The organism is Companilactobacillus musae (assembly GCF_003967595.1).
Lineage (GTDB): Bacteria > Bacillota > Bacilli > Lactobacillales > Lactobacillaceae > Companilactobacillus > Companilactobacillus musae.
Genome location: NZ_BIFW01000001.1, coordinates 1 through 115,343 on the forward strand (window position 1 = coordinate 1; position 115,343 = coordinate 115,343).

Genomic DNA, 115,343 nt, shown 5'->3' on the forward strand with positions numbered 1-115,343 from the left:
TAAACAGATTTTGACCGGAAATAGTGGCTTGAAAATCACTTAATATTTCTATATTACAAAGCTAGCACTACGCGTTAAATAGATTCATTTGATATTACCTGGTTTCTTTATTAAGTAATCAGACAGTATCATGGGGCTTAACCCCCAAGTCAAATAGTGTGGGAGATATTAAAATGAATGTTGCAGAGTTTTGCCAAAAGGTTGGAACTACTAGAGATACGTTGAGATTGTACGATCAAATGGGTTTGTTGAAGCCCAAGAGAAATCAGAATAATTATCGAAATTTTAGTATTGAAGATCAGAAGACTTTTGCGATTATCCGTAATTTACAAAAAGCTAGTTTGACTTTAGGGGAAATAAAAATGGTTTTGGAATTACGAGATAAACCTGTGACTGATGATTGTCATATTGATACTGCAAATTTTATTAGGACCAAAAGAATTGAATTTCAAAAGAAACGTGATTTTTATAAGCAGTTGCTAGGTGTGACTGATGAGATGAGTAATGCTTTGAATAATTCTCAAACTGATATGGAACAGTTTATTAATAATTTTGGCACAATTGAGTGAAATAAAAAGATCACCTATTTAAAGAGTGATCTGATAAATTGTTAACTGAAATTAAGTTTATTTATTAAACTAGGTTGAATAGTTCTTTTGTCTTAATTATCTTATTTGTATGTTTTAACTTTGAAAAATGATTTTCAGTAAAGAAATCGAATTGTCCTTGAAGTTATGATTCGATATTTTTATTAAAAATAAATATGGCTAAGAAACTCAATATAATAAAGGGTAATTCCCACTTATACAATTTTAAAAATGCGTTCGTTAATTGATTATGAATGTGTCTCTTTATATCTTTAAAAATATTTGTTAAATTGCGATTAATATTTGTAACTTTCTTTTGAGTATTCACTAAGACCTTTTGATATAATTGCCGTCTCATTTTTATAGGTAAAGTTACACCATCTTTGGATTTAGCAATAATAATACTATTTGTTTTAGCTTTTGCCATTTTGATTGTTTGATTGGGATTTATTTGTGGAAGTGAGATACTTTGTGAATTGATTTGATTTTTTTTATGAGTATTTTTGATTTTAGTGATCATTTTGATTTGTAGTTCTTTAGGTAGCTGTGAATTTTCTATTCTATTTGTTGAATAGGTGTAAATATTTTGTTTAGCTGAATCTATATTACCATCTAATAATGAAAGGAAGAGTGCAATACCAATGATTACACCAATGTTTCTGATAACGTTCAAAACGTTTTGAGCTGCTGTTAATTCTGTTCCTTCTAAGCGTCCAACTGCAATGGACATTGTTGGTCCGGCTATTGAACCAATACCTAGTCCCAATAATATATCAATTAAATAAAGTTGATTATAACTGTTTTCTAGATTTAATCGACTAGATAGATAGACAGAAGTACTTAAAATGATAATACCGAATCCAATCAATATTCTACTATTGATTTTTCCTACTAGCTTAGTAGCGATAGGTGTTGAAAATAGTAATGTAATTGACATAGGAGTGATTAATAGGGCTGCATGTAATTCAGAAATACCAATCACTTTAGTCAAGAAGGTTGGAATAATACCGATAAAACCTGCTAAGACGACAAAAGTAATTAATATTACTATGTTAGCCCCAATATAATTACGATTCTTGAATAATTTTAAAGGAATAATTGGATCACTACTACGATGTTCATGATAAAGAAAAATTAAAAATAGCAGCAGAGATGCTATAGAACAACTAATAGTCTTAAAGCTAAGCCAGTTCCAGTTCCTACCTTCTACTAGAGATAAAGTTAGTAAAAATAAAGCACTGGCAATTACGATTGTTCCACCAAAATCAATTTGGACTCTATTAATCATTTCATTTTTCATTGAGAGTAGTAGTAAATTCAATATTAGAACAATTATTATTAATGGGATATTGATAAGAAAAACCCAGTGCCAGCCAAAATATTGAGAAACAAATCCGCCAATTGTAGGTCCAAGAGCAGCGCCTAGAGCCTGTGTAGCGGCAAATATTGCAATTATTCTATTACGTTTACTTTTTTCAACTTGTTTAAATCCTAGAATCATTCCTGATGGCAACATTATTGCTGCACCAATACTTTGAATGGCACGACCGATTAATAAGATATTTAAGGATGTGGCCAAACCACTGGTTATTGAACCTACTGCAAAAACTATTAAAGCCATATTTAATAATTTTACATGTCCAACAATATCTCCTATCCGGCCAAAGGGAATTAAAAATGAAGCAAATAAAATCGTATAAATATTAATGGCCCAAGATAAGTCCGTTAGAGATGCGTGTAATCCTGTTTGTATCTCTGGAATAGCAATATTCATAATGTTCGTATCCAAAATAACCAAAAAACCTATAAATGATAATGTAAAAATACTTAATCTCTTTTTTAGCGTTGTCAATATTTCTACCTTCTAACTGTAACTTATGTATTTTTTTGATACACTTGTATCAACAAGGGTATTATTAAATATTTAGAGCTCTAAATATATTTAAACTCCTCGTTTTTAATACATTGGAAGTGAATGTAATGACTAGAGACATAAGTTGTAAAAATGTAACACGAATGCAATTGCAAACTAGATTGTGGATCAAAGATGCACTCATGCAATTGTTAAAGATGTATCCATTTGAGGAAGTAACTGTTAAGCAGATTGTTTTAACTGCTAAAATATCTCGCCCAACATTTTATCGAAATTATTCGTCTAAAAAAGAGGTTCTTGATGATACCATTACTGATATTATGTTGGATTATAAGAAAAATATCGTTCAGAGGCATGTTACTAATTTACATGATTTACTTTTTTATTGTTTTAAATATTTCGAGACGAACCATGATTATATCGCAATTATGGTAGGTGCCCATTTAACCGGTTATTTAGCAGATAAATTAACACGGCAATTTGTTGAAGGAATTAAAAATGACACTCAAAGTTGGAGACGATGGCAAACACCTTTGCAAAAACAGATTGGTGTTCACTTTGTTTTTTATGGTTTTTTAAATGTTATTCTTTATTGGATTGCTACTGGTTGTGAAGAGTCACCCGAAACAATGGCACAGCAGACGATTGGAATTATAAAGGGTTTAGTATAAAAGGAAGCTAAGAAATTCATGTACGAAATTTCTTAGCTTCCTTTTTTGAAAATATCATGATTTAGATTAATTTTCATGATAATCTTCTTGATAAATATAGCGATGTAATTTCAAATACTGTTTTTCCAATCTTCTTTCGTTACTGTTGTTTTTAGAATAGTAATAGCGTCGTCCCTTCAGACCTTTAGGCATGTAATTCTGTTGGGCAATTTGATAGGGAGCTTCAAAAGGTGAATCTATTAATCCACCACCGGTAATTTCTTCGGAGTGTTTGTAATGCATGTCGCGTAATCCTCTTGGCATCGGATGTTCGTTGGGGTGTTCGGTATCTTTATCCAGTTTTTCCCAAGTTTCATCAAATGATCCAGATTTAGGAGAGATACACATTAACATTGTGGCAAACATAAGCGGATATTTTGCCTTGGGCATACCGATTTTTTCAGCTTGATTGGCAGCAGTGACAATTTGAGTAACTTGTTGAGGATTAGCCAGACCGATATAAGTATATGGTATTTCACGTAATCTTCGTACGACTGATGGCAAGTCATTATTCTTTAATAATATTGCTAAATAATATAACGCTGCATCAGTATCAGAACCAGCCATTGAATCAGAATAGGCCGAAAGATAGTCATAATGTTTAGTGGCTTTTTTGTCATAGTTAAAGTTTTGCTGTTGGGCAAATCTTTTCACATCTTCAACAGTTAATTCAGTTTGATTCAGAGCATGAAGTGTTTCCAAAGTATTCAAAGCAATTCTTAAATCACCATCAGCTGAAATTGCAATTAGATTTAGGGCATTATCTTCAATCTTTTGTTCATCCAATTTATAAATTTCAGTTGTAGCTCTTTTTAACATGGTGACGATATCTTCATCACTAAGAGATTGAAATTCAAAAATTTGTGATCGAGATCTAATTGCTGGAACAATCGACATGATCGGATTTTCTGTGGTAGAGCCAATCAACATAACGTGCCCATTTTCCAAATAAGGTAATAAGAAGTCTTGCAAGGTTTTAGTCATACGATGAATTTCATCTATTAGTAGTACGAATGAATCGTCAGGATATTTGTCGATTAATTTGGTTAATTTGGCTTTGTTATCAGTTGAAGCGTTGAATGACTCGAACGGGTAATTATTTTCTTTAGCTATGATTTGAGCCAGACTAGTTTTTCCAGTCCCAGGAGGTCCCCACAGCAGTAAAGGAATATTTACATGTTGATCAATTATTTGTCTTAATGGCTGTCCTGGTTTTAATAATTCTTGTTGACCGACCATTTGAGATAACGTTTGTGGACGCATTTGGTCGGCTAAAGGTGTTTTGAATGCCAATTTTTTAGTCCTTTCATAATGATATTTTATTATTTGAAATTTTATTATCAATGGTTCCATTATTGCAAGAAAAAAGCTACCACATATTTGTGATAGCTATCAGCCCCAATAGTAATATTTTTTTTGACTAAGTTTGACTAAGCATTTGGTCAAACTTAATAAAATTATGAATTCTTAAAACATTGATTTATCAGGACTTAGAGCCTGTATAAAATATTTTGGGTACAAAAAAATCACCCGTATGGGAATCGAACCCATAACTCCACCTTGAGAGGGTGGCGTCTTAAACCATTTGACCAACGGGCAATTAAACAACACCCATAATTTTACCTGTAAACAAGTGATTCTGTCAATATGAATTGTTGTTTTTATTTTAATTATTTTCGATTATTATTTGCATCTTTAGTTTTAATTATTAAAACGTAAATCAACATACCAATTAAAACAATCGTATAAATGGCACTGGCGAATCCAGCATATTCCATAATGATCCAACCAGTTACACGGGCACTAGCGATTAGAAGCATTGAAAGAACGCCAAACATAACGATTCTTCGTAATAAATCTTGATAGACTTCATTGAATTTTTTTTGATTGTTTTTCATAGTAAGATAACTCCTGAAGCTATTGCTCCAGCTAATATTGCCAAAAAGTTATTTAAAAAGTGAACGGTAATATCGGCTTTGATATTTTTAGTTCTATAATACACGCCAGCTAAAACTACTCCTAATAGTACTTTTGAAAGGGCGTAGATCCAGTCGGTACCTGCACCGAAGGGTGCATGAACATATCCAAAAATAACTCCACTGACTATGATTGACAATATTGGGTTATTAACAAAAAACCAGTTCATGAAAATTCCTCTGAAAAGTATTTCTTCAAGGATTGGTGCTACGAAGATGGTAAAGAATATTAATATTATCATGCTGTTGTTAGCAACTAGTTTCAAGGCATCAACGTTAGCGTTAGAATTTCGCATGAAAGGTACCGTAGCAAAGTTGATCAGTAAAGTTAATAAAGTTGCAACGATAATGATACTCCATGTTCCCTTAGTAAATTTTTGTGTAGGGAAGTTTTGAGCTTTTTTGAAGGTCCAAATTATTACTGTTGCCGATATGATCAACAATATAATAGTAATAATCGGAGCAATTTTTAAATAAGATTCATATTTGGTCCCAAGTTCTTTTTTTGTTAAAGTTAAAATACTTAATGGTAGTTGTTCCATTAAAAATAAAACTAAAAAGGCTATAATATGAAGTATAACTTTTATAGGATGATAAGTATCTTTTGTATTATTCATTAAAATACCGCCTTTTTTATGATAATTATTAGAATTTTTTAGTGATTAGTGCTTTAATACTATAATGCTATAAGTGAGTTTTAAAGGGAGTGAATAAATGTTCAAGATTGCTCGAGGTAGGATCAATAGTTGGCAAGTACTTGGTGCGGTCATTTTTATGATTTTTCAAGTTATTGCAACGTTATACATTCCTAATCTAACGTCAGACATTGTTAACAAAGGTGTTATCACTGGTGATACTAACTATATCATTCATGCTGGTATCGAGATGGTCGTAGTTTCGTTTATAACGGCAATTGCGGCTTTTGGAAATGTTTTGATGGCGTCACAAGCGTCGCAGGGATTAGGTCGAAAATTAAGATCCGATTTGTTCAAGAAAATATTATACTTTACACACGATGAATTCGACAAGTTCGAGACTTCATCATTAACAACCAGAACAACTAATGATGTTATTCAAATACAAAACGTTATGATCATGATGCTTAGAATGATGATCATGGCGCCAATTATGTTAATTGGTGCTAGTTTTATGGCTTATCAGAAGAATGCTGAAATGACTAAAATCTTCTTGGTTTCAATTCCTATTTTAATTGTAATCGTTGGTTTAGTGATGTTCTTTGCGGTACCGCTTTTCAAAGCTATGCAGAAGAAAACTGATCGTTTGAATTTGGTCTTTCGTGAAGGTTTGACTGGTGTTCGTGTTATCCGTGCTTTTAGACAAGATACTTTTGAGCAGGATCGTTTTAAAGATGCTAATGCAGACTATACAAATAACGCGGTCAAAGTATTTAGTATCGTAGCGATTATGTTTCCAGTTGTTACCTTAGTTATGAGTGGTACTAATGTTGGTATCACTTGGCTTGGAGCTCATTATATTGCTAATCAATCAATGCAAATTGGTAATATGATTGCTTTCATGACTTATGCTATGCAAATTTTGATGAGTTTTATGATTTTATCAATGGTTTTCGTTTTTGTTCCTCGTGCTTCAGCTTCAGCTGCACGTATTCAGGAAGTCTTTGAAACAGAAAGTAAGATTGATGTAGTTGCTAAACCAGCTAAGGTCAAGGACGAACCATCATTAAGTTTCAATGATGTTAATTTTAGATATCATGGTGCCGAAAGATTGGCCTTAGCTAATTTGAATTTCAAGGTTACCAAAGGACAAGCATTAGCTATTATTGGTGGAACTGGTTCTGGTAAAAGTACTTTGATTAACTTGATTCCACGTTTCTATGATGCTGAAACAGGTGTTGTTAGTTTAAATGGGACTGATGTTAAAGCATTGAGTACTGAAGATATTAACAGTCGGGTTTCGATGGTCCCTCAAAAGGCTATTTTATTCAAAGGTACAATTCGAGATAATATGGCTTATGGTAAAGAAGGAGCAACCGACGATGAGATTTGGCATGCTTTGGAAATTGCTCAAGCTGCTGATTTTGTTAAGGAACTTGATGGTCAATTAGACGGTGAAGTTGAACAAGGCGGGGATAATTTCTCTGGTGGACAAAAACAACGTCTAGCTATTGCTCGTGCCTTAGTCAAAGATGCTTCAATTTATGTCTTCGATGATTCTTTCTCAGCACTTGATTTCAAGACTGATTTGAATTTGAGAACGGCTTTAAAGAATGATGAAAAAATCAGTCAGGCAGTTGTAGTTATTGTTGGTCAACGTATCTCAACTGTAGCTGATGCTGATCAAATCGTCGTACTTGATAATGGTAAGATGGTTGGTTTGGGAACTCATCAAGAATTAAAAGAAAATAATAAGACTTACCAAGAAATAATTGAGTCTCAATTAAAGGAGGGTAAGTAATGGCTGAGAAAAAGACTGAATCTCCTTCAATGGGTCATGGACATGGTCCAGGTCGTGGACCAGCAATTGTCGTTAAACCAAAGAATTTTTGGAAGACTAGTGGTCGTTTGGCTAAATATATGTCGACTTATGTGGTCGGAATTGTAGTTGTATTGGCTTTAGCGATTGCTTCAGCAGTTTTCCAAATTAAAACTCCTAAGATTTTGGGTCAGGCTACAACTGAAATTTATAAAGGCTTGATGACTGGTGTTGCTCAGCAAAAAGCTGGTATTAAAATTAATGGATTGCCTATCAATTTCGATAAAATTGAACATATTATTTTCATCGTTATTATGATGTATTTGGCTTCTGCTGCCTTTAATTTTATTCAACAATTTGTAATGACACGTATTTCACAACGAACAGTTTATAAGTTAAGACGTGATCTTAAAGGTAAGATGGAAAGATTACCAATTAGCTATTATGATTCACATTCTAATGGTGATATTATGTCACGTGCTATCAATGATATGGATAATATTGCTGGAACATTGCAACAAAGTTTGACTCAATTAGTTACTAGTTCGGTTACCTTTGTTGGTATTATTTGGATGATGTTTACAATTAGCTGGAAGTTGACTTTGATTGCGTTAGCAACTGTGCCTTTAAGTTTGATTGTTGTTGGTCTTATTGCACCGCAATCACAGAAATTCTTTAAACGTCAACAAGCTTCTTTAGGACTTTTGAATAATCAAGTCGAAGAAAATTATTCAGGACACGTAGTTGTAAAGAGTTTTAATCATGAACAAGAATCAATTGATGAATTTGAAAAAGAAAATGCTAAGCTATACAAAGCTTCTTGGAAAGCTCAATTGATCTCTGGTATTGTTATGCCGATGATGAACTTTTTAAATAACTTGGGTTATGTTTTTGTAGCCATGTATGGTGGTATTCAAGTTGCTAATGGTGGAATTGCTTTAGGTGATATTCAAGCTTTCTTGCAATATATGAATCAATTTTCACAACCAATTGCTCAATTAGCCAATTTAACTAATACTATTCAAGCTACAGTTGCATCTGCTGAACGTGTTTTTGAAATTTTAGATGAACCTGAAATGGAAAATACTAAAGTAGATGTACCTGACGTTCAAACTGACGACAAAGTAACGTTGGATCATGTTAAGTTTGGTTACGAAGGTAATCCAATCTTATTGGAAGACTATAATCTGAATGTCAAACCAGGAGAGATGGTTGCTATTGTTGGACCAACTGGTGCTGGTAAAACAACTATCATTAATTTACTTGAACGTTTCTATGATGTTAGTGGCGGTTCAATTAAACTTGATGGCAAGGATATTCGTAATATGAGTAGAGAACAGGTTAGAAGTCACTATGCAATGGTTTTGCAGGATACTTGGCTCTTTACCGGTTCAATTTATGATAATTTGAAGTACAGTCGTGAAGATGCTACTCGAGATGAAATTATAGAAGCAGCTAAGGCGGCTCATGTGGATAATTTCGTTCGTCAATTGCCAGATGGTTATGACACAGTCTTGAATGAAGAAGCATCTAATATTTCTCAAGGTCAAAGACAATTGATTACAATTGCTAGAGCTTTCGTAGCTAACCCTGAGATCTTGATTCTTGATGAAGCTACATCTTCAGTCGATACTAGAACTGAACTACATATTCAACATGCGATGGAACGTCTTTTGAAGAATAGAACTAGTTTCGTGGTTGCCCACAGATTGTCAACTATTCAAGGAGCAGATAAGATCATCGTTATGAATCATGGATCAATTGTCGAAACAGGTAACCATGAGGAACTCATGGCCAAGAATGGTTTCTATGCTGATCTTTATAATTCACAATTTGCTGGGAATGTCGCTTTGTAAAATATTAAGATATATAATTAAAGAGCGGGACAAAGTATCGCTCAATTTCTGAATAATAATCCCCGTGTGATGACCATTGAATGTGGTTGTCACATGGGGATTTGTTTTTATACGCCAGGAATTACGTTCTGTTTTTCATTTATTTTAACTTTATGAAGGGTAGATTTATGGCAAATTTTGAAGAAACTAAAGCACAAATCATAGATTTAGTTAATAGAAGAATCGTTCCTGGAGCTAGTTTTGGCTTCATAAATGGATTACAGAGCCAAGAGTGTACTTATGGGAATAAGTCATGGGTTCCGAAAATTTTACCGCTCAGAGGCGATGAATTGCACGATTTAGCATCATTAACAAAAGTAATGGGAACCGTACCCCTGATTTTAAAGATGCTTGATGAGAAACTAATCAATTTGCATGATCCAATAAAAAAATATCTACCCGAATTTTCTGATGATCGAGTAGAATTGTTTCACTTGATAACTCATACTTCAGGAATTCATGGCTATATTCCTAATCGTGACAGTTTAGATAGTGATCAATTGATTCAAGCGTTGTTAAAATTACCTGTAACCGATTCTTTTAATAAGAAGGTCGTTTATACGGATACAGGCTTGATTTTTTTAGGTTTAGTAATTGAAAAATACTATAAAATGCCAGTGCAAGACGCAATTATGAAATATATTATTGAACCGGAGGGTTTAAAAGATGCTACTTTTGAACCAGATCCTAAGCGTTGTGTGCCAACGTATGAAGTCAATGGAGAGATGTTGCAAGGAATTGCCAATGATCCTAAGGCTCGTCAATTGGGAAAACACTGTGGTTCTGCAGGAATGTTTGCAACACTTGATGATGTAATGCAATTTGCAAAAGATATGTTGAAATCGGATAAAAAATTCCTATATCATAACTTTACAGAATTAGACCCAGGTCGTTCACTAGGCTGGGATGTGAAACCTGATGGTTCAGGACATGTTTTATTTCACACCGGTTATACGGGTGAGTTTATTGCTTTAGATTATCAACATCAAACTGCTATGGTTGTGATGACTAACCGTGTTCATCCAATTCAAAATAACCAATTATTCTTGGAACGTCGAGAAACAATTTTGAATTCTTTTTTAAATGAGAGCAAATAAAAAGACAGCCGTTAGGCTGTCTTTATTTTTGTTTTATATAACCTTTATCACTAAGTGCCTTACGTAATCCCAACATAGCGGTATAAGTAGCTAAAACATAAATACGATCAGTTGGAATCTTAGGAATTTGTTTAACAAAATCTTCAATTTCAACTGTTTCGATATTCTTTTTCATATCTAATCCAGCAATCTTGAAACGATAAGTAACGTCTTTGACACGTTTTCCACCAGTGATAACTAATGGTAATTTATCATAGTCGAAGTCTTCAAAATTAGCGTCCCAGATCCAACTTGTATCAATTCCGTCAGCATAGTTAGCATTCAGTAGAAAAGCCAACGAATATGGCTTTTTATCGCTAAGAACAGTTTCGATAACTTGATTTAAACCAACTGGATTTTTAACCAAGATGATATTAACATCTTTGCCATCAACATTGATTGTTTCTTGACGACCAAAGACTTTTTCGTCATAAGCGAAGGCTTTTTGCATTTGAGCAACACTGATACCCATTTCCGAAGCAATTGCATAAGCGGCAAGGGCATTATAGACATTATACTTACCACCGATATTCATCGTAAATTTATTGCCATCAATTTCAAATTCAGTTTTGTTAGGTAAAAGAGTTGAAATATTTGTTACTTGGTACTTTAATTCGTGGCGTTTAAATCCACAATTAGGGCAGAAATAACTACCCAAGTTAGCGTATGAAATCATGTGGTAATGAATGATGTGGTTACAGTTAGGACAAAGCACGCCATCTGTATTAGTAGGTGCCTTAAAGTCTTCTTTTTCATGACCCTTATCTGAGAATCCATAATAGACAACTTTATTTGGTAATTTCTTAGATGAAAAGATAGCAGCGTCACCATTGGCAATAATTGTAGCGTCAGGAGCTAGTTTAATTCCATCAAGGATCTTTTGATAGGTGGTATAAATTTCGCCATAGCGATCCATTTGATCACGGAAAATATTTGTTAGCACAAAATACTTTGGCTTGATATATTTACAGATGATAGGAACGTTAGCTTCATCAACTTCTAAAACAGCTAATGGTTTCTTGCTTTTCTTATGGTGTGTCACAAAACTAGTGACGATACCTTGGATCATATTTGATCCGGTTGGATTAGTTAAAACGTCGTCATACTTTTGAATCAACATTTTATTGATCAAAGATGTTGTCAAAGTTTTACCGTTTGTACCGGTAACGACGATTAAATCGTAATCTTTACCCAGACTTTTTAAAATATCTGGATCAATTTTGTAAGCAATTTTGCCGGGATATGAAGAACCGCCATTGAAGAACTTGCTTAAAATAAAGTACGATGTTTTTCCTGTTAATGTTGCAATACCTGATTTGAATGTCATTAATAAAAACCCCAAATTGAATTAATTAAAATAATATTATCACACCTAACCTACATTTTAGTTGATTTTGTTTGAAATTGGGAAATGTTTGATATGTTCAAGAGCCAATTTTTTCGTTATAATCTTGAAGGACATATTTTTGGAGGCGTAAATTTGGCTCAATTATTTTTTAAATATGGTGCTATGAATAGTGGAAAATCTATCGAGATTTTAAAGGTAGCCCATAACTATGAAGAACAAGGTAAGTCAGTTATTTTGATGACTAGTATTTTAGACACTCGTTCCGGTGCTGGAAAAATAAAGAGTCGTATGGGATTAACTAGAGAGGCAATTGCCTTGGAAGATGACTCGAACGTTTTTGACATTGTAAAAGCAGAAAACCCTAATGCGGCTTGTGTTTTGATTGATGAATGTGAGTTTATGACTAAAGATCAGGTCTTAGAGGCTACTAAGGTCGTCGATGATTTAGGAATTCCAGTCATGGCCTTTGGCCTGAAAAATGATTTTAAAAATGAATTGTTTGAAGGTACTAAGTATCTCTTGTTGTACGCTGACAAGTTGGAAGAAATGAAGACAATTTGCTGGTTCTGTACAAAAAAAGCTACAATGAATATGCGTATGGCAAATGGTAAACCAGTTTATGACGGCGAACAGATTTCAATTGGTGGTAATTCAATGTACTATCCAGTCTGCCGTCGACACTATAACCATCCTCCAATGCTTAATGAAGACTAAGCTCTTGCTCAAATTAGGTATAGTATAAAATTGCCGTCCTCCACAACAATAAAATTGGGCTGGAACGTAGTGGGCACGACTTGGAGCCTCTTGGCGATGCCAACAGTCTTCAAGCTCGGCCTTCTACTAAATCCCCAAGGTACACGAATTAAGTAGAATTTCACTACTGAGCCCATTTTCTTGTTGTTCCGGACTGGTGTATTGTTTTGAAATTTAGTCATTTTTAAATCTGAATATTCAGAAACTTTATTTGTATATTTGAAATTTTGATTACAATTTTAGAAACCAAACACTAGTCGGTAGTGAAATCTCTGTGGATGCTCAGTGGTGAAATTGTTCTTAGTGGTGAAACCACTTAGAACAAGGCCAGTATTTAAGACAATTGTGAACTTCAATTGGCTCAAATCTGTGCCCACCACGTTCCAGCGTCCACAGAGATTTTACGGACGACGGTATCATTCAAACTACTTAGTTAATATTATGTAACCAAACTTGAGTAAAAACCGAAGATTAATAAATAAAAGAAAGGATAGTTAAAGTTGGATAAAATATTTGAACAACTAGAAACATTGCTTGAAAGATATCAGGAACTCCAAGAATTAATGAGTGATCCTGAAGTTATCAACGATACAAAACGTTACATGGCCTATTCTAAAGAAGAAGCTGACATGCGTGATGTTGTTGCTGCTTTTAAGCGTTATAAGGAATTGAAACAAAGCATCAGTGATAGTGACGAGATTCTTCGTGAAACTGATGATGCTGAAATGCAAGCTATGGCTAAAGATGAGATGGAGAGTTCTAAAAAGGAACTTGATGAAGTCGAACACAATATTACTTTATTGATGTTGCCTAAGGACCCTAATGATGATAAGAATATTATCATGGAAATTCGTGGAGCTGCTGGTGGTGATGAAGCCAGTTTGTTTGCAGCTGATCTTTTGAGTATGTATAGCAAGTATGCTGAAAAGCAAGGTTGGACTTTTGATATCATTGATGAAACTGATACAGAAGTTGGTGGCTATAAAGATGTTGCCGTCATGATTACAGGTACCAGTGTTTACTCTAAATTAAAATACGAAAATGGAGCACATCGTGTTCAACGTATTCCATCTACAGAATCACAAGGTCGTGTTCATACTTCAACTGCTACAGTTGCAGTTATGCCTGAATATGATGAAGTTGATATTGATCTTGATCCTAAAGATATTCGTACTGATGTTTACCGTTCATCTGGTGCTGGTGGTCAACATATCAATAAGACCTCATCAGCTGTTCGTATGACCCATTTACCAACTGGTATCGTTGTTGCTATGCAAGATCAACGTTCACAACAGCAAAACCGTCAAAAAGCTATGCAAATTTTGAAATCACGTGTTTATGATTATTATGAATCACAAAACCAAAGCGAATACGATGAACAACGTAAATCAGCTGTTGGTACAGGTGATCGTTCTGAACGTATCAGAACTTATAATTATCCTCAAAACCGTGTAACTGATCACCGTATTGGTTTGTCTTTAAACAAACTAGATCGAATTATGAATGGTGATCTGGAAGAAATCATTGATGCATTGATTGTCGATGATCAAACCAAGAAGTTGGAGCAAATTCAAAGTGGAGAAGCTAAACTATTCTAATGCCCTGAAAGGGGCTTTTTCTATGTTAAAGGAACAAAACAAATTTCCTGAAGATGCTGAGTATTTAATGGAAGAATTAAGCGGATACAATTATACGCAACTACAACTTCATCGAAATGATTATGTTCCAAATGATATTATGCGAAAGTTTCGTGATGGTTTAACTAGACTTGGAATGGATGAACCAGTTCAATATATTTTGGGTTATGCCTATTTTATGAATCGAAACTTTTCAGTTAATGAGAATGTACTTATTCCTAGACAAGATACTGAAGAAATGGTTCAAAAAATCATTGATGAGCATGGATCTGAAACTAAAAGTATTTGTGATATTGGAACGGGGTCAGGAATTATTGCTTTAACTCTTGGTTTGGAGTTTCCTGAAGATGAGATTTTGGCAACGGATATTTCAGATGAAGCGTTAAAAGTTGCTGAACTTAATGCTAATAATTACCAAACTAATAACATTTTTTTTAAGCAGAGCGATCTTTTTAAAAGTATCGAACCGCAGCAATTTGACATTATTGTTTCCAATCCTCCTTATATTGCTGAAGATGAAAAAAAGGATATGGATCAAAGCGTTATTAAATATGAGCCGGATTTAGCTTTATATGGTCATGATAATGGGTTAGAATTCTATGAGAACATCACGAAGGAAGTAAATAATTACCTTTCTGACGATGGTATTTTGTATATGGAGTTCGGTTTTCGACAAAAAAATGCAATAAAACAGATTTTTTGTGATAATTTACCTGATTATGTTGTAGAATTTCATAAAGATATAAGTGGGAATTACCGATATCTAAAAGCTAAAAAGGAGATGTAGTATTGGAAACTGAGATACTCAAGAGTACACAGATTCAAGAAGCTGCAGATTTCTTGGCCAAAGGACAGTTAGTTGCTTTTCCAACAGAAACTGTTTATGGCTTAGGAGCTGACGCAACTAGACCTGATGTAGTCAAAGATGTTTATGCTGCTAAGGGACGTCCAAGTGACAATCCTTTGATCGTGCATGTTTCTGGCCCTGAAATGGTCTGGAAATATGCCGATAACAGCTATAAACCATTGGCAGAGAAGCTGATGAATGCATTTTGGCCAGGTCCATTGACGATTATTATGCCAATCCAACCTGGGAAACTTTCCAAGGCGGTCACAGGGGGACTTACGACTGCTGCCTTTAGAATGCCCAATAATAAGGCTACTTTGAATCTAATCAAGACTTTTGGCAAACCTATTGTTGGTCCATCGGCTAATACTAGTGGTAAACCAAGCCCAACCTTAGCTAAGCATGTCTATCATGATTTGCATGGTAAGATTGCAGCTATTTTGGATGATGGTCCAACTAAAATTGGTGTTGAATCTACGGTAATTGACTTATCAGTAGATATACCGACAATTTTGAGACCAGGAATGATTGATTCAGATGACTTGTTGAAAGTTATTGATAATGTTAATTCTGATCATCATAAGGTTTCGGCCGGTGAAGTTCCAAAGGCACCAGGTATGAAGTACAAGCATTATGCACCAAGCGCACAAGTCATCATTGTTGATGATGTAAAAGATTTTCCACAAGCAATTGCTGAGTATGTAGCTAAAGATGTTACTTTAGGAATTATGGCAACTGATGAGATCTTAAAAGAGGTCCCAGCTGGAGTTGCTACTTATTCTCTTGGCCAGGATGTAATTACTGCATCTAGAGATTTATTTGCAGGTCTACGTCAATTAGATGGTGATCATGTTGAATATATCTTGGCACAAGGTTTTCCTGACGAAGGTCATGGAGCAGCATATAGCAACCGCTTGAACAAATCAGCAGGCAACACACATTATAAAAACTAAGGAGACTTAACATGTCTAAATTTACAGTATTGAACCACCCATTGATCCAACACAAACTTACTATTATTAGAAACAAGCACACAGGTACTAAAGTATTCCGTGAAGTTGCCAATGAAATTGGTGAATTGATGGTTTATGAAATTACTCGTGACTTGCCATTGAAGAATGTTGAAGTTGAAACACCAATGGGTAAATCAACACAAAAGGTTTTAGCTGGTAAGAAATTGGCTGTTATTCCTATCTTGCGTGCTGGTCTTGGAATGGTTGATGGTGTTCTTGAATTGATTCCAGCTGCTAAAGTTGGTCATATTGGTATGTATCGTGACGAAAAAACTTTGAAGCCACATGAATATTTTGTAAAGCTTCCTAGTGACATCGATCAACGTGAATTATTTATCGTTGATCCAATGCTTGCTACTGGTGGTTCAGCTAATATGGCTATCGAAGCTCTTAAAAAACGTGGTGCAAAACACATGCGTTTAGTTGTATTAGTAGCTGCACCAGAAGGTGTTAAAGCTGTTCAAGAAGCACATCCAGATGTTGATATCTATGCAGCTTCATTGGACGAAAAAATTACAGACAGCGGATATATCTTCCCAGGATTAGGTGATGCTGGAGACAGATTATTTGGGACAAAATAACGATTTCGTTGTTTGAATATATAAAATTTAGTGTTATTATTTTGTGGTATCAATTGTTTTCAATAAGCGAAGAAAGGAGGGTTATTATTGGATGATAAGTATAAGTTTGTTGAATTTTTAGGATTAAGATTCAACGTTGCAAATGACTTGTCAGTTCTTGTCTCTGCAGTCCTTGTTTTCATTTTGGTGTTTGCATTATCTCGTAAAGTCACAATGAGGCCAGGCAAAGCACAGAATGTACTCGAATGGATGATTGATTTTACTAACGGTATTGTAAAATCGGCAATGCCAGACGGTTCAGGTAAACAATTCAATCTTTATGCGTTTGTATTATTCCTATTTATTTTCGTTTCGAACCAATTAGGATTATTCTTCCAAGTAAAGGTTGGCGGTTTCACATATGTTAAGTCACCAACATCCAATCCTTTGATTACAATGGGACTTGCGACGGTTTCATTGTTACTCTCACACTATTATGCTGTGAAGAAATTTGGATTTGGTGGTTATTTATCCAATTATGCGAGACCGGTTAAGTTCTTACTACCAATTAACCTTCTGGAAGAATTTACCAACTTCCTAACATTGTCACTACGTCTTTACGGTAATATTTTTGCCGGTGAAGTACTTCTTGCACTTATTGGAACTGTTGCAAAAAGTTTTGGTGCTGTAACGTTCGTTGCAGCAATGCCATTAGCTATGGTATGGCAAGGCTTTTCTGTATTTATTGGAGCCATCCAAGCGTACGTATTTACCACTTTATCAATGGTTTATATTTCACGTAAAATGGAACAAGAATAACATTTATTGGAGGATTTTTAATTATGAAGGATATTGCGGCAGCTCTTGCAGCTGGTATCGCTGCTCTTGGAGCATCAATCGGTAACGGACTTGTTATTTCAAAAACTCTTGAAGGTATGGCCCGTCAACCAGAAGTAGCCGATAAGTTAAGAGGAACAATGTTCATCGGTGTTGGTCTTATCGAAGCTGTTCCTATCATTGCCATCGCTATTGCGTTCGTTATTCTTTTCGTTTAATACATACAACAATTAAAAACTTGGCGATATAAATTGATTAATCGCCTTTTTATGTTTATGTATTTATTAGAAAGGAAGGAGTGAAGAATATTGGCAGGTTTATTAGTTCTCGGAGCTAATCAAGTAGCTTTGGGTGACATGCTTTTCATTCTTATTTCTTTCATCATTTTGGCACTCTTAGTAAAGCATTTTGCTTGGAGCCCTGTTACAAAGATGATGGATGCCAGATCTGAAAAGATCACTGGTGATCTGGATTATGCGGATCAGGAACGTTCACGTGCTGAAAAGTTGGCTAAAGAACGTGAAGATGCACTTAAGAATTCACGTGCTGAAGCAGTGGAAATTGTTAGCAAAGCAAAGGAAAGCGGAGAGACTCAAAAGAAGTCTATCGTTTCCGATGCTCATAGCGAAGCTGAAGAATTAAGACAAAGAGCTAAATCTGATGCAGAAAAAGCTAGAGAAGACGCTATGGCAAGTGCACAAAATGACATAGCTAATCTATCTTTGGAAATTGCCTCAAAGGTTATTTCTAAAGAGCTTAATGCAGACGATCAAAAGTCACTAATCGACTCTTATATTAAGGAGTTGACGGTAAATGAGTCTAAGTAAAAAACAAGTGGGAAAGCGTTACAGTAAGGCACTTTACGAAGTAGCCGAAGAACAAAATTCCGTAGATGAAATGTTGGCAGACTTAAAGTCTCTCAAAACAGTTTACGAAGAAAATCCTAGTTTGAGCTTTGCTCTTGCAGGACGTTCTATTTCTCGCACTGAAAAACTCAAGATCTTGGAAACATTAAAGAGTCAATTTAACGAATTAATGCAAGATTTTCTCGGTTTAGTTTTTGAAAACAATCGTATGGATTGTATTACTGAAATTGCTGATGCTTTCATTGAAAAATTCGATGAAGACAACGGTATTGTTGAAGCTACAGTTACTACGACGATTGACTTAGATGAAGCCCAGACTCAAAATCTTGAATCCGTGGTCAAAAAGAGATTTTCAGTAAATAAAGTAAATTTAACGAAAATAGTTGATCCATCTATCATCGGAGGCGTTATAATCCGTGTAGGTGATCAAGTTGTCGATGGTAGTGTTGTTAAGAGATTTAACGACATCAAGAAGACGCTATTGGTTAATAATTAAGTCGAGGTGAAAAGAATGAGCATCAAAACTGAAGAGATTAGTTCGCTGATCAAAGAACAGTTAAAGAACTATAAAAATGAACTCTCAGTTGATGAAGTAGGTACAGTTACATACGTCGGTGATGGTATTGCTCGTGCTAATGGCCTTGAAAATGCTATGGCAAGTGAATTGCTAGAATTCCAAGACGGTACTTTTGGTGTGGCTCAAAACCTTGAAAGCGATGATGTTGGTATTATCGTTTTAGGTAACTACGATAAAATTCGTGAAGGCGATACTGTTAAGAGAACAGGTCGTATCATGGAAGTTCCAGTCGGTGATGAAATGATTGGACGTGTCGTAAACTCTTTGGGTCAACCAGTAGACGGTCTAGGCGAAATCAAGACAGATAAAACAAGACCTATTGAATCACCTGCACCTGGTGTTATGCAACGTAAGTCAGTTTTCGAACCTCTACAAACAGGTTTGAAATCAGTTGACTCACTTGTTCCTATTGGTCGTGGTCAACGTGAGTTGATCATTGGTGACCGTAAAACTGGTAAGACATCAATTGCCATTGATACAATTCTTAATCAAAAAGATGAAGATATGATTTGTATTTATGTTGCTATTGGTCAAAAGGAATCAACAATTAGAGCCCAAGTTGAAACCTTAAGAAAGCATGGCGCAATGGATTACACAATCGTTGTTGAAGCTGGTCCTAGTCAACCAGCACCTATGCTTTACTTTGCACCGTATTCTGGTGCTGCAATGGGTGAATATTTCATGTACAACGGTAAACATGTTTTGATCGTTTATGATGATTTAAGCAAGCAAGCCAATGCCTATCGTGAAATTTCGCTATTGCTTCGTAGACCACCTGGGCGTGAAGCATATCCCGGTGATGTTTTCTACTTGCACTCACGTTTGCTAGAACGTGCTGCTAAGTTGAGTGACGATTTAGGTGGCGGTTCAATGACTGCTTTGCCTATCGTTGAAACACAAGCCGGTGATGTGTCAGCCTATATTCCAACTAACGTTATTTCTATCACTGATGGACAGATTTTCTTGAGTAGTGATATGTTCCACTCAGGTACACGTCCAGCTATTGATGCTGGTACATCTGTTTCTCGTGTTGGTGGGGATGCCCAAATTAAAGCTATGAAGAAGGTTGCTGGTACTTTACGTCTAGATCTTTCTTCATATCATGAATTGGAATCATTTGCTCAATTCGGTTCTGATCTTGATGAAGCTACAAAGGCAAAACTAGATCGTGGTCGTCGTACTGAGGAAGTTCTAAAACAACCTGTACACTCACCAGTTGCTGTTCAAAAGCAAGTTTTGATTTTGTTTGCTTTGACAAGAGGATTCTTGGATAAGATCAAAGTTGAAGATATTAAAGAATATGAAGCTTCACTTTCTGAATATTTTGATGCAAATCATGCAGATCTTTTACAAACAATCAAAGATAAAGGTACATTACCTGATGAAGACAAGTTCAAAGCTGCTGTAAGTGAATTTACAGAAAACTTCTTGGCTTCAAAATCAGATTCAGATAGTAAGCAAGACGAAAAATAATACAGGAGGTTTAAATAATGGCTGAGTCCCTTATGGATATTAAAAGAAGAATTTCTTCTACTAAGAAAACCGGTCAAATAACTAAGGCCATGCAAATGGTCTCTGGTGCTAAACTCTCTCGTATTGAAAAGAAATCTATTGCTTATCAATTGTATGAAAAAAAGGTTGAAGATATTGTTAGACATTTAACAGCGGCCGATGTTTTTAAAGAATTGTCAATTACTGATGATTCCGATGATCCGTTGAGTTTAAACAGTCTTCTAAAAGTTCGTGAAGTCAAAAAGACCGCATACGTTGTCATTACAAGTGACCGTGGTCTTGTTGGTGGATACAATAGTAATATTTTGAAAGCCATGATGGATCTTTTTGAAAAGAAATATAATGGCGATAAAAGTAAATTTACTATCATCTCCTTAGGTGCTACTGGTACCGAGTTCTTTAAAGCACGTGGCTATGATGTATGTTATGAATATCGTGGTTTACCTGATATTCCAACAGTTAAAGATATCACTCCAATCATGAAGAATGTTCTCCAAATGTATCAAGCAGAATTGTTCGATGAGATTGATATTTGTCATAATCATCACGTTAACTCATTGGTTTCTAAGTTTACTAACCAAAAGCTTTTGCCATTGACAGAACCTGATGACGTTACTGCTGAAGAACAACAAGTTGCTACTGAATACATCACAGAACCAAACCCTAAAGCAGTTCTATCTGCAATTGTGCCTCAATATATTGAGTGTTTAGTTTTAGGAGCAATGATGGATGCAAAAACAGCAGAGCATGCCGCTTCTGTAACAGCTATGAAGAGTGCCAGCGATAATGCTGATGACCTTATTGCAGGTCTTTCATTGCATTATAACCGTGCCCGTCAGGCTCAAATTACTACAGAAATCACCGAAATTATCGGTGGTGCTGCTGCACTTGAATAGTTTAGAAAGGAGCCAAATTAATGAGTAGCAAAGGTAAAGTTATTCAGGTAATCGGTCCGGTTGTCGATGTTGAGTTTTCTCTAGGCGAAGACTTACCAGAAATTAACGATGCTTTAAAAGTTAAGAAAAGCGACGGATCAGAAATTACCCTTGAAGTTGCTCTAGAACTAGGTGATGGCGCCTTGCGTGCTATTTCTATGAGTTCTACTGATGGACTTCAAAGAGGTGCTGAAGTTATTAACACTGCCGGTCCAATCTCTGTACCAGTTGGTAAAGAAACATTGGGTCGTGTGTTTAACGTTTTAGGTGAATCAATCGATGGAGGCAAGGAATTCCCTGCTGATTTCCCAAGAAATAGTATTCACCGTCAAGCACCTGCTTATGATCAATTAAATACATCAACAGAAGTTCTTGAAACAGGAATCAAAGTTATCGACCTTCTCGAACCTTATATTCGTGGTGGTAAAGTTGGTTTGTTCGGTGGTGCCGGTGTTGGTAAAACCGTTTTGATTCAGGAATTAATTCATAATATCGCTGAAGAGCATGGTGGTATTTCAGTATTTACTGGTGTTGGTGAAAGAACACGTGAAGGTAATGACCTTTATTATGAAATGAAGGAATCCGGTGTTCTTGCTAAAACAGCCATGGTTTATGGTCAAATGAACGAATCACCTGGTGCTCGTATGCGTGTTGCCTTAACAGGTTTGACAATTGCTGAGTACTTCCGTGATGTTGAAGGACAAGATGTTCTATTGTTTATCGATAACATCTTTAGATTTACACAAGCTGGTTCAGAAGTTTCTGCCTTGCTTGGACGTATGCCTTCAGCCGTTGGTTATCAACCAACATTGGCTACAGAAATGGGTCAATTGCAAGAAAGAATCACTTCTACTAAGAAGGGTTCAATCACTTCAATTCAAGCCGTTTATGTTCCTGCCGATGATTATACTGATCCTGCTCCTGCTACAACCTTCGCCCATTTGGATGCTACAACCAACTTGGAACGTAGATTGACACAGCAAGGTATTTATCCAGCCGTTGATCCATTGGCTTCAACATCATCAGCTCTTGATCCAGCAATTGTTGGTCAAGAACATTACGATGTTGCAACTCAAGTTCAAGAGGTTCTTCAAAGATATCACGAACTTCAAGATATTATTTCTATCTTAGGTATGGACGAATTGTCTGATGAAGAAAAGACTGTCGTTGCTCGTGCAAGACGTATTCAATTCTTCTTGTCACAAAACTTCAGTGTTGCTGAACAATTTACTGGTGTGCCAGGTTCATATGTACCTGTTGCAGAAACAGTTAAAGACTTCCATGCTATCTTGGATGGTAAATATGATGATGTTCCAGAAGATGCCTTTAATGGTGTTGGTGGAATTCAAGACGTTCTTGATAAAGCTAAGAAGATGGGCTGGAAACCAGCTGATAGCGAAGATGAAAATACTGAACAAGCAGTTGCCAATTAACGATAGGAGGAGATAATATGGCTGAAAACATTATGACGGTCAATATTGTTACTCCTGATGGTGTTGTTTATGATCATCATGCAAAACTCGTTGTTTTGAGTACCATTGATGGTGAAATTGGTGTCATGGCTCACCATGCTCCAATCATCGCTCCATTGGTTATTGATGAAGTTCGTGTTCGTCGTGTGGACAAGCCTCATCATGAAGACTCAATTGCTGTAAATGGCGGGTTCTTGGAGTTTAGCAATGATCTAGTATCAATCGTCGCTAATAGTGCCGAGAGAGCTAGAGACATTGATTTAAGACGTGCAGAATATGCTAAGCAAAAGGCTGAGAAGACAATCAAAGTTGCTGAAGAAAAACACAACGTTGATGACTTGGCTCGTGCTCAAGTATCCTTACGTAAGGCTATTAATAGAATTAACGTAAGTTCACATAGATAATTTTGTAAGTTAATCAAAAGAAGATTAGGGAAACCTAGTCTTCTTTTTTTGCTTTGTTGTATTAAAGGATGCCGCCTTCCGCAAAATCTCTATGGACCGCTGGAATGTGGTGGACACAGATTTGAGCCAATGAAAATCACATTGTCTCGAATTTTTCATTATTGATTAGTTGGATGAGCTTGTTGTGTTGTAGGGTTAATAAATTATTCGAAATGTTTGATGGAACTAAAATAAGACAGTTATTAAGGAGTATCATGCTTAATAGATGTCTTATTTTTTTCTAAAATTATTAGTATATGAGAAATTGACCGACGACCAGTTGATAATATGGGATTAAGTTATACTAATTTAGAGCTGAAACATCAGTCCGGAGCAACAGAGAAAATGGGCTCAGTAGTGAAATTTTTCTTAGCGACAAAGTCACTTAGAAAAAGGACGATATTTGAAACATTTCGGAGAAATGGTTCAAATTCGTGCCCACTACGTTCCAGCCCAATTTTCTTTGTTGCGGAGGACGACATATTTAAATAACACTTACTACAGTTTTAAATAGGAAATTTTTCATGCCAACCGGACAATTTATTAAGAAAATGTTATTATTTAGAAAAGTGAGGTTTATAAAATGACAAACATTGGGACTAATGCCATAATTACGCTTATAAGTCATGTTATATTTATTTGGATAAGTTTTAATATTTTGCAAGTGGTTGATTGGAAAAAGTTATATAACAAAACCAACCCTAAAATGTTACAATTACTTGTAGCGTTTATTGCAATCGCTCTAGGTTATACGGTAAGCTCTTTTTTCATGAGTATTTTCAGTCTATCTCAAAATATAACCTTGCTTTTTAAATGATTCCAGGTTTTTGGAGGAGAATATTGTGCAACAAATAATCGTTAATGGACCTACGCAATTAAAAGGAACTGTCAGAATTGAAGGTGCAAAAAATGCCGCTTTACCAATTTTAGCGGCGACTATTTTAGCATCAAAAGGTAAGACCTTCTTGACTAATATCCCTCCGTTATCGGATGTAATAACAATGTCTAAAGTTTTAAAAGCTTTGAATGCTGATGTTTCATATGATGAAACTGATGAAATATTAACAGTCGATACAAGTAAAGGAACAAATACAACAGCTCCTGAAGACTTGGTTGATAAAATGCGTGCCTCAATTGTCGTTTTAGGACCTCTCTTGGCTAGAAATAAAGAGGCTCATGTTGCAATGCCTGGTGGCTGTGCAATTGGTTCTAGACCTATTGATTTGCATATCAAGGGCTTAGAAGCTATGGGAGCAAAATTCAGTCAAAATGGTGGTTTTATTGATGCCACAACTGATGGTTTGCATGGTGCTAATATTTATTTAGATTTCCCAAGTGTTGGTGCAACCCAGAATATTATGATGGCTGCTACTTTAGCTGATGGTGAAACTGTTATTGATAATGCAGCCAGAGAGCCTGAAATCGTTGATCTTGCCAATATTTTGAGCAAGATGGGTGCCGATGTTACAGGTGCTGGAACTAATACTGTTCGTATCAATGGTGTAGCTAGTCTACATGGTTGCGAACATTCAATTATGCAAGATAGAATTGAAGCTGGAACGTTTATGGTAGCTGCGGCGGTTACTAATGGAGATATCTTCATTCAGGACGCCGTTGCTGCTCATAATCGCCCACTAATTTCTAAGTTAATTGAAATGGGTGTTAAAATTGATGAAACCGACGAAGGAATTCGTGTTGTTGGAACTAATCAATTGAAGCCAGTTGATGTTAAAACATTACCACATCCTGGTTTTCCAACTGACATGCAGGCCCAAATGACATTGGCACAATTGTTAAGTGTTGGAACTACTGTTATGACAGAAACCGTATTTGAAAATAGATTTATGCATTTTCCAGAATTTGGTAAAATGAAAGCTGATTATAAGATCGAAGGTAATTCAGTTATTATGTTTGGTCCAGCTCAACTAAGTGGTGCTAATGTTGCTGCTACCGATTTACGTGCTGCTGCAGCACTAGTATTGGCAGGATTAGTTGCTGAAGGCGAGACGAGAGTTTCTAACCTTCAATATTTGGATCGTGGATATTATAATTTCACTGAAAAATTAAGAAAATTAGGTGCTAAGATCAGACGAGTTTCAGTCGACGAATCTGGTAGAGAAAGTTTAGTATTGAATACAATACCAAGTGTTACAAAATTGGCTTAAAGTTGTCTTAAAGGAAGTGGAAGTTCCACTTTCTTTTTTTATTGATAATTTAATGATTAAGCTGATTATGATATACTTTTTGTGTTTAGATTTTGGAGGATATAGTATGTCGAAATATCTAGGAATTGATTTGGGTACAGCAAATGTACTTATTGATGTAAAAGGCGAGGGAATTGTTCTTAATGAACCTTCTGTTGTCGCAATTAATACAAATAATAATGATGTCGTTGCCGTAGGTAAGGATGCTTATATGATGGTTGGTAGAACTCCAGCTAATATTAAGGCAATCCGTCCCCTAAAAGACGGTGTAATTGCTGATTTTGATATCACCGAGAAGATGCTTCAATATTTTATTGAAAAATTGAATGTCGGTGGCCGTTTTTCAAAGCCAACTATTATGATCTGTGCACCTACTAATGTAACGCCGGTTGAACAGAAGTCTATTATTGAAGCAGCTGAACAAGCTGGTGGTGGCAAAGTCTATCTCCAACTTGAACCAAAGGTTGCTGCTGTAGGCGCTGGTCTTGATATCTTTAAACCGCAAGGAAATATGGTTATTGATATTGGTGGTGGTACAAGTGATATCGCTGTTATTTCAATGGGAGATATTGTAACAAGTCAGTCTTTACGTTTTGCTGGTGATAAGATGACGGTTGCGATTCAAGCATATATTAAGCAACACCATAGTTTAATCATTGGTGAAAGAACTGCTGAACAAATTAAGATGGAAATTGGATGTGTCATGGATGCTGATGAAAGTAAGACATTTTCAGCCAGTGGTATTGATATTGTCAGTGGTTTGCCTAAGGAGATCACAACGAACGAAGTTGAGATTCAAGAAGCTTTAGCAGATGGAATTGAACAAATCGTCAGTGCTGCTAAAAATGTCTTAGAACAAACACCTCCAGAATTATCAGGTGATATTATTGATCGTGGTATCATGCTCACTGGTGGTGGAGCTTTATTGAAGAATCTAGATAAATTATTATCAGAAAAACTTCAAGTTCCTGTTTTATTAACTGATAGTCCTTTGGATTCAGTTGCATTAGGTACAGGTGTATTATTAGATAATATTGAAAAACATAAAAAATACTAGGATGAAAAATGAAAAGAGACTTTGGTAAAGAATATCGTCGTGATATTTTTAAAAAGATAGGTTGGGTACTATTGTTAATGTTAATTTTCTTAGTTTTGGGTATGCTCATTGGCTCTGCTTTAGGTGGTTCTAATCCCTTAGCAGTATTGTGGCCTGGAACTTGGATGCATATGTTTAATTTTATTAGGTAGCTGAATGCTCAAGAAAATTTTAATTGGAATTGTTCGATTCTATCAAAAATTTATTTCACCGGTGTTGCCACCTAGTTGTCGATACTACCCAACGTGTTCGACGTACTTTATTGATGCGGTCAAAAAGCACGGTGGAATTTTAGGCACAATTATGGGTGTTGCACGGATTTTACGTTGTAATCCGTTTGTTCGTGGTGGAGTTGACCCAGTGCCAGATAATTTCACCATTTTTAGAAATCCTCATCCGGAAAAATATGAAGATGAAATTATAGCAAAAAAATTTCATAATAAAGAATAGGAAAGATTTAATGTCTAGCAGAAAAAAATCAGTAGAAGTCAGTTTAAAAGATATTAGTAGTGATCCCGAAACATACGAATTGTGGGATCGTAAGAAGTATATTGGAACAATTAAAAAAGATGGCGATCGTTATCTTTCATATGTTGAAAGCAATGACACACCATTCAAATCCGTAAAATTGGACGATGCAATCAATGAGTTGCTAATGCAATATAATTTACATAATCATTAGCAGGTGTAAACATGCAAATAAGAGAAAATAGAAAAAAGAATGATGTAGATTCCAGAATTGATTACGGTATCATTTTTTCCGTAATGATGCTGGCAATTATTGGTTTAATGTCTATCTACGTAGCGACGATTCAAGATTCTCAGAATCCTTTGAAAAATGTTGCTTCGCAAGTGGTCTGGTATGCCATTGGTGCTGTGATTATTGCTGTAATTATGCAGTTTGATGCTGAGCAGCTGTGGCAGGTGGCGACGTTAGCGTATTTTGGTGGATTAGCGTTGCTGTTTTTAGTTTTGATTTTTTACAGTCGTTCTTATGCGGCTAGTACCGGTGCAAAAAGTTGGTTTGCTATTGGTTCGTTTACTTTTCAGCCTTCTGAAGTAATGAAGCCAGCGTTTATATTAATGCTGGGGAAAGTTATTACAAATCATAATAGTGAGTACCAAGTTCATACAATTAAGAATGACTTCCTATTGATAGGAAAGTTAATTTTATGGACTTTGCCAGTTATGGTTCTTTTGAAATTGCAAAACGATTTTGGTACTATTTTGGTTTTCGTGGCTATCTTAGGAGGTATGATTTTAGTTTCTGGGATAGATTGGCGAATCTTATTAGTAGGTTTTTCAATCGTAGCGGTCATTGGCGGAACAGCCTTATTATTTGCTACGACTGATTGGGGTCGTCAGATTCTTGGTCATGCTGGATTTAGATCTTATCAGTTTGCTCGTATTGACAGTTGGCGTAATCCTTCGGCAGATACTTCTGCAAATGGGTATCAGATATGGCAGAATATGAAAGCTATTGGGTCTGGACAGTTATTTGGTAAAGGTTTTAATGTTTCTAATGTTTACGTTCCTGTTCGTGAATCTGATATGATCTTCTCCGTTATTGGTGAAAATTTCGGCTTTATCGGTTCTTGTGTTTTGATTTTGCTGTATTTCTTATTAATTTATCAAATGATTCAAGTTACTTTTGATACTAAGAATGAATTTTATGCTTATGTATCAACTGGTGTAATTATGATGATCTTGTTCCACGTATTTGAAAATATTGGTATGAGTGTTGGTCTTTTACCATTGACTGGTATTCCGTTACCGTTTATCTCGCAAGGTGGTTCAGCTTTGTTAGGTAATATGATAGGTATAGGTTTGGTCATGTCTATGAGATTCCATCATAAGAGTTACATGTTTGAAAACGGTACTTTTAAGCAAAGGTAGGAATTGTTATGAGTGATAAAGAAAATTATTTTTGGGTAAAAAAGGGTCAACATACAACTCGTATAGGACTTACTAAAGAGGCTCAAGCTGCTTTAGGGGATGTCAAATATGTAGAATTACCTGATCTAAATTCTGAAATCAAAAAGGGAGAATCTAGTGGTGAAATCGAAGCTCAAAAAGCTGTGGTTGAGCTAGAATCACCCGTTGACGGTAAAATTGTCAAGGTTAATGATAAATTAAATGATAATCCTGAATTATTAAATGGTAGTCAAAAAGATGCATGGTTCTTTGAAGTAAATAATTAAATTTTTAAAATTTATCTTTTTATTGTTGCATATTTCTTGCAACATTTTTTAATAACTGTTTAAATTATCCTTGGAATTAATAAATGAATGGGGATAGTTTAAAATGAAAATATTAGGTGAAAAAATCCGCCATTACAGAAAACTCAGAGGTATTTCTCAATCTGAGTTGGCTGATGGCATTTGTACACAGGCAACTGTCAGCCTGATTGAAAAAAAGGACAAAATTCCAAGTATGGAAATCTTGGTTCGCATTTGTGAAAGACTGGGTATCACAATGAACCTCGTAATCGTCAATGACGATAGTCAAATATATTCCATCATCAGTGATATTAAGAAGTCATTCTATCAAGATGATTTCGATGGCATTAGTGAAAAACTGGGTAAGCTTAAAAACATCAATGTCAATAACAAACAAGAAATCAAATTGATTCATTTCTTCAATGGTTTGATCGAATATGTCTCAAGTAAGAATTATGACAAGGCCATTTTCGATTTTAACCGTGCGATGAATGTTAATATTGCTAACGTCGATATGTATGATATTTTGATTGACGTCTTTACGGCTAAGGCTTATATCAATAAGAAGTCAGTTGATGAAGCTAAAGTATACTATGATCAAGCTAAAGACTTAATCAAATCTAGTCTTGATAAAATCGGCGACGAAAATTATCATGACAGTATCCTGATTTATGCAAACATGTCAGACTTGTCATTGAAGTTGGATGACAATCAAAAGGCTATGGATTATGCAAATGAAGGAATTTTCATTGCAAGAAAAGAACAAACACTTTTCAAGTTGGATGAAATGTACTGTTACCTAGCAGATGCTGGTACTCGTGAAGGTCAAAAGACTGATGAGGACTACATCAAAGCATACGTTCTCTCAAGCATCAGTGAGAACAAACAAGTATTTGAAAAATTAAAATCTAAAGTGAAAGATATGCACTTAAATATCTTTTAATAAAAAACAATTTATTAATTTCCGATAAAAAAGGACCGATTCGAAAGAATCGGTCCTTTTTGTGTCTATATGTTATTTCTTTTGCTTCTTAATAGTTTTGTTATCCAAATCAGTTCTAACAACAAGGACATCGCAAGCAGCAGTTCTAGTTACATATTCAGTAACTGAACCGATCAATAATCTTTCCATAGCATTGAGTCCGGTAGCACCGATCATAATTAAATCAACACCTAATTTCTTAGGGAAATCGGTGGCAATGATAGCTTTAGGAGCACCATATTCAATACTGTAATCAATATCTTCAAGACCGGCGTCCTTAGCTGTTTTAACGTAGCTCTTAACAGTTTCCTTAGCTTTTTCAGTGATTTGTTCAACCATTGTTGAATCGAAACTAGAAACGTTTTGGAAAGCTCTAGTATCAATGACATGAACTAAGTGAATAGCAGCCTTATTTCTCTTGGCTACTTCAACTGCCTTTTTAAAAGCTAGCTCAGCTTCAAATGAACCATCAATTGGTACGAGAATGTTTTTATATTGTTGTAACATAAGTATCACCCCGTTAATGTAATATTAATGCTTTTATATCTTTATTTTAGTTGATTTGGCCTAATAAATACAGTCATCAGCTAAGATTTAGCGAATATTTGCTAAATAAATTGAAAAACCAGCTGCAATAATACTACCCAAAAGTAAAGTAATGAAGTTTGCTTCTTTACTGCCAATGAAAGCGATCACGATACCCATGATAGCTACTAGAACTAAAAGGCCTGCTGTGAAACGCATAACATTTTTTAAGGTGATATTTTCATCTGGAGAATAGATCAAAAACTTTCCACTGCTGTGTGACCAGAGTATATAAGCTAAGGCTAGTAAAAAGATGATGAATAGGAACATTAGTACTTTAATTATCATAATTATTCTGACTCCGTTTTGAATTCATTTTCCATTGCTGGATTTGTTGGATACGTAAGTTTAGGGCTTGTTCATATTTACCAGTGTCATTTGGTTGATAATATTTTTGATTAACTAAGTTATCAGGTAAATATTGTTGATCGACCCAAGAGTGGGGATAATCGTGAGGATATTTATAAGCAACACCATGACCGAGTTTTTTTGCACCGGAATAGTGGGCATCTTTTAAATCGTCAGGGATTGAATTGGCCTTACCATTGCGGACATCATTCAAAGCACTGTCGATAGCCATGACACCGGAATTAGACTTAGGACAAAGGCAAAGATCGATTACAGCGTCAGCCAAGGGAATTCTGGCTTCAGGTAATCCAACCATTTGAGCTACTTGAGCGGCTTGAACGGCTCGGGCACAAGCTTGAGGATTGGCCAAACCAACGTCTTCATATGCACAGACAATTAATCGCCTGATTGCAGAAGTTAAATCGCCGGCCTCTAATAATCTTGCTAGATATAGCAAAGCAGCATTAGGGTCACTGCCGCGAATGGATTTCTGAAAAGCTGACATAACATCGTAATGACTGTCGCCATCTTTGTCAGATGAAATAGCTTTCTTTTGAACTGATTCTTCAATTGATTGCAAATCAATATGAATATTATCGTCTTTATCAGCTTCAGTTGAAAGAACTGATAATTCAAGACCATTAAGAATACTTCTTAAATCTCCGTTAGTAGAATTAACAAGTAGATCCAAAGCATTTTCATCCAGTTTAACGTTATATTTTCCTAATCCATTCTGATTGTCATTTAAAGCACGTTTGACGGCCTTTTTAAGGTCATCGCTAGTCAACGGCTTTAATTCGAAAATTTGAACTCTTGAGCGAATGGCGGGGCTTATATTGATATATGGATTTTCAGTAGTAGCACCAATTAAAATAATTGAACCACTTTCGAGTAATGGTAATAGAAAATCCTGTTTAGTTTTGTCTAAACGATGAATTTCGTCTAGCATCAAAACGACCGTACCACTCATTTTTGCTTCTTCAGCAACGATTTGAAGATCTTTTTTGGTATCAGTTGCTGCGTTCAACATTCTAAAGGCATACTTAGTACTTCCGGCAATGGCACTAGCAATACTAGTCTTGCCAATCCCAGGAGGGCCGTAAAGAATCATTGAGGATAACATTTTGGCCTCAACCATTCGACGAATGATTTTATGTGGGCCAACAAGGTGCTGTTGACCGACAACTTCGTCAATATTAGTTGGGCGCATTCGATATGCTAATGGTTTTTGCATGATACCTCCTATATAATTAATATGTATATTCTACAACAAAGGATTGAGAACATGTTTGATAAAAATGATTTTAAAGTTTTTGAGGATATGACTTTATCAGGGCGTTTAGGTTTGATTAAGGCTAATTTGGACCCTAAATTTGAAATTTTTGGTTCAGATTTACAAAAACGACTTGAAGAAGAATATCAGCAACAATTTTTCATGAAAATTGCTAAACATCAACGTCGTACGAAGAATCCGCCACCAGATACTTGGTTGGCTATTAATCAGGATAAAAAAGGTTATAAAAAGACACCACACCTAGAATTTGGCTTGTGGCCAGATTGTTATTTTATTACATTTAGCCTTTTGGCTGATATTCGCCAAAGGCCTGATTATTATCCAATTTTGGAACAATATCAATCACAAATCATTGCTGAAGGCTGGGGTGTATCTAATGATCATACTTCAAATGTTTTGAGACCAGCAACTGACTTTGAACAAGTAATTCAACATTATCAAAAGGTTAAATCTAGTGATTTAGTTATCGGTTATGAATTGCACAAAGATGAGTCTATCGTAAATAGTGGCAATTATGATCAGATCTTAGCTGATAAGTTTATGGATTTGAGTAAGTACTTAGTATTATTTAACCAAGCAATAAAATAATACTAGACAATCTGTTTAATTTTAGAATATCCATTTATTTTAAATATAGAATAAATTATAATGATATTGAAATGATGTTGAATTGGTAGGAGATTAAACTAAAAGGGATGATTTAGATGGAATGGTATAAATCAATTGAATTTTGGCTAGGAATTGTCGTTACATTAACTTTTTTCCAATTATTCTTCGATAAGACTTTTGGGACAATGTGGTGGATCAACTTAACGACCACAATTATTGGAATGCTACTCATCTTCAGATCGTTTAAGAACCTCAAAATTAAGTAATAAATATTTAAATTAAAATAGCATTTATAAGAGTTCATGTTAGACCTCTTATAGATGCTATTTATTTTTGGGTAAAAAAAATACATCCACCAAAGAGTGAATGTATTTTGACAAAATATTAAAGAATTTGGTTGTAGTATTCAACAATCAATGATTCATCAACATTTGGTTCTAGTTCGTCACGTTCTGGGTTACGTACTAGTGAACCAGTCAATGTGTTGTCGTCAAATGTAACGAAACCAGGACGACCAACAACATTTTCAAGGTTAGCCTTAACAATTGCAAGGTCCTTTGACTTTTCACGAAGGCTAATCTTTTGACCAACTTTAACTTCGTATGAAGGGATATCAACGCGTTTACCATCAACTGTGATGTGACCGTGGTTTACAAGTTGACGAGCTTGTGGACGTGAACTTGCAAGACCTAAACGATAAACCATGTTATCCAATCTTGTTTCAAGAAGGATCATCAAGTTAATACCATGGATACCTTCCATCTTACCTGCACGGTTGAACAAGTTACGGAATTGACGTTCGTTAACATCATACATAAAACGTAACTTTTGCTTTTCAGTTAATTGTTGACCGTATTCTGAAATCTTACGACGGCCACCATTAGGACCATGTTGTCCTGGGGCATAGTTTCTACGAGCAATTTCCTTACCAGTACCTGAAAGTGAGATACCTAAACGACGTGATAATTTCCAACGTGGGCCTGTATATCTTGACATATATTAATTCCTCCAAAATGTTTGTCTGGAGTAAAATAATTAACTAGAGCTTAGCATTCGTGCAGTTATCGTTACAATTTTCACACTGTGCAGCCACAGGTTACTAGTTGAACTAAATCGTCGATAAATGTTGACGTTCTTGCCGCTCTTTGCTGCATATTTTACACGAAGGCTAGTATACCGTGATAAAAGGTGATTGTCAAAATTATTTCTATATTTTTAAGGCAATAGTTTAAAACTTTATTATGAAAGCTAGACAGAGATAATAATGGGACTAATATTTGTTATAATTTCTTAAAGATAAAACTGAATCGTCATTAGGGGTGTAAACGTGTTTGTAATTATTATTGGAATAATCTTAATTGTTTTGTTCGCGCTTTGGTACATGTGGTTTTTGCAGAAAAAAAATGCTTCCACACTTAATAGGTATAAAGATCGAACTGATGAATTGAAAAAAGCTCAATTAGATGACAAGATTGAAAAACTTGAAAAAATGAAACTGGCTGGTGCTAGTGATGACCGTTTTAATCAATTGAAAGTTGAATATCATAAGCAAACTGATGATATTTTTACGGACATTTTGACGGCAATCAGAGCAGCTGATTATAAGAATACGGAATTTAAAGTTTTTGGTTGTGCCAATGATTTGAAAAAAATCAATTCAGAATTGAATGACTTTGAAGACAAGATTGAAGAAGTTTCTCAAGGTTTCGATGAGTTGCTAGCAAGCAATGAATTGAACGCAACTCATAGTGAGGAATTGCAACATCAATATCAAGAATTGCGTAAGCAAGTTTTGACGCAATCGTTTAGTTATGGTCCGGCAACTGATAAATTAGAAGAAGAATTAACTGAAATTGCTACCTTATTAGATAAGGAAAAGGAATTAACAACAAAGGGTGATCATATTGAGGCTAGCCAATGCCTTGATGATGTCAAAATTAAATTAGGTTTGATTACAGATCAATTGAAGATCATTGAACCTTTGTATCACGATTTGAATGAGGTCTTCCCAGGGCAAATTGATGAAATTAAATTTGTTTATCAAAAATTAGATAAACAACATTTTAAATTTACTGATGATATCGTGCAATTAATATCAGATGTCCAACAAGAAGTTGATGAATCCAACACTAAGCTTGGTGAATTGAATTTTGATGCTGTTAATACGAATAATGATGATATTAAGCAAAGAATCGATGACTTATATGAAACGTTAACTTTGGAGATAGATGGCAAACGTGAAGTTTTGAAGGAACAAAAGCCAGTTTTAGATTATTTGAACCATGCAGTTTATCAACACAATCGTTTGGATAATAGAATTCAGAAGTTACAAGAAGGATATATTTTAACAGATAAGACATTAGATACTTTTAAGACCAATTTTGATACATTGAATAGTATTCGTCGTGAATACGATGCTGATGTACAGTTGATTGCTGATAAAGATGTTGTTTTTTCACAAGTTAAAGAGGACTTTAAAGAAGTCGTTAAGCAATTAGATGAAATTGAAGCCAGTGAAAAAACAATCAATGATGATTTAAACCAAATGCTTTCCAGTGAACAAATAGCCCGCAACAGTGTTGATGAATATGCTAAGCGTTTAGAGATTCAAAAGAAAATGATGGAACAGTTACGTTTGAATGGTTTACCTGATGATTATTTAGATTATTTTTACATGGTATATGATGAAATCAACAAGTTATATGACGAATTAGATGCTGATCAGATTAATATGGAAGATATCAGTAAACAAGTTATTGTGACTCAAGAAGATTTGGATAATTTGGTTGAGAAGACTTCAGAGTTAAAGTACAACGTTCAATTGGCTGAGAAATTGTTACAGTATGCTAATCGTTATGCTAAAAATGAAGAATTCAATGATCAATTGATTAGAGCTAGAGCTTTGTTCGACGATGACTATAACTATAATGATGCTGTGGAAGTTATCTCCAAAGCCTTGGAGGAAGTTGAATCAGGTTCAGTTGATCGGATAAAAGAGACAATTAACTCTTAATTTTTCATAAAGTGTGTTAAGTTATAATAGATAAAAATTTAGGCCGTTAAGGCCTTTTTATTTTGGTGAGGCAAAAATGATATATTTTGATAATAGTGCAACAACTAAAGTTAATGATTCAGTTTTAAAAACTTACAATGCTGCTAGTGAAGAATATTTTGGAAATCCTTCTAGTTTGCATAAGTTAGGACTGAAAGCTTATGAGTTATTGGAAACATCTCGTAAACAAATTGCAAATTTAATGGGTTTTAAACAAGATGAGGTTGTCTTTACCAGTGGTGGTACAGAGGGAAACAATTGGATCATCAAGGGAACAGCTTTTAAGAAACGCGAGTTCGGTAAGCATATTATTACGACAGAGATTGAACACCCCTCAGTTTTAAATACAATGCACCAACTTGAACAATTAGGATTTGAAGTAACTTATTTACCAGTTGATAAGACGGGACATATTAGTGCTGATGATTTGAAAAAAGCCATTCGTGACGATACGATTCTAGTTTCAACTATGGCAGTTAACAACGAAATTGGTGCTATCCAACCAATCCATGAAATTGCTAATGTCTTAAAGGACTATCCAAGTATCAGTTATCACGTGGATTCAGTTCAAGCTATCGGTAAGAATTTACAAAATAAGTTTATGGACCCACGAGTTGATTACTATACATTCTCAGGTCACAAGTTCCATGCACCTCGTGGAATTGGTTTCATTTATATGAAGGAAGGTAAACAATTAGAGCCCTTGATGGCTGGTGGTGGTCAAGAATCTAACCTTCGTAGTGGTACTGAAAATACACCGGCAATTGCAGGTATGGCTAAGGCAATTCGTTTGTTGAAAGACAAAGAAGCTCAAAAGGCCGATGAAATGGAACAATTGAAGGAAAAATTGGTCAATCACTTAAAGACTTTAGATAATGTTCATGTTTTTTCAGAAATTGGCGCTAATTTTGCACCACATATTATTTGTTTTACGATTGACGGTGTCCGTGGAGAAACAATCGTTCATACTTTTGAGGAACGTGACATCTATATCTCTACAACTAGTGCTTGTTCTTCAAAGAAGGGATTAGAATCAGGAACCCTTAAAGCAATGAATGTTCAAGAGAAAGTCGCAACTAGTGCCGTTCGTGTTAGTTTAGATGAAAATAATACCGAAGCAGAAATGGATGAATTTATCAAAAATTTGGATGAGATTCATGATCATTTTCAAATTTTGAATTAGGAGATTTAAATGGAATATACTGAAATTATGGTTCGCTACGGCGAATTATCAACAAAGGGCAAGAATCGTAAGAGTTTTATCGATCGTTTACATGGTAATGTAGCTAAAGTTTTGAAGGATTACCCTGATTTAAGAATGCAACCACATCGTGATCGTTTACATATTAATTTAAATGGTGTTGATGCTAAACCAGTTATGGAAAAGCTAAAGAATGTTTTTGGTATTCAAACTTTTTCATTGAGTGTTAAAGTTTCTCGTGACTTTGAAGATGTTAAGAAAAAGGCCATTGAAATGATGCATGAGGCATATAAGCCAGGCATGAGTTTTAAGGTTGGGACAAAACGTTCAGATCATACTTATGAGCTTGATACAAACCAAGTCAACTTACAGTTAGGGGATGCTATCTGTGATGCTTTCCCAGGTATTGATGTTGAAATGAAAAAGCCTGATATCAAGATTTCTGTCGAAGTTAGACAAGATGGAATTTATCTTTCATATCTAACAGTTAAGGGCGCTGGTGGTTTGCCAGTTGGAACAGCTGGTAAAGCAATGTTGATGCTTTCTGGTGGAATTGATTCACCTGTTGCTGGTTACTTAGCTATGAAGCGTGGTGTGGATATTGAAATGGTTCACTTCTTCAGTCCACCATATACTTCTGAACAAGCTTTGAATAAAGCTAAAGAACTAACTTCTAAGTTGACTGCCTTTGGTGGCAATATTAAATTTATTGAAGTTCCTTTTGCTGAAATTCAAGAAACAATCAAAGCTGGAGTTCCAGAAGGTTATTTGATGACGATCCAACGTCGATTCATGCTTCGTTTAACTGATATGATTCGTGAAAAAGAAAATGGATTGGCTATCTTTAATGGTGAAGCCGTAGGACAAGTTGCATCACAGACACTAGAGAGTATGGCTGCTATCAATGATGTAACAACGACACCGATTTTACGTCCTGTTGCCACAATGGATAAAACCGAGATTATTCGTTTGGCCGAAAATATTGATACATTCAATCTTTCAATTCAACCATTTGAAGATTGCTGTACTGTTTTCGCTCCACCATCACCAAAGACCCGTCCAAGTATTGAAAAAACTCGTAAGTTTGAAAGTTCACTTGATATTGACGGATTATTGCAAAGAGCAATGGATGGAATTAAGATCACAACCATTGAGCATGGCGACAAATTCATGGAAAATGATCAAGAAAACATCAATAGTTTGCTTTAAAATTAATTGACGTTTATTAATTTATGATTTATTATCAATTTATCAGCTTTGAGCAGAAGGTTCATTTAAAGAGATTTCAGAGAAGGCATGTAGTTGAGAATTGCCGAATCGAATTAAATGATTGTTGTCTGTGAGCTATCATTTTAAAATGATCGGGCCATCGTTAACTGTTGAGTGAAGAGCCAAATTGGCTCTTAATTTAGGTGGTACCGCGAGTCTTCGTCCTATTGGGATGAAGGCTCTTTTTTTTATAGGTTCTTAGCGGCTTTGCCGCTTAGAACCTATTATGGGGACGTCGAAAGACATCCGTATACCATTTTGGGTTTAAAAAAAGGCTTTGCCGCTTAGAACCTATTATGGGGACGTCGAAAGACGTCCAAATGTTATTTAGAGTTTTATTTTGATAATTTATTTTTTATGGAGGAAAATTTTATGAGAGAAATCGACATGGATACGAAGTATAATCCTCAAGAAGTCGAAGATGGTCGTTACCAAACATGGTTAGACGAAGATGTCTTCAAACCTTCTGGAGATAAGAAGGCTAAGCCTTATTCAATCGTTATTCCACCACCCAATGTTACTGGTAAATTACACATGGGTCATGCCTGGGATACTACAATTCAAGATACTTTGATTCGTTACAAGCGTATGCAAGGCTTTGACACGCTATATCTACCTGGTATGGATCACGCTGGGATTGCTACACAAGCTAAAGTTGAAGCCAAGCTTCGTGAACAAGGCATTACTCGTTATGATCTTGGCCGTGAAAAGTTTGTTCAAGAGGTTTGGAACTGGAAGGATGAATTTGCTAAAATCATCAAATCACAATGGGGTAAATTAGGTTTATCACTTGATTATTCACGTGAACGTTTTACCCTTGATGAAGGTTTGTCAAAGGCGGTTCGTAAAGTCTTTGTTCAAATGTATAATGACGGTTTGATCTACCGTGGTGAGTATATTATTAATTGGGATCCACAACTTCAAACAGCTTTGTCTGATATTGAGGTTATCCATAAGGATGATCAAGGTGCTTTCTATCATGTTAAGTACCCATTTGCTGATGGTTCTGGTTTTATTGAAATTGCAACAACACGTCCCGAAACTATGTTTGGTGATGTGGCTGTCGCTGTTGCTCCTGATGACGAACGTTACAAGGATATTGTTGGTAAAGAAATTATTGTTCCATTAGTTGATCGAAAAATCCCAATTATTGCTGATCACTACGTTGATAAAGATTTTGGTACTGGTATGGTTAAAATTACACCAGCCCATGATCCTAACGATTTTGCTGTTGGTAACAGACATGATCTTAAACGCATTAATACAATGAACGCTGACGGTACTATGAATGAGAATGCCGGTAAATATAATGGCATGGATCGTTTTGAGGCTCGTAAAGCTATTGTTAAAGATTTGCAAGATGATGGCGATATGATAAAAATTGAACCTTACGTTCACAGTGTTGGTCACTCAGAGCGTTCCGGTGTACAAGTCGAACCAAGACTTTCAACACAATGGTTCGTTAAAATGAAGCCATTAGCTGAAATGGTTCTAAAGAGTCAAAAAAGTGATGACAAAGTCAACTTTGTACCAGATCGTTTTGAAGATACCTTTACGCAATGGATGGAAAATATTCACGACTGGGTTATTTCACGACAACTCTGGTGGGGTCACCAAATTCCAGCTTGGTACAATAAACAAACTGGTGAAACTTATGTTGGTGAAGAAGCACCCAAAGATATCGAGAACTGGGATCAAGATACCGATGTACTTGATACATGGTTCTCAAGTGCTTTGTGGCCATTTTCAACTATGGGTTGGCCTGACGAAAACGCTGAAGATTACAAGCGCTATTTCCCAACTGATACTTTAGTCACTGGTTACGATATTATTCCTTTCTGGGTTTCAAGAATGATTTTCCAAAGTTTGAAATTCACTGGTAAAAAACCATTTGATAATGTTGTTATTCATGGTTTGATGCGTGATTCACAGGGTCGTAAGATGAGTAAGTCACTTGGTAACGGTATCGATCCAATGGACGTAATTAAGAAGTATGGTGCTGATGCATTGCGTTGGTTCACAATGAACGGAACTACACCTGGTCAAGATACCCGTTTTAGTTATGATAAAATGGACGCTTCATGGAATTTTATCAATAAGATTTGGAATGCTTCACGTTACGTTATTATGAATCTTGATGATGATACTCCTGCAATGGATGATCTATCACAAGTTACTTCATATGATTTATCGGATAAGTGGATTCTTGCTAAGTTAAATGATGCAGTTAAGAGTATTAATGACAAAATGGATAAGTTCGAATTTGGGGAAGTAGAACGTACTATCTACAACTTCATTTGGAATGATTTCTGTGACTGGTATATCGAGATGAGTAAAGCCACACTTACTGGTGATGATGAGGCTGCCAAGAAGCAAAAGAAGATGATCTTGACTTATGTACTTGATCAAACACTTCGTCTTTTACACCCAATTATGCCGTTCGTAACTGAAAAAATCTGGTTGACAATGCCACATAATGGTAAAACTATTATGCAAGCTAAGTATCCTGAATATCATGCTGAATTGGCTGATGCTGATGCAATGGATCAAATGGATGTTTTGATTGATTTAATTAAATCATCAAGAAAAATTCGTGTGGAGGCTAACGCACCAATGTCAAATGCAGTTGATATTATGATCAAGCCACAAGATGATAAGGTAAAAGATATTATCTTGAATAATAAAGAATATATCGATCGTTTCATGCATCCAAAGGACTTGCAAGTTGCGACTGATATTAAAGCACCTGCTTTGGCTATGACTGCTGTTACAACGAGTGCAGAACTTTACGTTCCATTAGCTGAATTGATCGATCTTGATGAAGAGATTGCTCGTCAAAATGAAGAAGTTAAAAAGTTGGATAAAGAAATCACACGTTTGGACAAGAAATTATCAAACCAAGGCTTTGTTGCTAAAGCACCTGAAAAGGTTGTTAACGAACAAAAAGAAAAATTGGCTGATTATAAATCACGTCAAGATAAGGTTCAACAAAGAATTCAACAATTGAAAGACAATAAATAATATTTGAGTATATAATGACAAGGGTTGGCAAAGTCCAACCCTTTTTGTTTAAGAAAAAATGGAGCGTTTAAAAATTGTTAGAAAATTATCAAGCGGCAGTTAATTACATTCATTCATTACCTAAGTTTCATCGAACCAATAACTTAGATAATATTAAACAGGCCTTGCATTTGGTAGGGGACCCACAGAATAGTTATGAAACGATTCATATTACTGGAACTAACGGTAAAGGATCAACTACCAATTTTTTAGCAAACTTATTAGAAGGTACTGGTAAAAAGGTCGGAATGTTTACGTCGCCTTTTATTAAAGAATTTAATGAACGAATACAAATAAATCATAAATATATTTCTAATACTGATTTACTCGATGACGTCAACTATTTGAAGGATAAAATTGGTGATATTCCTCTAGCGGAATTTGAATTTGTAACCATTTTGGGTTATTTTTATTTTCGAGGACGTGTCGATATTGCAGTGATAGAAGCAGGTATTGGTGCAAAGCATGATAAAACAAATGTTATAACACCTGAGTTGTCGATTATCACTTCAATTGATTTAGATCATGAAAAATTGATTGGTCCCACGATCCAGGATATAGCTAGAGAAAAATCGGGAATCATTAAACCTAACAAACCTCTTATAACGGGACATTTGCATGATTCAGTGCGTGACATTGTTGAAGAAACAGCTCAACAAGAGAAAAGTCCTTTATTTGAATTTGGAAGTGATTTTGGAATTAAGAATTTTGAAACGCATGATTTTAATTTGTCGTTTACTTATTATGACGATAAGATGACAATAGATAGTATTTCTTGCCAAGGATTTGAAAAAACTACGGCAATGAATGCGGCAATTGCCATTTGTACATTTTTAAACTATCAACGTAATCACCACAAAATAATTTCCAAACAAACGATTCTTAACAATTTAGATAAGAATCATCTTCCTGGGAGAGCTCAAATTATTCATCAAGATCCTTTGATATTAATGGATGGGGCTCATAATATTTCAGCAGTCTATAATTTAATTAATTCTTTAACAAAAAACTATGAAAATAAGGATATAATTGTCTTATATGCGGGAATGAAAGATAAGGATAGACATGAGATTATTGATCAGTTGGCTCCTAAAGTCGAACATATCTATATTACAAAGCTTGATATGGCGAGATCGGCTGGCCTAGGTGATTATGATTTAGGTGCTTATTCTAATGTTTCATTTATTGAAAATTATCGTGATGAATTACAGAAAATAGTTTCCAGTTTAAGATCGGAACAAATTTTGTTGATAACAGGTTCGTTTTATTTGGTTTCAGACTTAGAAAATTATTTCTCGTAATTTAAAATATGATGATAAATTTAAGAGAAAAGATTCTAGCATATGGTGTCAATACTTTGAAAGATGAAGAATTGTTAGCCGTTATTCTTGGCAATGGTACTTCAAAAAATTCGGTGTTAGACATTTCAAAGAAAATTGTTTGCTATTCCAACGGTTTAAATTTGAGTTTGGAACAGTTAATGTCGTTTAATGGTATAGGTGTAGCACAAGCCTGTAAAATTTTGGCAGCAATTGAATTAGGAACAAGAAAAATTCAAGCTGATGTTATTCCTGAAACGGTCGTTTCGGTGGATAATATCGGAAAACATCTAGTAAAAAAAATTGGAAACGCTCCACAGGAAAAACTAGTGGCTGTTTATTTGAATAATAGTTATCATATAATTGATGAGAAAGTTATTTTCATCGGAACTGTTGATCAAGCGACAGTTCATCCGCGGGATATTTTAAGAGAAGCCGTAGGAATGTCTGCAACTCAAGTGGTTATAGCACACAATCATCCCAACGGCTCGTTGAGTTTCTCGCAGAATGATCAGGAGTTTAGTTTACGACTTAAAAAATGTTGTCATTTAATAGGAATAAACTTAATCGATCACTTAATTATTACAAAAAAAACTTATTCTAGTCTTAAGACCTTAAATTTAATTTAGGATATGATTTCGTCGCTCTTTCAATCGGCGTTTTCTATGATATAATTTTGTTTAGCGTAAAATGTGGTGTGTACTTTAAAGGAGAGAAATAAATTGTTTGGTATTGGATCAAAGAAGCTCGGTATAGACTTGGGAACTGCAAATACTCTAGTTTATGCTGAAGGAAAAGGTATAGTTTTAAATGAACCTTCAGTTGTTGCAAAAAATAATAACACTGGAGAAATTGTTGCAGTCGGTTCAGATGCACGTGAAATGATTGGTCGTACACCTGGTAGTATTTCTGCAATTCGTCCAATGCGTGACGGTGTAATTGCTGACTATGATACAACAGCAGCAATGATGAAGTATTTCATCGAAAAGACAGCTAACAACTCAAAACCATCAGTTATGGTCTGTGTACCAAGTGGTGTTACTGAGGTTGAAAAGAGAGCTGTTATTGAAGCAACTCAACATGCAGGAGCTCGTGAAGCTTATGTAATTGAAGAACCATTTGCAGCTGCTATCGGTGCTGGACTTCCAGTTATGGATCCTACTGGTAATATGGTTGTTGATATTGGTGGTGGTACTACTGATGTTGCTACAATTTCATTAGGTGGTATCGTATCATCTCGTTCAATTCGTGTTGCTGGTGATAAGTTTGATGAATCAATTTCTGCATATATCAAGTCAAACTACAATCTCCAAATTGGTGAAAGAACTGCTGAAGATGTTAAGATTCAAATTGGTTCTGCTTCAATCGAAAAAGCAAAAGAAATTGAATCAATGCAAATTCGTGGTAGAGATTTGGTTACAGGTTTGCCAAAGACAGTTCAATTAACTGGTGAAGACATTGCAACAGCTATTCATGAAAATGTCGAAGAAATAATTGAAACAATTAAAGAAACTCTTGAGGAAACATCTCCTGAAATTGCTGCCGATGTTATCGACCACGGTATTGTTCTTACTGGTGGTGGAGCATTGTTGCATCATTTACCAGAAGTTATTTCTGAAGCAACGGGAGTTCCTGTATTCATTGCTCAAGACCCACTAGATTGTGTGGCTATCGGTACTGGTGAATCATTAAAGAATATCGATGTAATGCGTCGCCAAAAATAAGCGGGTTAATCCCGTTTTTTTTATTTGATCTACTAGGAGGAAGCAATGCAAAAGTTTTTTTCAAATAAAAAATTGATTATTTTAATGATACTTATTATTGTTACTTTTGGTCTTTTGGCGGTTACGGTCAATATTCGTGATAACAAAAATACCCCACCAGTCGTCCAACAAGTCGGTAATGATGTTGTCAGCGTGGTTGGCGGAGTATTTGCTTACCCAACTAATGCTGTGAAAAATGCTACCTCAGAATTCTCTGATTTGTATAATACATATTCCGAGAATAAGCGTCTTAAGGCAAGAATTGGTGAGTTAGCTCAAAACCAAGCTAAGCTAGAAGTAGTTCAAGATGAGAATAAGAAATTAAAACAAGAATTAAAATTAAATGATACTTTAACTGATTACACAACAGTTAATGCCTCTGTTTTGTCGCGTTCACCAAGTAGTTGGCAAAGTTACTTGACGATTAACCGTGGTCAAACTAGTGGAATTAAGAAGAATATGCCAGTTATGTCCGGAAAAGGTTTAATCGGTAGAATTGTTGAAGTTGATAAAGTTAGTTCTAAAGTTGAGTTGATTTCAACTGATAATGAGTTGAATGATAAGTTTGCTGCTGAAATCAGTGGAGATAATAATAAAAATATTACTGGTGTTGTTAGTCGTTATGACAGTTCAACTGGTGATCTTGTTATGGAAAACGTCAATTCAGTTAAGAACATTAAAAAAGGCCAAAGCGTCATCACGTCTGGTTTAGGTGGTTTAACACCGCGTGGACTATATATCGGTAAAGTTTACGGTATCAAGAAGGATAATTATGGGATGACAAATTCCGTCTATATTACTCCAGCTGCTGAATTACGTAACTTTACAGTTGTGACAGTTATCAAATCATCTGTTAGTGGTGAGAAGTAATGAATATTAAAACACGAAAGATTTTTGGCCAAGTATTATTCATTTTATTTACGTTTTACCTAGATGGTTTAATGAAATGGGCCTTTTTGAATAATATGAATCACGGCATAATCATCGTTTTGCCACAGTTAATGCTGATGGCTATTGTAATGTTAACAATGCGTATTGATGATCGACGTCAGTTGATTACCTATGGAATTGTTTTTGGATTGATTTATGATTCTTATTACTATGGAATTATTGGTCTTTATACAATTCTGTTGCCATTGTTAATGATAGGAATTGATCATTTTAAATTTCTATTAGTTAAAAACAATATGGGTTATGAACTATCAATTTATTTTTTGTCGTTGACTTTCTTACAATCAGGGATTTATCTCCTAGAAAGATTGTTACAACAGACTAATACAAGTGTATTTGATTTCATCACTTATACATTAGGTCCGACATTGCTTTGGAATGTAGTAGTTTTCTTTATTCTATACATTCCCTTGGCTAATTTGTCGGAATGGTTGGTGAAATATCGGAGGGATAATAAATGAGTGACATCATTTTAAAGGGTGATAAAAGGGGCTTCTCCGTCATTGTTGACGCTAAGGCTAATTATGTTGATGCTTTCAAGGAATTAAAGGAACTTATTATGCAGCAAAACATAAAATCAACCAATGAAAATGATGATGTCATTAAATTTACTATCAAAACTGGTAATCGTTTATTAACTGATGAGCAAAAGGAAGCTATTCGTGATTTCTTTGAAGACTATCCACAATTGAAGTTGATGGATATTGAATCAGATGTAGAATCTAAAACTAGAGTCCAAGAGATATTGGATGCTAATAGAACAACAGTCGAATCAGGAATTGTCCGTAGTGGACAAAAATTGGATTATCAAGGCGACTTAATTTTTTTAGGAACTTTGCATCGAGATGCTCAGATACGTGCAACTGGTTCAATTTATATTCTTGGTGAAGTCGATGGTATTGTTCAGGCTGGTTATCCGAATAATACCGAGGCCGTAATTTTTGGCAATTTGGAAAATGTTGATCAGTTAAGAATTGCCGACGTCATTGAAATCGTAACCGATGATAATAAGGCTGATTTTCAGACTGGAAAATATGCTTATATTGATGATTTGCATTCGATCAGTGTTGATGATTTAAAGAATTATAAGAGATAGATTAAGGAAAAAGGGCAGGTTAACTATGGGGATATCAATAGTTGTTACTTCTGGAAAAGGTGGAGTAGGTAAAACTACTACTACTGCAAATGTTAGTTCTGTCTTGGCAAGTCTTGGCAAAAAGGTTTGCATGGTTGATTTGGATATTGGATTGAGAAATCTTGATGCAGTTATGGGACTGACTAATCGAATTGTCTATGACATTGTGGATGTTGCTCAGCATCGAGTAGTTGTTTCGCAAGCTTTAGTTCGAGACCCAAGATTTGAAGATAATTTGTATTTGTTAGCAGCCTCACAGTTTGCTGATAAGTATGTTTTGGACAAAGAATCAGTGGGTAATATTGTCAATGAACTAAAACAACGATTTGATTTTGTGATGATCGATTGTCCTGCCGGAATTGAATATGGTTTTCAAAATGCCGTTTCAATTGCTGATGGTGCCTTGGTCGTAACTAATCCAGAAGTTGCTTCAGTTAGTGATGCAGATCGAGTAGTTGGAATTCTTGAAAATATGAATATGCCAATTACACCACATTTAATTATTAATCGAATTCGTAAGAATATGATCAATGAAGGAACTTCAATGAGAATTGATGATATCGTTAATCATTTAGGAATTCCTTTGTTGGGAATTGTTATTGACGAGGATAAAGTTATTGCCGCCTCCAATTCCGGTCAAACAGTTGCGTTTGATCCTCAAAGTGATGCTGGCCATAGTTATCAAAATATTGCTCGAAGAATGTTGGGACAAAATATTCCTTTGAATCTGTCGAGTGGTACTAAAAAAGTTGGCTTTTGGGGCAGAGTGTTTGGAAGAAAATAAACTCTATGGTACAATTTTTCTGTAAATTAAATAAGTCAACACAGGGGGAGCCTTTGGCTGAGAGTGAACAAATTGTTCAGACCCTTTAAACCTGTTATGTTAATACATGCGTAGGGATAGTGTTGTTCAAGCAGATGCTCGAACTCTCTTGTGATGACTAAATCAGAAGGGAGTTCTTTTTTTATGACTAATGTTGGAAGAAGTAGCGATTTAATCGTTATTACCGAAGGGGCTTTAATAACCGCTTTGGCATTAGTTTTATCATTTGTACCACATTCAACTGGGGTATCCTCGATTGAATTTATGTATGGTTTGATACCAATGGCCATTTTTGCATTACGTCGTGGTCTTAAGGCTGGTTTAATGGCAGGCCTAGTTTGGGGAATTTTGGATCTTGTGTTGCGGGGGTTCAGCAATGGCGGATTTTTAAATCCTCTACAAGGTTTTGTTGAATATCCATTAGCATTCGGTGTTGTTGGTTTGATCGGCCTAGGTAGTGTGCGAGTTAAACGCGCCATTGAAGAAGGTAAGAGTACTTTAGGATTAATTATTTTTTATTCAGCAATTGGTTTCTTTGCAAAGTATTTCTTTCATTTTATTGCTGGTGGTATTTATTGGGGAAGTTATGCTCCTAAGACAATGAACCCATGGATTTATTCATTGGTCATCAACGGAGGCAGTTTTATTGCCAATATGATAATGATGTTGGTTTTGGCAGTGGTATTGAATCGAGTATTTAAACGATTAATCATTGTTAGAAATTAGTTAAAAATCAAAGAGGACGTAAACCATTAAGGTTTACGTCCTCTTTTTTTTGTTTTTAAATAAAACTCATTATGGCACCTAAAACTACTCCACCGATTGTGACTAATATCATTAGCCAAACAACAACCTGAGTAATTTTAGTTAAAGTGCTTTTAGGTTTTTTATCGTCCAAAACTTCCACCACCAAATTAATATATAGTGAAATACTACTTCACAAAACCAATTTATGCAATCTTTGTAAGAGCTTATTTCCAAAATTGGGAAAATCCCCCACCGCTAGAACTGTATAATTAGTAACTGCTTTCACATTTATTGACCGAATGTCAATATCGTGTGGTTAAAAGTGGGGAATTGTGGTAAATTAGGAAGTGTTAAAGAATCGAGGTGAGCCTTCCATGTTTATGGGTGAATTTCATCACACACTTGATACAAAAGGTCGGGTTATTGTCCCAGCTAAGTTTAGAAAGTTGCTTGGTGATGGTTTTGTTATAACTCGAGGCATGGATGGTTGCCTTTTTGGGTATCCTTTGGAACAGTGGGATAAACTTGAAGCTCAATTAGATAAGTTACCCTTGACGAAGAAAGATGCTAGGGCATTTACTCGTTTCTTTTATTCTGCTGCTGCAGAGGTGGAATTTGATAAACAAGGTCGGATTAATTTGTCGACTTCATTGATCAAATTTGCCAAATTAAACAAGAATTGTGTAATCGTTGGCGTTTCCGACCGAATTGAAATTTGGGATGAGGAACGTTGGAATCAATTTAGCCAAGAGGCTGAAGATAATTTTGAAGAAATATCGGAGAAAATGACAGACTTTGACTTCTAATGTATATAAACATAAAACAGTACTTTTAAAAGAAACTATAGATGAAGTGAATCCTCGTGATAATGGGATTTATGTTGACGCAACCTTTGGACGTGGAGGACACACTAAAGAACTATTGAGTCGAGTACACCATAGTCATCTTTATGTTTTTGATCGTGATGAAGCTGCTATTGAAGTCGGTGAGAGTATTCAAAATGATTCTGAAATAATTGGCGATAACTCGTTAACTTTGATACGTGATAATTTTGAAAATATGCAAGAACGTCTGAATGAACTTGGGGTAGAGAAGGTCGACGGAATTGTCTATGATTTGGGAGTTTCATCTCCACAATTTGATGACGCCGTACGTGGCTTTAGCTATAAAAAAGAAGCACGTTTAGATATGAGGATGGACCAAAGACAAGATCTTGATGCTGAAAAAATCGTCAATGATTGGTCTTACAATGAATTAGTAGGTATTTTCTATAAATATAGTGATGAAAAATTTGCTAAGCAAATAGCTCGTGCTATAGAACGTACTCGTGAAGATCACCGCATTACTTCAACTTTGGAATTAGCAGATATTATCAAGAATGCTATTCCAGCGGCTGCCAGAAGAACTGGAGGCCATCCTGCAAAGCGTGTATTTCAAGCAATAAGAATTGCTGTTAATGATGAGTTAGGATCTCTTGAGAGATCACTTGAACAAGCAATTGATTTGTTAGCTCCAAAGGGCAGAATCAGCGTTATAACTTTTCAATCTAAAGAAGACCGAATTGTTAAGCACATTTTTAAGGACAATTCCCATGTCGATGTACCAAGGGGACTACCTGTTATTCCAGATGATATAAAACCAATTCTAAAACAGATAACTAGGAAACCAATTTTACCTAATACTGAGGAATTGTCTGAAAATAACCGGGCTCATAGCGCCAAATTACGTGTTGTTGAAAAGATATAATGGAGAATTAATATGAGAGAAGAAAGTACTGCTAGAAATTTACAAGAATATCAAGTGGAACAACAACCTAAGCCAGAAGTACAAGTTACTCCTGAATCGCAAGGTGTTGCTCTGTCAAAATTTGAGACTTGTGCTATTGTTGGCCTCGCTCTTTTGACTTTGGCCTTAATGGTAACTTTGGTTAGCATAAAAGTTTCTATGACTTCTTCTCAAAATAAATTGGACAGTTTAACAACACAAATATCGAAAACAAATACAAGTAACGTTAATTTAAGACAAGAAATTTCTGAGTTAACTAGTTTTGATCGTTTTTCTTCTTTTGCAAAAAAGCATAATTTGAAAATGAGTGACAACAATGTAAGGAATATTTCGAAATGAGTAAGTTCAGAAAATTATTTAAAAATAAGGCAAGACGCAATCATTATATTGTTGGTATGGTAATTTTGATTGCGACTGCCTTTTCTTTTATCCTTTTTGTCCAAAGATTCGCCTATGTCTCAATGAGTAAGCAATATGATGGTGTTAATTTGGTTAAAAGGACTAAACAAAAATATGAAAATGTAACAAAGGTTAATGCTAAACGTGGCGACATTTTGGATAATGATGGCAATATGATTGCTGGTGATGCAACAATTTATAATATTTATGCAATTGTTAGCCACAAATCTAAAACGACTGATGGTAAGCCAGATTATGTTACCGATAAAGAGAAAACAGCTCGAATTTTAAGCAAGTACTTACCGCTATCACAAAAACAGCTTCGGAAGTATTTAACTCCTAAAAGTAAAAATCAATATCAAGTGGAGTTTGGTCAAGCAGGACGTGGTTTATCAATTGAAATCAAACGAAAGATCACTGCCAAAAAGCTTCCAGGAATTCACTTTGTAGAATTACCTTCGAGATCTTATCCAAATGGAGTTTTTGCAACAAATTTGGTTGGTATTACAAAAGCTGATAATGCTAATGATCAGAATAGTAATATTAGTGGTGTAATGGGAATCGAAAAATACTTTAATAAAGTTCTGTCTGGTCGCAACGGTAAAAAGATTACAAAGGTTGATAACAGTGGTAATGAATTGCCTGATTCACAAGTAATCGAAAAGAGTTCTGCTGATGGTTCGAATATTTACTTAACTTTAAATAGTAAAATTCAACAATATGCTGAAATTTTGGCACAAACTGTTGATGAGAAGTATGCACCTAAGGATCTTCAGATTTTAGTTATGAATGCTAGAACAGGCGCTATTGAAGCGGCCACACAACGGCCAACGTTTAATCCTACTACGGGTAAGGGACTAAGTGATAGTTGGCGTGATACTTTGGTTGAAGATCAATTTGAACCGGGATCAGTTATGAAAATCCTTACTTTGTCAGCATCAATTGATTCTGGCAATTATGATCCTAATCAGCTATACAAATCCGGTACTGTTGAAGTTGGGGGACGAACAATTGGTGATTGGAATACTGCCGGTTGGGGTTATATTCCACTTTCACAAGCTTTTACTAGATCATCTAATGTTGGAATGGTCAAATTGGAACAAGAAATGGGTTCTAAGACATGGCTCGAATACATGCACAAATTTAATATTGGTAAGAAGACCGGTATTGAATTGCCTGGCGAGGTTTCTGGTAGTATTTCTTATGAGCACACTAGTGATCAAGCAATGACTTCTTTTGGTCAAAGTGTCAATGTCAATACAATCCAAATGCTACAGGCTTTTTCTGCTATTGCTAATGGTGGAAAAATGATCAAACCTCAAATTATTAAAAAAGTTGTTGATCCTAATACTGGCAAGACTACTAAAACTTTCAAACGACAAGTTGTTAGTCAACCAATTAAAGCAAGTACGGCCAAGAAGGTTCAAAAGGCAATGCGTCAAGTTGTTACTAAAGAATATGGTACAGGTATTGTCTACAATGTTCCGGGTGTTAAAGTTGGGGTTAAAACAGGTACAGCTCAAATTGCCTCACCAGAAGGTGGTTATTTGACTGGTAATAATAATTATATTTTCTCAGTTGCAGGTTTAGTTCCATACAATGATCCTAATTACATTGTTTACGTAACTATGAAACAACCACAGAAAATGACAGAAGCGCCAGAAAAAATTCTTTCAGAAATCTTCAATCCATTAGTTAAAAGGCTAGTAAGTCAAGGTGAATCGCCAACTAATACTACTGAAGCTGGCAGTCAGTATGTCAGCATTCCTAGTCTATTAGATAAGTCGACTAATGATGCCTTGAGTGAAATCAAGGACTTGAAATTACAGTCTGGTGTTGTTGGTACTGGTAATAAGGTAGTTCAACAATTACCAGCAAGTGGTGAGAAAGTCATGCCGGGTCAAAGAATTGTCCTATTGACTAACGGAGCAATGACAATGCCTGATTTGACTGGCTGGTCAAAAAATGATGTTTTGAAATTTGCCGAAATCACTGGTAAGCAGGTCACAACTAAGGGTGATGGATATGTGGTCAAACAATCTATCAAGTCTGGTCATGTGATAAATGAGAGTGGTAAAATTATAGTTACATTGAAAAATAAATAATTAAGGGGATTTTCATGGAAATTAGTCATATTGTTTTCGATATAGTTAGCTCGTTTGCCATCGTAGCTATCTTAATGCCTTTCTTGATTGGATATTTGGTTGCTCACAAAGAGGGTCAATCAATTCGTGAAGAAGGTCCAAAATGGCATGAAAAGAAATCAGGAACACCAACTATGGGTGGGCTGTTGATTATCTTTGCAACACTTGTTACTGACGTCTGGGTCGGTATTTGGCAAGGACAAATGGATCGATCATTGTTGATCACGACATTTGTCATTGTTTTGTATGGATGTATTGGTTTTATTGATGATTTCATCAAAGTATTTAAAAAACGTAATCTTGGATTACGTGCTTGGCAAAAAGCTTCATTGCAAGTTATTGTGGGAATTATTTTCTTGTATGTCTACAATGATGATCAATTGCCAATGAATTTCACGATTCCTGGTATTTTATCAGTTAATTCAGCAGTGATTTTCATTTTATTTACACTTTTCTGGTTAGTTGGTTTCTCAAATGCTACTAACTTGACTGATGGTTTGGATGGTTTGTTAGGTGGATTAGGAGCCATATCTTATGCAACTTATGGTGTTATTTCACTTAATCAAAACCGTATAGATCTAGCAATCGTTTGTTTCTCAGTTGTTGGAGCTTTGTTAGCCTTTTTGATTTACAATCACAAACCAGCCAAAATTTTTATGGGTGACGTTGGTTCTTTGGCATTAGGTGCTGGTTTGGCAGCTATTTCAATTCTTCTAGGACGTTATTGGTCACTATTATTGATTGGTTTGGTTTATGTAATTGAAACCTTGAGTGTTATGTTACAAGTCTTCTCATTTAAAGTATTCCATCGTCGAATTTTTAAAATGACACCAATTCATCATCATTTTGAGATGTTAGGTTGGACTGAATGGAAAATTGATATTGTATTTTGGATCGTCGGTGCAATTTGTTCCGCAATTTATCTAATTTTATTTATATAGGAAGTAAATTATCACAATGAAAACAAAGAGTAATTATTCAAACAAAAAGATCTTAGTATTGGGTTTAGCTAAGAGCGGCTTTGCAGTTGCTAAGTTGCTTAAAAAGATGGGTTCAGATGTAACAGTTGTTGATTCTAATCCTCTAGAAAATAATACAGAAGCACAAACATTGATCGATGATGGATTTAATGTGATTACCGGTAGTAATGATGCCAGTTTAATTGATGATTCTTTTGATTATTTGGTAAAAAATCCCGGAATTTTTTATTCTAATGATTTGGTTCAACAAGCTGAAAAATTGAATATTCCAGTTGTTACTGAACCGGAAATTGCTTATAGTTTTTCCGATGCCACGATGGTTGCTGTTACTGGTACAAATGGTAAAACTACCGTAACAACATTAATTCAATTGATGTTGAAACATTCACCAGAGTTTTCACAGTCATACTATGCCGGCAACATCGGAATCCCTATTTCTGATGTTATTCAAAAAGCTACTAAAGATGACGTAGTGGTTACGGAGTTATCAAGTTTTCAACTAGAAGGAACTATTGACCTGCATCCACATGTTGCAGTTTTAAATAATATTTATTCAACTCATCTTGATTTTCATAAAACACGTGAAAATTATATTAAAGCTAAGATGCATATTACTAAGAATCAAAATAAGAATGATTACTTTGTTGTGAATTACAATACAGAGGAATGGCGTAATCTAGCTCAACAGTCAAATGCTAAAATTTTGCCATTCTCTGATAATCAAGAATTAGAACACGGCGCTTTTGTTAAAGATAATATTATTTATTGCAATGGCGAAAAAATCATGAATATTGATGATATCCAAATTCCTGGTGAGCATAACGTTCAAAATACTTTGGCAGCTATTACGGTAGCTAAATTGTATAACGTTAAAAATGAAGACATTATTGAGGTATTGTCATCATTTAGAGGTGTCAAGCACCGCATACAATATGTCGATACTTTTGGTGGTCATAAATTTTATAATGACTCTAAAGCAACAAATGTTGAGGCAACTATTGTGGCCTTGAGTGCCTTCAAAGCTCCAATTACTTTGATTGCCGGTGGGCTTGATCGAGGTAATGGTTTCGATGAATTAATTCCTTCATTGAAGGGAAAAGTTAATAATTTGGTCGTCTATGGTCAAACGGCTGACAAGGTTATTTCTTCAGCTGAAAAAGCTGATGTTGGCAATATTATTAAAGTAGATAACTTAAGGGAAGCTGTACCAGAAGCATATAAGCAAAGCGATGCTGGTGATGTGATTTTACTTTCACCTGCTGCAGCTAGTTGGGATCAATTCCATACCTTTGAGGAACGTGGAGACCAATATATTGAAGAGGTTGAAACTTTAAAGGGAGAAGTTAAGTAAATGGCAAAGATGCGTATAATTGTTTCCGGTGGTGGAACAGGTGGTCATATTTATCCAGCAATGGCTCTAATCAAGCGTCTTAAAGAACGTGACTTAATTGATGATGTTTTATACGTTGGAACAGAAAAGGGCTTGGAGAGCAAAATAGTTAAGAATGCTGGCTTGAATTTTAAAACAATTGAAATTCAAGGTTTTAAACGTCGTTTAACTCTTGAAAATGTCAAAACAGTTCGTCTCTTCTTATCAAGTATTAGTAAATCTCGCAAAATTATTAAGGAATTCAAACCGGATATTGTAATCGGTACTGGTGGTTATGTTTCAAGTGCTATCGTCTATGCTGCACATACAATGCATATTTCAACGGTCATTCACGAGCAAAATACGATTGCAGGAGTTACTAATAAGTTTTTGGCTCACTTTGTTGATAAAATTGCCATTGCATTCACTGAGGCAACAGATCAATTTAGTGAAAAGAAGAAAATAGTTTTCACTGGTAACCCACGGGCTCAAGAAGTCGTTGATATTAAGAAAAATGATCGTTTAAAAGAATTTGATTTAGCACCAGATAAAGATACAGTAATGATTTTTGGAGGCTCTCGAGGAGCTAAACCAATTAATCAAGCAACCATTGAAACAATGGATCGATTTGTTAAGGCTGATTACCAAGTTCTGTTTGTTACAGGACGAGTACATTATGACAATGTTGTTAAATTGATTGATTCTAAGTATTTAAATAGTGCAAATATCTCCGTATTACCATATATTGATAATATGCCGGAAATTTTGCCTGACATTAAGTTGATTGTAGGACGAAGCGGCGCAACAAGTATTGCGGAAATAACTGCTTTAGGTATTCCAGCAATCTTTATCCCTAGTCCTTATGTCACACATGATCATCAAACTAAAAATGCTATGTCAGTTGTTAAAGTCAAAGCTGCCAAGATGATTCCCGAAAAAGAATTGACATCAGACTCGTTATTTAAAGAAATAAATGAGATTATGAGTGATTCTAAAGTTCAAGAAGAGATGTCTGCTAATTCTAAAAAAATTGGTGTTCCTGATGCGGCTGATCGTTTGATAAAGGTTTTGTCTGACTTAGTAAATAAGTAATTTATGAGGACTAAAGGCGTTGAAGAAGAGAATTAAGATAAGTAAAAATAGTTTTATTTTTATAATAGTTTTTGTTATCGTTTTGATTGCTTATTTTGGTTCACCTTTGAGTAAAGTTCGAAATATTAATGTCAAAGGTGTTAATGATTTAGGTGCGCAACAAATAATTAATGCGACCAAGATCGACGATAATTCAACACTTTTAAATGTTTTGATACATCATGGATCAATTTCTAAAAGAACCGAAAAAAAATTACCATCGGTTAAAAAAATTTCATTTGGAACCCATAATCTTCGTGATTTAACGATCACAGTTAAGGAATATCCAACGCTAGGTTATATTTATAAAGACGGTGGATATTATCGAATAATAAACAATGGTCAGATTTTGAATCAAAAATTGAGTTCTCCAATTGGAAATTATCCAACGTACAGTAATTTTAGTTCGGCTCGATTAAAGAAAATGTCTAATATCTATGCGGGTTTGCCAAGTAATGTTAAGACTAACGTTTCAGAATTTTATAATTCTCCAACTAAGTTGAATCCGTATCGCATTAAAATCGATATGAACGATGGTAATAAGGTTATTGCTGATATGAGAACGGTCCAGTCCAAATTGAAGTATTATCCAGGGATGGCTGCCCAAATGAAGAAAAAGGGCGTTATAGATTTAGAGATCGGTGCCTATTCTTATCCCTTTAAAGACAAGAAATAGGTTTAATATAATCATTTTTGTGTTAAAATTTTTTAGTGAATAGATTTTTCTAGGTAAGGGAGGCTGCCACGATTAATGGACAATTCTGAATTTTTTGTAGGTCTTGATATTGGTACAAATTCGATAAAAGTAGTGGTTGCTGAATCGTCTGATGATAGATTAAGTATTGTTGGCGTAGGAAGCGAGAGATCCGAGGGAGTAAGCCGTGGCGTTATAGTCGATATTGATAAAGCTGCTAATGCTATCCGAAGAGCCATTAAGAAGGCCGAAACACAGGCAAATATTTCCATTCGTGACGTTGTAGTCGGTATATCGGCTAATATGTTACAGATTGAGAAGTGTCAGGGAATGATAGCTGTTGGTTCTCAATCGAAAGAAATCAACGAAAATGACGTCAGACAGGTTATGCTGGCTGCTATGGTCCAAAACTTACCTAGTGAGCGTGAAGTGGTATCGTTGATACCTAAGCAATTCTCAGTTGATGGATTTAATAATATTCGTGATCCACGTGGAATGATTGGCGTACGTCTGGAAATGACAGGTATAATTTATACTGCGCCAAAAACAATCGTACATAATACAAAAAAGGCTATTCAAAAGGCCGGTTTAAATATTATTCATAAAGTTATTTCTCCAATGGCATTGAGTCAAGTCGTTTTAAATGACGGTGAGAGTGACTTTGGTGCTGTGATTATTGACATGGGTGCAGGTCAAACAACTGCTTCAGTTGTTCATGATCATAACTTGAAGTTATCAACAGTTGATTTTGAAGGCGGAGATTATGTTACACATGATATCTCAGTTGTCTTGAATACAACGGTTGATAATGCTAATCAGTTGAAGCTTTATTATGGTAATGCATCAGCTGATAAATCAACCACTGATGAAAATATAAGCGTTGAAGTCGTTGGTAAAAATGAACCAACTATGATTTCAGAAGAATATCTTGCTGAGATAATTGAAGCACGACTTAATCAAATTTTCACCAGATTACAAGGACCACTAGAGGATGCGGGAGCTTTATCCCTACCTGGTGGAATCGTCTTAACAGGTGGGGTGGCTGCCACTCCTAATGTTGAGGATCTGGCTCGAAAGATTTTTGATGTTAAGGTTAGAAGTTATGTTCCAACCCAAATGGGAATGCGTTATCCTTCATACTCACTAGGATTAGGATTAGTAACTTATGCTTCTCGATTGAATGATATTGGAGTGATTGCTGACAATGTCGTCAACGGTGCAACTGTTGACCCAAATGGCGGTAGACCACAACCTCAAGTAGTTCCTGAAACGGTTCAACAGTCGATGGAACAACCTGAGAAACCAGCTCCAGTTCAAGATGAACAAACAAGCCAAGAAGAAACGACAACTCCTGAAAAGGGTAAAAAGATGTCGAAATTCAAGGATTTTTGGAGCAGATTTTTTGATTAAAAATAATATAAAATAAATTAGAGATTTAAAATAGGAGGAACTCCTTAATGGAATATACTTTAGACTCAACCCAAAATAAAGGAGCGGTAATCAAAGTTATCGGTGTCGGTGGTGCCGGTGGCAATGCCGTGAACCGAATGGTAGAAGCAGGAATCAAGGGTGTACAATTCATCGCTGCTAATACTGATGTTCAAGCTTTAGAAAACTCAAATGCCGAAACTAAAATTCAATTAGGACCTAAATTGACTCGTGGATTAGGTGCCGGTTCTAACCCAGAGGTTGGTCAAAAGGCTGCTCAAGAAAGTGAAGAGGCCATTAAAGAAGCTCTCGAAGGCGCAGATATGATTTTCGTAACTGCCGGAATGGGTGGTGGTACCGGTACTGGTGCTGCACCTATCGTTGCTAATATTGCTAAGGAAAGTGGCGCATTGACTGTTGGTGTTGTTACACGTCCATTTGCTTTTGAAGGTGCTAAACGTTCTCGTTTTGCGGCTGATGGTATTACTGAGCTTAAAAAAGATGTTGATACTTTAGTTCTTATTTCAAATAGCAAATTGCTTGAAATTGTCGATAAGAAGACACCAATGAGCGAAGCCTTTAGCATTGCTGACGATGTTTTGCGTCAAGGTGTACAAAGTATTTCTGATCTTATTACATCACCTGGATTCGTTAACTTGGATTTTGCTGATGTTAAGACTGTTATGTCTGATCAAGGTTCAGCTCTAATGGGTATTGGTCAAGCTAACGGTGAAAATAGAATTACCGAAGCTACTAAGAAGGCTATTTCTTCACCATTACTTGAAGTTTCAATTGATGGTGCTAAACAAGTTCTTCTTAATATCACTGGTGGTCCAGACTTATCATTGTTTGAAGCCCAAGACGCAGCGCAAATTGTTTCCGAACAAGCTACATCTGATGTTAATATTATCTTTGGTACTTCAATCGATGATACTCTTGGTGATCAAGTTAAGGTTACAGTTATTGCAACTGGCGTTGAAAGTGGCGATGATCCTAAAAAGAGAGAACCAGCTAGACGTCCTTTAAACAACCCCAGAGCAACATTAAATAACAGTAAGAAGTCAAGTGATGGCAATAACCAACCAAAGCCACAACAACCTCAAACATCTAATGACCCATTGGCTGATTGGGACATCAATCGTGATGCATCTAAACAAAAAGATGTTTCAAGTGAAAAGGGAGACTTTGAAATTTTCCAAAAACCTGAAACAATTGATTTAAGCGATGACGATGATGATTCAACTCCTCCAATTTTTAAACGTCGCAATAAAAAATAAAAGGAGATTTTCTTATGGCATTTGAAAAGTTAGGCAGTTTCTTCGGTATTAATGATGAAGACGACTTCGAAGAGAAAAAAGTCGAGACTGATGCCGAACAACCCAAGACAGATTATTCAAATAATGAAAAGGTAGTATCAATGAGTACAGCTAGTGAAGCAAGAACAAAAGCAAATAGTAAAATTGCTATTTATCAGCCAAGAGTTTACTCAGATGCAAAAGTTATTGCCAAACAACTTTTGAATAACAAAGCTGTAATTGTTAATTTTAATAATGTCAATGATGAACAATCAAAGAGAATCGTAGACTTTTTAACTGGTACTATCTTTGCCCTAAATGGCGAAATTAAACGTGTTGGAGAAAAAATCTTTCTTTGCACACCACCAAAGTTTGAAGTCGATGGAAGCATACCAGATATAAACGAATAAAGTCGAGGAAAGATATGGATAGAATTTTAAGTGGATTACCATTCATTATCAGTATGGCCTTTCAATTGTATGAGTTTATTATTTTTGTGTACTGTCTGTTATCCTTTATACCGTCACTATACAATTCTGCTTTTGGAAGATTTATTGTTGCAATGGTGGCTCCATTCTTAAATCTAATCAAAAAAATCATACCAACGAGTATTGGTTTTATTGATTTTTCTCCAATAGTTGCACTTATACTAATTCAATTATTGCAGAAAGCGATATTCTTAATAATCTAATTATGGATGATAAAAAAACAATCATGGGTGGAGGTTTTTTCCGTCCAGAGGAAAAAATATTCATTGATAAAATAAGCGATATTTTATTAAAAGCTCAAACAATGTATACTCCACAACTCACTGATTTTTTGAATCTACGTGAACAAACAATTTTAAATAACCTGATAAATAAGTATGACGATTTATACGTGCATTACTTTGGCGGTTATGAAAATGCTGAAAGAGTCAGGGGAATAATAGCTCCTGACTATTTTGTACCTAAAGAATCTGATTATGGAATAACGATGTATGAAATACGTTATCCTGAAAAATTTGCTAATTTGCATCACGGCCAAATATTAGGCTCCTTGACAGGATCAGGTGTTGAACGTGATCGTTTTGGAGATATTATTACCGATGGCGAAAATTGGCAATTTTTTGTATTTAAATCAATGAGTGACTATATTGAAGATCAGGTCAAAAAAATTGGACCATACAAGATTCATTTAATTGAAAAAGGATTTGATGAACTGCTTTTACCAAAAGATGATTCAACCGATGATACGATCAATGTTCAGTCTTTGAGATTGGATACGATTATTGCCGAGGTCTATGATCTATCTAGGCAAAATTCTAAGTCTTTGGTAGAACATGGAAAAGTTCAAATTAATTGGGTTGTGAATAAAAATGCTAGTTCATTTGTGACGATTACTGATACACTTAGTGTTAGAGGTTTTGGCCGCATAAGAATTAATGATATTATGGGTCGATCCAAGAATAATAAGTATATTCTTTTTGTCAATATCATTAAGAAATAGGGGCGTGAAGTTATGGTATTATCACCAGTAGAGATACAGGATAAAGAATTTGATAGTAAATTTCGAGGCTATGACCGCGACCAAGTTGAAAGTTTTTTAAAACAAGCAGCTCAAGATTATAATTTGGCATTACAAAAAAATGCGCAATTAGAAAAAGAACTTAAAGATACATCCGAGCAGTTGAAATACTTTACTGATATGAAGGATGCCTTGAATCAGTCAATCTTGGTAGCTCAAGAGGCAGCTGAAAAAGTTAAAACAGAGTCCGAAAAAGAGGCTCAAATAATTGTTGAAGAGTCACAGAAAAAAGCTCGAGATTTATTGAATCAATCAACTGAAAAATCTAATCGAATTTTACAAGATGCATCAGATCGGGCAAGACAGGTAACGATTGAAACTGATAATTTGAAACGTAGTGTCAATTCTTTCCGTCAAGGATTACAGGGAATGTTGAAACAGCAGTTGGATATGGTGGATAGTCCAGAGTGGTCAAAGCTTAATGACAGTACATCTACTGACAAGTTAAAACAAGAAGTTGGCGACCAACCTCGGCCAGATTCAAATCCAAATTATCAAAATAATCAGCCTGATAATCAACAAGATTATGAAAATGATCAAAATTCGGTTTTCAATTCAGACCAAATGAATTATAATGACAATATTCAGGATGATCAGCCAGATGAATCTTATACGATCAATCATCAACAGAATGAACCTACGTTCAATTTTCAAGATGATAAGTCTGACGATGATCCTAAAAATAATTAAGAGAACAAGTGCTTTGAAGAAAATTTTTTCAGCGAGCTAGTGTATGGTGTGAGACTAGTAAAAATAATTCTGGGTATATCAACTCTTAGACAATTTATTTGATTTACCAATAGGTGGTATAGCGAGAACTCGTCCTAAATTGGATGGGTTCTTTTTATTTTAGAAGGGGTGAAAGAATGCGAGTAAAAGATACTTTAAATTTAGGTAAAACTAAATTCCCTATGCGTGGAAACTTGCCAAACAAAGAAGCTGAATGGCAAAAGGCATGGGAAGATAATAAGCTTTATGAACAAAGACAAAAATTAAACGAAGGTAAACCAACCTTTGAACTATTAGATGGACCTCCATTTGCTAATGGTGATATCCATATGGGACATGCTTTGAACAAAATTTCTAAGGATATTATTGTTCGTTATAAGTCAATGGATGGTTATCGTGCACCTTACGTACCCGGCTGGGATACTCATGGTCTTCCAATTGAACAACAATTGGCTAAAAAGGGTGTTAAACGTAAGGAAATGAGTCTTTCTGATTATCGTAAGTTGTGTTACGAATTTGCTCAAGGCGAAATCAAAAAGCAAATGGCAGGATTCAAACGTTTGGGAATTTCTGCTGATTGGGATCACCCATACATTACTTATCAACCAGAATTTGAAGAGGCTGAAGTTAAAGTCTTTGGCGAAATGGTCGACAAGGGCTATATCTATCGTGGTAAGAAACCCGTTTATTGGTCACCATCTTCAGAGTCAACTCTAGCAGAAGCCGAAGTTGAATATAAAGATATCAAATCACCTTCAATTTTCGTAGCTTTCAAGGTACGAGATGGTAAAGGTATTGTAGATAGCGATGCTTCATTTATTATTTGGACAACTACTCCATGGACAATGCCTTCAAATATGGCTATCTGTGTTAATCCTAAGTTTATCTATGCTGAAGTTAATGCCGATGGTAAGAAGTATGTTGTAGCTCAAGAAAGACTTCAATATGTTCAAGAACAACTAGGTTGGGAGAATGTTGAAGTTCTCAAGACTTTCCAAGGTAGAGATCTTGAAGGAATCGAAGCAACACATCCATTCTATGATCGTAAATCACCAATCATTTTAGGTAACCACGTTACATTAGATGATGGTACTGGTTTAGTACATACAGCTCCTGGATTTGGTGCTGATGACTTTGTTGTTGGTATGAAATACAAGTTGCCTGTCTTTTCACCAATTGATGCTCAAGGTAGATTTACAGATGAAGTACCTGAATATGAAGGTGTCTTCTACGATGATGCTAATAAGTTGATCACTGAACGTATGAAGGAAAATGGCTCATTATTGAAACTAAGTTTCTTCACTCACAGTTATCCACATGATTGGCGTACTAAGAAACCCGTTATTTTCCGTGCTACTCCACAATGGTTTGCTTCAATTGATAAGTTTAGACAACAGATTCTAGATGAAATTGAAAAGATCGACTTTATGCCTGATTGGGGTAAAACTCGTCTTTACAATATGATTCGTGATCGTGGTGATTGGGTTATCTCAAGACAACGTGCTTGGGGTGTTCCACTACCAATTTTTTATGCTGAAAATGGCGATCCAATCATGACTAAAGAAACAATTGACCATGTAGCTGAATTGTTTGGCAAATATGGTTCAAATGTTTGGGCTGAACGTGATGCTAAGGATCTTCTTCCAGAAGGCTTTACATATTCAGGTAGTCCTAATGGTAAATTTACTAAGGAAACTGATATTCTTGATGTTTGGTTTGACTCTGGGACAGCTCATTCAGGTGTTGCTAAGACTCGTGATAACCTTACATTCCCAGCTGATTTGATTCTTGAAGGCTCTGATCAGTATCGTGGCTGGTTTAACTCAATGCTTGTAACTTCTGTAGCTGCATACGGTGTGGCTCCTTACAAGGCTATTCTTTCACAAGGATTCACTCTTGATAAGAATGGCGTTAAGATGAGTAAATCACTTGGTAATGTTATTGCTCCTAGTGATATCGAAAGACAATTTGGTGCTGAGATTATCCGTCTTTGGGTTGCATCGGTTGACTCAAGTTCTGATGTTTCTGTATCAGTTGATTCATTTAAACAAGTTTCTGAAACTTATCGTAAGATCAGAAATACAATTAGATTTATGTTAGCTAATACAACTGACTTTGACCCTAAGACTAATGCTGTGTCATATAATGATCTTCGTCCAGAGGACAAGTACATTACAGTTAAGTTGAATGATCTTGTTAAAGAAGTTCTAGCTGATTATGATAAATACGATTTTGCCGATGTAGCTAAGTCAGTTGTAAGTTTCATTGTTAACGAAATGTCAACATTCTACTTGGATTTTGCTAAAGATGTTGTTTACATTGATGCTGAGGATTCACATGCTCGTCGTTCGATGCAAACTGTTATCTATGATGTAGCGGTTAAATTAGCTAAGCTATTAACACCAATCTTGCCACATACCATGGAACAAGTTTGGGAATACCTTAAAGAACCTGAAGAATATGTTCAACTTGCAGAGATGCCTAAGGTTGAAGATATTGCTGATCAAGCTGAAATTGAAAAAGATTGGTCAGTCTTCATGGACTTTAGAGATAATGTTTTGAAGTCACTAGAAGTTGCCCGTGCAGATAAGTTGATCGGTAAATCACTTGAAGCTAAAGTAACAGTTTGTCCAAGCGCTGAATTAAAGGCTGTACTTGATAAGATTGACAGTAACTTTGGACAATTATTGATTGTTTCACAATTTGAAATTGCTGATGCTGAACCAGCAGGTGCTGATAAGTATGAACTTGCCAGTGTCCTAGTTGAAAAAGCAGAAGGTGATGTTTGCCAAAGATGTCGTATGATCAAGACTGATGTCGGTAGTGATGAACATTATCCAACATTCTGTGCTAGATGTGCTAAAATTGTTGCTAAGGAATATCCAGAAACAATTACAGATGGCTTTGACGAATAGGATAGGGTGAATAAATGTTCACAGGAAAAATTGTACGATTTAACAAGAACCGTGGTTTTGGTTTTATAAATAATGGTGAAGAAGATATTTTCTTCTTTGCTGATTCAATCTTGAATCGAGAAGATTTTTATATTCAAGATGGCCTAGATGTTACTTTTGAAATAGCACCTGGTTATAAAGGACCACAAGCGGTAAATATTAGTATTACAAAAGAAGAAAGCACTGATTAGTGCTTTCTTTTTCTTTGGAAATTATAGGAGAAAATTATGAGTGAACAAGCAAATCCTAGAAGATGGATGATCTTGATCTCGGTAGGTATTTTTACCTTAATGGCAACCTTGGATGGTTCGATCGTTAATATTGCGTTGCCAGTTATCAGTCAAAATTTACACATTGGGATGAATATGGCAGAATGGATCGTTTCGATTTATTTAGTCACGATTTGTATTTTTTTATTGATGTTTGGAAAAATTGCTGATTCAATTGGAAAAATAAAGATTTTTAAAATTGGTTCGGTTATGTTCATCATCGGTTCAATTGTTTGTGGATTGAGTAATAATTTGGTGATGCTACTTTTGGGTCGAGTTGTTCAAGCAATCGGAGCATCAATGGCGATGGCAACGAATAATGGGATCATCACACAAACTTTTCCGTTGCGAGAACGAGGCTATGCTTTAGGTTATATTGGTTCCTTCGTATCAATCGGTGCAATTGCCGGACCTGGTATTGGCGGAATTATCTTAGGGCATTTTCACTGGAGTTATATTTTTTGGATCAATATTCCAATTGGATTGGTTGCATTGCTGTTAGGATATTTTAATCTACCGAAAAAGGAAGTTACTAATCCTAAGAAATTTGATACAAAGGGTTTTTCAGTCTACTTTGTAACTTTATTGTTATTCTTTAGTGCGATTTTTATTGGCCAGGCAGTTGGCTTTACTAATCTTTATATTATTGCCACCTTTATTATCGCCGTTATTTTATTCTTTGTATTTTTACATGTTGAGAAAACCGTTAAGAATCCTATGATTGAGCTACGTATATTCAAAAATCATAATTTTACTTTGGGATTGGTAGCAGGGTTCTTCATCTTTGTAACTAATTTCTTTTTCAATGTTGTTTCACCATTTTATTTGGAAAATGCTTTGGGAATCGCTGCATCGACTTCGGGTTATATTTTAATGGCATTTCCCTTGGTTCAGGTTGTAGTTGCTCCTATTTCTGGTAAAATATCTGCAAAGGTCAATCCAATTGTTTTAACGATTATTGGTTTGATTGTTATCGAAATTGCTCAATTGGGATACTTAGCATTTAATCTTCAGACTAGTATTTGGTTTATTTTAATCTTTATTGGTTTAAATGGGTTAGGTAATGGTTTGTTTCAAGCACCTAATAATACAATGATCATGAGCTCGGTTGAACCACATGACTTAGGAATTGCTGGTGGTTTGAATGCTTTGTCTCGTAATTTAGGAATGATTATTGGAGTTTCACTTTCGACGACAGTTTTATTCTTATCAATGAGTCAATTTTATGGTCGCTCAGTAACTACCTATATCAAGGGACGACCAGATATTTTTATTGATGGAATGCGTGTTACAATGACATTTGCAGTTGTTATTTGTTTAATTGCCATTGTTATGTCAGTTGTTAGATTAATGAAGTCAAGAAGGGTCAAATAATGGATAAAGAAGATTCAAGATATTATGAAGAAGTAGTAGCAAAGAAAAGAATGTTTGGTGGTAAAATTTTTGACGTTGACGTTGAACAAGTTGTACTCCCTAATGGTATCCCTGACATTCGAGAAGTAGTAAAACATCACGGAGCTGTCGCAATCGTACCTTTTACTGATGATGACAAGATGATTTTTGTGAGACAGTGGCGAACACCTTTGGAACAAGAAACGTTAGAAATTCCTGCTGGAAAGATCGATTCCGATGAGGGAAGCGACTTGAAAGAAGTAGCTTTACGTGAGATGGATGAAGAACTTGGTCTAACAACTGATAATTTGGAAAAAATCACATCATTTTTTGCTAGTCCAGGTTATTCCAACGAAAAATTAACAATGTTTAAAGCAACTAATTTACAAAAGGTTGAGTTTAAACGTCCATTGGATCCAGATGAATTTTTAAACGTTGAAAGTTTGACTTTGGACGAAGCTAAGGCTCAGATCGAATCTGGCGTTATCTGCGATTCAAAGACAATCTATGCAATCACTTATTGGGAATTGCTTAAAGCAAAGGAAAAATAAATGTTTTCAAAGATAAAGGATTTTTATAATTCAAAGGTAAAAAAGTCAGATCATCCACAGACAGTCGTTCGTGCTGATCAAGTAGAAGCACAACAACAAAAAATACGTGAACAAGAACGGCTTCGAGCAGAACAAGAGTATCAGCAACAACATCCAGAGCAAATTATTCAAGAAAATTTGCAATCTTTTGAGAATAAGACAAATAAATTGAAAAAGAAGTTGAATATTGCGATTATTACAGTATTCGGCCTAATCGTTCTGGTATTTTTAATATTATTTTACATTTAAGGAGTTAAAGTATGAAAATTGGTGTAATCGTTCCTATGGAAGAAGAAATTAAATTAATGAAAGAATCACTAACTGACGTTACAAATGACTCAGTTGCAGGGGTTGATATCACAATTGGTAAGTACAGAGATCATGAAGTTTATCTTGCTCAAAGTGGTATTGGTAAAGTTCAAGCAGGTATGACAACAACAATTATCAATGAACGTTATCAACCAGATTTTATTGTTAATACTGGTTCAGCAGGTGGTATTGGTGAAGGTTTGCATATTGGAGATGTTGTTATTTCTGATAAATTAGCTTATCACGATGTTGATGCGACCGGTTTTGATTATAAGGTTGGACAACTTCCACAACAGGAACTTTATTTCAATGCAGATTCTAATTATGTTAAGAAAATTGCAGCTGCTGCCAAGAGAACTGGACTAACTTCTCGAGTAGGTTTGATTGTTACCGGAGACCAATTTGTTGACGCAAAAGAAAAAATTGCTACAATTAAAAAGTCGTTCCCAGATGCATTAGCAGCTGAAATGGAAGGTTGTGCTGTGGCTCAAGTATGTACGCAATTCCATACACCATTTGTTGTTATTCGTTCAATGAGTGATGTTGGGGACGAAGATGCTAGTGTAAACTTTGACGAATTTGTTTTACAAGCCGGACGCAAATCAGTAACTATGTTGCTGAACTTTTTAGACCAAGAATAGAGGGGATTTATTGTGGCATTTATTTATTTAGATAATGCTGCTACGACACCGATGGCTACACCTGTCGTCGATGTGATCAACGACCAGATGACAAATAATTTTGGTAATGCTTCCGCAACCAATTATTTCGGTCGTCAGGCTCGAAAAGTTTTAGATGAAAGCCGGCATACTATTGCTCAAAGTATCAATGCTAAAGACTCTGAAATTGTCTTTACTAGTGGTGGTACTGAAAGTGATAATACGGCTGTTATCGAAACAGCATTATCTAGACAAAAACTAGGTAAACATATCATAACTACAGCTATTGAACATGAAGCAATTCTTAAACCAATGGCTTATTTAGAAGATTTAGGCTTTGAAGTAACTTATTTAAAACCTAATGAACGTGGTGAAGTAACAGTTCAACAAGTTAAAGATGCTCTACGTGATGATACTATCTTGGTAACCATCATGTACGGCAATAACGAAGTTGGTTCTATGAATCCAATTAAAGAAATTGGTGAATTGTTAAAAGACCATCAAGCTTTCTTCCATACGGATGCGGTTCAAGCTTTTGGAATGGAAGATATTGATGTTAAAGCCGAACACATTGATATGTTATCTACTTCAGCTCATAAAATTAATGGGCCTAAGTTCATTGGCTTTCTTTATATAAATGATAAGATTCATATTCCTTCATTTGTTAAAGGTGGAGATCAAGAAACTAAACGTCGTGCCGGAACTGAAAATGTTCCTGGTATTGCTGGTTTTGCTAAAGCCGTTGAATTGATTACTCCGGAAGAAAAACAAGCAAGACAAACTCGTTATTTTGGATTCAAACAAACTATTCAAAAGATTTTGAAAGAAAATAAAATTGATTTTGGTATCAATGGACCAACTGATGCGCATGCTCTGAATCATGTAATGAACTTATACTTGCCAGGAATCGATCGTGGCGTTCTATTGACACGTTTAGATTTAGAAGGTTTTGCAATTTCTGGTGGTTCAGCATGTACAGCTGGTAGTCTTGAACCATCTCATGTTTTAGTTGCCATGTTTGGAGAAGATAGTCCTAAAATTAATGATTCAGTTAGAATTAGTTTTGGTAAAGATAATACGGAAGAAGAAGTCGTAAAATTTACAAATAAACTAGTCGAAATCGTACATGACTTGACTAATTAGTCATTTTTATTCAAACTTATAATTAATAGTAAATTTTTTATAAGGGATGATTAAAATGGATAAACGACAAGCTCAAGTACAAGGGGATCAAGAAGTTTATGAACTTAACCCCGAAGTTAAAAAATATTCACTTTTGGATGCAGGTTTTCAAGAAACCAATAAAGGAAGTTTCCGTTTGGAACATCCAATCAATGGATCATCTCCATACGAAGCTAGATATTATTTACGTGCCACAGTGAACAAAGATTTAGACAATTTGAAATTAGCAATTACAGATAAAAGTGGATTGCATAATATCAATATGTTTAAGATTAAAGATACTGACAAAGAAGTCAGCGATTATCGTTACTTAATGAACTTTTTAAAAGAAAAAAACGTATTAGTTAAATAAATGAGGTTTTCAAATGGATAATAAGAAGAAGCGTGTTGTAGTAGGTATGAGTGGTGGCGTTGATTCGTCAGTTAGTGCACTTCTTTTGAAACAACAAGGCTACGAAGTTATCGGAGTATTTATGAAGAATTGGGATGATTCTGACGACTCCGGTGTATGTACTGCGACAGAGGATTATGAAGATGTAGCAAAGGTTGCCAATAAAATTGGTATTCCTTATTACTCAGTTAACTTTGAGAAGGAGTACTGGGATCGTGTGTTCGAGTATTTCTTAGATGAGTATCGTAAGGGTAGAACACCTAACCCTGATGTTATGTGTAACAAAGAGGTTAAGTTCAAGGCTTTCCTTGACTATGCAAACAAGCTAAATGCTGATTACATCGCTATGGGACATTATGCACAAACATTCCGTGATGATAATGGAATTGTTCATTTGCTTCGTGGTGGCGATGCTAACAAGGATCAAACATATTTCTTGAGCACTGTACAACAAGATCAATTGCAAAAGGCATTGTTCCCAATCGGTGGTATGCAAAAGTCAGAAGTACGTCGCATTGCTGAAGAGGCTGGTCTTGCAACTGCTAAGAAGAAGGACTCAACTGGTGTTTGTTTCATTGGTGAGAGAAACTTCCGTAAGTTCTTGAGCGAGTTCTTGCCTGCCCAATCAGGTACAATGATGACACCAGATGGTGTTGTTAAGGGTCAACATGCTGGTTTGATGTATTACACTATTGGTCAAAGACAAGGTCTTGGAATTGGTGGAAATGGTAAGTCAAACGAGCCATGGTTCGTTGTTGGTAAGGATATGAGTAAGAATATTCTTTACGTAGACCAAGGATATGATAACGAAAGATTATATGCTGATCATTTGGATGCATCTGATCTTTCATTCATCACAGGCTTAAACTATGGTGATACATTCCATGCCACAGCTAAGTTCAGATATCGTCAACAAGATACTGGCGTTACCGTTCATGTTTTGGACGATGGTAAGGTCAATGTTGAGTTTGATAACCCTGTACGTGCTATCACACCAGGACAAGAAGTTGTCTTCTATGATGGTGAGGAGTGTCTAGGTGGAGCAACTATTGATGCTGCATACATGGCAGAAAACAAGCTACAATATATCTAACAAATAATTCAACAAATTATATTAACTAAATTCAACGAAAGAGACTACAAACCAATATTAGGTGAGTAGTCTCTTTTTTAATTTCATAGAAGAATTGTCGATCACAGAGGTAGTAATATCACTGATTAAATTTACAGTGTTTTACTTTGTTAATGTTCAGTAACCATCAACAAAGTAAAACACTAGTCCGGAGCAACAAAGAAAATGGGCTCAGTAGTGAAGCCAAAAGGCTCCAAGTCGTGCCCACTACGTTCCAGCCCAATTTTCTTTGTTGCGGAGGACGTCATCTTTTATTTACTGAAGATATTTTCTGCAAAACCAGACCCAAGCTTGAAAAAATTCTTTAAAAAATCCATAATTGTAATTAACTAACTTGGTAAGGTGAGAAAAAATGGAATTGTATTTTGTCAGACATGGAAAAACTGAATGGAATTTAGAGGGTAAATATCAAGGGGGACACGGTGATTCACCGTTGTTGCCGGAGAGTTTGCATGATATTAGTTTGTTGGCAAAAAGACTTCAGGATACAAAAATTGATCACATGTATTCAAGTCCATTACCTCGTGCTAAAACCACTGCTGAAACTTTGATTAAGGATTTGCATCGTGAGATACCATTTACGATTGTTAGAGATTTACGTGAATTTGATTTGGGTATCATGGAGGGACGTAAATTTTCTGAATTGGAAAATGAAATTCCGGAAGTGATTTATGCTTTTAGACATGAACCTGCTAATTATGATTATGATTTGATTCGTGGGGAATCTTTTGAAAAGGTAGCAGAGAGAACTACCAGAGCCGTGAAGAAGATTGTGGCTGATAACAAGGGTCAAGGAAATGTTGTTATTGTCAGTCATGGTGCTGCATTGGTAACAATGATTCAATCATTATTAGGGACTAGAGTACCAGATATTCGTAAAAACGGTGGTCTTTCAAATACTAGTTTGACGCATTTACGCTATGAGGATGGCGAATTCAGATTAATAAAATGGAATGAAACAGGATATTTGAACAAGAAACTGGAAAGTTCAGATACGATTTGAGGTATTTATGAACAAGAAAGCAGAACAATTATTTAATAAAGGTGATAAGGAAGCTGCAATCAAATTGATTGTGGCCGATTTAAATAAAGATCCAAAACAGTTGACTGAAATTCTGCAACTATCTACTTATTTAGTACAAGCAGGTGATCTGGAGCAAGCTGAAGAATTATTAGCTCGTTCACTTGAAATGTTTAAGGATAATCAAGACTTACTTTATAACTTAGGAAATGTTTATTATTTAGCGGATAAGTTCGATAGGGCTAATGATATTTTTCAAAAATTGGCTGATGATGATTATGCATTTGAGGCTTACTTTATGATGGCTAAAACTTTGAATCAACAAGGCAAAAGACAGTTAGCAATTATGTATGCTTTAACAGCTACTGAAAAATCTCCCAAGGATTTACAAGCTAATGAGTTATTAGCCGATTTATTGCTCGCTAACGGCAATTTTGAAGAATCATTGGAATTCTATCAGAAGGCCAACGAAATCAAACCACAGGCTAAGTATTACTTTAATATGGCTTTGTGTGCTATGAATCTGAAGAAAGATTATCAATCTTATTTAAATAAGGCTAAATCGCTTGATGAAAAGTATTATTTGAAGAATGAAAAGAAACTAGCTGATTTGCAAGAGTTTATTAAACAAGGAGATAGCAATGACGGAAAGTAACGAGAAACCATATTTCTTGGGGACCGTTAAAGCCATCTTTTTTGAAAATCCAGAGAACTTGTATAAGATTTTTACGATTAAAGTAAAAAAGACTAATACCGATTGGGACGCAGGCGATATTGTTGTTACCGGTAGCTTTGGCGAGATATCTGAAGAAGAAGAATACCGTTTTGAAGGCCAGATAATTGATCATCCTAAATATGGTAAACAGTTTCAAGCGACGTCTTACAAGAGAAGTCGTCCTAATGGTCGTAAAGAATTGATCAGTTTTTTCTCAAGTGATGAATTTCCCGGTATTGGTAAGAAAAAAGCCGAAAAAATTGTAGATGAGCTGGGAAATGACGCTATTGATAAAATACTTAAAGATCCTCATGCTTTGGATTTTTTGAAGTTGGGTGAAGAGAAAACTCAAAATATCATTGAACAGATTTCTAGTAATCATCAGACTGAGCAAGCTTTATATCAGTTGAACAATTATGGCTTTGGACCAACTTTAAGTGCTCGTATTTATCAAAAGTATGGTGTACAAACGCTGGACAAGATAACCGAAGATCCCTATCAATTGGTATTGGATGTTAAAGGTGTTGGTTTCAAACGAGCTGATGAATTGGCTAAACGATTGGGAATAACAGGTGATGATCCTAGAAGAATTAAGGGTGCTTTGATTCAAATGGTCGGTTCGATCATTAATGAAACTGGTGACACTTTCGTTGACGGACAGGAATTGATCAAGCGTGTCAGTGGAGTTTTGCGTGCTAACTCAACCCCTGATTTGATGGATAAGTTGGTTGAAGGATTACGTAATCTAGTTAAAGATGGTGTTTTATTAGTTGAAGATGGTCATGTTTATCAAAAGGACTTATCTGACAGCGAATGGTCAATATCTCAATCTTTGAAAATGATTAATGATACATTTAAAGGCGTTTCTTGGACGCAACATGCATTAAAAAAAGAATTAAAACAGATAGAGAAGAATTTTAAAGTTAAGTATGATGAATCACAGGAAACAGCCATTAAACAGTCATTAACACATCCAATCTTTCTTTTGACAGGTGGTCCAGGAACTGGTAAAACAACGATTATCAATGCTATTGTTGCAGCCTACGCTAAATTAAATGATATGCCATTAGATCCGGCGGATGATAATTATGCGATAGCTTTGGCTGCTCCAACTGGTCGGGCCGCAAAACATATGGGTGAATCAACGGGTTTGCCTGCAATGACGATTCATCGATTATTAGGTTTAACTGGGACTGAAGATGATGAATATGCTGAGCCTAGTCTTGACTGTAAATTGTTGATCATTGATGAGATGTCGATGGTTGATACAAAGTTATTTAAGGTTTTGATTTCAGCTGTGCAACCGGGAACACAAATTGTTCTGGTAGGTGATCGTGATCAATTGCCTTCAGTAGGACCGGGACAAATTTTTGCAGATTTAATCAATAGTCAAGTCTTCCCAACAACTATTTTGAAAAATATTCATCGACAAGATGAGGATTCAACTATTATTCAATTAGCCCATGATATCAATGAAGGAATTATTGTTGATGGGATTTTTGAGAATAAAGCAGATCGGAGTTTTATTAACTGTGACAGTCGCAATGTACCAAATGTCTTGTCACAGATTATCAGCAAGTCTAGTGAACGTGGATTTGATATTGCTGATGTGCAAGTACTGGCACCGATGTATCGTGGACAAGCAGGAATAGATAATTTGAATTTTGTGATTCAGAATGTTGTTAATCCAATGAAACCTAAGCGTAAAGAAGTTTCGATCGGAAATATTAAATATCGAATTAACGACAAGGTGGTTTATTTGGTCAATACACCTGAAGACAATGTCTTTAATGGTGAAATAGGTAAGATCATTGGGATAATTTTGGCTAAAGAAAATACTGATCACGTTGATAAATTAGTAATTGATTTCGATGGCAATGAAGTGACATTGGATCGAAAAGATTGGATCAATATTGCTTTGGCATATTGTACTTCAATCCATAAATCGCAAGGCTCAGAATTTGAAATGGTAATATTGCCTTTAGTAAATGAAGAATCAAGAATGCTGCGACGCAATTTGCTCTATACTGCGGTTACACGAGCTAAAAGATTGTTGATCATGGTAGGTGATCGTTCAGCGTTTGAACGTTCTATTCGGGATCAGTCAAGTGAACGTCAAACGACTTTAAAAGAACGGATTTTCGTTACCTTTAAGATTAAAAAGACTGAAGCAGATACGGACACGGACGTGGAATCTGAACCAGAAGAACCAAAAGATTATCGTTTGACCATGGATATGATCATGAATAATTCTATTGATCCAATGATTGGGATGGACAATGTAACCCCTAAAAACTTCATTGAACAAAAAGAAGCATAGAGATTCTTCAATGGATATTTTGGTTTTTGAGACGATGGAATCATCAAAGCAACTTAGTTAATATTGGAATTTGAAAAAGACATCTATTTAGAGTTGAAAATACGTAAAAACGTATTGAATCTCTAAATAGATGCCTTTTTTTATTGAATTGGTAACCAAAATAACTGTTGGTCAACTGCAAAATTTAAATTAAAATCGTGAATTGAAAGTTCTTCACCATCCATTTGACCATGTTGCTTGGGGTAATTTTTTAAAATGAAATTTTTCTTTTCGATATGCCAAACGTTTTTATCTTGTAAATGCGAACCGTTAGTCAGTAGTTTACTCAAAAGCTTGATAAAAGTTAATCCCGTGATTTTTTTTACGACAACAAGATTTAGATGATGATTGAATGGATTTGCAGTTGGATCAATTGCAAATCCGCCACCGAAATAGGGATGATTGGTGGCAACCACGATATAAGCTGAATCAAAATTTTTATCCATATTATCGTATTTGACGTCAAGCTGAAAAGATTTTTGATGTTTAATAACTTTTAGGAGATTAGTGAAATAAGAAAGTGTTCCTAAATGTAGTTGATTCAATAATTCTTTTCTTTCGGAATGATTAGTGTAATAAACCGTACTGGCATCAAAGCCAATTCCAATATTATTGATAAAGTAATGTGAAAATTCTTTTCCAGATGCTTTACCAATATCAATTTGACGTGGTGTTTGCATTGATAAGATAGCCTGCATTAGGATGACTGGATTCTTGATATGTAATTTGATACCACGACAAAAGTCATTACCAGAACCTCCAGGAATATAACCTAATGGAGTTTGGGGATAGTGTGAGTTCTTTATACCATTAACCGCTTGATTAAGAGTTCCGTCACCACCAATGACAACAATTTTTCGATGAGGCTGGTGTGAGTCAGCAAGTTCTTGTGCTATACGAATGCCATCGCCATCTTTTTTTGTTAAATGAACCTCATATTCAAACTTTATTTCTTCTAAAAATTTAGTAACCTTGTTGCAAGCACTTTGGGCTCGACCATTACCTGCATGGTGATTTAAAATTATTTCAATCTTGTCTGTTTCCCTCATCATTAAAATATCCTTTAAATAAAAAAAGTAGATCAATTGATCTACTTTAGATTGAAGTTCCTATTAACATTGGTAAGATTACAGGATTTCTAGCAGTACGCTTGTATAAGAATTCTTGCAATCCTTCAATTATGATACGTTTCAAAGTTGCTTCAGTAACTTTTTCATCTTCATTATCAAAAGCGTTCTTAATTAGGTGGAAAACACGTTTTTGAGCTTGATTGATTAACTCACCAGATTCACGCATATAAACGAATCCACGTGAAAGAATATCTGGACCAGCTAAAACAATATGTTTTTGATAGTCGATAGTAGCAACGACCACAACCATTCCTTCTTCAGAAAGAACTTGACGGTCGTGGATGACAACATTACCAATATCACCAACTCCTTTACCATCGACATAAACGTCTCCAGCAGGGAAGTGACCAGCAACTCTGGCTTCATCTTTAGTAAGTGCTAAGACATCACCATTTTCTAACAAGAACGAATGATCTAGAGGAACGTCACACAATTCAGCTAATTCAGTATGGATCTTTAACATTCTGTATTCACCATGAATTGGCATAAAGAACTTAGGCTTCATTAATCTAAGCATTAATTCTTGTTCTTCTTGGCCACCATGACCAGAAGCATGAATGTTATTAACCTTACCATGAATAACTTCAGCACCAGCTTCAGAAAGTTGGTTGATCAAATGGTTAACACTAATTGTGTTACCTGGAATAGGGTTACTTGAGAAAATAACAGTATCGCCAGGTTGAATTGTGATTTGTCTGTGAGTACCGTTAGCGATACGGCTTAAAGCAGCTAATGGTTCACCTTGAGAACCAGTACACAAAATCAAAGTCTCACTAGCAGGTGTTTGGTTTAAAGCGTGGGGATCAATCAACATGTCGTCAGAAATGTTTAAATAACCTAATTCACGACCGTTTTCGATTGCTTGTTCCATACTTCGTCCGAAGACTGCAATTTTACGACCTTGTTGTATAGCAGCGTCAACCGCTTGCGAGATACGATAAATATTTGAAGCGAAGGTAGCAAATATAATTCTTCCCTGAATAGTTTCAAATATTTGATGAATTGTTAAACCAACTGAACGTTCAGATTTAGAAAATGTTGGAATTTCAGCATTAGTACTATCAGATAGTAAACATAAAACACCTTTAGCACCAAGTGCAGCCATTTTTTGTAAGTTAGGTGATGGTAAGCCTGCAACTGGGGTTAAATCAAATTTGAAATCACCAGTTTCAACGATAATTCCTTGTGGTGTATGAACAGCAACACCTAAAGTGTCAGGAATTGAGTGAGTTGTTCTAAAGAATGAAACACTTGTCTTAGGGAATTTGATAACATCATCTTCATGTAAGACGTGCATTTCAGTTGTTCTTAGTAAACCGTGTTCTTCCAATTTACCCTTAATCAATGCACAAGCTAATGGACCGGCATAAACAGGTATGTTGGGAAGCTTTTGAAGAAGGTAAGGAATACCACCGATATGATCTTCATGACCATGGGTAATAAATAGGCCCTTGATCTTGTCTTTGTTTTCTACTAAGTAGCTATAATCAGAAATGACATAGTCAATTCCGAGGAGTTCATCTTCTGGAAACTTGATTCCGGCATCAATTACGATTAATTCGTCTTGATATTGAACTCCATACATATTTTTACCGATTTCGCCAAGGCCCCCGATGGCAAAAACAGCGACTTCATTATTTTTTACTTTAAAGGACATTAACTAAAACTCCGTTAATTTAAACTCAGGATTCTTTTGTTCGTACTCGAGATGTTTTTCGTCGAGCTCCTGAATAAATTCAATTTCGTAGTTAGTATTATTTTCAACTGCTTGGCGTACTTCAATACTTGAAGCAGCATCCATATAAAGTGAATGTGTAAATTCACGACGGGGGTTATCTAGTTCACTTGTTTGATATAAAACTTTATAAATCAATATAAATTTCTCCTTTAATCGAATTAAATGAAACAAGTCAGTTTCATTCGTCTTTTTTTCCAGTCCATTTGTGCAATATTCAATAGATAGCACAATTCTACCATATCTGAAAAGGTAAGTATACTTAACGGTGCTATTAAGAAATTACGACTGTACTTGGGTCAAGATCAAATGGGGCAGTCTTACTGATCTTGTCATAGTATAAGTGACCATTTAAGTGATCAATTTCGTGTTGGCAAACGATAGCAGGATAACCTTTGACACGTAATGTTTGAGAGTTACCTTCAAAGTCATCATATTTAATAGTAATACGATCAGCACGGGGTACGAATCCAGGAACATCTTTATCAACTGATAGGCAACCTTCGCCTTCAGACAAAGCGGCACGTTGAACAGAGTTCCTAACAATTACGGGATTGATCAAAGTGATTTTAAGTAATGGCTTATCAGGATCATCTTCATTAGGAACTAAAACAGATGCCATCATTTCAGAAACACCAACTTGAGGTGCGGCTAAACCAACACCAGCTCTTAATTGATGTTTTTCAGCGTATTCTTCATCTTGACTTTTAACAAGATATTCCATCATGTTTGCAGCCAAAGCCTTATCTTCATCACTTAGTGGAAATTTAACCTTTGCTCCAACTTTTCTTAAAACGGGATCGCCATCACGGACGATATCTTTCATAAAATACATAGTTTCCTCCAAATGTTTAATTGTACAAAAATACCTTAGTATATCTATTATAGATTATTTTACGAAAAAAATAGAAATAATTGCAGAATTTTTTCTTTAATTGCGCTAAGTAAGCGTTACCAATTATTGTCCCTAATAATAGGTAATATCTTTGCGATATTAAGACCCAAGATGATAAAATGGTAAACGTATATGTTACCGATTACACAGGTACGTAACTAATTGTAACTGGAGGTTTTAAATAGATGAAATTAATTGATTATGGTGTCAGAGAAGATGAAAAAGAATATATCCAAGAATGGTCGAAAGAAAATGAAATCGAAGTAAAAATAGTTTCCGATTTATTAACACCTGAAACTGTTCAAATGGCTAAAGGTTACGATGGGATTGTGGCTTATCAACAACTTCCATACGATGAAAAGATTTTTGACACAATGAACGAATTGGGAATTCACGTTATTTCGCTGAGAAACGTTGGTGTCGATAATGTTCCTTTTAAAGCTTTGAAGAAAAATAAAATACGCTTGACCAATGTACCAAGTTATTCACCAGAAGCAATTGCTGAATATTCAGTAACTGGATTAATGGCCTTATTAAGAAATCTTAAACATATGATTAGAAAAGTTGATAATTATGACTTTAGATGGGAACCAGATATTGGTCGCGAGTTAAATCAGTTAACAGTTGGGATAGCTGGGACTGGAAGAATCGGTCAGGCGGCAATAAAAATTTACCAGGGATTTGGTGCCAAAGTAATCGCTTTCGATAAATTTCACAATCCTGAATTGGAAAAACAGGGTCTTTATGTTGACAGTTTGGATACACTATTGAGTCAAGCTGACGTGGTAAGTTTACATATTCCAAGTCTGGGAAAAGGTCACACAGTGATCAATCGTCAATCAATCTCTGAGATGAAAGATAATGCGATTGTTATTAACACAGCCCGTGGAGATTTGATCAATACTAAGGATCTATACGATGCTGTAATAGAAGGAAAACTCTATGGAGCGGTTCTAGATGTTTATGAAAATGAAGTCGGTATTTTTAATAGTGATTTAAGTAGCAAAGATCTAGGTGATGAGTTGCTGGACAAGGTAATTCAGAGTCCAAGATTCATTTTGACACCGCATATTGCTTTTTACACAACGAAAGCAGTCAAAAATATGGCAACAGTTTCACTGAACTCTATGGTAGCTGAACTACAAACCGGAAGCTCTGAAAATGAGATAAATTTGGAAAAATAGTTACCAGTTTCACAAACTTGTATAAATTTTTTTTTACGATGAATGCCTAAACTACTTGTATTTTGACGGATCAATGTTAGACTAAATTTATATGAAAACCCTTACAGATTCACAAGGGATGAGTTTTTTATGAAAGGACTGTGGAGAATGGCAAATAAACCAATTGTTGATTTTGAGGCAATTAAAAATAACTTAACAAATGTTTCAAAACCCATTCAAGTATTGAATGAAAACGCAGAAATAACTGATCAAGAGATTTTTGATACTTTTTCAGATGATGACTTAGTAGAATTTATGAAAAAGATGGTATGGGAACGTGCTCTTCATGAACAGACAATGAACTTTTCACGTCAAGGTCGTATGGGATTCTATGCACCTACTGAAGGTGAAGAAGCATCAGAGATGGGAACTGTTCTAGCAATGAAGAAACAAGATTACTTGCTTCCTGCTTATCGTGATGTTCCACAATTGATCCAACATGGTGCTACTGTAACGGAAGCTTACCTTTGGTCAAGAGGACACATTTTAGGTAACAAATATAAGGCTCGTTCAATGATGCCTCAAATTATTATCGGTGCTGCATATGTTGAAGCTGCCGGTGTTGGTTTGGGTATTAAGAAGAACAAAGAAGAAGATACAATTGCCTTCACATATACCGGTGATGGTGGTACTTCTCAAGGTGATAGTTATGAAGGAATGAACTTTGCTGGAGCTTTCCAATCACCAGTACTCTTCATTGTTCAAAATAATGGTTTTGCTATTTCAACACCTCGTGCAAAACAAACTGCTGCTCCAACTTTGGCACAAAAGGCTGTTGCTGCTGGTATTCCAAGTGTACAAGTTGATGGTATGGATATCTTAGCTTGTTATGCAGTTGCTAAAGCTGCTCGTGATTATATGGTAGCTGGTAATGGACCTGTCTTGATTGAAACTTTGACATATCGTTTCGGTGCTCACTCAAGTGCGGGTGATGATCCTAAGCGTTACAGAACAAAGGAACAAGAACAACCTTGGTTCGATAAGGACCCATTGATTCGTTTGAGAAAAGTTCTTGAAGATAAGGGACTTTGGTCAGAAGAACAAGAAGACAAGTTGGTTGACGAATACAAAGCATCATTTAAGGAATCTATCAAAGAAGCAGATTCTGTTCCTGCTGATAAGGTTTCTGATATGTTGAAACGTACTTTCGAAATCCCAACTCCAGAAATGAAACAAGAAATTGATAAATTTGAAGCAAAGGAGTCGAAGTAAAAATGGCTAAGAAAACTTACATTCAAGCAATTACAGATGCCTTAGACATTGTTCTTGAAGACGATCCAAAAACATTGATCTTCGGTGAAGATGTTGGTAAAAATGGTGGTGTTTTCAGAACTACTCAAGGACTTCAAGATAAATATGGTGAAGACCGTGTCTTCGATACTCCATTGGCTGAATCAGGGATTATGGGATTAGCTACTGGTCTTGGTTTGACTGGTTGGCGTCCTATCCCAGAAATTCAATTTATGGGATTTTCATTTGAAGCTGTCGATCAAATTGCTGGTCAACTTGCTCGTATGCGTTTTAGATTCGATGGTCTAAGAACAGCCCCAGTAACTATTCGTACACCTTATGGTGGTGGTACACATACTGCTGAAATGCACGCTGATAATTTGGAAAACTTCTTTACAGGAATTCCTGGTCTACGTGTTGTTATGCCAAGTAATCCATATGATGCCAAAGGTTTGTTGATTTCTTCTGTAGAAAACAATGATCCAGTGTTATTTATGGAAAACTTGAAGTTATATCGTTCAATGAAAGACGATATTCCTGATGGCAAATATACTGTTCCACTAGACAAAGCAAATGTCGTTCGTGAAGGTAATGATATTACTGTTGTTGCCTATGGAGCCGAAGTGAATGAAGCACTTAAAGTTGCTGATTCTTTAGCTGAAAAGAATATTTCAGTTGAAGTTATTGACCTAAGAACTGTTTCACCAATTGATACAGAAACAATTTTTAAATCAATTCAAAAGACTCATAAAGTAGTAATTGTTCAAGAAGCACAAAAGATGGCCGGCGTTGGCGCACAAGTTGCTTCTGCCATTGCCGAAGGTGCCGTCCTTTCTCTCGATGCACCAGTTGGTAGAGTTGCTGCTCCAAATAGTGTTTATCCATTTGCTCTTGGTGAAGACATCTGGATTCCACGTGCTAAAGAAATTGAAGAAAAAGTAAATGAGATACTCAACTACTAATTAATCGAAGGAAGGGAAAACAACCATGGCATATAAATTTAAATTACCAGAACTTGGCGAAGGTATGGCCGAGGGTGAGATTGCCAGCTGGCTTGTAAAAGAAGGGGACACTGTCAAAGAGGACGACTCTTTGGTAGAAATTCAAAACGATAAATCTGTTGAAGAATTACCTTCACCTGTTTCAGGTACTGTTAAACAAATCGTCGCTAACGAAGGAGATACCGTTGAGGTAGGAGATACTTTAATCGTTATTGATGACGGTTCTGCTGATACTGGTGATGACGAAGCACCTGCTGCTAAACCAGAAGAAAAAGCTGCACCAAAAGAAGAAACAACATCAACTCCTGCAACTGCTGGTCCAGCAACTGGTTCAGCCAATACACATTACTTGGCAATGCCATCAGTTCGTCAATATGCTCGTGATCAAGGTGTTGATTTGGCCTCAGTAACTCCAAGTGGTAAACACGGACAAATCACTAAGGGGGATGTTGACTCCTTCAAGAGTGGTAATCCAGCTTCAGTTGCTCAACCTGCAGTTAATACAGCCACAGCAACAACTGCAAGTGCACCTGCACAACCAATTACACCTTATAAGTCAGCAACACCTGAACTTGAAACACGTGAAAAGATGACTATGACTAGAAAAGCTATTGCTAAAGCAATGGTCAATAGTAAGCATACTGCTCCACATGTAACGAGTTTTGATGACGTCGAAGTAAGCGCTTTGATGGCTAACCGTAAAAAGTATAAGGCAATTGCTGCTGACAAGGATATTCATTTGACATTCTTGCCATACATCGCAAAGGCTTTAGTTGCTGTTTTGAAAGCATATCCAGAATTGAATGCTTCGATTGATGATTCAACAGAAGAAATCGTCTACAAGCATTATTATAATATTGGTATTGCTACAAATACAGAACATGGACTATATGTTCCAAATGTTAAGAATGTTGATGCTAAAGGCATGTTCGAAATTGCTAAAGAAATCACTGAAAACTCACAAGCTGCCTATGACAACAAGTTGAGTATGGATAAGATGTCTGGTGGTTCTATCACTATCAGTAATGTCGGTTCAATCGGTGGTGGCTGGTTTACACCAGTTATCAACTATCCGGAAGTAGCAATCCTTGGTGTTGGTAAGATTGCTAAAGAACCTTATGTTGATGAAGATGGCAATATTCAAGTAGGTAATATGTTGAAACTTTCATTAAGCTATGATCACAGATTGATTGATGGAGCTTTGGCACAAAACGCATTGAACCTCTTGAAAAAATTGTTGCATGATCCAGATATGTTATTAATGGAGGGCTAGTTTAAAATGGCAGAGAACGTAATAGAAAAAGATACCGTTATTATTGGTTCAGGCCCTGGTGGTTACGTTGCCGCAATCAGAGCTTCAGAATTAGGACAAGATGTCACTGTAATTGAAAAATCAGATACCGTTGGTGGTGTTTGTTTGAACGTTGGTTGTGTACCTTCAAAAGCTTTGATTACAGCTGGACACAGATTACAACAAGCAAAGGACTCTTCAACTTACGGTATTACAACAAGTGATGCCACAATTGACTTTACCAAGACACAAGCTTGGAAAGATGAAAAAGTTGTTGCTAGAATGACTGGCGGAGTTCAAATGTTGCTTAAGAAACATCACGTTGAATTGATCAATGGTGAAGCATATTTGGATAGTGATACACAATTGCGTGTCATGCCAAGTGGCCCTAGACAATTCATGGATAACGGTGGCGGTCAAACTATCAAATTTAAGAATTTGATTTTAGCAACTGGTAGTCGTCCAATTGAAATCAGAGGATTCAAGTTTGATGACCGTGTAATTGATTCTACTGGTGGTTTGAATTTGAAAGAAGTTCCTAAGGAATTCATCATCATTGGTGGTGGATATGTTGGAACAGAATTAGCCGGTGCTTATGCTGATCTTGGTGCTCACGTAACTATCCTTGAAGGTTCACCAAGTATTATCCCTAACTTTGAAAAAGATATGGTTTCAATCGTTAAGAAGAACCTTGAAAAGAAGGGCGTAACGATTATTACTAATGCCATGGCTAAGAAGAGTGAAAACAAAGGTGATAGTGTCGATGTTACTTATGAAGTAGATGGTGAACCAACAACAATTAGTGCAGATTACTGTATGGTAACCGTTGGTCGTCGTCCTAACACTGATAATTTCGGCTTGGAAATGACTAATGTTAAATTGACTGATCGGGGCCTAGTTGAAGTTAATGAACAAGGTAAGACTTCAGTTGATCATATTTATGCTATTGGTGATATCACTCCTGGACCTGCTTTGGCTCACAAGGCATTCTTTGAAGCTAAGACGGTTGCCGGAGCAATTTCTGGTAAGAATACTGCTAATGATTATATTGGCGTTCCAGCGGTCTGCTTTACAGATCCAGAACTAGCTAGTGTCGGTTTGACAGAGCAAGATGCTAAAGATAAGAACATCGATGTCAAAGTAGCTAAGTTCCCATTTGCTGGTAATGCTCGTGCGGTATCATTGGATGCTGCTGAAGGATTCGTTAAATTGATTGCTGAAAAAGACACAGGTACTTTATTAGGTGGTCAAATCGTCGGACCAGGTGCTTCTGATCTTATTTCAGAATTGAGTGTTGCTGTAAATTGTCAATTAAATGCTGAAGATATTGCTTTAACTATTCACCCACATCCAACTTTAGGTGAACCAATTCAAGAAGCTGCTGATATTTTAATTGGCTACCCAACGCATATTTAATTAAAGAAGTATTTAGCAACCGAAATAAATTCGTTTCGTAGACTAAATAATGATTTAAACAAAAAAGCGATGCAATTACATCGCTTTTTTTGTATAGTAGAGTAAATATGAAGGGAGTTATTCTATGCAAGATAATTACAGTTATCCTCTTGATGAAACGTGGACACAAAGTGATATCGTGACTGTTATTGCCTTATATAATGCCGTTGAGAAGGCTTATGAGTCAGGTGTCAAGAGAGATGAGTTTTTGCAAAAATATCGCTCATTTCAACAGGTTGTTCCGATGAAGATGGAACAAAAGCGACTGGATAAAGAATTTGAATTGCAATCTGGTTACTCGATTTATCAAGTCTTTAAGAGATGTCAACAGGCTAAGGCAAGTGAGAAAGTCAGGGTTCGAAATGAAAGTAGATAGTAAGGAAATTGATAATTTTTTGGTAGGACTCTTAACTGAGGTAGGTAAACGATTACGTGAAGACTCGATAAAAAAGATGTCTGTCGATACTAAAAAAAATCGTAATGATTTAGTAACAAATTTTGATAAAAAAACCGAGAAGTTTGTAAATAATGAAATAAAAAAGGCATATCCTGATGCCACAATAGTTAGTGAAGAGGGCTATGGAGACATGGTTAAAGATATGTCTGGGCTGGTTTTCTTTGTCGATCCTATTGATGGAACAATGAATTTTGTTAAACGTGGGGATGATTTTGCATCAATGATTGGCGTTTACATTGACGGTCACCCCCTAATTGGTGCTATTATAGATGTCATGGATAATGAAATTTACCATGGTGGCAAAGAAATTGGTTTATTCATTGATGATCAAAAAATCGATGAACCCAAAAATTTGCCCTTGGTAGAAGGGCTAGTAGATGTATCTGCTCCGATGGCTTTGGCAAATAAATTTGCCGTGCAAGATGTTATCAAAAAGAGCAGTGGCTTTAGGGTGTACGGAAGTGCTGGAATTATTTTCGGTCATCTTCTGACTGGCAAAGAAGTCATGTATATGTCATACTTAGCTCCTTGGGATTTAGCCGCTGGACGCGTTATGTGTGAAGCAGCGGGGATGAGTGTTGTAAGTATTGACGATTCCCCAATAAATATGTTAGAATCACAAGTCGTAATAGTTGGTACTCAGAAAGTTGTTTCTGAAGCGCTAAAGACACTTAAAACGCGTTAGTGAACTGTGACAGTCATTCACAGTTTTTTTATTGCAAGTAATCTAAACACGTATTTATGGAAGGAAGAACTAATTTGACTAAGAGAAGAGAAGATATTAGAAACATTGCGATCATCGCTCACGTTGACCACGGTAAAACTACATTAGTTAACGAAATGCTAAAACAATCAGACACATTGGACTCACATTCTGAGATTCAAGATCGTGCCCTTGATTCCAACGCTATTGAAAGAGAACGTGGTATCACAATCCTTTCTAAGAATACTGCTGTTGATTACGATGGCAAGAAAATCAATATTTTGGATACACCAGGACACGCGGACTTCGGTGGTGAAGTTGAACGTATCATGAAGATGGTTGATGGTGTACTTTTGGTTGTTGATGCTTATGAAGGTACAATGCCACAAACACGTTTCGTGTTGAAGAAGGCTTTGGAACAACATCTAACACCTATTGTTGTTATTAACAAAATTGATAGACCAGGTGCTCGTCCTGCTGAAGTTGTTGACGAAGTACTTGAACTATTCATCGAATTAGGTGCTGATGATTCACAACTTGATTTCCCAGTTGTTTATGCTTCAGCTATCAACGGAACATCAAGTTATTCAGCTGATCCTGCTGATCAAGAACACACAATGAACCCTGTTTTTGACACAATTCTTAAGACAATTCCTGCACCAATTGACAACTCAGATGAACCTCTACAATTCCAAGTTGCCTTACTAGATTACAACGATTACGTTGGTCGTATTGGTATCGGACGTGTCTTCCGTGGAAAGATCAAAGTTGGTGACAGTGTTACTGTTATGAAGCTTGATGGTTCTACAAAGAACTTCCGTGTTACAAAACTATTTGGTTTCTTAGGTTTGAACCGTGTTGAAATCAACGAAGCTAAAGCCGGAGATTTAATTGCTGTTTCTGGTATGGAAGATATCTATGTTGGTGAAACTGTTACACCAGTTGACCACCAAGAAGCACTTCCATTGCTACGTATTGATGAACCAACACTTCAAATGACTTTCTTACAAAACAACTCACCTTTCGCTGGTCGTGAAGGTACAGAAGTTACTGCTAGAAAGATCGAAGATCGTTTAAGAAGACAATTACATACTGATGTTTCACTTAAAGTTGAAAATACTGACCAAGCTGGTTCATGGCTAGTTTCAGGTCGTGGTGAACTTCACTTGTCAATTCTTGTTGAAGAAATGCGTCGTGAAGGTTTCGAATTACAACTATCACGTCCAGAAGTTATCTACAAGACAGTTGATAACCAAAAATGTGAACCTTTTGAAGAGGTAACTATCGATACACCTGACGAATACGTTGGTTCAGTTATTGATTCAATGTCACAACGTAAAGGTGATATGGAAAACATGGAAAGTACTGGAAATGGTCAAACAAGACTTATTTTCTCAGCACCTTCACGTGGTTTGATTGGTTACTCAACAGAATTCTTGTCAATGACTGGTGGTTACGGTATCTTGAACCACACATTCTCAGAATACAAGCCAGTTGTTAAAAACTGGAACCCAGGTAGAAGAACTGGTGCTTTGGTTTCAATTAACCAAGGTCCATCAACTACATATTCACTACAATCAGTCGAAGATCGTGGTACATTATTCATCGGTGCCGGTGTTGATGTTTACGAAGGTATGGTTGTTGGTGAAAGTAGTCGTGATCAAGATATCGCTGTTACTGTTACAAAGGGTAAGAATCTTACAAATACTCGTGCTTCTGGTAAGGATCATGCTGCTGCAATCAAGACACCTAAGGCTATGTCACTTGAACAATCAATCGAATTCTTAAACGAAGACGAACTTTGTGAAGTAACACCTAAGAGTGTTAGATTACGTAAGAAGATCTTGAACACAAACGAACGTAAGAAGTTTGATAAGCAAAAGAAAAATACTAAATAATGATATTTAATAAGAGGTTAGGGGCATTTGTCCTTAACCTTTTTTTATATAAAAATAATTCTTTGTCGTGGGAGACGGAACAGTTAAATACCTCTCAGAAAGGAATCATTCCAAACTTTATACCAACCGAAGTTTTTTTCTCTATTTGTTTGGTGGTATAATCTTAATATCAGATTTTAGGAGTTCAAATGTGAAAAAATTAAAAAAGATAGATTTATGGATCGTAATTCCGTATATTCTGTTATTGGGCATTGGAATCGTTATGGTGTACTCCGCCAGTTTTTATAACGTTTTGATAGCAGGTGGCAAAACAGATCAATATTTGATCAAACAAGCTACTTATGCCGTAGCCGGAATTTTTATTTGCTATATCACGTTCATGTTAAAAGAGAGAATATTAAAAAATCAACGAATATTAAGTTTAGTAATGATTATTACGTTAGTATCGCTGTTTTACTTGTTGGCTAGAGCTTATTTAGTGCCAAGTAGTCGTGTTAATGGTGCTTCAGCTTGGATCAATTTGGGCATAATAAATTTTCAACCTTTGGAATTGGCTAAAATATTTTTGATTATGTTTTTAGCTTTAGTGCTAACCAATAAACAGAATCGTTTGCTTAAGAAACAAGGTTGGAAAGAAGTGTTTCATGAAGTATTTCAACCCTTGGTAGTAGTTGGATCAATTATTATCATGGTTTTCTTTCAACCTGATATTGGTGGTGCTTTGATTCTGTCGTTGATTACGTTGGTATTAGTTTCTTCCTCAACGATTCCTGGACGTTTGATTGCGGAATTAAGTGGTGCGTTATTAGTTATTTTTACAAGTATGATTGTAGTGATTACTAAATTTCCACCGGCTTTTGTTAAGAGTAACTATGCTTATCAACGATTTCTAGCAATGCAACATCCTTTTCAATTGGAGCAAAAGGCTGGGGCACAGTTAGTTAATTCCTTTTATGCGATTAGTAATGGTGGTGTTTTTGGAGTTGGTCTTGGTAATAGTATTCAAAAAAGAGGATATCTACCAGAACCACATACTGACTTTATCATGTCTATTATCAGTGAAGAATTAGGTTTTATGGGAGTTTTGCTTGTATTAGGATTGTTGATGATAATGATTTTAAGGATGATTTCATTAGGATTTCGTTCTAAAAAAACCTATAATTCTTTAGTTTATTATGGAGTAGCAACAATGATCTTGGCGCAAATTATATTAAATGTTGGTGGTTTATTAGGTTTGATTCCATTGACGGGTGTTACATTACCATTTATCAGTTATGGTGGTTCCAGTTTGTTAGTATTATCGTTTGCATTAGGAATCGTATTGAATCTTGAAGCCACTGCCAGATTTGAGAAAGTTAAAAAAGGATGATTTTATGTATAAGAAAGTGGAACGTCAGGCGCTGTACGTCTGGGTCTACTCATTAAAATGGAGAAAAAAATTGCAGCGTTATGGCACAATTTATTACACTTCTCCAAAAATGAAGTATGTAATGTTATATGTTAATTCCAATAAAGTATCTGAAGTTAAAAAGGAATTAATAGCTAAAAATTATGTTAAACGAGTGGCTTTAGCACACCGTAAAGAATTAGATGAACATTTTGTTTTAAAAAATGATAGTAACGAGGATAAAGAATGAAAGTTGTTTCAGGAAAATTTCGAGGATTGAATCTTAAAGCTGTACCAACCAATAATACGCGTCCAACATCATCAAAAGTTAAAGAGGCTGTCTTCAGTATGTTATCGCCCTACATGGTTGATGGTGTTGCTCTGGACCTTTTTGCGGGAACAGGTAGTTTAGGAATTGAAGCTGTATCCAGAGGTTATGAAAAGGTCTATTTAGTTGATAAGGCTTATAAGGCAATTAACACAATTAAAGAGAATATTGAAAAGACTCGTGAAGAGGATAGTTTTGTTGTTATAAAATCAGCTGCTACTGAAGCTTTGAAGAAGTTTGCGGAAGATGGTATTAAATTTGATTTGGTCTTTTTAGATCCACCTTATCGAATGAAGATTACTGAACAGATCATTAAGGATTTAGTTGAACAAGATCTTTTAAGTTCAGGTGCTATTATCGTTGATGAAACAGACTATGCCGTTGATTTGAGTGATTTTGAACGGATTGATCTAATTAAAGAAAAAAGTTATAAGGATACTCGTGTAGCGTTATATCAATTTGGAGGTTAAAATGTCTGAAAAAATTGGGCTTTATGCTGGAAGTTTTGATCCAATTACTAATGGTCATTTAAATATTGTTCGCCGTGCGTCCAAACTGTTTGATAAGTTATATGTTGCCCCAATGACGAATACTTCCAAAAATTATATGTTTACCTATCAAGAAAAAAAGAATTTTATTGAGGCCGAAATTACTGATTTGACGAATGTTGAAGTTATTGATAGTCAAGGAAAGTTGTCAACGCAATTAGCTCAGCAATTGAATGCAGGTTTTTTGGTCCGTTCAATGCGTAATCCGGATGATTTTGGCTATGAATCAGGTGTTGCTTCAATCAATAAAGTTTTGGATAAAAATATTGAAACAGTTTTTCTACTAGCAAACGACAAGTATGCTACGATATCATCATCAATGATGAAAGAGGTAGCAAAATTTGGTGGAGATATTTCTGAATTCGTTCCTCCAGCTGTAGCTCAAGCATTGATAAAGAAGTTGAGGAAGGAATAGTTTATTTTGAAATTTAATAAAACTAGAAACAAAGTTTTAGGTGCCATATTTATATTCCTAATTGTAGTGGCATTTTTCTTTGCACCAACAGGTTACTATTTGGAAGTTCCTGGAACTGCTGAGGATACCTCGCAATTTGTAAAAGTGAATGGTAAGCAGGATAAGAAAAAAGGAAATTTACTTTTGACTACTGTTGGTATTGTTAGTGGAACGCCGTTTACATTACTAAAATCATTAGGAAATAATTTTGAAACTATATATTCGCAACAAGAACTTATGGGTGATGAAAATACTCAGGATTACTTTAAAGTTCAACAGTATTACATGCAATCAGCCCAAAATAATGCTATCCAGGCGGCCTATTCGAAAGCTGATAAACCATTTACTAAGAAATATTTAGGCGTTTATGTGATGGATGTAATGAACAATTCTGATTTTAAGAAGAAATTAGCGATTGGCGATACGATTACATCTATTAATGGATATCACTTTAATAATGCCGATCAATTTATCAAGTATGTTAAAAAACAAGATAAACATTCGACAGTGAAAATCAGTTTCTTACGTGACGGTAAGAAGAAGTCTGCCAGTGGTAAGTTGGTTAAGCTAGCTGATACAAAGAGATTTGGTTTGGGTATCACATTGACTGATAATACAGAGGCTAAGGGGAATCCACCTACTAAAATCAACGCAGGAAGCATTGGTGGTCCTTCAGCTGGTTTGATGTTTACCTTACAAGTTTATTCTCAGATTGCTAACAAGGATCTCAAAGCTGGTCGGACTATTGCCGGGACAGGGACTATTGCTCCAGATGGAACTGTAGGCCCTATTGGCGGGATTGAAAAGAAAGTCTATGCAGCTTCAGAAGAAGGAGCAACTATTTTCTTTGCACCTGATGATCCTGTAACTAAGGAAATAAAGAAATATGAACCAGGCTATGTTAATAACTATCATTTAGCCTTACGCGCAGCTAAAAAGATTCATACTAAGATGAAGATTGTTCCAGTTAAAAATCTTAACGATGCAATTAATTATCTTGAAAAAACAAAACAGTCCAAATAAGGGCTGTTTTTTTTCGTAGTTTTTTTAGAGGTGATAATAATGGAAGAAATTTATTCATATGTTAAACGTAATAAAATTGTTTTGGTGGTTCTTGTTTTGAGTGGTTTTCTCGGTGGTGGATATTTGTTGACTCATCACTCAAAACCAACTCCAGTACAAAACGAATTAATAACGACTGTCAAAAAAACTCCTAATAAAAAAACGAATAAGGTAGAAACTGATAAATCATTAGTCATTGATATTCAAGGAGCGGTAAAAAATCCAGGAGTTTATCATTTGAAAAATGGTAGTATTGTTCAAGCTGCTCTACAGATGGCAGGTGGATTGCAGAGTAATGCAGATGTTAAACAAATTAATCAAGCTAAGAAGATAAATGATCAGATGCAGATCTATGTTCCTGCAATTGGAGAGAAACAAGGTGGAAATGCTAATGGTGATAATAAGAGTGAATCTAAAAAAGTAGTTAATATTAATACAGCAACAGCAGATGATTTTAAAGATGTATCAGGGATTGGTCCTAAAAAAGCTGAAAAAATAATTGCTTTTCGTGAGAAAAATGGAAATTTTCAGGAATTACATGATTTAACAAAAGTCTCGGGTATCGGTGAAAAAAGTTTAGAATCACTAAAAGATCAATTAACGGTTTGATTTATGAAAGATTATTGGATTTTTCCTACTCTGACAGTGGCAATTTTAATTGGAACTTATTTTGAATCAAGATTATTTTTGATACTTTTCGTTCCATTAATTATAAGAATCTTAGTTTTAAAAAATAAGAATCTGGATTTAGTTATATTAATGATTTTAGGGATTTTCTTCGTTCGTTTTCAGATGATGAACCAAAATATATCTTTGCCAGAATTAAGGACGGCTACTTTTGCAGCCGATGAAATTGCTGTTAATGGGGATGTTTTGAGTGGAGAATTACAATCGTCGGGACAACATTTTCGATTTATTTATCAAATAAAAACGCACTCAGAGCAAGAAAAATGGCAAAAAATGTCGTCATTAGCTCAGGGAGAAATAAAAGTAGATAAGATGGAACCGATAAAGGGACCCAGAAATCAGGGAGAATTTGATTATCGCAAATATTTAGAGCATAAAGGAATTCATTCATCACTATATTTATCTCAAATAGGTCCTTTGCAGAGCTACCAACCGAAGAATATATTTGAAAAAATAAAAGTTTTACGAATACATTTAATTAGCTACTTATCTACATTACCTAAATGGTTAAAAATACATGCTCAAAGTTTACTGGTTGGATATACTGCAAATTCAGAAAAAAGCTTTTTGAATATTTTAAGTGTCTTGGGAGTGATTCATCTTTTCAGTTTGTCGGGATTGCATGTTTTGATTTTATTGACACTTTTACGTAAATTAACTTCATTATTGAGGATTCCAGTTGAGTTGATCGATACAATTTTATTGTTTCTTTTACCTTGCTATGGGTTACTAGTTGGTTCTAAAAGTGGAATCTGGAGGGCAATTGTATTAGCCGTAGTAGGTATTATTTGTAGAAAATTTGAATTATCTATTAGTCGGTTAGATTTATTTAGTTTAACGATGTTGATTTGTTTATTGATTTATCCGTATGGAGTATTAGAGATGGGTGGACAATTAAGTTTTTTGCTCTCATTTGCAATTTTATATCTTTACCAAAAAACTAATACGTATTTAGCAACCTTTAAAATGTTGTTGGTTAGTTTACCATTAATCCTGTTTTATACTTTTCAGTTTAATTGGCTGACATTGGCAATAAATTTAATCTTTGTACCGATATTTACTTTTTTGATTCTTCCCATAACAATCTTGTCAGCATTGAGTGTTAATTGGTCATTTTGGCTAACCATTAATTTATTTTTTGAGAAGTTCTATCAATTTTTGGACAAAATTGCAACTAACCAAAATTTGATTTTTGTAACCGGGAGTATTCCCATTTTTATTGTCGTGATTTTAATCGTTGAAGTATTATTTTATGTGGAAACTAGGACGTTTTGGAATAAATACTTATGGCAATATATGATTATTTTGATTAGCTGTATCCTATTGAATAAATTTCCTCTTTTTGGAACAGTAACTTTAATTGATGTAGGGCAAGGAGATAGTATTTTGATTACAACTCCTCTAGCGAGAGAGGTTTTTTTAATTGATGTTGCCGGAAAATTAAAATTTCCTAAACCACAGTGGGCTAAGCATGAATCCAATAATCAAGTCGACAATAGTACGATTCCCCTGTTAAAGTCCCGAGGTATTTCGTATGTGGATAAATTATTTCTAACTCATAAAGATGTGGACCATGTAGGAAATTTGGAAACTATTTTGACTAAATTTAAAGTTAAAGAAGTAAACATAGGTCTTGGTTTAGAAGAAAATCCGCGGTTAAAGCAAGCAATGATAAAACATTCCCAAGTTAAATTTAAGAATTTGCGACAAGGAGATGCCTTTACAACTGGAACTATAAATTGGCAGGTTCTTTGGCCTAAAACTAAAGGTATTGGTGAGAATGGTGATTCATTGACTTTATTGGCAAAAATTAAAAATAAACGTTGGCTTTTTACTGGTGATTTAGATCAAGATAGCGAGAAAAAGATTTTGGAAAATTATCGGTTTAGAATAGATTACTTAAAGGTAGGACACCATGGTTCGAAAACTGCTACAAGTGATCAATTGTTGGATGTTTCTAAGCCTAAAATTGGATTCATTTCGGCGGGAGTGAATAATAGATATGGACATCCTAATAAAGAAACGTTGAAACGTTTAAATGACCATCGTGTCAAATATTTAAATACGGCTGAATATGGTATGATATCTTGGTATTATTATTTCTTTAATGATGATGAAAAAATAACAACTTTTTTAAAGGGTGACTTGGTTGAAAATAACGGAACTAAAAAATAATTTAAAAAAAGGCAATTTAGATAATGTTTATTTAATTACAGGTAAAGAACAGGTATTTATTAAAGATATCCAAGCAGCCTTTAAAGATATTATGTCTCCAGAAGAACGGGATATGAATTTTTCTAACTTCGATTTAGAGGAGACTCCATTAGCAGATGTGATCAACGAATCGATTTCGGCACCTTTTTTTGGTGAAAGACGATTGGTCTTTGTCGCTCATCCATACTTTCTAACAGGGGAACGTGTTAAAAATGTTGTAGAACAAAATGTTGATTTACTTTTAAAGTATATTCAAAATCCAACACCCTCGACGATTATGGTGATTTTTGCATTATATGATAAGTTAGATGCTCGAAAAAAAATCGTTAAGCAGTTGAAAAAATCGGCAATTACAGTTAATGCGGGACAGATGGAAGGGCCAATCTTAATCAGAACGATAAATAATGATCTAAAAGTTGCTGGTTTTGAGATTGAACCAGCAGCGTTGGATCTGTTAGTTAATAAGACTAAGGGCAATTACTCGTTGATTACAAATCAATTGAATAAATTAAAAATGTATGCTTTACAGACCAAAAAGATCGATCAAGCAGCAGTATCAGCCTTGGTTCCACAATCATTGGAAGATAATGTCTTTGATTTGATGACGGAAATTCTGAATAAGAACATTTATAAAGCTGAAGAATTGTATAATCAGTTCTTATTACAAAAGATTGATCCAATTTTATTGGTAGCGATTATTATTTCTCAATTAAGATTATTGATTCAAGTTAAGATATTATCGGAAAAGGGATTAACTGAAGGAACAATTGCTAAGAATTTACGATTGAATCCATATCGAGTGAAATATTCATATCGACAAGCCAGAACTTTGAATCGTAAAAGGTTACAAATAATGTATGATGATATAGTTAATCTTGACTATCAGATTAAGTCTGGCCAAGGTGATAAGGAATTACTTTTTGATTTATTTATAGCTAAGTTTGCATAAAAAAAGCCCTCTAATAACCAAAATGGTTAAAAGAGAGCTTTTTTAATAAAATAAAAAAGCAACCTAACGGCTGCTTATCATTAATTCAATTTAGCAAGTCTTGACTTATCACGAGCAGCCTTATTAGCCTTGATTAGGCCTTTTGACTTAGCCATGTCAATAGCACGGACAGCTGTTCTGAATAATTCATCTTTGTTGTCAGCGTTGTTAGCAGCTGATGTTTCAAAGTTTTTGATTGCTGAACGCATTGAACTTCTTTGTGCATTGTTGCGAAGGTTTGCGCTTTCTGCAGTCTTTACACGTTTCATAGCTGATTTAATTTGTGGCATTAATTTCACCTCCGATTACCTAGTAAGCTTAAAACTCAATACATAGAATTATACATAATTAAGTTTGGCAATGCAATGAAATGTCGATTTTTTTTCAGTATTGCAAAATTAATGAATTTATAGTAAACTAATTAACCGTGTTAACCATGCTCTGTTTGTCGAATCACCAACGCAAGCATAGTTTGGCTAAATATATAAGGAAAAGGTGAATTGAAATGGCTATTTCAAAAGAAAAGAAAAACGAAGTTATCAAACAATATGCACGTAAAGATGGAGACACTGGTTCTCCAGAAGTACAAATTGCTGTTTTAACATATGATATTAATGCACTTAACGATCACTTGAAAGTTAACAAGAAAGACCACCATTCATATGTTGGTCTACTAAAGAAGATTGGTCACCGTCGTAACTTATTAGGTTACCTACGTAGCAAAGACATTCAACGTTACCGTGATTTAATCAAGTCATTAGGTCTACGTCGTTAATAATAATTTTAGGAGAATTCAGAAATGGATCTCCTATTTTTTTTGCTTAATTCCGCTAAAATCTCGCTGATATGTTAAAATGAAAAACAGGTATAGCTTAAATAGTCTTAAAAGACTTAAAAATCACAATAGAATATTATGATCTATGCTATTTTAATGAAATGAGAGATGAAAATGAGCAAAAAAATTAAGATAATTTTGTTAAGTGGTGTACGCGAAAACGGAAAAAATATGTACGCTGTAGAAGTAAATGATGAGATCTATATTTTGGATATTGGTTTGCAGTATCCAGATAATGATTTATATGGAATTGATATGGTCGTACCAGATATGACTTATATTAAGCAAAACATTGATAAGGTGGTAGGTATCTTCTTATCACATGGTCATGCTGACGCTATTGGAGCATTGCCATATTTAATTAGTGAATACGATATTCCAGTCTTTGGTTCAGAGATGACCATTGAATTAGCTAAAATTGTTTGTTCAAATGATAATCGTAGTAAAAAATTCTCAGACTTCCACGTAATTGATGAGAATACTGCAATTGATTTTGAAGAGGCCTCAGTATCATTTTTTAAAACTACACATTCAATTCCTGGTTCTTTAGGAACTGTAATCAAGACTAGTGAAGGTCAAATCGTCTATACAGGTGACTTTAAGTTTGATCAAGCAGCTGCTCCTACATATAAGACTGATTATGGTCGTATTGCCAAAATTGGTAGTGAAAGAGTTTTAGCTTTATTAAGTGACTCTGCAAATGCTGAATCACCTTATGAAAATTCAAGTGAAAAAGATATTTATGAATATATTCTTGATACATTCAGCTATCACAATGGTCGTATTATCGTGGCTCAAGTGGCTTCAAACATTCAAAGAATGCAACAAGTTCTTGATGCAGCAGCAAAGACCGGTCGTCGAGTATTTCTTTCTGGTACAGATGCCGAAAAGATTTTGAAAACAGCTATGAAATTAGGCTATTTGAAGATTAGCAGCGACGATTTGATCTTAAAGCCTAAAGAGCTTAAATCAGTTGATAAGAATAAGATGGTTATTATTGAAACTGGTAAGATGGGCGAACCTGTTAAATTACTTCAAAAAATGGCTAATCCAGCAGCTAAAACTAAGTTTCAAATTGAAGAAGGCGACTTAGTCTTTATCGCCACAACACCATCACACGCTATGGATACGACAGTGGCCAAGGCAAGAGATGCTATTTATCGTACAGGTGCCGAGGTTAAGGCTCTTAGTGATGATAAGCATTCTTCAGGTCATGCCAATAAGTCTGATCTTCAATTAATGATCAATTTATTGAATCCTGAAAACGTTATTCCTATCCAAGGTGAATATCGTTTGCTTGATGCTCATGCTAGAATTGCGCATGAAACAGGAGTTCCTTATCAAAATATCTTCCTAACTAAAAAGGGAGATGTCTTGAATTATGAAAATGGACAATTTTATCAAGGTAAAGGTGTCGATGCTGGAGATACTATGATTGATGGTATTGGTGTCGGAGATATTGGTAGTATTGTGCTTCGTGATCGTGAATTATTAGCCGAAGACGGTGTCTTTATTGCAGTAGCTACAATTGATCGCAAGAAGAAGAAAGTCGTTGCTAAGCCTAAAATAACGGCTCGTGGTTTCGTTTATATGCGTGCTAGTCGTGATTTATTGAGTGAAAGTTCTGATATTATCGTTAATACAATTGTAGATTACATGCAAAATAGTAAGGATTTCGATTGGTCAGATTTGAAACAAGGAGTTCGGGACAAATTAAATCACTTCTTGTATGAACAAACTAATAGACATCCAGTGATTTTGCCAGTGATCATGGAAGTAAATCAAAATAGACATCGTAAAGCAAAAAAATAAAGTGATTTAATTTATTGGAATATGGTTGAGGTATTTTATGGACGACTCAGATAATCTAAAAAAAATTGTTGATCAAGCTGATGAGGCCTTTGACCAAGGCAATTGGGATGAAGCAGCCGATTTATATACGCAGGCATATGCAATGCAGCAGTCATTCTCGATTAATAAGGGGCTGGCTGCTTCTTTATTGAATCAAAAAAGACCTAGCGATGCTGAGGCTGTGATTTTAGATTATTTTAATTATTACCTTAGCGAACCGGAGACTGCAGAATTGGCTCTAGATATCATTTTGGAAAATAATGATTTCTTATTAGCTAATCAAATGTTGAATTTTTATGATACAAATCCATTGCCAAACATCAAAACAGACTTTGTTGATGATTTTATAAAACGTATTAAAATTGCTGAAGATAGACACGAGAGATCTTTTAAACCAGAAAAGGAAAAAATATCAGCTCGTTTATTGTCGATCGTAACTGAATCTACGGCTGAACAAATTCAATTGTTGAGAAAGTTAAGGGAATTTAACAAGGCAGATTATATTGCAAATGCTAAAGTTTTGTTAGAAAATCCCTTGTTACATCCACTTTTGAAAAGTGAAGCTTTAGAGAATTTGTTGAAGTTAGGTTTGAATCAAACAATTGATATTTCGTTTTATGGCGAAAATAAAACTTGCAATCCAAGCCGACTCAGGCCTATTATGGCAACTGATGTCTATTTGAAAATGTGTGACGAATTAGAAAAATTACTAACTGACGAGAATGAATCACAGTTAGACAACTTTAAAGGTGAACTGTCGCTTTATGCTGCTTTTGTCTATCCTTTTGGAAATGAAATAATAAAAACGCCAGAACTCTGGACAAAAGCAATGCTTTTAAGGTATGGTTTAGTAGATGATTCACAAGTAAGTGATAATCAGGGTTTAGACGATGTAAAAACTTGGTTAAAAAGGTTCGATGAACTGATAAATACCTTTCAGGAGTGAATTTTTTTAAAATTTTTTCACTTTGAGTATTTACAATTACGTTTACGGCCTGTATACTCCAAAGAGTATATTTTTAGTCGGTGATTTGCGTTGAATTGATTTGCTTTCACCTCTGAAAGTAGTATAATTTTTCAGTAAAGAGTCGTCTAAAGAACATTTTCTTTGGATCAATCTTATGAAATGAAATTTTAGGAGGATTCTTTGTAATGGCAGAAAAAGAACATTATGAGAGAACAAAGCCCCATGTAAATATTGGGACAATTGGTCACGTTGACCACGGTAAGACTACTTTAACAGCAGCAATCACTAAGGTTTTGGCTGACAAAGGTTTAGCTAAGGCTGAAGATTACGCTGATATCGATAAAGCCCCAGAAGAAAAGGAACGTGGGATTACTATCAACACAGCCCATGTTGAATACGAAACTGAAAAGCGTCACTATGCACATATCGATGCTCCAGGACACGCTGATTACGTTAAGAATATGATCACTGGTGCTGCACAAATGGATGGTGCCATCCTTGTTGTTGCTGCAACTGATGGTCCTATGCCACAAACTCGTGAACATATCTTGCTTGCTAGACAAGTTGGTGTTGAATACATCGTTGTCTTCTTGAACAAGACTGATCTTGTTGACGATCCAGAACTAGTTGATCTAGTTGAGATGGAAGTTCGTGAACTTCTATCAGAATACGATTTCCCAGGGGATGACATTCCTGTTATCCGTGGTTCAGCTTTGAAGGCTCTTGAAGGTGACCCAGAAGAAATCAAACACGTTGAAGAATTACTTGATGTTGTTGATGAATACATCCCAACACCAGAACGTGATAATACAAAACCATTTATGATGCCTGTTGAAGATGTCTTCACTATCACTGGTCGTGGTACTGTTGCATCTGGTCGTATCGATCGTGGTGAAATTAAGATTGGTGACGAAGTTGAAATCGTTGGTTTGAAGCCAGAAGTATTGAAGTCAACTGTTACTGGTCTAGAAATGTTCCGTAAGACTCTTGATTTAGGTGAAGCCGGAGATAACGTTGGTATCTTACTACGTGGTATTAACCGTGATCAAATCGAACGTGGACAAGTTCTTGCTAAGCCAGGTTCAATCCAAACTCACAACAAGTTCAAGGGTGAAGTTTATATCATGAGTAAAGAAGAAGGTGGACGTCATACTCCATTCTTCTCAAACTACCGTCCACAATTCTACTTCCATACAACTGATGTTACTGGTGTTATTGAATTGCCAGAAGGTGTAGAAATGGTTATGCCTGGTGACCAAGTTACTTTCGAAGTTGACTTGATTGCTCCAGTTGCTATTGAAAATGGTACAAGATTTACTGTTCGTGAAGGTGGCCGTACTGTTGGTGCCGGAGTTGTTACAGAAATCTTAGACTAATTCTAAGTGGTAATGATAAAATAAAAGAGTTGGTTAATTCCGGCTCTTTTTTTTTGTATAAATATTCAAAAATTGGTAAAAGTATCATATAATAGAAAAATGATGTCCTAAAATCATTTAGAAATCACGTCGAATGTTTACAATATCACCATTTTAGGGTAATATTACAAAGTATGAGATCGTTGAAATACCGGAGGGATAATATAAATGTCTGCTAAGGCTAAATTTACAAAAAAAGAAAATAATACTGGTGAATTGAAGTTTGAAATTGACCAAGATACAATCAAACAAGGTTTGGATACTGCATTCAACCGTGTAAAGAAGAGTTTGAACGTACCTGGTTTCAGAAAAGGTAGAGTACCTCGTCAAATCTTCAATCGCATGTATGGTGAAGAAGCATTATATGAAGATGCTTTGAACGCTGTTCTACCAACTGCATATCAAAATGCTGTTGACGAAACTAAAGTAGAACCTGTTGATCAACCACAAATTAACGTGGAATCAATGGAAAAAGATCAACCATGGGCAATTACAGCTACAATTACTGTTAAACCTGATGTTGAACTTGGTGACTACAAGGGTATCGAAGTTAAGAAACAAAAACGTAATGTCATGAAGGCTGATGTTGAAGATCGTCTTGCTGAATTACAAAAACAACAAGCTGAACTTGTTCTTAAAGACGGTAAAGCTGAAAAAGGTGACACAGTAGTTATCGATTACGTTGGTACTGTTGATGGTAAAGAATTCGACGGTGGCAGTGCTCAAAACTACTCACTAGAACTTGGTTCAGGCACATTCATTCCTGGATTTGAAGATGAATTGATTGGTCACTCAGCTGGCGATGATGTTGACGTTAACGTTACATTCCCAGAAGACTACCAAGCAAAGGATCTAGCTGGTAAGAAGGCTATTTTCAAGACAAAACTTCACGAAGTTAAGACAAAGGAATTACCTGAATTAGATGATGACTTTGCTAAGGATGTTGACGAAGATGTTGACACACTTGAAGAATTGAAGACAAAGCTTCATGATGAAATCAAGGATCAAAAGAAAGAAACTGCTGAAGAAAATATTCAAGAAGAAGCAATTTCTGGTGCAGTTAAGAATGCCAAGATCGATTCAATTCCTCAATCAATGATTGATACAGAAGTTGAAAACCAATTGAACCAATACTTAGCTAACTTACGTCGTCAAGGTATCGATCCTAAGTTGTACTATCAAATGACAGGTACTACTGAAGATACTTTGAAGAAACAATTTGCTAAAGATGCTGAAGAACGTGTTAAGACTGACTTAGTTATCGAAGCAATCGTTGCTAAAGAAGGTATCAAACCTTCAGAAGACGAAATTAAAGCTGAAATCAAGTCACTTGCTGACGAATACAAGATGGAAGAAAAAGCCGTTAGAAATGCACTTTCAGATGATATGTTAGCTCATGATATTGCTGCTAAGAAGGCAATTGAATTGATCGTTGACTCAGCCGTTGAAAAGTAATCGATTCTTTTAAGAAACTTTAGGAAGCCGTAGGGCTTCCTTTTTTTATAGCTTTTTAAAAAAGAGGTTTGAAACTAAATACTTTACTCTTATTTGCTACAATGCTAGACTTTCAAAGTATTGGAACTATTGAAGGAGAAATTGCATATGTTTGATAGTACAGAGAATACTGGTACGATTAGCTGTTCATTTTGTGGTAAAACACAAGACCAAGTTAAGAAAATCGTTGCCGGACCCGGAGTCTATATTTGTAATGAATGTATAGATTTGTGCAAAGAAATTATAGATGAAGAATTAAATGAAGCTGCACCATTGGATCTAGATAACATCCCAACACCTATGGAAATTAAAAAGATCCTTGACGATTATGTGATTGGACAAACTGATGCTAAACGTGCTTTGTCAGTTGCTGTTTATAATCACTATAAGAGAATTAATAAAATGGAACATCTTAAAGATGGCGAAACAGAGTTACAAAAGAGTAATATTGCCTTAATTGGACCTACTGGTTCAGGTAAGACTTTCTTGGCTCAAACTTTGGCTCGTATCCTCAAGGTACCATTTGCTATTGCTGATGCAACAACTCTTACTGAGGCTGGTTATGTTGGTGAAGATGTAGAAAATATCCTTTTGAAGCTTTTGCAAAATGCTGATTTTGATGTCGACAAGGCTGAACACGGTATTGTTTACATTGATGAAATTGATAAGATTGCTAAGAAGAGTGAAAATGTTTCTATTACACGTGATGTTTCTGGAGAAGGTGTGCAACAAGCACTTTTGAAGATTCTTGAAGGAACAATTGCAAGTGTGCCACCACAGGGTGGTAGAAAACATCCTCAACAAGAGCTTATTCAAATTGATACAACTAATATCCTCTTTATTGTTGGTGGTGCTTTTGACGGTATCGAAACAATTGTTAAGAATCGATTAGGCGACAAGACTATTGGTTTTGGTGCCGAACAAGAAGCTAATATTGCTGAAGAGAAGAGCTTGATGCAACAGATTATTCCAGAAGATTTGATGAAGTTTGGTATTATTCCAGAATTTATCGGTCGTATTCCTATTGTTACTGCTCTTGAGAAGCTTACTGAAGATGACTTAGTAAATATCCTAACTAAGCCAAAGAACGCTTTAATCAAGCAATACAAGGAATTAATGGAACTTGATGGTGTTAACCTGGTCTTTACAGATGGAGCATTGAAAGAAATTGCTAAGATGTCTATCGAAAGAAATACTGGTGCGCGTGGCTTGAGATCTATCGTTGAAGAGACAATGCTTAATACGATGTTTGATATTCCAGGACGTGATGATGTTGAAGGTGTCAAAGTAACTAAAGACGCTGTAAGAAAAGTAAAAGAACCAGAATTGATTCTTAAAAATGGAGAGGTTGCCTAGTAGGCAGCCTTTTTTCTTTGGAATATGTTAAAATTATTTAATTGAGGTGAATTATGCAAGTAAATAATGTATCCATGAATTTAAGTGCTGTTAGTTCAAAACAGTATCCTAATGAAGGCTTTCCTGAAATCGCATTGTTAGGCCGTTCAAACGTTGGTAAATCTTCTTTGATAAATACACTTATAAATCGAAAAAGCTTTGCGAGAACGTCTAGTACGCCAGGTAAAACGCAAACTTTGAATTTCTATAACATTGAAGATCAATTATATTTAGTTGATGTTCCTGGTTATGGTTTTGCCAAGGTTTCTAAAAAGCAACGAGAAGAATTTGGTGTCATGATTGAAGAATATTTAACTACGCGCGATGTTCTAAGAGGTGTGGTTATTTTAGTTGATGGTCGTCATGCACCAAGTGAAGATGATATTTCAATGTATCAATTTGTCAGTTATTATAAAATTCCAACTTTGATTGTGGCAACCAAAATGGATAAGGTCAAAGGTAATCAATGGAATAAAACTATTAGTCAAGTTAAGAAGACAATGGGCATTAATCAAACTGACAGTTTACAATTGTTCAGTTCCGAAACTAAGCATGGTAAAGATGAAGTTTGGGCTTGGATTGAAGATCATATGAAATAAGATATTACTATTTTTAACAAAACTTGAAAAATTTTAAAATGCTTAAGAATTTAATGAGCGAATAAAAAGCCCTTGAAAAATCACTTAGGGCTGTGTATCATCATACTTATAGATAATTTTAGTTTCAAATCAAGTAGTGACCTACTTCAGAGTACAGAGAATTGACGGTTGGTGTGAGTCAAGCAGGGTTGGTTATGAATTACGAAGCTAAAAGTCATGTCCTATGTTATTAGGAGTAAAGTGCAAGTTGATTATTGACTTGAATTTGGGTGGTACCGCGCAAAAGGCGTCCCTGCATACAATTGCAGAGACGCTTTTTTTATTCCAATGGCTAGGATTATCAATTAGGAGGAAGATTTATGAATATTATTGATGAATTATCATGGCGTGGTTTGATCAACCAACAATCAGATGAGGAAGGACTACGAAAACTAGTTGATGAAAAAGCCATTTCATTATACTGTGGTATGGATCCAACAGGTGATTCAATGCATATTGGTCACTTATTGCCATTCATGACTTTGGAAAGATTTGCTAATGCTGGTCATCATCCTTACATCGTTATTGGTGGAGCTACTGGTTCAATTGGTGATCCAAGTGGTAAAAAAGCTGAACGTCCAATGCAAACAATGGACCAAGTTAATCACAACGTTGAGGCTTTGAGCAATCAAGCTAAGAAAATTTTCAGTAATTTTACAATGGTCAACAACTATGACTGGACTGAACCTATTGGTATTCTAGATTTCTTACGTGACTATGGTAAATTATTCAATGTTAATACAATGCTTAATAAGGAAATTATTTCTAGTCGTCTAGAAGTAGGTATTTCCTTTACAGAATTTACATATCAAATTTTACAATCACTAGATTTCTTAACATTATACCGTAAGCATAATGTTCAATTACAAGTTGGTGGTGGTGACCAATGGGGTAATTTAACCGCTGGACTAGATTTAATTCATAAAGCTGAAGGCCAAGAGGCTAAAGTTTATGCTTTAACAATTCCATTGTTGTTAAAATCAGATGGTACAAAGTTTGGTAAAACTGCCGGTGGTGCTGTTTGGCTTGATCCTAAGAAGACCTCACCATATGAGTTCTATCAATTCTGGTTCAATCAAGATGATAAAGATGTTATCAATTTATTAAAGAAATTTACATTCTTAACAAAAGAGGAAATTGATAAACTAGCAGAAGCCGTTAAAACAGCTCCTGAGAAACGTTTGGCTCAAAAGACTTTAGCTGAAGAAGTAACTAAGTTTGTTCACGGAGAAGAAGCTCTCAAGACTGCTGAGAAGATTACTGATGTATTGTTCTCTGGTGAGATTCAAGAATTAACTACTGCTGAAGTAGCAGAAGCCTTCCATGGTGTTCCAAGTGCAGAAATTTCCAATGATCCTATTAATTTAGTTGATCTTTTGATTGCTGTAAACGTTGATAAATCAAAGCGTCAAGCTCGTGAAGATATTCAAAATGGTGCTATTAGAATCAATGGTGAAAGATTGACTGACACAACCACTGAAATCGATCCTAAAGATTCATTTGATGGCAAATACATTGTTATTCGTCGTGGTAAGAAGAAGTATTTCTTGGCTACAATTAAATAAAACTATTGACTGAATGCGTGAAATCGTTTATATTATTTGCAACGAAAACTTTTAAACAAGTCCTGTGAGGCTTGGAAGGTTAATTACACATTAGACAAAAAAAGTGTAAACTTCCTTTCCTTGTGGGATAGGAAGTTTTTTGTTTACTTAAAAAAATCAGGGAACTTTTAAATAGATCCAGTGAGGTCTAAAAGGTCAGGATAATACCAAACTTTTAGGGGCTAGCTGGATAAAGGCTAACCCTTTTTAATTTGGAGGAAAACAATGAAAAATATACTTTCTATGTCACAATTATCAAATCAAGAGGTCTACGAGCTGATTGATTCGGCTTTGGAATTTAAGTCAGGTAAAAAATCAACGATTGGTGCTGATAAATTTGCCATTAACTTGTTTTTTGAAAATAGTACAAGAACAAAATCTAGTTTCCAAGTAGCTGAAATGAAATTAGGGATGCAAGAGATTGAATTTGAGGCGGCTACATCTTCAACTTCTAAAGGAGAAAGCTTGTATGACACAATTAAGACTGAAGAAAGTATCGGCGCTAGTGTTGCAGTGATTCGCCACAGCCAAGATGAATATTATAAAGATTTAGTTGAAAATCATAATTTAAATATTCATATTATCAATGGTGGCGATGGTACAGGACAGCATCCCTCACAATCATTGCTTGATCTAATGACGATTTATGAACATTTTGGTAGTTTTGATGGATTGAAAGTTGGGATCATCGGGGATTTAAGTCATTCACGTGTTGCTCATTCAAATGCTGAAATCTTAACAAGATTAGGTGCCAAGATGTACTTTGGTGGTTTAAATCAATGGTATACGCCAGAATTTGCTGAAATTGGTCCTCACACGAGTGTTGATCAATTATGCGAAGAAATGGACGTAGTAATGCTTTTAAGAGTTCAACATGAAAGATTATCAGCTCAAGAGAATGAAAGCTTTTCTAAAGAAAACTATTTTCAAAATTATGGTTTAAATAAAGATCGTGTCAAAATGATGAAAGAAACAACAATGATTATGCATCCGGCACCTATCAACCGTGGAGTAGAAATTGCTGACGATGTTGTTGAATGTGATAAGTCATATATTTTCCCTCAAATGGCTAATGGAGTATTTATGCGTATGGCCATGATTGAAGCCGTTTTAAAAGGAGATAACGTGGGTAATGAAGTTACTGATAAAAAACGCCAAGCTATTCTACGCTAATAAACTGATCAACTGTGATGTCTTGATTGAAGACGGTAAGTTCAAACATATTGCTGAAAATATCGTAGCAACCGATGCAAAAATTGTTGATGCTGGATTTAAGTTAGTAACTCCAGGCTTGATTGATGTTCATGTACATTTCAGAGAACCTGGTCAAGTACATAAAGAAACTATTAAAACTGGAACATTGGCTTCTGCACATGGTGGTTTTACGACTGTTGGCGCAATGCCTAATGTTATTCCAGTACCAGATAATATTGAAAAGTTTCAAGAACAGAGAAAATTGAATCAGGCAAACTCAGTTATTAATACGTTGCAGTATGCACCAGTAACAAAGAACGAAACAAGCGATGAATTAGTTGATATTGAAAAATTAGTTGAATTAGGTGCTATTGGCTTTTCAAACGATGGACATGGAATTATGAATGCCGAAACTATGTATGAAGCGATGGAACGAATTGCGGCGGTCAACAGTCATTTGGCAGCACATGTTGAAGATAAGAATTTGTTCAATCATGGCGTAATCAATTTTGGAATAGCCTCAAAGCGTCTTGGATTGCCAGGAATCAAGCAAGTAGCTGAAACATCACAATTAGCTAGAGATCTGGTTTTAGCTAAGGAAACTGGTGTACATTATCATGTCTGTCATATCTCTACTAAAGATGGTGTACAGTTGGTCAGAATGGCCAAGGATGCCGGAATTAATGTAACCTGTGAGGTCTCTCCACATCATCTTTTATTAAGTGATCAAGATATCGTAACAGATGACGCTAACTTTAAAATGAATCCTCCGTTACGTAGTGAAAGTGATCGTCAGGCTTTAATTGCCGGATTACAAGATGGCACGATTGATATGATTGCAACGGATCATGCACCACATGCTGAAAATGAAAAAAATCAAGGCTTTGCTAAAAGTGCTTTCGGAATTACAGGAATTGAAACATCATTTCCATTGATGTACACGCACTTGGTAAAAACAGGATTGATCAGTATAGAAAAATTATTACAACTAATGACGGAAAATCCAGCTCAAGATTTTAATTTATCACAAGCGGGATTTATCAAGTTAGGACAAAAGGCTGATTTTACAATCATTGATTTAGATGATAATTATGAAATTAAACGAACCGACTTTTTATCAAAAGGAACTAACAGTCCATTCATAGGACAGAAGGTTTTTGGAAAAATTGAACAGACGTATGTCAATGGTAATTGTGTTTATTCAAAATAAAGAATGAGGGGTAAAAATGGACAAACCAGTAATAGTAGCATTAGATTTTGCAGATGATTTTGAGTGTATTAATTTTTTGAATCAATTTCCTAAGGATGAAAAGCTCTTTTTGAAAATAGGATTGGAAATGTTTTGTCAATTTGGATATCCGTTTGTGAGAAATTTACGTGAACGAGGTTACAATATCTTCTTAGATTTAAAATTGCATGACATTCCTAATACCGTTAAAAGAACTTGTGAAATGATAGCAAAATGGGATGTTCAAATGTTGACGGTTCATGCTAGTGGTGGTGCTGAGATGATTGCTGCCGCTAAAGCTGGATTGGACGGTTCTTCAACGAAACTGTTAGCCGTTACGCAATTGACATCATTGGGACAAAATGAGTTAGCTAATGAATTGCAGGTTCCTTTAAAGTCACAAGATTATGTCACTCATTTAGCAAAATTAGCTTTTGATAATGGTGCCGATGGAGTCATTTCATCAGCACTGGAAGTGCCTTTGATCAAAGCGGCTACTAGTTCTGAGTTTCTCTGTGTAACTCCAGGTATTAGACCTAAGTCAGCACAAGTTGGAGATCAAAAACGTGTCGCAACACCAGCACAAGCAGAAGAATTAGGTAGTGATGCGATTGTAGTAGGGCGACCAATTACACAAGCAACAGATGGATATCAGGCGTACATGAATATTTGTAAGGAGTGGAGTAAATAATGGATAAAAAAGCAGTTGCAGAAAATATTGCTAGTCAATTATTAAGAATTAAGGCGGTAACATTAAATCCCAAGGAACCCTTTGTGTGGGCTAGTGGGATTAAAGCTCCTATCTATACTGATAATCGCTTAACGATTGCTTATCCGGACTTTCGCCAAACAATAGCCCATGATTTAGCTGATTTGATTAAAGAAAAGTATCCAGAAGCTGAAGTTATAGGTGGAGTCGCAACCGCAGGTATTCCTCATGCTACTGGGGTGGCTAATATCTTGGGTCTACCTTTGAATTATATACGTCCTCAGAAAAAAGATCATGGTAAGAAAAGTCAAATTGAAGGTCGTTGTCAAAAAGGTGATAAGGTTGTTTTGATTGATGATTTAATTTCAACTGGTGGAAGTATTCTCAAGGCAGTGAAGGCTGTTCGTGAAGAGGGCGGAGACGTTATTGGAACGGTTGCTATCTTTTCATATGATTTGCCGGAAAGTACACAAAACTTCGCTGATGAAAGAACAAAATTATATACTTTGACAGATTATCCAACAATGATTCAAGTGGCACAAAGCCAAGATTACGTTGAAGAAAGTGATATGGAATTGTTGAAACAATGGTATCAGGATCCTGAAAGTTGGTGTAAGTAATGGACTGGTATAAAGTAATTCGTCCGGCAATTTTTAAAATGGATCCTGAAATTGATCATAAGGCTGTCGCTACGGGCTTAAAAATGTTCAATAAAGCGCCACAAGTATTAAGAATAATGTTTCAGACAAAAGAATTTTCCAATTTGCAAGTGACTGTTAAGGGCATTACGTTTGATTCTCCAATTGGAATTGCTGCAGGGTTTGATAAAAAGGCCGAATTTTACAATAGTTTAGGTGCCCTCGGAGCAGGATTCGTGGAAATTGGAAGTATTACTAGGAATAGTCAACCAGGTAACAAAAAGAAACGGATTTTCAGATTGCCAGAAGATAAAGCTATTATTAATCGTATGGGGTTGAATAACCTAGGTGTTGAAGAAACTAGAAAACATCTGGCTAATACTGCTAAGCATGTAAATATTGGTATCAGTATTGCACCTGGACACGGATTAACAAGTGAAGAAATGATTGATGAAATGGTTGAAGATATTAAAGAGATTCATTCATTTGGAGATTATATTGCTTTGAACCAAAGTTGCCCCAATCAAAAAGGTGTAACGACGTTGCAAGAAATCCCAGTAGCAAAAAGATTGTTACAAAAAATTCATAACCTACATATTAAAGAACCAGTGTTTTGTAAATTTGGTAATGATATTACATCGGAAAAATTGATTGAATTGATCAATGAAACGGCTGGTTTAATGGATGGAATAATTTTAACTAATACGGCATCTAATCCCAGCAATCTTCATAAGGATTTAAAATCTAAACATAAAAATGAAGGTGGCGGTTTGAGCGGTAAGCCAATTTATAAAAAGTCACTCAGTTTAACTAAAGCTATTCATCAAGTATTTCCTGATTTACCGATCATGTTTTCAGGTGGTGTATTTACACCAGAAGATGCGCGATCAGCTTTAGAAGCTGGCGCTAGTTTGATTCAAGTTTATACTGGTTTTATTTATAACGGTCCGACTTTGTTAAATCAAATCAATAGTCATTTAGCTAAAAATCAAGTGTTGGAACATCTTAATTATTCAGATAAGCTTGCTCAAGCACCGGTTAGAGATAGTCAGGATATTGTTGTTAGCAATCTTGCTGAAGATGAAGAAATTAAGTTAGATGCACATTCTGGAGCTTCATTTCATGAAGAATAAAAAATATCTATTTAGCGTTGATCGATATCAAACTGCTAAATAGATATTTTTATTTTAACTATGATTTTAGATTTTTAAGTTTGGCAATAAGCTGTTGCAATTGTCCTTTTTGAAGGTCATTTAATTGATTTTGATCACCGATTATTTCAAGTATCTCATCACCTATGTCAATTATTTCAATAGTCTTGCTATTAGTCGATAGAACAGCATAGATTGAAATGAATTTTTGTAATTCTTCAAAAGTAATTGCCGATTGAATTTGTGATTGATTTAAAAGGGACGTAGTCGTACTAACAATGACTTGTTTAGCACGTTGATTTCGTTCACGGTTATTTTTTCTTTGCTGATAATATGGTAAAAAAAGCGCCACTGATACGGCTAGCAATTCACCTAAACCTTCAACCCATTCAGCTAAAGAACCTGTTTCCATAAATACATCTCCTGTAGTTATATATTTATGACTGAATACTAACATGTAAATATTGATATCAGAAAGAATAAGCTCTTATTGGTCTCGATTCTCTTTCTCAATATTGAAATTCACTGAGATTACGTTTAATATTTGGATCATTGGTTTAATCGTTTAAACTTTTAAACGAAAGGGATGATATATTACGGATAATCAAATAGCATTGCAAGAAATGAAGGCCAGTTTTATAGAATGTCAGGATTTGTTAGTCGCTTTGGGTGATGAGAATCGTCAGAATATTCTTTTGGCTTTAGCAGACAAATCTTGTATTGAAGGATTAAGAGTAGGTGAAATTACTAAAAAAGTAAATTTATCTCGACCAGCTGTTTCGCATCATTTAAAAATTTTAAGAGAAACTAATCTAGTTAACGTTCGCCAAGAAGGCACGATGAATTTTTATTCAGCTGATTTAAAAACGGATTTAAAAAAATTAACAAATTTGATTCAAGCAATCAAGAATTTGGGAGTAGAAGATTAATGGCAAAAATGAGAGCTTTTGTAGCAACAGATAGTAAGGCTAAACCAGAATTAATGAAAGTTGATATACCACAAATAAAAGATTATGAGGTATTGGTAGAGGTAGCTGCAGCAAGTATTAATCCAGTTGATCAAATGTATCGCTTAATGCAAAAAGGTATGCAAATAAAAACCAGTTATCCCTTTATCTTGGGAAATGATTTTTCTGGGACAATAGTAGCTTTGGGTAAAATGGTCAAGAAGTATCAAATCGGTGACAAGGTTTACGGCCGAATTAAAGGGACAGATTCTGGAACATTTGCAGAGTACGTGGCTGTCGATAGTCAAGTGATCGCACCCATCCCACAAAATATGTCTTTAACAGATGCAACAGCGGTTCCTTTAGTAGGATTAACGGCATATCAGGCCTTATTTGATCGCTTAGATTTACAAAAAGGACAGAAAATTTTTATAAACGCTGGTTCAGGTGGTGTTGGTAGTATGGCAATTCAATTGGCCAAGGCTAAGGGTGCTTATGTAGCAACTACTGTGAGTCCGCGAAATATAGATTTAGTTAAGCGATTAGGTGCTGATGAAATAATTGATTATCATCAAGAAGATTTTTCTGAAATTTTAAAAGATTACGATGCTGTTTTTGATACTCATGGTCAAAAGGACACTATTAAATCTTTAAAAATTTTAAAATCACATGGAAAAGTTGTCACGATTGCTGGGATGCCAGAAATTGATTTTGCTAGGGAAAGAAAGCTAAATTTGGTTAGAAGAGTTTTGTTTAAAATCGTTTCTAGACCGATAATCGAACAAGCAAAATCAAAGGATATATCTTATCGCTTCTTTTTAATGGAACCGGATGGTCAACAATTGAGAAAGTTAACAACTTTGATTGAGAATAAACAATTAGAGCCATTGATTGATCGTATATTTACTTTTGATAAAATCGAAGAAGCTCTAGCTTATTCTAAGAAGGGACATAATGTTGGTAAAGTAATTGTAAAAATAAAGTAATTATAAAATAAGTATTGTTTCGAATACTGTTTTTCTTCTAAATATGTTCCCACTAAAAATAGAACAGAATCTTTTAATAGATTCTGTTCTATTTCAATTAAAAACTTAGAATCCTTACGGACGACGAAATTCTTTAATTAATTTAAAATATAAAGAATTTGTCTACATAAAGATTGTAAATATAAAGCCTACGATACCGACTAATAATCCATAAATTAAGGCTGGAACGACTGTTTTACGAAGAATATTACCTTCTTGACCGGATAATCCAACGACTGAACTAACTGAGACAATATTATGAACGCAGATCATATTACCAGCGGCGGCACCAATTAATTGAGCAGCTAGAACAAGATCTTGTCCAACCCCGGCTTTAGTGGCAATATCGGCCTGAATTTGACCAAAAGTCAAAGTAGAAACAGTGGTGCTTCCGGTTACAAATGAACCTAATTGTCCCAAGAATGGAGCAATGATAATCCAAATTGATGAGAGATACTTGGAAATGATTTTAGCAATATACATTGGCATACTTGGTAATTTGGCAAGATTCAAATCAGAGTTGGTAAAAATTTGTACCATGATCAAAGTTACTATCAAAGCCAAGGCGGTTGATTTCATTGAGAGAACAACCTTTTTAGCGGTTGGAAGAAAACTCTTGAGTGATTTGACCTGAATTAGAAGACCAATTAAAACAGCAATGGTTAATAAAGTTCCTGGTGAATAGAGAAATTCCCAATCAGAATTGATTTGAGAGAATCCTAAAATGTTTTTCCAAGAAAGATTGATATTTTGAACCAAAAATTGTTTAAGTGGAGCAATGGTTCTGGTTGCTAAAAGCATTAGAATAACAACAATGTATGGTGACCAAGCAGTTAAAAGCGACATCGAATTGTCATCTTTAACAGTTTGAATTGAGGTAGTCCATGGTTTTTCAAAAACAGTTTTAGGTAAAAGAAATTTGAACTTAATTGAAAGAATCGCAATGATGATAGCCCCGAATGGTGCCAAAATGGCTACGAATTCATAGCTGACTAGTGTTGAAACAAGTAATGCCAAAAAACTGTACACAATACCGATAAATAAAGACCAAGGAACAAGAACTAAAAAGTCTTTGAAGTGGTTGTTATCTTTTTTACCAAAGACAATGGTAAGCATGAAAATCAACAACAATGGCATGAATGTACCAGAAAAAAGGTCTAGTTGAGTAATTCGTTGTCCAATGGCATTGAGAAAATCAGCTTTTTCACTGACATTGCTTAATCCGACAGTCAAAGGAGTTCCGACAGCTCCAAAAGAAGCGGGTGTGGAATCAGCAACTAAGGCTAAAGTGACAGCAGCCATTGGTGAAAACCCTAAGGCAATCATTAATGGAGCAGTGACCATGGCTGGAGTTCCAAAACCAGAGACCCCTTCGATAAGACCACCGAACAGAAAAGCAACTAAAATAATTTGAAGTCGCATATCAGCCGAGATTTTATGAAATCCAGCGTTGATCCGCTCGATTGCACCAGTATGCTGCAAAATATTAAGCATCATCAAAGCACCAAAGAGAATCCACAAAATTGGCAAAGCCTTATGAATAGATTGTAAAATTGAAGCTAAGAGGACTTTAGCCGGCATTTTCCAGATAAAATATCCTTCTAGCAAAACGATAAATGCACTGATCGACATCCCTTTGGTAGCCGGCATGTTGAGAATGCCCAGTAAGACTAATGGCAAAATAACAGCAGAAAGTGCAATAAGAATCATATATTAACTCCCTCTAAACTAATTTAATCTATTATATAATTTCTGACTTATACTTGCGAATGAGACAATCAAAAGTTTGAAAAAATGTATTATTATGAATTTCGTGATGCATTACAATTATAAAATGACACCTATAAGAAATCTGATATGTAAATCAAGAATTTCTATAGGTGCCATTTTAATTTATCCAATAAGGATATGCTGTTAAAGCATTTGTAAAGGTCCACCGTCTATACCCTTAGTTACGGTAATATCTTCAGATGAAATATCGTAATCTTTTAAAATAGTGTTTAGGTGACGGTTGAAGTCTTCTTCACTTAATTGTGATTTTACATGCCAAGCAGAAAAATCGGCATTTGTAGAAATAGTACCTAATTTTTCTAGTTCCTTGATTGATTTAGGGTCGACTTTTTTTTCTGAAGCTATATCTACGAAGTAATTTGTATACCAAAGTAAAAATGCCATAATTTCCTCCAAGTTTTATTACTATTATAATAATATAATTTTAAGTGTTTTAGTTATAGAATTAATCAAATAAAAATAAGTTAGAATAAATTGGTGAGGTAAATTATGGAGCAAAAAACATGTCAACAGACACGTACTATTAGTGAAAGAATAATTTTTGATAAGGATTTGAATGATAAAGGGACTCTTTTTGGAGGGAAAACCTTAAGCTTGCTGGACGAAAATGCTGGATTGGCAAGTTTTAAACTAGTTCATGGCAAGATTGCCACGGCGGGATATGATCATATCAATTTTTGGAAACCCATTACGACCGATAAGTATTTGAAGATGGAATCTTTTGTCACTGGGGTACATGATCGTCAAATTGAAGTATTTACAAAAGTTATAACACATGATTTAAGAACTGATTCGATTGAAATTGCCTTTACCAGTTTTTGTAATATGATAGTTTTACGTTCAAATAAACCAGTGATAATACCCAAAATAGTTCCAGAAACGAATGAAGAAAAGTATCTTTGCCAGGGTTTTGAAGCACGTTTACGTCAAAGAAAAATTGATTACCAACAAAAAGATGAATTTTTGAGTAATCTATCATTAGATTAAAAAACTGAGATGAATATTAAAAATTCATCCCAGTTTTTTTGACAATATATTCAAAGCGTTGCTCAAGCGAAACATTGTATTGTTCGGATCATGCAACTGATCAAAAGCTAAATCAAGTTTAACAGAGCTGTTATTTAATTCTAGTTTTAAGAAAAATGGTTTACGTAACCAAGGGAAAATTGATTGTTTAGCAGGTTTGATTGTCAA

The 115,343-nt window shown here is 35.3% G+C and carries 118 protein-coding genes, 1 tRNA gene and 1 riboswitch (1 of these 120 running past the window's edge); of the genes, 99 read left to right on the top strand and 20 right to left on the bottom strand.

Annotated elements, in window-relative coordinates:
- Positions 1-173: 173 nt before the first annotated feature.
- Positions 174-569, top strand: a complete 396-nt coding sequence (locus LAB100_RS00005) for a MerR family transcriptional regulator (RefSeq protein WP_162894240.1) — start codon at positions 174-176, stop codon at positions 567-569.
- 163 nt (positions 570-732) lie between these two features.
- Here LAB100_RS00005 and LAB100_RS00010 read toward each other — a convergent pair whose 3' ends face one another.
- A complete protein-coding gene (locus LAB100_RS00010; protein WP_162894239.1) occupies positions 733-2,439 on the bottom strand; it encodes an MFS transporter in 1,707 nt (568 codons plus the stop codon).
- A 128-nt stretch (positions 2,440-2,567) separates the two neighbouring features.
- On the opposite strand from LAB100_RS00010, the gene LAB100_RS00015 reads away from it, so the two are divergent.
- Positions 2,568-3,131, top strand: coding sequence for a TetR/AcrR family transcriptional regulator (locus LAB100_RS00015; RefSeq protein ID WP_119326982.1), 564 nt, complete (start codon positions 2,568-2,570; stop codon positions 3,129-3,131).
- Positions 3,132-3,197: 66 nt separating this feature from the next.
- Here the strand turns inward: LAB100_RS00015 and LAB100_RS00020 are convergent, their stop codons facing one another.
- From LAB100_RS00020 to LAB100_RS00035, 4 genes are all read right to left on the bottom strand, one after another.
- Positions 3,198-4,463: a replication-associated recombination protein A gene (locus LAB100_RS00020; RefSeq protein ID WP_119326981.1), complete on the bottom strand. Its 1,266-nt coding sequence runs from the start codon at positions 4,461-4,463 to the stop codon at positions 3,198-3,200.
- Positions 4,464-4,696: 233 nt separating this feature from the next.
- Positions 4,697-4,769: transfer RNA gene (locus LAB100_RS00025), tRNA-Glu, on the bottom strand.
- A 71-nt stretch (positions 4,770-4,840) separates the two neighbouring features.
- A complete protein-coding gene (locus LAB100_RS00030) occupies positions 4,841-5,068 on the bottom strand; it encodes a hypothetical protein (RefSeq protein WP_119326980.1) in 228 nt (75 codons plus the stop codon).
- Positions 5,065-5,763: a CPBP family intramembrane glutamic endopeptidase gene (locus LAB100_RS00035; RefSeq protein ID WP_119326979.1), complete on the bottom strand. Its 699-nt coding sequence runs from the start codon at positions 5,761-5,763 to the stop codon at positions 5,065-5,067. The genes LAB100_RS00030 and LAB100_RS00035 overlap by 4 nt, the downstream gene beginning before the upstream one ends.
- Before the next feature lie 97 nt (positions 5,764-5,860).
- Here LAB100_RS00035 and LAB100_RS00040 point away from each other — a divergent pair, with 97 nt between their 5' ends.
- The 3 genes from LAB100_RS00040 to LAB100_RS00050 all read left to right on the top strand — a co-directional run bounded on the left by LAB100_RS00040 (position 5,861) and on the right by LAB100_RS00050 (position 10,592).
- Positions 5,861-7,582 carry an ABC transporter ATP-binding protein gene (locus tag LAB100_RS00040; protein WP_119326978.1) on the top strand — a complete coding sequence of 574 codons (1,722 nt, stop codon included), beginning with the start codon at positions 5,861-5,863 and terminating at the stop codon, positions 7,580-7,582.
- Entirely contained in the window at positions 7,582-9,456 is a 1,875-nt protein-coding gene (locus LAB100_RS00045) for an ABC transporter ATP-binding protein (RefSeq protein WP_119326977.1), read from the top strand. The genes LAB100_RS00040 and LAB100_RS00045 overlap by 1 nt, the downstream gene beginning before the upstream one ends.
- A gap of 167 nt (positions 9,457-9,623) precedes the next feature.
- Complete coding sequence (locus LAB100_RS00050; RefSeq protein WP_119326976.1) at positions 9,624-10,592, top strand: serine hydrolase domain-containing protein; 969 nt, start codon at positions 9,624-9,626, stop codon at positions 10,590-10,592.
- Positions 10,593-10,614: 22 nt separating this feature from the next.
- On the opposite strand, the gene LAB100_RS00055 is transcribed toward LAB100_RS00050, so the two are convergent.
- The gene (locus tag LAB100_RS00055; protein ID WP_119326975.1) at positions 10,615-11,958 is read right to left on the bottom strand and encodes a Mur ligase family protein; all 1,344 of its coding nucleotides are present in this window, start codon (positions 11,956-11,958) and stop codon (positions 10,615-10,617) included.
- A gap of 153 nt (positions 11,959-12,111) precedes the next feature.
- Between LAB100_RS00055 and LAB100_RS00060 the strand changes: the two genes are divergently transcribed.
- The 22 genes from LAB100_RS00060 to LAB100_RS00165 all read left to right on the top strand — a co-directional run bounded on the left by LAB100_RS00060 (position 12,112) and on the right by LAB100_RS00165 (position 29,893).
- On the top strand, positions 12,112-12,693 hold the full coding sequence (locus LAB100_RS00060; RefSeq protein ID WP_119326994.1) for a thymidine kinase: 582 nt from the start codon (positions 12,112-12,114) through the stop codon (positions 12,691-12,693).
- A 539-nt stretch (positions 12,694-13,232) separates the two neighbouring features.
- Entirely contained in the window at positions 13,233-14,330 is a 1,098-nt protein-coding gene (prfA, locus tag LAB100_RS00065) for a peptide chain release factor 1 (RefSeq protein WP_119326974.1), read from the top strand.
- Complete coding sequence (gene prmC / locus LAB100_RS00070; protein WP_119326973.1) at positions 14,275-15,156, top strand: peptide chain release factor N(5)-glutamine methyltransferase; 882 nt, start codon at positions 14,275-14,277, stop codon at positions 15,154-15,156. The genes prfA and prmC overlap by 56 nt, the downstream gene beginning before the upstream one ends.
- A 2-nt stretch (positions 15,157-15,158) precedes the next feature.
- Positions 15,159-16,169: an L-threonylcarbamoyladenylate synthase gene (locus LAB100_RS00075; protein WP_119326972.1), complete on the top strand. Its 1,011-nt coding sequence runs from the start codon at positions 15,159-15,161 to the stop codon at positions 16,167-16,169.
- Positions 16,170-16,180: 11 nt separating this feature from the next.
- Positions 16,181-16,810, top strand: coding sequence for a uracil phosphoribosyltransferase (upp, locus tag LAB100_RS00080; protein WP_119326971.1), 630 nt, complete (start codon positions 16,181-16,183; stop codon positions 16,808-16,810).
- Between the two features lie 87 nt (positions 16,811-16,897).
- The gene (gene atpB, locus LAB100_RS00085) at positions 16,898-17,608 is read left to right on the top strand and encodes a F0F1 ATP synthase subunit A (RefSeq protein ID WP_119326970.1); all 711 of its coding nucleotides are present in this window, start codon (positions 16,898-16,900) and stop codon (positions 17,606-17,608) included.
- A 23-nt stretch (positions 17,609-17,631) separates the two neighbouring features.
- Positions 17,632-17,844 carry a F0F1 ATP synthase subunit C gene (gene atpE, locus LAB100_RS00090; RefSeq protein WP_010020175.1) on the top strand — a complete coding sequence of 71 codons (213 nt, stop codon included), beginning with the start codon at positions 17,632-17,634 and terminating at the stop codon, positions 17,842-17,844.
- An 87-nt stretch (positions 17,845-17,931) separates the two neighbouring features.
- Positions 17,932-18,453: a F0F1 ATP synthase subunit B gene (atpF, locus tag LAB100_RS00095; protein ID WP_371851203.1), complete on the top strand. Its 522-nt coding sequence runs from the start codon at positions 17,932-17,934 to the stop codon at positions 18,451-18,453.
- Complete coding sequence (gene atpH, locus LAB100_RS00100; RefSeq protein WP_119326969.1) at positions 18,440-18,988, top strand: ATP synthase F1 subunit delta; 549 nt, start codon at positions 18,440-18,442, stop codon at positions 18,986-18,988. The genes atpF and atpH overlap by 14 nt, the downstream gene beginning before the upstream one ends.
- A gap of 15 nt (positions 18,989-19,003) precedes the next feature.
- Positions 19,004-20,542, top strand: a complete 1,539-nt coding sequence (gene atpA / locus LAB100_RS00105) for a F0F1 ATP synthase subunit alpha (protein ID WP_119326968.1) — start codon at positions 19,004-19,006, stop codon at positions 20,540-20,542.
- A gap of 17 nt (positions 20,543-20,559) precedes the next feature.
- Positions 20,560-21,477: a F0F1 ATP synthase subunit gamma gene (locus LAB100_RS00110; protein ID WP_119326967.1), complete on the top strand. Its 918-nt coding sequence runs from the start codon at positions 20,560-20,562 to the stop codon at positions 21,475-21,477.
- 20 nt (positions 21,478-21,497) lie between these two features.
- The gene (gene atpD / locus LAB100_RS00115) at positions 21,498-22,949 is read left to right on the top strand and encodes a F0F1 ATP synthase subunit beta (protein WP_119326966.1); all 1,452 of its coding nucleotides are present in this window, start codon (positions 21,498-21,500) and stop codon (positions 22,947-22,949) included.
- Positions 22,950-22,966: 17 nt separating this feature from the next.
- Complete coding sequence (locus tag LAB100_RS00120; RefSeq protein WP_119326965.1) at positions 22,967-23,392, top strand: F0F1 ATP synthase subunit epsilon; 426 nt, start codon at positions 22,967-22,969, stop codon at positions 23,390-23,392.
- A 622-nt stretch (positions 23,393-24,014) separates the two neighbouring features.
- Complete coding sequence (locus tag LAB100_RS00125) at positions 24,015-24,248, top strand: DUF1146 family protein (protein WP_119326964.1); 234 nt, start codon at positions 24,015-24,017, stop codon at positions 24,246-24,248.
- Between the two features lie 25 nt (positions 24,249-24,273).
- A complete protein-coding gene (gene murA, locus LAB100_RS00130) occupies positions 24,274-25,596 on the top strand; it encodes a UDP-N-acetylglucosamine 1-carboxyvinyltransferase (RefSeq protein ID WP_119326963.1) in 1,323 nt (440 codons plus the stop codon).
- 106 nt (positions 25,597-25,702) lie between these two features.
- Entirely contained in the window at positions 25,703-26,692 is a 990-nt protein-coding gene (locus tag LAB100_RS00135; protein WP_119326962.1) for a rod shape-determining protein, read from the top strand.
- A gap of 8 nt (positions 26,693-26,700) precedes the next feature.
- Complete coding sequence (locus tag LAB100_RS00140; protein ID WP_119326961.1) at positions 26,701-26,883, top strand: DNA-directed RNA polymerase subunit beta; 183 nt, start codon at positions 26,701-26,703, stop codon at positions 26,881-26,883.
- 4 nt (positions 26,884-26,887) lie between these two features.
- The gene (yidD, locus tag LAB100_RS00145; RefSeq protein ID WP_119326960.1) at positions 26,888-27,181 is read left to right on the top strand and encodes a membrane protein insertion efficiency factor YidD; all 294 of its coding nucleotides are present in this window, start codon (positions 26,888-26,890) and stop codon (positions 27,179-27,181) included.
- Between the two features lie 10 nt (positions 27,182-27,191).
- A complete protein-coding gene (locus LAB100_RS00150; protein ID WP_119326959.1) occupies positions 27,192-27,413 on the top strand; it encodes a DUF2969 family protein in 222 nt (73 codons plus the stop codon).
- An 11-nt stretch (positions 27,414-27,424) separates the two neighbouring features.
- Positions 27,425-28,627, top strand: a complete 1,203-nt coding sequence (locus LAB100_RS00155; protein ID WP_119326958.1) for an FtsW/RodA/SpoVE family cell cycle protein — start codon at positions 27,425-27,427, stop codon at positions 28,625-28,627.
- An 8-nt stretch (positions 28,628-28,635) separates the two neighbouring features.
- Positions 28,636-28,932, top strand: a complete 297-nt coding sequence (locus LAB100_RS00160) for a glycine cleavage system H family protein (RefSeq protein ID WP_119326957.1) — start codon at positions 28,636-28,638, stop codon at positions 28,930-28,932.
- 103 nt (positions 28,933-29,035) lie between these two features.
- Positions 29,036-29,893, top strand: coding sequence for a helix-turn-helix domain-containing protein (locus LAB100_RS00165; protein ID WP_119326956.1), 858 nt, complete (start codon positions 29,036-29,038; stop codon positions 29,891-29,893).
- 72 nt (positions 29,894-29,965) lie between these two features.
- Here LAB100_RS00165 and LAB100_RS00170 read toward each other — a convergent pair whose 3' ends face one another.
- The 3 genes from LAB100_RS00170 to LAB100_RS00180 all read right to left on the bottom strand — a co-directional run bounded on the left by LAB100_RS00170 (position 29,966) and on the right by LAB100_RS00180 (position 32,099).
- Positions 29,966-30,439, bottom strand: a complete 474-nt coding sequence (locus LAB100_RS00170) for a universal stress protein (RefSeq protein WP_119326955.1) — start codon at positions 30,437-30,439, stop codon at positions 29,966-29,968.
- Between the two features lie 87 nt (positions 30,440-30,526).
- Positions 30,527-30,805 carry a hypothetical protein gene (locus LAB100_RS00175; protein ID WP_119326954.1) on the bottom strand — a complete coding sequence of 93 codons (279 nt, stop codon included), beginning with the start codon at positions 30,803-30,805 and terminating at the stop codon, positions 30,527-30,529.
- On the bottom strand, positions 30,795-32,099 hold the full coding sequence (locus tag LAB100_RS00180; protein WP_119326953.1) for a replication-associated recombination protein A: 1,305 nt from the start codon (positions 32,097-32,099) through the stop codon (positions 30,795-30,797). Before LAB100_RS00180 ends, LAB100_RS00175 begins: the two co-directional genes overlap by 11 nt.
- Before the next feature lie 51 nt (positions 32,100-32,150).
- On the opposite strand from LAB100_RS00180, the gene LAB100_RS00185 reads away from it, so the two are divergent.
- Both LAB100_RS00185 and LAB100_RS11480 read left to right on the top strand, forming a co-directional pair.
- Entirely contained in the window at positions 32,151-32,747 is a 597-nt protein-coding gene (locus tag LAB100_RS00185) for a DUF1054 family protein (RefSeq protein ID WP_119326952.1), read from the top strand.
- Positions 32,748-32,863: 116 nt separating this feature from the next.
- Entirely contained in the window at positions 32,864-33,034 is a 171-nt protein-coding gene (locus LAB100_RS11480) for a hypothetical protein (protein ID WP_162894238.1), read from the top strand.
- Between the two features lie 118 nt (positions 33,035-33,152).
- Here the strand turns inward: LAB100_RS11480 and rpsD are convergent, their stop codons facing one another.
- Positions 33,153-33,764, bottom strand: coding sequence for a 30S ribosomal protein S4 (gene rpsD, locus LAB100_RS00190; protein ID WP_119326951.1), 612 nt, complete (start codon positions 33,762-33,764; stop codon positions 33,153-33,155).
- Between the two features lie 331 nt (positions 33,765-34,095).
- Between rpsD and LAB100_RS00195 the strand changes: the two genes are divergently transcribed.
- The 12 genes from LAB100_RS00195 to thiT all read left to right on the top strand — a co-directional run bounded on the left by LAB100_RS00195 (position 34,096) and on the right by thiT (position 48,067).
- A complete protein-coding gene (locus LAB100_RS00195; protein ID WP_119326950.1) occupies positions 34,096-35,781 on the top strand; it encodes a septation ring formation regulator EzrA in 1,686 nt (561 codons plus the stop codon).
- A gap of 76 nt (positions 35,782-35,857) precedes the next feature.
- Entirely contained in the window at positions 35,858-37,003 is a 1,146-nt protein-coding gene (locus LAB100_RS00200; protein ID WP_119326949.1) for a cysteine desulfurase family protein, read from the top strand.
- Positions 37,004-37,012: 9 nt separating this feature from the next.
- Positions 37,013-38,230 (top strand): tRNA uracil 4-sulfurtransferase ThiI, encoded by a 1,218-nt coding sequence (thiI, locus tag LAB100_RS00205; protein ID WP_119326948.1) that lies wholly within the window; start codon positions 37,013-37,015, stop codon positions 38,228-38,230.
- A gap of 432 nt (positions 38,231-38,662) precedes the next feature.
- A complete protein-coding gene (locus LAB100_RS00210) occupies positions 38,663-41,311 on the top strand; it encodes a valine--tRNA ligase (protein ID WP_174233482.1) in 2,649 nt (882 codons plus the stop codon).
- Positions 41,312-41,385: 74 nt separating this feature from the next.
- The gene (locus tag LAB100_RS00215; RefSeq protein ID WP_119326946.1) at positions 41,386-42,651 is read left to right on the top strand and encodes a bifunctional folylpolyglutamate synthase/dihydrofolate synthase; all 1,266 of its coding nucleotides are present in this window, start codon (positions 41,386-41,388) and stop codon (positions 42,649-42,651) included.
- Positions 42,652-42,659: 8 nt separating this feature from the next.
- Positions 42,660-43,298, top strand: coding sequence for a RadC family protein (gene radC / locus LAB100_RS00220; protein ID WP_119326945.1), 639 nt, complete (start codon positions 42,660-42,662; stop codon positions 43,296-43,298).
- Positions 43,299-43,391: 93 nt separating this feature from the next.
- On the top strand, positions 43,392-44,393 hold the full coding sequence (locus tag LAB100_RS00225; RefSeq protein WP_119326944.1) for a rod shape-determining protein: 1,002 nt from the start codon (positions 43,392-43,394) through the stop codon (positions 44,391-44,393).
- A 45-nt stretch (positions 44,394-44,438) separates the two neighbouring features.
- On the top strand, positions 44,439-45,302 hold the full coding sequence (gene mreC / locus LAB100_RS00230) for a rod shape-determining protein MreC (protein WP_119326943.1): 864 nt from the start codon (positions 44,439-44,441) through the stop codon (positions 45,300-45,302).
- Positions 45,302-45,844, top strand: coding sequence for a rod shape-determining protein MreD (gene mreD, locus LAB100_RS00235; protein WP_119326942.1), 543 nt, complete (start codon positions 45,302-45,304; stop codon positions 45,842-45,844). The genes mreC and mreD overlap by 1 nt, the downstream gene beginning before the upstream one ends.
- Positions 45,841-46,479, top strand: a complete 639-nt coding sequence (locus LAB100_RS00240) for a septum site-determining protein MinC (RefSeq protein ID WP_119326941.1) — start codon at positions 45,841-45,843, stop codon at positions 46,477-46,479. Before mreD ends, LAB100_RS00240 begins: the two co-directional genes overlap by 4 nt.
- 25 nt (positions 46,480-46,504) lie before the next feature.
- Positions 46,505-47,302, top strand: coding sequence for a septum site-determining protein MinD (gene minD / locus LAB100_RS00245; RefSeq protein ID WP_119326940.1), 798 nt, complete (start codon positions 46,505-46,507; stop codon positions 47,300-47,302).
- Positions 47,303-47,335: 33 nt separating this feature from the next.
- Positions 47,336-47,437: riboswitch (TPP riboswitch) on the top strand.
- 48 nt (positions 47,438-47,485) lie between these two features.
- Positions 47,486-48,067 (top strand): energy-coupled thiamine transporter ThiT, encoded by a 582-nt coding sequence (thiT, locus tag LAB100_RS00250; protein WP_119326939.1) that lies wholly within the window; start codon positions 47,486-47,488, stop codon positions 48,065-48,067.
- A gap of 55 nt (positions 48,068-48,122) precedes the next feature.
- On the opposite strand, the gene LAB100_RS00255 is transcribed toward thiT, so the two are convergent.
- Entirely contained in the window at positions 48,123-48,248 is a 126-nt protein-coding gene (locus LAB100_RS00255) for a DUF4044 domain-containing protein (RefSeq protein ID WP_371851204.1), read from the bottom strand.
- Positions 48,249-48,462: 214 nt separating this feature from the next.
- On the opposite strand from LAB100_RS00255, the gene mraZ reads away from it, so the two are divergent.
- From mraZ to recD2, 26 genes are all read left to right on the top strand, one after another.
- Positions 48,463-48,894 (top strand): division/cell wall cluster transcriptional repressor MraZ, encoded by a 432-nt coding sequence (gene mraZ / locus LAB100_RS00260; RefSeq protein WP_119326937.1) that lies wholly within the window; start codon positions 48,463-48,465, stop codon positions 48,892-48,894.
- Positions 48,884-49,834 carry a 16S rRNA (cytosine(1402)-N(4))-methyltransferase RsmH gene (gene rsmH, locus LAB100_RS00265; protein WP_119326936.1) on the top strand — a complete coding sequence of 317 codons (951 nt, stop codon included), beginning with the start codon at positions 48,884-48,886 and terminating at the stop codon, positions 49,832-49,834. The genes mraZ and rsmH overlap by 11 nt, the downstream gene beginning before the upstream one ends.
- A gap of 12 nt (positions 49,835-49,846) precedes the next feature.
- Positions 49,847-50,212, top strand: a complete 366-nt coding sequence (ftsL, locus tag LAB100_RS00270) for a cell division protein FtsL (RefSeq protein ID WP_119326935.1) — start codon at positions 49,847-49,849, stop codon at positions 50,210-50,212.
- The gene (locus LAB100_RS00275) at positions 50,209-52,377 is read left to right on the top strand and encodes a penicillin-binding transpeptidase domain-containing protein (protein ID WP_119326934.1); all 2,169 of its coding nucleotides are present in this window, start codon (positions 50,209-50,211) and stop codon (positions 52,375-52,377) included. Before ftsL ends, LAB100_RS00275 begins: the two co-directional genes overlap by 4 nt.
- A 14-nt stretch (positions 52,378-52,391) precedes the next feature.
- Entirely contained in the window at positions 52,392-53,357 is a 966-nt protein-coding gene (gene mraY, locus LAB100_RS00280) for a phospho-N-acetylmuramoyl-pentapeptide-transferase (RefSeq protein WP_119326933.1), read from the top strand.
- Positions 53,358-53,373: 16 nt separating this feature from the next.
- Positions 53,374-54,747 carry a UDP-N-acetylmuramoyl-L-alanine--D-glutamate ligase gene (gene murD / locus LAB100_RS00285; RefSeq protein WP_119326932.1) on the top strand — a complete coding sequence of 458 codons (1,374 nt, stop codon included), beginning with the start codon at positions 53,374-53,376 and terminating at the stop codon, positions 54,745-54,747.
- Between the two features lie 9 nt (positions 54,748-54,756).
- A complete protein-coding gene (murG, locus tag LAB100_RS00290) occupies positions 54,757-55,857 on the top strand; it encodes an undecaprenyldiphospho-muramoylpentapeptide beta-N-acetylglucosaminyltransferase (RefSeq protein ID WP_162894242.1) in 1,101 nt (366 codons plus the stop codon).
- A 19-nt stretch (positions 55,858-55,876) separates the two neighbouring features.
- Complete coding sequence (locus LAB100_RS00295; RefSeq protein WP_119326930.1) at positions 55,877-56,572, top strand: cell division protein FtsQ/DivIB; 696 nt, start codon at positions 55,877-55,879, stop codon at positions 56,570-56,572.
- Positions 56,573-56,647: 75 nt separating this feature from the next.
- On the top strand, positions 56,648-58,000 hold the full coding sequence (gene ftsA / locus LAB100_RS00300) for a cell division protein FtsA (RefSeq protein ID WP_119326929.1): 1,353 nt from the start codon (positions 56,648-56,650) through the stop codon (positions 57,998-58,000).
- A 47-nt stretch (positions 58,001-58,047) separates the two neighbouring features.
- A complete protein-coding gene (ftsZ, locus tag LAB100_RS00305; RefSeq protein WP_119326928.1) occupies positions 58,048-59,295 on the top strand; it encodes a cell division protein FtsZ in 1,248 nt (415 codons plus the stop codon).
- A 14-nt stretch (positions 59,296-59,309) separates the two neighbouring features.
- Entirely contained in the window at positions 59,310-59,723 is a 414-nt protein-coding gene (locus LAB100_RS00310) for a cell division protein SepF (protein ID WP_119326927.1), read from the top strand.
- A 14-nt stretch (positions 59,724-59,737) separates the two neighbouring features.
- Positions 59,738-60,004 carry a YggT family protein gene (locus tag LAB100_RS00315; RefSeq protein WP_119326926.1) on the top strand — a complete coding sequence of 89 codons (267 nt, stop codon included), beginning with the start codon at positions 59,738-59,740 and terminating at the stop codon, positions 60,002-60,004.
- A 2-nt stretch (positions 60,005-60,006) separates the two neighbouring features.
- Entirely contained in the window at positions 60,007-60,801 is a 795-nt protein-coding gene (locus LAB100_RS00320; RefSeq protein ID WP_119326925.1) for a YlmH family RNA-binding protein, read from the top strand.
- A gap of 12 nt (positions 60,802-60,813) precedes the next feature.
- Positions 60,814-61,569 carry a DivIVA domain-containing protein gene (locus LAB100_RS00325; RefSeq protein ID WP_119326924.1) on the top strand — a complete coding sequence of 252 codons (756 nt, stop codon included), beginning with the start codon at positions 60,814-60,816 and terminating at the stop codon, positions 61,567-61,569.
- A 176-nt stretch (positions 61,570-61,745) separates the two neighbouring features.
- Entirely contained in the window at positions 61,746-64,523 is a 2,778-nt protein-coding gene (ileS, locus tag LAB100_RS00330; RefSeq protein ID WP_119326923.1) for an isoleucine--tRNA ligase, read from the top strand.
- 14 nt (positions 64,524-64,537) lie between these two features.
- Positions 64,538-64,753: a cold-shock protein gene (locus tag LAB100_RS00335; RefSeq protein WP_119326922.1), complete on the top strand. Its 216-nt coding sequence runs from the start codon at positions 64,538-64,540 to the stop codon at positions 64,751-64,753.
- 36 nt (positions 64,754-64,789) lie between these two features.
- A complete protein-coding gene (locus LAB100_RS00340; protein WP_119326921.1) occupies positions 64,790-66,205 on the top strand; it encodes an MFS transporter in 1,416 nt (471 codons plus the stop codon).
- Positions 66,205-66,774: an NUDIX hydrolase gene (locus tag LAB100_RS00345; protein WP_119326920.1), complete on the top strand. Its 570-nt coding sequence runs from the start codon at positions 66,205-66,207 to the stop codon at positions 66,772-66,774. Before LAB100_RS00340 ends, LAB100_RS00345 begins: the two co-directional genes overlap by 1 nt.
- Complete coding sequence (locus LAB100_RS00350) at positions 66,775-67,062, top strand: hypothetical protein (protein ID WP_119326919.1); 288 nt, start codon at positions 66,775-66,777, stop codon at positions 67,060-67,062.
- Positions 67,063-67,073: 11 nt separating this feature from the next.
- Positions 67,074-67,763, top strand: a complete 690-nt coding sequence (locus LAB100_RS00355; protein WP_119326918.1) for a 5'-methylthioadenosine/adenosylhomocysteine nucleosidase — start codon at positions 67,074-67,076, stop codon at positions 67,761-67,763.
- Positions 67,764-67,775: 12 nt separating this feature from the next.
- The gene (locus LAB100_RS00360) at positions 67,776-68,924 is read left to right on the top strand and encodes a cysteine desulfurase family protein (RefSeq protein WP_119326917.1); all 1,149 of its coding nucleotides are present in this window, start codon (positions 67,776-67,778) and stop codon (positions 68,922-68,924) included.
- A gap of 55 nt (positions 68,925-68,979) precedes the next feature.
- Entirely contained in the window at positions 68,980-69,315 is a 336-nt protein-coding gene (locus tag LAB100_RS00365) for a hypothetical protein (protein ID WP_119326916.1), read from the top strand.
- A 13-nt stretch (positions 69,316-69,328) separates the two neighbouring features.
- A complete protein-coding gene (gene mnmA / locus LAB100_RS00370; protein ID WP_119326915.1) occupies positions 69,329-70,447 on the top strand; it encodes a tRNA 2-thiouridine(34) synthase MnmA in 1,119 nt (372 codons plus the stop codon).
- 391 nt (positions 70,448-70,838) lie between these two features.
- Complete coding sequence (locus LAB100_RS00375; protein ID WP_119326914.1) at positions 70,839-71,489, top strand: histidine phosphatase family protein; 651 nt, start codon at positions 70,839-70,841, stop codon at positions 71,487-71,489.
- Positions 71,490-71,496: 7 nt separating this feature from the next.
- Entirely contained in the window at positions 71,497-72,162 is a 666-nt protein-coding gene (locus tag LAB100_RS00380; RefSeq protein ID WP_119326913.1) for a tetratricopeptide repeat protein, read from the top strand.
- Positions 72,149-74,542, top strand: coding sequence for an SF1B family DNA helicase RecD2 (recD2, locus tag LAB100_RS00385; RefSeq protein WP_119326912.1), 2,394 nt, complete (start codon positions 72,149-72,151; stop codon positions 74,540-74,542). Before LAB100_RS00380 ends, recD2 begins: the two co-directional genes overlap by 14 nt.
- A gap of 140 nt (positions 74,543-74,682) precedes the next feature.
- Here recD2 and LAB100_RS00390 read toward each other — a convergent pair whose 3' ends face one another.
- The 4 genes from LAB100_RS00390 to def form a co-directional block, all read right to left on the bottom strand.
- A complete protein-coding gene (locus tag LAB100_RS00390; protein ID WP_246001178.1) occupies positions 74,683-75,633 on the bottom strand; it encodes a diacylglycerol/lipid kinase family protein in 951 nt (316 codons plus the stop codon).
- Positions 75,634-75,676: 43 nt separating this feature from the next.
- Entirely contained in the window at positions 75,677-77,368 is a 1,692-nt protein-coding gene (gene rnjA, locus LAB100_RS00395) for a ribonuclease J1 (RefSeq protein ID WP_119326911.1), read from the bottom strand.
- A 3-nt stretch (positions 77,369-77,371) separates the two neighbouring features.
- Positions 77,372-77,584 (bottom strand): DNA-directed RNA polymerase subunit epsilon, encoded by a 213-nt coding sequence (locus LAB100_RS00400; protein WP_119326910.1) that lies wholly within the window; start codon positions 77,582-77,584, stop codon positions 77,372-77,374.
- Positions 77,585-77,720: 136 nt separating this feature from the next.
- On the bottom strand, positions 77,721-78,281 hold the full coding sequence (gene def, locus LAB100_RS00405) for a peptide deformylase (RefSeq protein WP_119326909.1): 561 nt from the start codon (positions 78,279-78,281) through the stop codon (positions 77,721-77,723).
- A 245-nt stretch (positions 78,282-78,526) separates the two neighbouring features.
- On the opposite strand from def, the gene LAB100_RS00410 reads away from it, so the two are divergent.
- From LAB100_RS00410 to holA, 16 genes are all read left to right on the top strand, one after another.
- Positions 78,527-79,525 (top strand): D-2-hydroxyacid dehydrogenase, encoded by a 999-nt coding sequence (locus tag LAB100_RS00410; protein ID WP_119326908.1) that lies wholly within the window; start codon positions 78,527-78,529, stop codon positions 79,523-79,525.
- 147 nt (positions 79,526-79,672) lie between these two features.
- A complete protein-coding gene (locus LAB100_RS00415) occupies positions 79,673-80,776 on the top strand; it encodes a thiamine pyrophosphate-dependent dehydrogenase E1 component subunit alpha (protein WP_119326991.1) in 1,104 nt (367 codons plus the stop codon).
- A gap of 2 nt (positions 80,777-80,778) precedes the next feature.
- The gene (locus LAB100_RS00420) at positions 80,779-81,756 is read left to right on the top strand and encodes an alpha-ketoacid dehydrogenase subunit beta (RefSeq protein WP_119326907.1); all 978 of its coding nucleotides are present in this window, start codon (positions 80,779-80,781) and stop codon (positions 81,754-81,756) included.
- A 25-nt stretch (positions 81,757-81,781) separates the two neighbouring features.
- Positions 81,782-83,068: a 2-oxo acid dehydrogenase subunit E2 gene (locus LAB100_RS00425; RefSeq protein WP_119326906.1), complete on the top strand. Its 1,287-nt coding sequence runs from the start codon at positions 81,782-81,784 to the stop codon at positions 83,066-83,068.
- Between the two features lie 6 nt (positions 83,069-83,074).
- A complete protein-coding gene (lpdA, locus tag LAB100_RS00430; RefSeq protein WP_119326905.1) occupies positions 83,075-84,502 on the top strand; it encodes a dihydrolipoyl dehydrogenase in 1,428 nt (475 codons plus the stop codon).
- A gap of 124 nt (positions 84,503-84,626) precedes the next feature.
- Positions 84,627-84,917: a UPF0223 family protein gene (locus LAB100_RS00435; RefSeq protein ID WP_119326904.1), complete on the top strand. Its 291-nt coding sequence runs from the start codon at positions 84,627-84,629 to the stop codon at positions 84,915-84,917.
- Entirely contained in the window at positions 84,904-85,683 is a 780-nt protein-coding gene (locus LAB100_RS00440; protein WP_119326903.1) for an inositol monophosphatase family protein, read from the top strand. The genes LAB100_RS00435 and LAB100_RS00440 overlap by 14 nt, the downstream gene beginning before the upstream one ends.
- A gap of 56 nt (positions 85,684-85,739) precedes the next feature.
- The gene (gene typA, locus LAB100_RS00445) at positions 85,740-87,599 is read left to right on the top strand and encodes a translational GTPase TypA (RefSeq protein ID WP_119326902.1); all 1,860 of its coding nucleotides are present in this window, start codon (positions 85,740-85,742) and stop codon (positions 87,597-87,599) included.
- A 190-nt stretch (positions 87,600-87,789) separates the two neighbouring features.
- Positions 87,790-88,968, top strand: coding sequence for an FtsW/RodA/SpoVE family cell cycle protein (locus LAB100_RS00450; protein ID WP_119326901.1), 1,179 nt, complete (start codon positions 87,790-87,792; stop codon positions 88,966-88,968).
- A gap of 4 nt (positions 88,969-88,972) precedes the next feature.
- Positions 88,973-89,236: a YlbG family protein gene (locus LAB100_RS00455; RefSeq protein WP_119326900.1), complete on the top strand. Its 264-nt coding sequence runs from the start codon at positions 88,973-88,975 to the stop codon at positions 89,234-89,236.
- On the top strand, positions 89,233-89,784 hold the full coding sequence (gene rsmD, locus LAB100_RS00460; RefSeq protein WP_119326899.1) for a 16S rRNA (guanine(966)-N(2))-methyltransferase RsmD: 552 nt from the start codon (positions 89,233-89,235) through the stop codon (positions 89,782-89,784). Before LAB100_RS00455 ends, rsmD begins: the two co-directional genes overlap by 4 nt.
- Position 89,785: 1 nt before the next feature.
- Positions 89,786-90,277, top strand: a complete 492-nt coding sequence (coaD, locus tag LAB100_RS00465) for a pantetheine-phosphate adenylyltransferase (protein WP_119326898.1) — start codon at positions 89,786-89,788, stop codon at positions 90,275-90,277.
- A 6-nt stretch (positions 90,278-90,283) separates the two neighbouring features.
- A complete protein-coding gene (locus LAB100_RS00470) occupies positions 90,284-91,339 on the top strand; it encodes a SepM family pheromone-processing serine protease (RefSeq protein ID WP_119326897.1) in 1,056 nt (351 codons plus the stop codon).
- Positions 91,340-91,378: 39 nt separating this feature from the next.
- The gene (locus LAB100_RS00475) at positions 91,379-91,987 is read left to right on the top strand and encodes a helix-hairpin-helix domain-containing protein (RefSeq protein WP_119326896.1); all 609 of its coding nucleotides are present in this window, start codon (positions 91,379-91,381) and stop codon (positions 91,985-91,987) included.
- Between the two features lie 3 nt (positions 91,988-91,990).
- A complete protein-coding gene (locus LAB100_RS00480; protein ID WP_119326895.1) occupies positions 91,991-94,240 on the top strand; it encodes a DNA internalization-related competence protein ComEC/Rec2 in 2,250 nt (749 codons plus the stop codon).
- Positions 94,206-95,228: a DNA polymerase III subunit delta gene (gene holA / locus LAB100_RS00485; RefSeq protein ID WP_246001182.1), complete on the top strand. Its 1,023-nt coding sequence runs from the start codon at positions 94,206-94,208 to the stop codon at positions 95,226-95,228. The genes LAB100_RS00480 and holA overlap by 35 nt, the downstream gene beginning before the upstream one ends.
- Before the next feature lie 80 nt (positions 95,229-95,308).
- On the opposite strand, the gene rpsT is transcribed toward holA, so the two are convergent.
- On the bottom strand, positions 95,309-95,557 hold the full coding sequence (gene rpsT / locus LAB100_RS00490) for a 30S ribosomal protein S20 (protein ID WP_119326893.1): 249 nt from the start codon (positions 95,555-95,557) through the stop codon (positions 95,309-95,311).
- 215 nt (positions 95,558-95,772) lie between these two features.
- On the opposite strand from rpsT, the gene rpsO reads away from it, so the two are divergent.
- The 13 genes from rpsO (at position 95,773) to LAB100_RS00555 (ending at position 110,368) form a co-directional block, all read left to right on the top strand.
- Complete coding sequence (gene rpsO / locus LAB100_RS00495) at positions 95,773-96,042, top strand: 30S ribosomal protein S15 (RefSeq protein WP_119326892.1); 270 nt, start codon at positions 95,773-95,775, stop codon at positions 96,040-96,042.
- Between the two features lie 174 nt (positions 96,043-96,216).
- Positions 96,217-97,914 carry a ribonuclease J gene (locus LAB100_RS00500; RefSeq protein ID WP_119326891.1) on the top strand — a complete coding sequence of 566 codons (1,698 nt, stop codon included), beginning with the start codon at positions 96,217-96,219 and terminating at the stop codon, positions 97,912-97,914.
- A gap of 37 nt (positions 97,915-97,951) precedes the next feature.
- Positions 97,952-98,899 (top strand): tetratricopeptide repeat protein, encoded by a 948-nt coding sequence (locus LAB100_RS00505; RefSeq protein WP_119326890.1) that lies wholly within the window; start codon positions 97,952-97,954, stop codon positions 98,897-98,899.
- Between the two features lie 206 nt (positions 98,900-99,105).
- A complete protein-coding gene (tuf, locus tag LAB100_RS00510) occupies positions 99,106-100,296 on the top strand; it encodes an elongation factor Tu (RefSeq protein ID WP_119326889.1) in 1,191 nt (396 codons plus the stop codon).
- A 207-nt stretch (positions 100,297-100,503) separates the two neighbouring features.
- The gene (tig, locus tag LAB100_RS00515) at positions 100,504-101,790 is read left to right on the top strand and encodes a trigger factor (RefSeq protein ID WP_119326888.1); all 1,287 of its coding nucleotides are present in this window, start codon (positions 100,504-100,506) and stop codon (positions 101,788-101,790) included.
- Positions 101,791-101,937: 147 nt separating this feature from the next.
- Positions 101,938-103,185 (top strand): ATP-dependent Clp protease ATP-binding subunit ClpX, encoded by a 1,248-nt coding sequence (gene clpX / locus LAB100_RS00520; protein ID WP_119326887.1) that lies wholly within the window; start codon positions 101,938-101,940, stop codon positions 103,183-103,185.
- A gap of 53 nt (positions 103,186-103,238) precedes the next feature.
- On the top strand, positions 103,239-103,823 hold the full coding sequence (gene yihA, locus LAB100_RS00525; protein ID WP_119326886.1) for a ribosome biogenesis GTP-binding protein YihA/YsxC: 585 nt from the start codon (positions 103,239-103,241) through the stop codon (positions 103,821-103,823).
- 359 nt (positions 103,824-104,182) lie between these two features.
- Positions 104,183-105,427: a tyrosine--tRNA ligase gene (gene tyrS, locus LAB100_RS00530; protein ID WP_119326885.1), complete on the top strand. Its 1,245-nt coding sequence runs from the start codon at positions 104,183-104,185 to the stop codon at positions 105,425-105,427.
- Positions 105,428-105,691: 264 nt separating this feature from the next.
- The gene (locus LAB100_RS00535; protein WP_119326884.1) at positions 105,692-106,639 is read left to right on the top strand and encodes an aspartate carbamoyltransferase catalytic subunit; all 948 of its coding nucleotides are present in this window, start codon (positions 105,692-105,694) and stop codon (positions 106,637-106,639) included.
- Positions 106,599-107,870, top strand: a complete 1,272-nt coding sequence (gene pyrC, locus LAB100_RS00540) for a dihydroorotase (protein ID WP_119326883.1) — start codon at positions 106,599-106,601, stop codon at positions 107,868-107,870. Before LAB100_RS00535 ends, pyrC begins: the two co-directional genes overlap by 41 nt.
- A 16-nt stretch (positions 107,871-107,886) precedes the next feature.
- Positions 107,887-108,579 carry an orotidine-5'-phosphate decarboxylase gene (pyrF, locus tag LAB100_RS00545; RefSeq protein ID WP_119326882.1) on the top strand — a complete coding sequence of 231 codons (693 nt, stop codon included), beginning with the start codon at positions 107,887-107,889 and terminating at the stop codon, positions 108,577-108,579.
- Complete coding sequence (gene pyrE, locus LAB100_RS00550) at positions 108,579-109,217, top strand: orotate phosphoribosyltransferase (RefSeq protein ID WP_119326881.1); 639 nt, start codon at positions 108,579-108,581, stop codon at positions 109,215-109,217. The genes pyrF and pyrE overlap by 1 nt, the downstream gene beginning before the upstream one ends.
- Entirely contained in the window at positions 109,217-110,368 is a 1,152-nt protein-coding gene (locus tag LAB100_RS00555; protein ID WP_119326880.1) for a quinone-dependent dihydroorotate dehydrogenase, read from the top strand. Before pyrE ends, LAB100_RS00555 begins: the two co-directional genes overlap by 1 nt.
- A 58-nt stretch (positions 110,369-110,426) precedes the next feature.
- Here the strand turns inward: LAB100_RS00555 and LAB100_RS00560 are convergent, their stop codons facing one another.
- Positions 110,427-110,798 carry a hypothetical protein gene (locus LAB100_RS00560; protein ID WP_119326879.1) on the bottom strand — a complete coding sequence of 124 codons (372 nt, stop codon included), beginning with the start codon at positions 110,796-110,798 and terminating at the stop codon, positions 110,427-110,429.
- A gap of 211 nt (positions 110,799-111,009) precedes the next feature.
- Between LAB100_RS00560 and LAB100_RS00565 the strand changes: the two genes are divergently transcribed.
- Positions 111,010-111,315, top strand: a complete 306-nt coding sequence (locus LAB100_RS00565) for an ArsR/SmtB family transcription factor (RefSeq protein ID WP_119326990.1) — start codon at positions 111,010-111,012, stop codon at positions 111,313-111,315.
- Positions 111,315-112,319 (top strand): NADP-dependent oxidoreductase, encoded by a 1,005-nt coding sequence (locus tag LAB100_RS00570; protein ID WP_119326878.1) that lies wholly within the window; start codon positions 111,315-111,317, stop codon positions 112,317-112,319. Before LAB100_RS00565 ends, LAB100_RS00570 begins: the two co-directional genes overlap by 1 nt.
- 162 nt (positions 112,320-112,481) lie before the next feature.
- Here LAB100_RS00570 and LAB100_RS00575 read toward each other — a convergent pair whose 3' ends face one another.
- Complete coding sequence (locus tag LAB100_RS00575; protein ID WP_119326877.1) at positions 112,482-114,068, bottom strand: L-lactate permease; 1,587 nt, start codon at positions 114,066-114,068, stop codon at positions 112,482-112,484.
- Positions 114,069-114,272: 204 nt separating this feature from the next.
- Positions 114,273-114,533, bottom strand: a complete 261-nt coding sequence (locus tag LAB100_RS00580) for a hypothetical protein (protein ID WP_119326876.1) — start codon at positions 114,531-114,533, stop codon at positions 114,273-114,275.
- 105 nt (positions 114,534-114,638) lie between these two features.
- Between LAB100_RS00580 and LAB100_RS00585 the strand changes: the two genes are divergently transcribed.
- On the top strand, positions 114,639-115,136 hold the full coding sequence (locus tag LAB100_RS00585) for an acyl-CoA thioesterase (RefSeq protein WP_119326875.1): 498 nt from the start codon (positions 114,639-114,641) through the stop codon (positions 115,134-115,136).
- A 24-nt stretch (positions 115,137-115,160) separates the two neighbouring features.
- Here LAB100_RS00585 and LAB100_RS00590 read toward each other — a convergent pair whose 3' ends face one another.
- Positions 115,161-115,343 carry the 3' portion of a hypothetical protein gene (locus tag LAB100_RS00590; RefSeq protein WP_119326874.1) on the bottom strand. The gene runs 360 nt beyond the window's last position, so only the last 183 of its 543 coding nucleotides appear in the window; the start codon falls outside the window, past its right edge — the gene reads right to left on this strand; its stop codon occupies positions 115,161-115,163.

Bases quoted from the DNA above. Each gene is read 5' to 3' on its own strand.
- LAB100_RS00345 (WP_119326920.1), top strand. From the start codon at position 66,205: ATGGATAAAGAAGATTCAAGATATTATGAAGAAGTAGTAGCAAAGAAA.
- LAB100_RS00340 (WP_119326921.1), top strand. From the start codon at position 64,790: ATGAGTGAACAAGCAAATCCTAGAAGATGGATGATCTTGATCTCGGTA.
- LAB100_RS00315 (WP_119326926.1), top strand. From the start codon at position 59,738: ATGGATAGAATTTTAAGTGGATTACCATTCATTATCAGTATGGCCTTT.
- murD (WP_119326932.1), top strand. From the start codon at position 53,374: ATGAAAACAAAGAGTAATTATTCAAACAAAAAGATCTTAGTATTGGGT.
- LAB100_RS00535 (WP_119326884.1), top strand. From the start codon at position 105,692: ATGAAAAATATACTTTCTATGTCACAATTATCAAATCAAGAGGTCTAC.
- yidD (WP_119326960.1), top strand. From the start codon at position 26,888: ATGCTCAAGAAAATTTTAATTGGAATTGTTCGATTCTATCAAAAATTT.
- ileS (WP_119326923.1), top strand. From the start codon at position 61,746: ATGCGAGTAAAAGATACTTTAAATTTAGGTAAAACTAAATTCCCTATG.
- LAB100_RS00455 (WP_119326900.1), top strand. From the start codon at position 88,973: ATGTATAAGAAAGTGGAACGTCAGGCGCTGTACGTCTGGGTCTACTCA.
- LAB100_RS00350 (WP_119326919.1), top strand. From the start codon at position 66,775: ATGTTTTCAAAGATAAAGGATTTTTATAATTCAAAGGTAAAAAAGTCA.
- LAB100_RS00505 (WP_119326890.1), top strand. From the start codon at position 97,952: ATGGACGACTCAGATAATCTAAAAAAAATTGTTGATCAAGCTGATGAG.
- murG (WP_162894242.1), top strand. From the start codon at position 54,757: ATGCGTATAATTGTTTCCGGTGGTGGAACAGGTGGTCATATTTATCCA.
- LAB100_RS00410 (WP_119326908.1), top strand. From the start codon at position 78,527: ATGAAATTAATTGATTATGGTGTCAGAGAAGATGAAAAAGAATATATC.
- LAB100_RS00035 (WP_119326979.1), bottom strand. From the start codon at position 5,763: ATGAATAATACAAAAGATACTTATCATCCTATAAAAGTTATACTTCAT.
- LAB100_RS00425 (WP_119326906.1), top strand. From the start codon at position 81,782: ATGGCATATAAATTTAAATTACCAGAACTTGGCGAAGGTATGGCCGAG.
- rpsD (WP_119326951.1), bottom strand. From the start codon at position 33,764: ATGTCAAGATATACAGGCCCACGTTGGAAATTATCACGTCGTTTAGGT.
- LAB100_RS00155 (WP_119326958.1), top strand. From the start codon at position 27,425: ATGCAAATAAGAGAAAATAGAAAAAAGAATGATGTAGATTCCAGAATT.
- atpE (WP_010020175.1), top strand. From the start codon at position 17,632: ATGAAGGATATTGCGGCAGCTCTTGCAGCTGGTATCGCTGCTCTTGGA.
- LAB100_RS00440 (WP_119326903.1), top strand. From the start codon at position 84,904: ATGAAAGTAGATAGTAAGGAAATTGATAATTTTTTGGTAGGACTCTTA.
- minD (WP_119326940.1), top strand. From the start codon at position 46,505: ATGGGGATATCAATAGTTGTTACTTCTGGAAAAGGTGGAGTAGGTAAA.
- LAB100_RS00050 (WP_119326976.1), top strand. From the start codon at position 9,624: ATGGCAAATTTTGAAGAAACTAAAGCACAAATCATAGATTTAGTTAAT.
- LAB100_RS00415 (WP_119326991.1), top strand. From the start codon at position 79,673: ATGGCAAATAAACCAATTGTTGATTTTGAGGCAATTAAAAATAACTTA.
- LAB100_RS00125 (WP_119326964.1), top strand. From the start codon at position 24,015: ATGACAAACATTGGGACTAATGCCATAATTACGCTTATAAGTCATGTT.
- rsmD (WP_119326899.1), top strand. From the start codon at position 89,233: ATGAAAGTTGTTTCAGGAAAATTTCGAGGATTGAATCTTAAAGCTGTA.
- LAB100_RS00045 (WP_119326977.1), top strand. From the start codon at position 7,582: ATGGCTGAGAAAAAGACTGAATCTCCTTCAATGGGTCATGGACATGGT.
- pyrE (WP_119326881.1), top strand. From the start codon at position 108,579: ATGGATAAAAAAGCAGTTGCAGAAAATATTGCTAGTCAATTATTAAGA.
- mnmA (WP_119326915.1), top strand. From the start codon at position 69,329: ATGGATAATAAGAAGAAGCGTGTTGTAGTAGGTATGAGTGGTGGCGTT.
- LAB100_RS00210 (WP_174233482.1), top strand. From the start codon at position 38,663: ATGAGAGAAATCGACATGGATACGAAGTATAATCCTCAAGAAGTCGAA.
- LAB100_RS00140 (WP_119326961.1), top strand. From the start codon at position 26,701: ATGAAAAGAGACTTTGGTAAAGAATATCGTCGTGATATTTTTAAAAAG.
- LAB100_RS00160 (WP_119326957.1), top strand. From the start codon at position 28,636: ATGAGTGATAAAGAAAATTATTTTTGGGTAAAAAAGGGTCAACATACA.
- ftsZ (WP_119326928.1), top strand. From the start codon at position 58,048: ATGGAATATACTTTAGACTCAACCCAAAATAAAGGAGCGGTAATCAAA.
- LAB100_RS00375 (WP_119326914.1), top strand. From the start codon at position 70,839: ATGGAATTGTATTTTGTCAGACATGGAAAAACTGAATGGAATTTAGAG.
- LAB100_RS00570 (WP_119326878.1), top strand. From the start codon at position 111,315: ATGGCAAAAATGAGAGCTTTTGTAGCAACAGATAGTAAGGCTAAACCA.
- LAB100_RS00475 (WP_119326896.1), top strand. From the start codon at position 91,379: ATGGAAGAAATTTATTCATATGTTAAACGTAATAAAATTGTTTTGGTG.
- coaD (WP_119326898.1), top strand. From the start codon at position 89,786: ATGTCTGAAAAAATTGGGCTTTATGCTGGAAGTTTTGATCCAATTACT.
- LAB100_RS00170 (WP_119326955.1), bottom strand. From the start codon at position 30,439: ATGTTACAACAATATAAAAACATTCTCGTACCAATTGATGGTTCATTT.
- LAB100_RS00200 (WP_119326949.1), top strand. From the start codon at position 35,858: ATGATATATTTTGATAATAGTGCAACAACTAAAGTTAATGATTCAGTT.
- LAB100_RS00565 (WP_119326990.1), top strand. From the start codon at position 111,010: ATGAAGGCCAGTTTTATAGAATGTCAGGATTTGTTAGTCGCTTTGGGT.
- clpX (WP_119326887.1), top strand. From the start codon at position 101,938: ATGTTTGATAGTACAGAGAATACTGGTACGATTAGCTGTTCATTTTGT.
- LAB100_RS00575 (WP_119326877.1), bottom strand. From the start codon at position 114,068: ATGATTCTTATTGCACTTTCTGCTGTTATTTTGCCATTAGTCTTACTG.
- def (WP_119326909.1), bottom strand. From the start codon at position 78,281: ATGTATTTTATGAAAGATATCGTCCGTGATGGCGATCCCGTTTTAAGA.
- LAB100_RS00355 (WP_119326918.1), top strand. From the start codon at position 67,074: ATGAAAATTGGTGTAATCGTTCCTATGGAAGAAGAAATTAAATTAATG.
- lpdA (WP_119326905.1), top strand. From the start codon at position 83,075: ATGGCAGAGAACGTAATAGAAAAAGATACCGTTATTATTGGTTCAGGC.
- LAB100_RS00365 (WP_119326916.1), top strand. From the start codon at position 68,980: ATGGATAAACGACAAGCTCAAGTACAAGGGGATCAAGAAGTTTATGAA.
- rpsO (WP_119326892.1), top strand. From the start codon at position 95,773: ATGGCTATTTCAAAAGAAAAGAAAAACGAAGTTATCAAACAATATGCA.
- thiI (WP_119326948.1), top strand. From the start codon at position 37,013: ATGGAATATACTGAAATTATGGTTCGCTACGGCGAATTATCAACAAAG.
- LAB100_RS00015 (WP_119326982.1), top strand. From the start codon at position 2,568: ATGACTAGAGACATAAGTTGTAAAAATGTAACACGAATGCAATTGCAA.
- LAB100_RS00005 (WP_162894240.1), top strand. From the start codon at position 174: ATGAATGTTGCAGAGTTTTGCCAAAAGGTTGGAACTACTAGAGATACG.
- LAB100_RS00480 (WP_119326895.1), top strand. From the start codon at position 91,991: ATGAAAGATTATTGGATTTTTCCTACTCTGACAGTGGCAATTTTAATT.
- LAB100_RS00240 (WP_119326941.1), top strand. From the start codon at position 45,841: ATGAGTGACATCATTTTAAAGGGTGATAAAAGGGGCTTCTCCGTCATT.
- LAB100_RS00180 (WP_119326953.1), bottom strand. From the start codon at position 32,099: ATGCAAAAACCATTAGCATATCGAATGCGCCCAACTAATATTGACGAA.
- prmC (WP_119326973.1), top strand. From the start codon at position 14,275: ATGATCAAACCAAGAAGTTGGAGCAAATTCAAAGTGGAGAAGCTAAAC.
- LAB100_RS00030 (WP_119326980.1), bottom strand. From the start codon at position 5,068: ATGAAAAACAATCAAAAAAAATTCAATGAAGTCTATCAAGATTTATTA.
- LAB100_RS00175 (WP_119326954.1), bottom strand. From the start codon at position 30,805: ATGATAATTAAAGTACTAATGTTCCTATTCATCATCTTTTTACTAGCC.
- LAB100_RS00055 (WP_119326975.1), bottom strand. From the start codon at position 11,958: ATGACATTCAAATCAGGTATTGCAACATTAACAGGAAAAACATCGTAC.
- LAB100_RS00560 (WP_119326879.1), bottom strand. From the start codon at position 110,798: ATGGAAACAGGTTCTTTAGCTGAATGGGTTGAAGGTTTAGGTGAATTG.
- ftsA (WP_119326929.1), top strand. From the start codon at position 56,648: ATGGACAATTCTGAATTTTTTGTAGGTCTTGATATTGGTACAAATTCG.
- mreD (WP_119326942.1), top strand. From the start codon at position 45,302: ATGAATATTAAAACACGAAAGATTTTTGGCCAAGTATTATTCATTTTA.
- upp (WP_119326971.1), top strand. From the start codon at position 16,181: ATGTCTAAATTTACAGTATTGAACCACCCATTGATCCAACACAAACTT.
- LAB100_RS00110 (WP_119326967.1), top strand. From the start codon at position 20,560: ATGGCTGAGTCCCTTATGGATATTAAAAGAAGAATTTCTTCTACTAAG.
- tyrS (WP_119326885.1), top strand. From the start codon at position 104,183: ATGAATATTATTGATGAATTATCATGGCGTGGTTTGATCAACCAACAA.
- LAB100_RS00435 (WP_119326904.1), top strand. From the start codon at position 84,627: ATGCAAGATAATTACAGTTATCCTCTTGATGAAACGTGGACACAAAGT.
- thiT (WP_119326939.1), top strand. From the start codon at position 47,486: ATGACTAATGTTGGAAGAAGTAGCGATTTAATCGTTATTACCGAAGGG.
- LAB100_RS00580 (WP_119326876.1), bottom strand. From the start codon at position 114,533: ATGGCATTTTTACTTTGGTATACAAATTACTTCGTAGATATAGCTTCA.
- ftsL (WP_119326935.1), top strand. From the start codon at position 49,847: ATGAGAGAAGAAAGTACTGCTAGAAATTTACAAGAATATCAAGTGGAA.
- LAB100_RS00320 (WP_119326925.1), top strand. From the start codon at position 60,007: ATGGATGATAAAAAAACAATCATGGGTGGAGGTTTTTTCCGTCCAGAG.
- LAB100_RS00135 (WP_119326962.1), top strand. From the start codon at position 25,703: ATGTCGAAATATCTAGGAATTGATTTGGGTACAGCAAATGTACTTATT.
- yihA (WP_119326886.1), top strand. From the start codon at position 103,239: ATGCAAGTAAATAATGTATCCATGAATTTAAGTGCTGTTAGTTCAAAA.
- LAB100_RS00040 (WP_119326978.1), top strand. From the start codon at position 5,861: ATGTTCAAGATTGCTCGAGGTAGGATCAATAGTTGGCAAGTACTTGGT.
- LAB100_RS00185 (WP_119326952.1), top strand. From the start codon at position 32,151: ATGTTTGATAAAAATGATTTTAAAGTTTTTGAGGATATGACTTTATCA.
- LAB100_RS00335 (WP_119326922.1), top strand. From the start codon at position 64,538: ATGTTCACAGGAAAAATTGTACGATTTAACAAGAACCGTGGTTTTGGT.
- atpA (WP_119326968.1), top strand. From the start codon at position 19,004: ATGAGCATCAAAACTGAAGAGATTAGTTCGCTGATCAAAGAACAGTTA.
- LAB100_RS00325 (WP_119326924.1), top strand. From the start codon at position 60,814: ATGGTATTATCACCAGTAGAGATACAGGATAAAGAATTTGATAGTAAA.
- LAB100_RS00165 (WP_119326956.1), top strand. From the start codon at position 29,036: ATGAAAATATTAGGTGAAAAAATCCGCCATTACAGAAAACTCAGAGGT.
- pyrF (WP_119326882.1), top strand. From the start codon at position 107,887: ATGGACAAACCAGTAATAGTAGCATTAGATTTTGCAGATGATTTTGAG.
- mraY (WP_119326933.1), top strand. From the start codon at position 52,392: ATGGAAATTAGTCATATTGTTTTCGATATAGTTAGCTCGTTTGCCATC.
- LAB100_RS00420 (WP_119326907.1), top strand. From the start codon at position 80,779: ATGGCTAAGAAAACTTACATTCAAGCAATTACAGATGCCTTAGACATT.
- typA (WP_119326902.1), top strand. From the start codon at position 85,740: ATGGAAGGAAGAACTAATTTGACTAAGAGAAGAGAAGATATTAGAAAC.
- LAB100_RS00555 (WP_119326880.1), top strand. From the start codon at position 109,217: ATGGACTGGTATAAAGTAATTCGTCCGGCAATTTTTAAAATGGATCCT.
- LAB100_RS00500 (WP_119326891.1), top strand. From the start codon at position 96,217: ATGAGCAAAAAAATTAAGATAATTTTGTTAAGTGGTGTACGCGAAAAC.
- tuf (WP_119326889.1), top strand. From the start codon at position 99,106: ATGGCAGAAAAAGAACATTATGAGAGAACAAAGCCCCATGTAAATATT.
- LAB100_RS00150 (WP_119326959.1), top strand. From the start codon at position 27,192: ATGTCTAGCAGAAAAAAATCAGTAGAAGTCAGTTTAAAAGATATTAGT.
- mraZ (WP_119326937.1), top strand. From the start codon at position 48,463: ATGTTTATGGGTGAATTTCATCACACACTTGATACAAAAGGTCGGGTT.
- atpD (WP_119326966.1), top strand. From the start codon at position 21,498: ATGAGTAGCAAAGGTAAAGTTATTCAGGTAATCGGTCCGGTTGTCGAT.
- LAB100_RS00310 (WP_119326927.1), top strand. From the start codon at position 59,310: ATGGCATTTGAAAAGTTAGGCAGTTTCTTCGGTATTAATGATGAAGAC.
- rpsT (WP_119326893.1), bottom strand. From the start codon at position 95,557: ATGCCACAAATTAAATCAGCTATGAAACGTGTAAAGACTGCAGAAAGC.
- LAB100_RS00275 (WP_119326934.1), top strand. From the start codon at position 50,209: ATGAGTAAGTTCAGAAAATTATTTAAAAATAAGGCAAGACGCAATCAT.
- recD2 (WP_119326912.1), top strand. From the start codon at position 72,149: ATGACGGAAAGTAACGAGAAACCATATTTCTTGGGGACCGTTAAAGCC.
- rnjA (WP_119326911.1), bottom strand. From the start codon at position 77,368: ATGTCCTTTAAAGTAAAAAATAATGAAGTCGCTGTTTTTGCCATCGGG.
- mreC (WP_119326943.1), top strand. From the start codon at position 44,439: ATGCAAAAGTTTTTTTCAAATAAAAAATTGATTATTTTAATGATACTT.
- radC (WP_119326945.1), top strand. From the start codon at position 42,660: ATGATGATAAATTTAAGAGAAAAGATTCTAGCATATGGTGTCAATACT.
- pyrC (WP_119326883.1), top strand. From the start codon at position 106,599: ATGAAGTTACTGATAAAAAACGCCAAGCTATTCTACGCTAATAAACTG.
- atpH (WP_119326969.1), top strand. From the start codon at position 18,440: ATGAGTCTAAGTAAAAAACAAGTGGGAAAGCGTTACAGTAAGGCACTT.
- LAB100_RS00585 (WP_119326875.1), top strand. From the start codon at position 114,639: ATGGAGCAAAAAACATGTCAACAGACACGTACTATTAGTGAAAGAATA.
- tig (WP_119326888.1), top strand. From the start codon at position 100,504: ATGTCTGCTAAGGCTAAATTTACAAAAAAAGAAAATAATACTGGTGAA.
- LAB100_RS00390 (WP_246001178.1), bottom strand. From the start codon at position 75,633: ATGATGAGGGAAACAGACAAGATTGAAATAATTTTAAATCACCATGCA.
- LAB100_RS11480 (WP_162894238.1), top strand. From the start codon at position 32,864: ATGGAATGGTATAAATCAATTGAATTTTGGCTAGGAATTGTCGTTACA.
- LAB100_RS00380 (WP_119326913.1), top strand. From the start codon at position 71,497: ATGAACAAGAAAGCAGAACAATTATTTAATAAAGGTGATAAGGAAGCT.
- LAB100_RS00120 (WP_119326965.1), top strand. From the start codon at position 22,967: ATGGCTGAAAACATTATGACGGTCAATATTGTTACTCCTGATGGTGTT.